General features: G+C 46.2%; 101 protein-coding genes and 1 pseudogene (2 of these 102 cut by a window edge). 51 read left to right on the top strand and 51 right to left on the bottom strand.

Annotation, left to right across the window (positions count from 1 at the left end; genetic code table 11):
* Positions 1-1497, top strand: partial view of a TonB-dependent receptor gene (locus Q1V85_RS20815; RefSeq protein ID WP_300602694.1) — the 3' portion only. 942 nt of this gene lie to the left of the window's left edge; 1497 of the gene's 2439 nt are visible here — the last part of the coding sequence; its start codon lies off the left edge, out of view; its stop codon occupies positions 1495-1497.
* A gap of 48 nt (positions 1498-1545) precedes the next feature.
* Here the strand turns inward: Q1V85_RS20815 and Q1V85_RS20810 are convergent, their stop codons facing one another.
* Positions 1546-1830, bottom strand: a complete 285-nt coding sequence (locus Q1V85_RS20810) for a hypothetical protein (RefSeq protein ID WP_300602692.1) — start codon at positions 1828-1830, stop codon at positions 1546-1548.
* A 59-nt stretch (positions 1831-1889) separates the two neighbouring features.
* Between Q1V85_RS20810 and Q1V85_RS20805 the strand changes: the two genes are divergently transcribed.
* The 4 genes from Q1V85_RS20805 to hflX all read left to right on the top strand — a co-directional run bounded on the left by Q1V85_RS20805 (position 1890) and on the right by hflX (position 7969).
* Positions 1890-4367, top strand: a complete 2478-nt coding sequence (locus tag Q1V85_RS20805) for an outer membrane beta-barrel protein (RefSeq protein WP_300602689.1) — start codon at positions 1890-1892, stop codon at positions 4365-4367.
* 506 nt (positions 4368-4873) lie between these two features.
* Entirely contained in the window at positions 4874-5302 is a 429-nt protein-coding gene (tsaE, locus tag Q1V85_RS20800; protein WP_300602686.1) for a tRNA (adenosine(37)-N6)-threonylcarbamoyltransferase complex ATPase subunit type 1 TsaE, read from the top strand.
* A gap of 71 nt (positions 5303-5373) precedes the next feature.
* Positions 5374-6588, top strand: a complete 1215-nt coding sequence (locus Q1V85_RS20795; protein WP_300602682.1) for an alanine dehydrogenase — start codon at positions 5374-5376, stop codon at positions 6586-6588.
* A 193-nt stretch (positions 6589-6781) separates the two neighbouring features.
* Positions 6782-7969: a GTPase HflX gene (gene hflX / locus Q1V85_RS20790; protein WP_300602679.1), complete on the top strand. Its 1188-nt coding sequence runs from the start codon at positions 6782-6784 to the stop codon at positions 7967-7969.
* Between the two features lie 157 nt (positions 7970-8126).
* On the opposite strand, the gene Q1V85_RS20785 is transcribed toward hflX, so the two are convergent.
* On the bottom strand, positions 8127-8576 hold the full coding sequence (locus tag Q1V85_RS20785) for a c-type cytochrome (protein ID WP_300602677.1): 450 nt from the start codon (positions 8574-8576) through the stop codon (positions 8127-8129).
* A 130-nt stretch (positions 8577-8706) separates the two neighbouring features.
* Here Q1V85_RS20785 and Q1V85_RS20780 point away from each other — a divergent pair, with 130 nt between their 5' ends.
* Positions 8707-9057, top strand: coding sequence for a Rieske 2Fe-2S domain-containing protein (locus Q1V85_RS20780; RefSeq protein ID WP_300602674.1), 351 nt, complete (start codon positions 8707-8709; stop codon positions 9055-9057).
* Positions 9058-9185: 128 nt separating this feature from the next.
* Here the strand turns inward: Q1V85_RS20780 and pgl are convergent, their stop codons facing one another.
* The 4 genes from pgl to gndA all read right to left on the bottom strand — a co-directional run bounded on the left by pgl (position 9186) and on the right by gndA (position 13693).
* Positions 9186-9911: a 6-phosphogluconolactonase gene (pgl, locus tag Q1V85_RS20775; RefSeq protein ID WP_300602672.1), complete on the bottom strand. Its 726-nt coding sequence runs from the start codon at positions 9909-9911 to the stop codon at positions 9186-9188.
* The gene (gene zwf, locus Q1V85_RS20770) at positions 9911-11446 is read right to left on the bottom strand and encodes a glucose-6-phosphate dehydrogenase (RefSeq protein ID WP_300602669.1); all 1536 of its coding nucleotides are present in this window, start codon (positions 11444-11446) and stop codon (positions 9911-9913) included. The genes pgl and zwf overlap by 1 nt, the downstream gene beginning before the upstream one ends.
* 176 nt (positions 11447-11622) lie before the next feature.
* Positions 11623-12012, bottom strand: a complete 390-nt coding sequence (locus Q1V85_RS20765) for a GxxExxY protein (protein ID WP_300602668.1) — start codon at positions 12010-12012, stop codon at positions 11623-11625.
* Between the two features lie 262 nt (positions 12013-12274).
* Complete coding sequence (gene gndA, locus Q1V85_RS20760) at positions 12275-13693, bottom strand: NADP-dependent phosphogluconate dehydrogenase (RefSeq protein WP_300602665.1); 1419 nt, start codon at positions 13691-13693, stop codon at positions 12275-12277.
* Between the two features lie 161 nt (positions 13694-13854).
* Here gndA and Q1V85_RS20755 point away from each other — a divergent pair, with 161 nt between their 5' ends.
* From Q1V85_RS20755 to Q1V85_RS20725, 7 genes are all read left to right on the top strand, one after another.
* Positions 13855-14925 (top strand): N-acetylmuramoyl-L-alanine amidase, encoded by a 1071-nt coding sequence (locus tag Q1V85_RS20755; RefSeq protein WP_300602662.1) that lies wholly within the window; start codon positions 13855-13857, stop codon positions 14923-14925.
* A gap of 90 nt (positions 14926-15015) precedes the next feature.
* Positions 15016-17634, top strand: a complete 2619-nt coding sequence (locus Q1V85_RS20750; protein WP_300602659.1) for a glucosidase — start codon at positions 15016-15018, stop codon at positions 17632-17634.
* Between the two features lie 483 nt (positions 17635-18117).
* Complete coding sequence (locus tag Q1V85_RS20745; protein WP_300602656.1) at positions 18118-18393, top strand: hypothetical protein; 276 nt, start codon at positions 18118-18120, stop codon at positions 18391-18393.
* Positions 18390-20429: a M13 family metallopeptidase gene (locus Q1V85_RS20740; RefSeq protein WP_300602653.1), complete on the top strand. Its 2040-nt coding sequence runs from the start codon at positions 18390-18392 to the stop codon at positions 20427-20429. The genes Q1V85_RS20745 and Q1V85_RS20740 overlap by 4 nt, the downstream gene beginning before the upstream one ends.
* Before the next feature lie 324 nt (positions 20430-20753).
* Positions 20754-21554 carry an HAD family hydrolase gene (locus Q1V85_RS20735; RefSeq protein ID WP_300602651.1) on the top strand — a complete coding sequence of 267 codons (801 nt, stop codon included), beginning with the start codon at positions 20754-20756 and terminating at the stop codon, positions 21552-21554.
* A 197-nt stretch (positions 21555-21751) separates the two neighbouring features.
* Positions 21752-22009, top strand: coding sequence for a hypothetical protein (locus tag Q1V85_RS20730; protein WP_300602649.1), 258 nt, complete (start codon positions 21752-21754; stop codon positions 22007-22009).
* Entirely contained in the window at positions 22009-23166 is a 1158-nt protein-coding gene (locus Q1V85_RS20725; protein WP_300602648.1) for a hypothetical protein, read from the top strand. The genes Q1V85_RS20730 and Q1V85_RS20725 overlap by 1 nt, the downstream gene beginning before the upstream one ends.
* 15 nt (positions 23167-23181) lie before the next feature.
* Here Q1V85_RS20725 and Q1V85_RS20720 read toward each other — a convergent pair whose 3' ends face one another.
* From Q1V85_RS20720 to Q1V85_RS20700, 5 genes are all read right to left on the bottom strand, one after another.
* Entirely contained in the window at positions 23182-23565 is a 384-nt protein-coding gene (locus tag Q1V85_RS20720; protein WP_300602646.1) for a hypothetical protein, read from the bottom strand.
* Positions 23566-23647: 82 nt separating this feature from the next.
* On the bottom strand, positions 23648-24136 hold the full coding sequence (locus Q1V85_RS20715; RefSeq protein WP_300602643.1) for a hypothetical protein: 489 nt from the start codon (positions 24134-24136) through the stop codon (positions 23648-23650).
* Between the two features lie 4 nt (positions 24137-24140).
* Positions 24141-24467: a hypothetical protein gene (locus Q1V85_RS20710; protein ID WP_300602640.1), complete on the bottom strand. Its 327-nt coding sequence runs from the start codon at positions 24465-24467 to the stop codon at positions 24141-24143.
* A gap of 89 nt (positions 24468-24556) precedes the next feature.
* Complete coding sequence (locus Q1V85_RS20705) at positions 24557-25132, bottom strand: RNA polymerase sigma factor (protein ID WP_300602637.1); 576 nt, start codon at positions 25130-25132, stop codon at positions 24557-24559.
* Between the two features lie 50 nt (positions 25133-25182).
* Positions 25183-28041, bottom strand: coding sequence for a TonB-dependent receptor (locus tag Q1V85_RS20700; protein ID WP_300602634.1), 2859 nt, complete (start codon positions 28039-28041; stop codon positions 25183-25185).
* Positions 28042-28240: 199 nt separating this feature from the next.
* On the opposite strand from Q1V85_RS20700, the gene Q1V85_RS20695 reads away from it, so the two are divergent.
* A complete protein-coding gene (locus tag Q1V85_RS20695; protein ID WP_300602631.1) occupies positions 28241-28807 on the top strand; it encodes a DUF5606 domain-containing protein in 567 nt (188 codons plus the stop codon).
* A gap of 154 nt (positions 28808-28961) precedes the next feature.
* Positions 28962-30680 carry a M3 family oligoendopeptidase gene (locus Q1V85_RS20690; RefSeq protein WP_300602627.1) on the top strand — a complete coding sequence of 573 codons (1719 nt, stop codon included), beginning with the start codon at positions 28962-28964 and terminating at the stop codon, positions 30678-30680.
* 57 nt (positions 30681-30737) lie between these two features.
* On the opposite strand, the gene Q1V85_RS20685 is transcribed toward Q1V85_RS20690, so the two are convergent.
* The 3 genes from Q1V85_RS20685 to Q1V85_RS20675 form a co-directional block, all read right to left on the bottom strand.
* Positions 30738-30920 (bottom strand): hypothetical protein, encoded by a 183-nt coding sequence (locus Q1V85_RS20685; RefSeq protein WP_300602624.1) that lies wholly within the window; start codon positions 30918-30920, stop codon positions 30738-30740.
* A 120-nt stretch (positions 30921-31040) separates the two neighbouring features.
* On the bottom strand, positions 31041-32003 hold the full coding sequence (locus Q1V85_RS20680; RefSeq protein ID WP_300602621.1) for an energy transducer TonB: 963 nt from the start codon (positions 32001-32003) through the stop codon (positions 31041-31043).
* A gap of 183 nt (positions 32004-32186) precedes the next feature.
* The gene (locus Q1V85_RS20675) at positions 32187-33551 is read right to left on the bottom strand and encodes a S8 family peptidase (protein ID WP_300602619.1); all 1365 of its coding nucleotides are present in this window, start codon (positions 33549-33551) and stop codon (positions 32187-32189) included.
* Positions 33552-34140: 589 nt separating this feature from the next.
* On the opposite strand from Q1V85_RS20675, the gene Q1V85_RS20670 reads away from it, so the two are divergent.
* The 15 genes from Q1V85_RS20670 to Q1V85_RS20605 all read left to right on the top strand — a co-directional run bounded on the left by Q1V85_RS20670 (position 34141) and on the right by Q1V85_RS20605 (position 45194).
* The gene (locus Q1V85_RS20670; protein ID WP_300602616.1) at positions 34141-34656 is read left to right on the top strand and encodes a DUF2911 domain-containing protein; all 516 of its coding nucleotides are present in this window, start codon (positions 34141-34143) and stop codon (positions 34654-34656) included.
* A 98-nt stretch (positions 34657-34754) separates the two neighbouring features.
* Entirely contained in the window at positions 34755-35972 is a 1218-nt protein-coding gene (locus Q1V85_RS20665; RefSeq protein ID WP_300602613.1) for a beta-ketoacyl-[acyl-carrier-protein] synthase family protein, read from the top strand.
* Between the two features lie 18 nt (positions 35973-35990).
* A complete protein-coding gene (locus Q1V85_RS20660; protein WP_300602611.1) occupies positions 35991-36242 on the top strand; it encodes a phosphopantetheine-binding protein in 252 nt (83 codons plus the stop codon).
* Between the two features lie 114 nt (positions 36243-36356).
* Positions 36357-36527, top strand: coding sequence for a hypothetical protein (locus Q1V85_RS20655; RefSeq protein ID WP_300602608.1), 171 nt, complete (start codon positions 36357-36359; stop codon positions 36525-36527).
* Positions 36509-36805 carry a type II toxin-antitoxin system RelE/ParE family toxin gene (locus tag Q1V85_RS25245; RefSeq protein WP_366914023.1) on the top strand — a complete coding sequence of 99 codons (297 nt, stop codon included), beginning with the start codon at positions 36509-36511 and terminating at the stop codon, positions 36803-36805. Before Q1V85_RS20655 ends, Q1V85_RS25245 begins: the two co-directional genes overlap by 19 nt.
* A 21-nt stretch (positions 36806-36826) precedes the next feature.
* On the top strand, positions 36827-37717 hold the full coding sequence (locus tag Q1V85_RS20650; protein ID WP_300602605.1) for a lipid A biosynthesis acyltransferase: 891 nt from the start codon (positions 36827-36829) through the stop codon (positions 37715-37717).
* A 166-nt stretch (positions 37718-37883) separates the two neighbouring features.
* On the top strand, positions 37884-38300 hold the full coding sequence (locus tag Q1V85_RS20645; protein ID WP_300602602.1) for a 3-hydroxyacyl-ACP dehydratase: 417 nt from the start codon (positions 37884-37886) through the stop codon (positions 38298-38300).
* A 33-nt stretch (positions 38301-38333) separates the two neighbouring features.
* Complete coding sequence (locus Q1V85_RS20640) at positions 38334-38978, top strand: hypothetical protein (RefSeq protein ID WP_300602599.1); 645 nt, start codon at positions 38334-38336, stop codon at positions 38976-38978.
* Complete coding sequence (locus Q1V85_RS20635; RefSeq protein WP_300602597.1) at positions 38978-39397, top strand: acyl-CoA thioesterase; 420 nt, start codon at positions 38978-38980, stop codon at positions 39395-39397. Before Q1V85_RS20640 ends, Q1V85_RS20635 begins: the two co-directional genes overlap by 1 nt.
* A 5-nt stretch (positions 39398-39402) precedes the next feature.
* Positions 39403-40536: a beta-ketoacyl synthase N-terminal-like domain-containing protein gene (locus tag Q1V85_RS20630; protein WP_300602594.1), complete on the top strand. Its 1134-nt coding sequence runs from the start codon at positions 39403-39405 to the stop codon at positions 40534-40536.
* A 65-nt stretch (positions 40537-40601) separates the two neighbouring features.
* Complete coding sequence (locus Q1V85_RS20625; protein WP_300602591.1) at positions 40602-41684, top strand: class I SAM-dependent methyltransferase; 1083 nt, start codon at positions 40602-40604, stop codon at positions 41682-41684.
* A 63-nt stretch (positions 41685-41747) separates the two neighbouring features.
* Positions 41748-43019, top strand: a complete 1272-nt coding sequence (locus tag Q1V85_RS20620; protein WP_300602587.1) for an NAD(P)/FAD-dependent oxidoreductase — start codon at positions 41748-41750, stop codon at positions 43017-43019.
* 4 nt (positions 43020-43023) lie between these two features.
* The gene (locus tag Q1V85_RS20615) at positions 43024-43653 is read left to right on the top strand and encodes a hypothetical protein (RefSeq protein WP_300602584.1); all 630 of its coding nucleotides are present in this window, start codon (positions 43024-43026) and stop codon (positions 43651-43653) included.
* Entirely contained in the window at positions 43643-43909 is a 267-nt protein-coding gene (locus Q1V85_RS20610) for a phosphopantetheine-binding protein (protein WP_300602581.1), read from the top strand. The genes Q1V85_RS20615 and Q1V85_RS20610 overlap by 11 nt, the downstream gene beginning before the upstream one ends.
* A gap of 82 nt (positions 43910-43991) precedes the next feature.
* The gene (locus Q1V85_RS20605) at positions 43992-45194 is read left to right on the top strand and encodes a beta-ketoacyl-[acyl-carrier-protein] synthase family protein (RefSeq protein ID WP_300602579.1); all 1203 of its coding nucleotides are present in this window, start codon (positions 43992-43994) and stop codon (positions 45192-45194) included.
* A gap of 23 nt (positions 45195-45217) precedes the next feature.
* Here the strand turns inward: Q1V85_RS20605 and Q1V85_RS20600 are convergent, their stop codons facing one another.
* Entirely contained in the window at positions 45218-46504 is a 1287-nt protein-coding gene (locus Q1V85_RS20600) for a hypothetical protein (protein ID WP_300602575.1), read from the bottom strand.
* Positions 46505-46728: 224 nt separating this feature from the next.
* Here Q1V85_RS20600 and Q1V85_RS20595 point away from each other — a divergent pair, with 224 nt between their 5' ends.
* Genes Q1V85_RS20595 through Q1V85_RS20575 form a run of 5 tightly spaced genes read left to right on the top strand, consistent with a single transcriptional unit; the run spans position 46729 to position 50165 of the window.
* Entirely contained in the window at positions 46729-47814 is a 1086-nt protein-coding gene (locus Q1V85_RS20595; RefSeq protein ID WP_300602572.1) for a beta-ketoacyl synthase N-terminal-like domain-containing protein, read from the top strand.
* Positions 47808-48581 (top strand): polysaccharide deacetylase family protein, encoded by a 774-nt coding sequence (locus Q1V85_RS20590; RefSeq protein ID WP_300602569.1) that lies wholly within the window; start codon positions 47808-47810, stop codon positions 48579-48581. Before Q1V85_RS20595 ends, Q1V85_RS20590 begins: the two co-directional genes overlap by 7 nt.
* Entirely contained in the window at positions 48574-49200 is a 627-nt protein-coding gene (locus Q1V85_RS20585) for an outer membrane lipoprotein carrier protein LolA (protein ID WP_300602566.1), read from the top strand. Before Q1V85_RS20590 ends, Q1V85_RS20585 begins: the two co-directional genes overlap by 8 nt.
* Positions 49178-49810: a hypothetical protein gene (locus Q1V85_RS20580; protein ID WP_300602563.1), complete on the top strand. Its 633-nt coding sequence runs from the start codon at positions 49178-49180 to the stop codon at positions 49808-49810. The genes Q1V85_RS20585 and Q1V85_RS20580 overlap by 23 nt, the downstream gene beginning before the upstream one ends.
* Positions 49797-50165 carry a 3-hydroxyacyl-ACP dehydratase gene (locus tag Q1V85_RS20575; protein ID WP_300602561.1) on the top strand — a complete coding sequence of 123 codons (369 nt, stop codon included), beginning with the start codon at positions 49797-49799 and terminating at the stop codon, positions 50163-50165. Before Q1V85_RS20580 ends, Q1V85_RS20575 begins: the two co-directional genes overlap by 14 nt.
* A 216-nt stretch (positions 50166-50381) precedes the next feature.
* Here Q1V85_RS20575 and Q1V85_RS20570 read toward each other — a convergent pair whose 3' ends face one another.
* A complete protein-coding gene (locus tag Q1V85_RS20570; protein ID WP_231007411.1) occupies positions 50382-50966 on the bottom strand; it encodes a TetR/AcrR family transcriptional regulator in 585 nt (194 codons plus the stop codon).
* Positions 50967-51121: 155 nt separating this feature from the next.
* Here Q1V85_RS20570 and Q1V85_RS20565 point away from each other — a divergent pair, with 155 nt between their 5' ends.
* From Q1V85_RS20565 to Q1V85_RS20535, 7 genes are all read left to right on the top strand, one after another.
* Entirely contained in the window at positions 51122-52054 is a 933-nt protein-coding gene (locus Q1V85_RS20565) for a PfkB family carbohydrate kinase (protein WP_300602557.1), read from the top strand.
* Between the two features lie 131 nt (positions 52055-52185).
* Positions 52186-52491, top strand: coding sequence for a hypothetical protein (locus tag Q1V85_RS20560; RefSeq protein ID WP_300602554.1), 306 nt, complete (start codon positions 52186-52188; stop codon positions 52489-52491).
* A gap of 210 nt (positions 52492-52701) precedes the next feature.
* A complete protein-coding gene (locus Q1V85_RS20555) occupies positions 52702-53709 on the top strand; it encodes an aspartate-semialdehyde dehydrogenase (RefSeq protein ID WP_300602551.1) in 1008 nt (335 codons plus the stop codon).
* A gap of 93 nt (positions 53710-53802) precedes the next feature.
* Positions 53803-54546 (top strand): isoprenyl transferase, encoded by a 744-nt coding sequence (locus Q1V85_RS20550; RefSeq protein WP_300602548.1) that lies wholly within the window; start codon positions 53803-53805, stop codon positions 54544-54546.
* Between the two features lie 241 nt (positions 54547-54787).
* Entirely contained in the window at positions 54788-57529 is a 2742-nt protein-coding gene (locus Q1V85_RS20545) for a POTRA domain-containing protein (protein WP_300602545.1), read from the top strand.
* Between the two features lie 52 nt (positions 57530-57581).
* Positions 57582-58094, top strand: coding sequence for an OmpH family outer membrane protein (locus Q1V85_RS20540; protein WP_300602542.1), 513 nt, complete (start codon positions 57582-57584; stop codon positions 58092-58094).
* Between the two features lie 104 nt (positions 58095-58198).
* A complete protein-coding gene (locus Q1V85_RS20535; RefSeq protein WP_300602539.1) occupies positions 58199-58771 on the top strand; it encodes an OmpH family outer membrane protein in 573 nt (190 codons plus the stop codon).
* Between the two features lie 485 nt (positions 58772-59256).
* On the opposite strand, the gene Q1V85_RS20530 is transcribed toward Q1V85_RS20535, so the two are convergent.
* Positions 59257-61629, bottom strand: coding sequence for an MMPL family transporter (locus Q1V85_RS20530; RefSeq protein WP_300602536.1), 2373 nt, complete (start codon positions 61627-61629; stop codon positions 59257-59259).
* A gap of 229 nt (positions 61630-61858) precedes the next feature.
* Between Q1V85_RS20530 and recO the strand changes: the two genes are divergently transcribed.
* A complete protein-coding gene (recO, locus tag Q1V85_RS20525; RefSeq protein ID WP_300602534.1) occupies positions 61859-62617 on the top strand; it encodes a DNA repair protein RecO in 759 nt (252 codons plus the stop codon).
* Positions 62618-62637: 20 nt separating this feature from the next.
* Here recO and Q1V85_RS20520 read toward each other — a convergent pair whose 3' ends face one another.
* Positions 62638-63780 (bottom strand): amidohydrolase family protein, encoded by a 1143-nt coding sequence (locus Q1V85_RS20520; protein WP_300602532.1) that lies wholly within the window; start codon positions 63778-63780, stop codon positions 62638-62640.
* Between the two features lie 249 nt (positions 63781-64029).
* On the opposite strand from Q1V85_RS20520, the gene prfA reads away from it, so the two are divergent.
* Positions 64030-65094 (top strand): peptide chain release factor 1, encoded by a 1065-nt coding sequence (gene prfA / locus Q1V85_RS20515; protein ID WP_300602529.1) that lies wholly within the window; start codon positions 64030-64032, stop codon positions 65092-65094.
* A 70-nt stretch (positions 65095-65164) separates the two neighbouring features.
* Here prfA and Q1V85_RS20510 read toward each other — a convergent pair whose 3' ends face one another.
* From Q1V85_RS20510 to Q1V85_RS20425, 18 genes and pseudogenes are all read right to left on the bottom strand, one after another.
* A complete protein-coding gene (locus Q1V85_RS20510; protein ID WP_300602526.1) occupies positions 65165-66091 on the bottom strand; it encodes a lipid A-modifier LpxR family protein in 927 nt (308 codons plus the stop codon).
* Positions 66092-66305: 214 nt separating this feature from the next.
* Positions 66306-69131 carry a TonB-dependent receptor gene (locus Q1V85_RS20505; RefSeq protein ID WP_300602523.1) on the bottom strand — a complete coding sequence of 942 codons (2826 nt, stop codon included), beginning with the start codon at positions 69129-69131 and terminating at the stop codon, positions 66306-66308.
* 3 nt (positions 69132-69134) lie between these two features.
* Positions 69135-70358: a hypothetical protein gene (locus Q1V85_RS20500; RefSeq protein WP_300602520.1), complete on the bottom strand. Its 1224-nt coding sequence runs from the start codon at positions 70356-70358 to the stop codon at positions 69135-69137.
* A gap of 313 nt (positions 70359-70671) precedes the next feature.
* Positions 70672-73635 carry an outer membrane beta-barrel protein gene (locus tag Q1V85_RS20495; protein WP_300602518.1) on the bottom strand — a complete coding sequence of 988 codons (2964 nt, stop codon included), beginning with the start codon at positions 73633-73635 and terminating at the stop codon, positions 70672-70674.
* Entirely contained in the window at positions 73632-74882 is a 1251-nt protein-coding gene (locus tag Q1V85_RS20490; RefSeq protein ID WP_300602516.1) for a 6-bladed beta-propeller, read from the bottom strand. The genes Q1V85_RS20495 and Q1V85_RS20490 overlap by 4 nt, the downstream gene beginning before the upstream one ends.
* A gap of 173 nt (positions 74883-75055) precedes the next feature.
* The gene (locus tag Q1V85_RS20485; protein ID WP_300602514.1) at positions 75056-78019 is read right to left on the bottom strand and encodes a TonB-dependent receptor; all 2964 of its coding nucleotides are present in this window, start codon (positions 78017-78019) and stop codon (positions 75056-75058) included.
* 429 nt (positions 78020-78448) lie between these two features.
* Positions 78449-80029: a TSUP family transporter gene (locus tag Q1V85_RS20480; RefSeq protein ID WP_300602511.1), complete on the bottom strand. Its 1581-nt coding sequence runs from the start codon at positions 80027-80029 to the stop codon at positions 78449-78451.
* 4 nt (positions 80030-80033) lie between these two features.
* Entirely contained in the window at positions 80034-80876 is an 843-nt protein-coding gene (gene epsC, locus Q1V85_RS20475) for a serine O-acetyltransferase EpsC (protein ID WP_300602508.1), read from the bottom strand.
* Positions 80877-81012: 136 nt separating this feature from the next.
* Positions 81013-82686, bottom strand: a pseudogene (locus tag Q1V85_RS20470) (NADPH-dependent assimilatory sulfite reductase hemoprotein subunit); the annotation flags it as partial.
* Between the two features lie 80 nt (positions 82687-82766).
* On the bottom strand, positions 82767-84461 hold the full coding sequence (locus tag Q1V85_RS20465) for a flavodoxin domain-containing protein (protein ID WP_300602505.1): 1695 nt from the start codon (positions 84459-84461) through the stop codon (positions 82767-82769).
* The gene (gene cobA, locus Q1V85_RS20460; protein WP_300602503.1) at positions 84451-85326 is read right to left on the bottom strand and encodes a uroporphyrinogen-III C-methyltransferase; all 876 of its coding nucleotides are present in this window, start codon (positions 85324-85326) and stop codon (positions 84451-84453) included. The genes Q1V85_RS20465 and cobA overlap by 11 nt, the downstream gene beginning before the upstream one ends.
* Before the next feature lie 79 nt (positions 85327-85405).
* Positions 85406-86647, bottom strand: a complete 1242-nt coding sequence (locus Q1V85_RS20455; protein ID WP_300602500.1) for a GTP-binding protein — start codon at positions 86645-86647, stop codon at positions 85406-85408.
* A 97-nt stretch (positions 86648-86744) separates the two neighbouring features.
* Positions 86745-86915 (bottom strand): four helix bundle protein, encoded by a 171-nt coding sequence (locus Q1V85_RS20450; RefSeq protein WP_300602498.1) that lies wholly within the window; start codon positions 86913-86915, stop codon positions 86745-86747.
* 7 nt (positions 86916-86922) lie between these two features.
* Positions 86923-87027 (bottom strand): four helix bundle protein, encoded by a 105-nt coding sequence (locus Q1V85_RS20445; RefSeq protein WP_300602495.1) that lies wholly within the window; start codon positions 87025-87027, stop codon positions 86923-86925.
* A gap of 85 nt (positions 87028-87112) precedes the next feature.
* On the bottom strand, positions 87113-88021 hold the full coding sequence (gene cysD, locus Q1V85_RS20440) for a sulfate adenylyltransferase subunit CysD (RefSeq protein WP_300602492.1): 909 nt from the start codon (positions 88019-88021) through the stop codon (positions 87113-87115).
* 83 nt (positions 88022-88104) lie between these two features.
* Positions 88105-88800: a phosphoadenylyl-sulfate reductase gene (locus tag Q1V85_RS20435; protein WP_300602489.1), complete on the bottom strand. Its 696-nt coding sequence runs from the start codon at positions 88798-88800 to the stop codon at positions 88105-88107.
* A 74-nt stretch (positions 88801-88874) separates the two neighbouring features.
* A complete protein-coding gene (locus Q1V85_RS20430) occupies positions 88875-89510 on the bottom strand; it encodes a peroxiredoxin (RefSeq protein WP_300602486.1) in 636 nt (211 codons plus the stop codon).
* A gap of 289 nt (positions 89511-89799) precedes the next feature.
* Positions 89800-90393 (bottom strand): class I SAM-dependent methyltransferase, encoded by a 594-nt coding sequence (locus Q1V85_RS20425; protein ID WP_300602484.1) that lies wholly within the window; start codon positions 90391-90393, stop codon positions 89800-89802.
* A gap of 254 nt (positions 90394-90647) precedes the next feature.
* Here Q1V85_RS20425 and Q1V85_RS20420 point away from each other — a divergent pair, with 254 nt between their 5' ends.
* Complete coding sequence (locus Q1V85_RS20420; RefSeq protein ID WP_300602481.1) at positions 90648-91724, top strand: hypothetical protein; 1077 nt, start codon at positions 90648-90650, stop codon at positions 91722-91724.
* A 170-nt stretch (positions 91725-91894) separates the two neighbouring features.
* Here Q1V85_RS20420 and Q1V85_RS20415 read toward each other — a convergent pair whose 3' ends face one another.
* The 3 genes from Q1V85_RS20415 to Q1V85_RS20405 form a co-directional block, all read right to left on the bottom strand.
* Entirely contained in the window at positions 91895-92302 is a 408-nt protein-coding gene (locus Q1V85_RS20415; protein WP_300602478.1) for an Rrf2 family transcriptional regulator, read from the bottom strand.
* 132 nt (positions 92303-92434) lie between these two features.
* Positions 92435-93436 (bottom strand): cation diffusion facilitator family transporter, encoded by a 1002-nt coding sequence (locus tag Q1V85_RS20410; protein WP_300602476.1) that lies wholly within the window; start codon positions 93434-93436, stop codon positions 92435-92437.
* A 10-nt stretch (positions 93437-93446) separates the two neighbouring features.
* The gene (locus tag Q1V85_RS20405; protein WP_300602473.1) at positions 93447-95225 is read right to left on the bottom strand and encodes an LptF/LptG family permease; all 1779 of its coding nucleotides are present in this window, start codon (positions 95223-95225) and stop codon (positions 93447-93449) included.
* A gap of 119 nt (positions 95226-95344) precedes the next feature.
* On the opposite strand from Q1V85_RS20405, the gene Q1V85_RS20400 reads away from it, so the two are divergent.
* Positions 95345-95953: a hypothetical protein gene (locus Q1V85_RS20400; RefSeq protein ID WP_300602470.1), complete on the top strand. Its 609-nt coding sequence runs from the start codon at positions 95345-95347 to the stop codon at positions 95951-95953.
* A gap of 44 nt (positions 95954-95997) precedes the next feature.
* Here Q1V85_RS20400 and Q1V85_RS20395 read toward each other — a convergent pair whose 3' ends face one another.
* Positions 95998-96375 (bottom strand): START-like domain-containing protein, encoded by a 378-nt coding sequence (locus tag Q1V85_RS20395; protein ID WP_300602469.1) that lies wholly within the window; start codon positions 96373-96375, stop codon positions 95998-96000.
* Between the two features lie 227 nt (positions 96376-96602).
* On the opposite strand from Q1V85_RS20395, the gene ffh reads away from it, so the two are divergent.
* Positions 96603-97943, top strand: coding sequence for a signal recognition particle protein (ffh, locus tag Q1V85_RS20390; RefSeq protein WP_300602467.1), 1341 nt, complete (start codon positions 96603-96605; stop codon positions 97941-97943).
* A gap of 46 nt (positions 97944-97989) precedes the next feature.
* Here ffh and Q1V85_RS20385 read toward each other — a convergent pair whose 3' ends face one another.
* Entirely contained in the window at positions 97990-98163 is a 174-nt protein-coding gene (locus Q1V85_RS20385) for a hypothetical protein (RefSeq protein ID WP_300602465.1), read from the bottom strand.
* Positions 98164-98182: 19 nt separating this feature from the next.
* Between Q1V85_RS20385 and Q1V85_RS20380 the strand changes: the two genes are divergently transcribed.
* Complete coding sequence (locus Q1V85_RS20380; protein ID WP_300602463.1) at positions 98183-99448, top strand: Fic family protein; 1266 nt, start codon at positions 98183-98185, stop codon at positions 99446-99448.
* A 75-nt stretch (positions 99449-99523) separates the two neighbouring features.
* Here Q1V85_RS20380 and Q1V85_RS20375 read toward each other — a convergent pair whose 3' ends face one another.
* From Q1V85_RS20375 to Q1V85_RS20355, 5 genes are all read right to left on the bottom strand, one after another.
* The gene (locus Q1V85_RS20375) at positions 99524-99838 is read right to left on the bottom strand and encodes a GNAT family N-acetyltransferase (RefSeq protein ID WP_300602462.1); all 315 of its coding nucleotides are present in this window, start codon (positions 99836-99838) and stop codon (positions 99524-99526) included.
* Between the two features lie 35 nt (positions 99839-99873).
* Complete coding sequence (locus Q1V85_RS20370; RefSeq protein ID WP_300602461.1) at positions 99874-100848, bottom strand: zinc-binding alcohol dehydrogenase family protein; 975 nt, start codon at positions 100846-100848, stop codon at positions 99874-99876.
* Positions 100849-100860: 12 nt separating this feature from the next.
* Positions 100861-101754: a pirin family protein gene (locus Q1V85_RS20365; protein WP_300602459.1), complete on the bottom strand. Its 894-nt coding sequence runs from the start codon at positions 101752-101754 to the stop codon at positions 100861-100863.
* Between the two features lie 77 nt (positions 101755-101831).
* A complete protein-coding gene (locus Q1V85_RS20360; protein ID WP_300602457.1) occupies positions 101832-102698 on the bottom strand; it encodes a pirin family protein in 867 nt (288 codons plus the stop codon).
* Positions 102699-102718: 20 nt separating this feature from the next.
* Complete coding sequence (locus Q1V85_RS20355; RefSeq protein ID WP_300602455.1) at positions 102719-103084, bottom strand: hypothetical protein; 366 nt, start codon at positions 103082-103084, stop codon at positions 102719-102721.
* Between the two features lie 178 nt (positions 103085-103262).
* Here Q1V85_RS20355 and Q1V85_RS20350 point away from each other — a divergent pair, with 178 nt between their 5' ends.
* Positions 103263-103880: a Yip1 family protein gene (locus tag Q1V85_RS20350; RefSeq protein ID WP_300602454.1), complete on the top strand. Its 618-nt coding sequence runs from the start codon at positions 103263-103265 to the stop codon at positions 103878-103880.
* A 229-nt stretch (positions 103881-104109) separates the two neighbouring features.
* Here Q1V85_RS20350 and Q1V85_RS20345 read toward each other — a convergent pair whose 3' ends face one another.
* Genes Q1V85_RS20345 through Q1V85_RS20325 form a run of 5 tightly spaced genes read right to left on the bottom strand, consistent with a single transcriptional unit; the run spans position 104110 to position 110497 of the window.
* Positions 104110-105696 carry a family 16 glycosylhydrolase gene (locus Q1V85_RS20345; protein WP_300602452.1) on the bottom strand — a complete coding sequence of 529 codons (1587 nt, stop codon included), beginning with the start codon at positions 105694-105696 and terminating at the stop codon, positions 104110-104112.
* A complete protein-coding gene (locus tag Q1V85_RS20340) occupies positions 105693-106853 on the bottom strand; it encodes an ABC transporter permease (RefSeq protein ID WP_300602450.1) in 1161 nt (386 codons plus the stop codon). Before Q1V85_RS20340 ends, Q1V85_RS20345 begins: the two co-directional genes overlap by 4 nt.
* On the bottom strand, positions 106850-108010 hold the full coding sequence (locus Q1V85_RS20335) for an ABC transporter permease (protein ID WP_300602448.1): 1161 nt from the start codon (positions 108008-108010) through the stop codon (positions 106850-106852). The genes Q1V85_RS20340 and Q1V85_RS20335 overlap by 4 nt, the downstream gene beginning before the upstream one ends.
* Entirely contained in the window at positions 108010-109029 is a 1020-nt protein-coding gene (locus tag Q1V85_RS20330) for an HlyD family secretion protein (protein ID WP_300602447.1), read from the bottom strand. The genes Q1V85_RS20335 and Q1V85_RS20330 overlap by 1 nt, the downstream gene beginning before the upstream one ends.
* A gap of 25 nt (positions 109030-109054) precedes the next feature.
* Entirely contained in the window at positions 109055-110497 is a 1443-nt protein-coding gene (locus Q1V85_RS20325) for a TolC family protein (RefSeq protein ID WP_300602445.1), read from the bottom strand.
* Positions 110498-111706: 1209 nt separating this feature from the next.
* Here Q1V85_RS20325 and Q1V85_RS20320 point away from each other — a divergent pair.
* Positions 111707-114856, top strand: a complete 3150-nt coding sequence (locus Q1V85_RS20320) for a TonB-dependent receptor (RefSeq protein WP_300602443.1) — start codon at positions 111707-111709, stop codon at positions 114854-114856.
* 54 nt (positions 114857-114910) lie between these two features.
* Positions 114911-115343, top strand: the beginning of a protein-coding gene (locus Q1V85_RS20315) for a RagB/SusD family nutrient uptake outer membrane protein (RefSeq protein WP_300602441.1). 1487 nt of this gene lie beyond the right edge of the window; the window shows 433 of its 1920 coding nt (coding positions 1-433); its start codon is at positions 114911-114913; its stop codon lies beyond the right edge, outside the window.

Genomic DNA, 115343 nt, shown 5'->3' with positions numbered 1-115343 from the left:
TTTACCCAGAAGGATGTAGCCGGTATAGTAGTTACAGGTAATATCAATCCCTGGAAAAACTGGCAGGAAAGTGCTTCCAATCTCCGGGATGCAGATGGTGCCGTCAATACCATATTTCTTTCGGATGTTTTAAATTCCAATAAATCGAAGAACATCAATACCAACCTGAATTATAAACACAGTTTTGATTCCGCCGGTCGCGAATTTTCGGTAGATTTTGATCAGGGTTACTATGAAAGCCGGGGCCGGAATTTTTTAACCACCAATGTGTACAACCCGGATAACAGCAAACGCGGCAATACGGTATTGCTCAATGGCGATTTTCCCTCCATTATTCATATCTACAGCGGTAAAATGGATTATGTACATCCGTTTACCAAAAACCTGAAGCTGGAAACGGGTATTAAAAGCAGTTTTGTAAACACGGATAATAATGTGCTTTACCAGCGGGATACCAGTACCGGCTGGTACCTGGATAAGCAACGTACCAATCACTTTATTTATAAAGAGAATATCAACGCCGCCTATGCGATTATGACGGCTACCATAAAAAAATGGGAATTCACCGGGGGATTGCGGGTAGAAAATACGAACGCAAAAGGCACACAGGTTACCATCGATAGCAGTTTTAAACGAAACTATACCAACCTGTTTCCCAATGTGGGTGCTGTATATAGCTTTAATGATAAAAACCAGTTAAGCGTGGCATATAGCCGCCGGATCCGGAGGCCCGATTATGACGATCTGAATCCTTTTGTTTTCTTCCTGGATTCGCTCACGTACGGACAGGGAAATCCTTACCTGCAGCCGGAGTTTTCTAACCGGGTGGAAGTGAGTCATACGCTGAACCGCTTTCTTACGTTTACGGTAAGTCATACCCAAACCAATAATATCATTACGCAGCTTATTAAACAAAACACCGAAAAGAAAACGGCTTTTCAAACCACGGAAAATTTTAGCAAAAGAAGACAATGGGGCTTTTCTGTTTCTGCTAACAAGCAGCTGCTAAAATGGTGGAACCTAAGCCTCTACAGCGGCGTATTTAATAACCAGTACAAGGGATTGTATACTGATGGTGCCCGGAATATACCGGTAGTACTGAACGTAAACAACCTGGATGCCAATATCACCAACAGTTTTTCTTTTGCCAAAACATGGACGGCTGAATTAAGCGGCTGGTACGCCTCCAGCCCGTCTGAAGGCTTATTAATTGCGCGCTCCATGGGGGCTATGAATATTGCCCTGGCAAAGCAGGTGTTTCATAAAAACGGATCGGTGAAAATTGGTGTAAGAGATCTGCTGCGCACCAGCAACTTCAGCGGCTATTCCCGTTATGCAGATGTGGATCTAAGTGTGGCCAACAACCGCCGGCAGGATAACCGCCAGTATAATATTTCGTTTACCTACAAGTTTGGAAAAAACAACATCAAACCGGCCCGTCGCCGTACCGGTGGTGCGGATGATGAACAAAACCGGGTAAAAAGCGGAGGTGGATAAGCCGGGTTGAAACCCATTTATATAGCCGGAGAACCTGGGACATGGATCCTACTCAGCAAACCGGCAATCATAAAAGCAGGGCCTTTCCGGGGCGCTGCTTTTTATTATAAGTTCTTTAGCTTCTTTGTTTTGACGGGCATTACCAGCATATGCAAAAAACAGTTGCTTGCCGCCGGGGGCAGCTTGTCCGGCAAAAAATACCGTTCGCAGGAGTTTTTTTGCCGTTAAGCGGCATCCTGTTTTCCCGTTGCAATTTTCAACATAAGTTTGCTGCTTCAAAAATAAACTACAAACTACTTTTTTAGAAAACAACGCATGATGATTTTTTCTCACACCAGGAAATAAATACATGCAGTTTCGAATGGACCACAAAAAATATAAAAAACAAACTGATGAAACTACTATTAGCACCGGCACTACTATTCTTATTTCAGGCAACGGTACAGGCACAGACGATTTCAGGGAGCATAAAAGATGATGCGGGAAAGCCGGCAGAAAAAGCAACGGTTTCTTTATTAAACGCAAAAGACTCATCCATCGTAAAATTAAATGCGGCAAAGGCCGACGGAGGATACCAGTTCGAGTCTATCAATAACGGGCGCTACCTGGTAATGGCCACCAGCGTGGGATATGCTGCAGCCTATTCTGCTGCATTTGACTACAAAAGCGCAAATCTGAAGCTGGAACCCATTATCCTTACAAAAAGCGGAACTCAGCTAACAGGAGTGGTGGTAACCGCCCGCCGTCCACTGGTAGAAGTAAAGGCCGATAAAATGATCGTGAATGTGGAGGGAACCGTAAATGCAACCGGTAACGATGGAATTGATCTGTTAAGAAGATCACCCGGCGTAATGGTGGATAAGGATGATAACATCAGCATGGCTGGTAAAAACGGGGTTGAGGTATATATCGATGGTAAGCCCAGCCCGTTAAAAGGCTCAGAACTGGGTAATTACCTGCGGTCATTGCAATCTACCAGTATCGAAAGCATTGAGCTGATCACCAACCCCTCAGCCAAATATGAGGCGGCCGGTAATGCCGGCATCATCAATATCCGGCTGAAAAAGGACAAATCACTGGGTACCAACGGAACCCTTACCGCAGGATACAATATTGGTATTTACAGCAAGTATAACGGCGGGTTATCCCTGAATCACCGGGGCAGGAAATTCAATGCCTTTGGCAATTATAATTACAGCCAGGGTTTGAACAACAACATTTTGACCCTGAACAGGGATGTGGCGGATACCTTATTTGATCAGCGCACCAATATGATCATGGACCGCAAAAGCCACAATATGAAGGCCGGGGTAGACTATTATATCAACAGCAAAAGTACCGTTGGTATTATGGGAAATGCTACGTTGAATGACGACGGGTTTAATAGTAACGGCCCTATGCCGATTACACCAAAGAATACCAACATCGTAGACCGGATCCTGCAGGCCAATACAGTTACCAAGGGCAACCGGGATAACTATAACCTGAACGCGAATTATAAGTACGCGGATACTTCGGGTCATGAATTGAACGTGGATCTGGATTATGCCCGTTTTAACAACAAGAACAACCAGCAGGTTTCCAATATTTACTATGCAGCGGACGGATCTACCATTTTAAACAAGAATCTGTACCGCATGTATACGCCCACCGGTATTGATATCTACTCCATTAAAACCGACTACCAGCAACGTTTTTTCAAAGGAACCCTGGGTTATGGTTTTAAACTGGGATGGGTAAATACGAATAACGATTTTCAGCGGTTCGACAATAACGGGCCAACGGAAAAGCCAGACTTGAACAACAGCAATAAGTTTGATTATAAGGAAAATATCAATGCCGGGTATGTAAATTATAACCGGCAATTCAAAGGATTTCTGATACAGGCAGGTCTGCGTGTTGAAAACACTAATTCGCAAGGGCAATCTACCGGCCTGGTGTGGAATGCAGGAGGCAACCGGTACGATAATTATGATTCAACCCTCAAAAGGAATTATACCGATCTGTTCCCCAGCGCTGCCATTACCATCAATAAGAATCCGATGCGTCAGTGGAACTTTACCTATAGCCGGAGGATCGATCGTCCCAACTACAGTCTGCTGAATCCTTTTGAATTTGCGTTGAATGATTATACGTTTATGAAAGGAAATACACAGTTGACGCCTCAGTACACTAACAGTTTCGGCGTTACCTATACGTATAAGTATAAGCTGAATACGACTTTGAATTACAGTCATATCAAAGATATGTTTGCACAGATCGTGGATGTAACGGACGGATCCAAATCTTTCCAGACCACCAAGAACCTGGCTTCTCAGGATGTGATCAGTTTAAATATCAGTTATCCGTTCAGCTATAAATCGTACAGCTTGTTTACCAATCTTAGCTCGAACTATTCCAAGTTCAAAGCTGATTTCGGCGGTGGAAGCCGGGTGATCAATACCGATGCATTCGCAGGCAACCTGTTTACCCAAAGTACACTGCGGTTTGCCAAAACCTGGACGGCGGAACTGAGCACCCTGTATATTTCTCCGTTTATCTGGCAGGGCGCATTTAAAGGAAAGGCAATGGGATTTGTGGATGCCGGTTTGCAAAAAACGATCATGAAGGGCAAGGGCACCCTTAAAGGTTCGGTAAGTGATATTTTCAAAACCATGCGGTTCCGCGGTACCAGTGACTATGCCGGACAGTATACCCGTGTAGGCGCCAACTGGGAAAGCCGCCAGTTTAAAATGAACTTTACTTACCGTTTTGGCAGTGCCCAGATCAAATCGGCGCGTCAGCGTAAAACCGGTCTGGATGATGAAAAGAACCGTGCCGGTGATAGCGGTGGTACCGGCGGCGCACCCGGACAGGGCAGCCCTAAATAAAACGCTTAGTTTTGTTGGTTTAATAGGTAAAAGTTGCCGGTGCATATCGGCAACTTTTTTTGTTTTTGGCCGCAGATGCGCAAGTGGGTTGGCATTGGTCTTGACTCATAATAAAATCGGTATAGGTTTATTGTGAACCGTAGGGTTTGGGCCGCAGATGCGCAGATGGATTTGTTCTTTAATCAGCGAATCTGTGGCTTACAACGCGTCATGTGCGGGCCATCTCATATCTGGCTTTAGAGAAGGGACGATCGCCAGGGCCGGGGTTTGATAAAACTGGTATGGCTTTATTGTGAAATGTAGGGTTTGGGCCGCAGATGCGCAGATGGGCTTTTCTTTAATCAGCGCATCTGTGGCCTGTAAAGCGTCATTTGTGGCACTGTCTCGCTTCATGCGGAATTGTGACCAAACGGATAAGGAAACGACTTTATCCCTGATCTTTACACATCCGCCTTATGTAACGCGGAGGTATCGCTCAAATCGAACCGCCGTCTTATCTTTGCAGCATGAAAAAAGTGTTTTCACTCAACGAGATTATACAGGTTGCCGAATGGTTGCTGCAAGAAGCCGGTGACAAAAAAAACATTGCATTTTACGGACAAATGGGCGCAGGGAAAACCACGCTGATCTATACAATCTGCCAGCTTTTACAGGTAGAGGACGTGGTGAGCAGTCCGACCTTTTCCATTATTAACGAATACCGTTATACGGAGGCTGGTAAACCCGCTTCTGTTTATCATATAGACCTTTACCGCTTACAAAATGAAGAAGAAGCCGTTCGGGCGGGTGTGGAAGACTGTTTATATAGCAATCATCATTGTTTTGTGGAATGGCCGGAAAAGGCCCCGGATCTTTTCCCGGAGGGAACCCTGTATGTATCTTTAAGGGTACTTGAAGGAGCGCAGCGTGAAATAGAAATACTAAAAAATAAGTAATTTTACAGCTAAAACGATATCACACAATTTAAACCTTTTGCTAAAAGTCATTTCGCCCGGCCCCTTGTTTTATGAGTAAGATAAAAACCATCGTGAGCACTTCCTTTAGTTATGAAACGCAGGAGGAAACATTGGATATTCGTGTAAAGGGTGGTGGTATGACCATTGGCATACCCAAGGAAATTGCGTTTCAGGAAAACCGGGTTTCGCTTACGCCCGATGCCGTAGCGGTTTTAATTGCCAACGGCCATTCGGTGATGGTAGAGCACAATGCCGGGGATGCCGCACATTTCCGGGATGCGGAATACAGTGAGGCCGGGGCCAAGATCGTTTATTCGAGGGAAGAGGTTTTTAAGGCGCCCATCCTGGTAAAAAGTGCGCCGGTAGTGGAGGAAGACCTCCCGCTGCTGCAACACAACCAGATCATTATTTCCCCGCTGCATTTATCTGTTTTAAGAAGAGAAGTGCTGCATGCTATGATGCAGAAAAAAGTAACGGCGCTTTCATTTGAAAACCTGAAGGACGATAGTGATTCCTATCCCATTGTGCGCAGCATGAGCGAGATCGCCGGCAGCGCCGTGATGCTGATTGCAGCGCAATACCTGGGCTCGGCCAATCATGGAAAGGGTGTGTTGCTGGGTGGTATTACCGGTATTGCGCCAACCAAGGTAGTGATCATCGGGGCCGGGATTGTAGGAGAGTATGCAGCCCGGGCGGCGCTGGCACTGGGGGCGTCCGTTAAATTATTTGATAGTAATATCTCCCGTTTAAAGCGACTGGAAAATGCCATCGGTCACCGGTTGTGGACCTCCGTACTGGAGCCCAAGCTGCTGGCCAAACAATTAAAAACCTGTGAGGTGGCTGTGGGGGCGCTGGCCAATGAATCGGGCCGCAGCCCGCTGGTGGTTACGGAGGAGATGGTGAGCGGCATGCGACAGGGTTCGGTGGTCATCGATGCTACCATCGACCGGGGCGGTTGTTTTGAAACCTCGGAGGTGACCTCCCATGAAAGTCCGATCTTTATTAAATACGGGGTCATACATTATTGTGTACCCAATATTCCCTCCGGTTTTGCCCGTACCGCTTCCCAGGCCATCAGCAATGTACTGGCCCCCCTCTTGGTGGAGGCCGGCGATGAGGGCGGCATTGAGCGGCTGGTATGGCACCAGCTACACCTGCGGAACGGCATCTACCTGTTTAAAGGATACCTTACCAATTTTTATTTAAGTCAGCGGTTTGATCTGCGGTATACCGATCTGAACCTGCTCATCGCCAGTCAGCGGTAGCGTTCATAGGGGGTAGGGAATAGCGAATAAGTAGGGAAGTGGAATGTTTTTTAGGATAGCTGCAAAATAAATATTATTTGTTTACTTTCTTAAAGACGCTCAAACGAATCGGAAAAAAATCCCCACTTGCTATTTACTACTTCCTGTTCCCTTTTTCAAACCTTAAAGGTCTTTGTACTAACTTTGCCCATTCATGCTTGATAAGAAGAATATAATACAAGGAACGGAAACGGCGGTAATCGTTGGAGTAGTAACGAAGGACCAGACGGAGCAACAGGTGGTGGAATACCTGGATGAGCTGGCATTTCTGGCCGAAACCGCCGGTGCGGAAACAAAGAAGCGGTTTATACAGAAATTGCAGCACCCGGATTCCCGCACCTTTGTAGGAAAGGGGAAGCTGGAAGAAATACGCCAGTATGCGTTGGCGCACCAGGTGAACCTGGTCATTTTTGATGACGAGCTTTCCGGTGCACAGATCAATAATATTACAACAGCCATAGGGGTAAAAACCATCGATCGGTCGGACCTGATCCTGGATATTTTTGCCCGCAGGGCTAAAACAGCCGAAGCCAAGGCCCAGGTAGAGCTGGCCCAATATCAATACATCCTGCCTCGCCTGCGCGGGATGTGGAAACACCTGGAACGCCTGGGGGGTGGTATCGGTACACGCGGACCGGGTGAAACGGAAATTGAAACCGACCGCCGGATCGTACGGGAGAAAATTTCACTACTACGGAACCGCCTGAAAGAAATAGACAAACAATCGGCAACCCAACGCAAAAACCGCGGGGAGTTTATCCGCGTGGCACTGGTAGGGTATACCAACGTAGGGAAGAGTACGATTATGAACCTGCTCAGTAAACGCGATGTGTTTGCTGAAAATAAATTATTTGCCACCCTGGATACAACAACCAGTAAAGTAGTTTTTGATAATACACCTTTCCTGCTCAGCGATACGGTTGGCTTCATCCGTAAACTGCCACACCACCTTATTGAAAGCTTTAAAAGCACGCTGGATGAGGTACGGGAGGCCGATATACTGATTCATGTAATAGATATATCGCACCCGCAGTATGAAGACCAGATGGCGGTGGTGAATAAAACCCTCCAGGAACTGAAAGCGTTTGACAAACCCATCATCACCGTGTTTAATAAAATGGATCTGTATGAACAGCAGACCTTTGATGAGTGGCTGGGTGAGGATACAAAAAAAGAGATCCTGCAGGACCTGTACGACCGCTGGAACCATGAAACCGGTGGCAATGCCGTATTTGTAGCCGCCACCGAAAGACGGAATGTAGAAGGATTGCGCTCCACGATCCTAAATAAAGTAAAAGAGCTTTACCAGGTGCGGTATCCGTATAAAACGATGTTTTTTTAAGGGAAGGGATTTAATGCATGAGCGCTTTATAGGGCAAGGTAAGTCACATTGTTTTGTTATTGAGGCAACAAATAAAACTTGGGAGACATGGCCTTTTAGCGATCCTTCGGGCGTAGGTTATTCCTCCATGTCGCCCCGGTCGCTCACGTTCCCCAAATTACTCCCGCAGCGACAAAATATAACTAACCATTGTTTTTGCATTTTCAGCGCTTAGCTGCGGATGAGGTGTCATTACTGCTGCTCCCCAGCTTCCACTACCACCGCTGATTATTTTTTTTGCGAGGTAATCAATATAGGCTTCATTTACAGGGTATCGTTTTGCTATATCTTTAAAGGCCGGTCCAACGGATCGCCTGTCTTCCTTATGACAACTGTAACAATCTGAATAACCAATTAAAACCTGGCCCTTGCTGGCTATTTCGGGCAGCACAGGGTCACTTGGGCCCGGTATTGCTTTTATATAATCGAAGGATTTTCTGGTGGCTTGTTTGGGCTCATCGTTACAGCCGGATATACACAACAAAATAACAAAGGATAAAACACCTGCTAGAATGGTCTGTATTTTCCGCCCACGGCTGTTAACAATGTCGCTGCTTTTTAATGCCACTTTTTTTATTTTAAAATTAGTGATAAAACGCTGATGCATCGGCATTGCTCCTGCTTCCCTTAAATGACAATACACCCTGGTTAAACTTTAAAATGCGCGCCCTTGCTGTTTAAAAGTTTAATTTAGTACCATGAGTAAAAAGCTGGAGTGGCACTTGCTTGCCCTGCACCCGAATGAGTTGAATTTTAATGAAGAAGGCCTTGCGGAAATAAAGGTCGGCGGCAAGCATTTATGCATTGCGCGGTTTCATGAAAGGCTTTTTGCCTGCGCGGCCAAATGCCCGCACGCAGCTGCTCCCCTGGCAGGGGGCTATGTAAACGTACAGGGCGATATCGTTTGCCCCGTACACCGGTACAAGTTCAATTTGGAAACGGGACGCAATACCACCGGTGAAGGATATTTTTTAAAAACCTACCCGGTAGAAGAGCGGGAAGATGGATGGTACGTAGCGATGGAAAAAGGAGGATGGTTCGGGTTTTAGCTCCCACAGGCCTTGATATAAAATGCCCGCGGATTTCACGGGTGTCCGTTGAGGCTTCTGCGCAGATTTGCGAAAAAGATCAGCGAAAATCTGCGGGAAAACCAGCCGGCCGTAAAAAATTATTCCTGCTATCCTTTCCCCGTAACCGCCGCCTCATCCAGCATCCAGATGGTTTGCCCTTTCTGCGGAGCTACGCCCTGCACGGGGTAAAGGTGTTTGGCGTTCTTTGCAAAGATCTTTTTCAGGATCGGATATTTATTCGCATCACCCACCAGCAGCATCACTTCCTTACTTTTATTAATAAGCGTATAAGTAAAGCTGATGCGCCAGGTTTGTTTGCTTTCCACCCATACTTCTTTTACCAGCCGTTTTGTTTCGGTTAAGATGGTGGTGCCGGGGAACAGGGAAGCGGTATGCCCGTCATCACCCATGCCCAGTAGCGTTAAATCGAACTGCGTACTTTTACCAAGCACTGCTTTTACATTGGCTTCATATGCTGCAGCGCAGGCAGCCGGTTCTCCCTTAGTGGGCGTGGCAAAAACATTTTTCCGGGGGATGCGGATATGGTCCAGCAAGGCTGTCCGGCTCATTTTATAATTGCTTTCATCGCTGGTATGCGGCACAAAGCGCTCATCACTCCAGAAAATGAATACTTTTTTCCAGTCGATATTATTGCTGAAGGCCGGTGTAGCCAGAATTTCAAACAATCTTTTGGGCGTACTGCCTCCGGAAAAAGCTACGGTAAAACGGTCGTTGGCTGCAATGCTTTTTGCGGCCGCACTTACAAAATGATAAGCAGCAGCAAGGCTCAATGCTTCTTTATCTTTCCAAATAAGTTGAATCGGGTTGCTCATTATTTAATTTCTTTTCTGCGTTCTTTGCAAATATAGCGGTCTCTGCCATTCGGCGGTGGCAGCAGCACCCATTGGAAGCCATCTTTTTTAATAAGCTGCTCCGCCTTCCTTGGGCCCCAGCTACCGGCAGGGTATTTTTCCAGCCCGGTTTTTCCATTCTTTTCCCATTCCTGCAAAATGGGCATCACAATACTCCATGCGGTTTCCACCTGGTCTGCCCGCATAAACTGTGTTGCATCCCCTTCCAATGCGTCCAGCAACAAGGTTTCATAAGCTTCCGGCGGTTGTTCGGCAAAGGATTCATAATAGGTAAAGTCCATTTCAACGGGCTTTAGTTTCATCACAGGCCCGGGTACTTTTCCTTCAAACAACAAGGTGATTTCCTGTTCCGGCTGTATGCTGATGATGAGCTGGTTGGGCGTTACATCATCCTTAAATATTTTAAACGGGGAATCTTTAAAGGTGATCACAATCAGAGAGGATTGTTTCTGCAGGCACTTGCCCGTACGCAGGTAAAAGGGCACACCCTTCCAGCGGTCGTTGTCAATATACATCTTTGCTGCTGCATAGGTTTCCGTAGTGGAACCTTTGGTGATGCTGGTTTCCTGTAGATAGCCCTGCTGGTGCTGCCCGTCAATTTCGCCGGCGGTATATTGCGCCCGTACCACATCTGAAGCTACCGTTGATGGCGTAAAGGGACGTACGCTTTTCAGTACTTTTACTTTTTCATTGCGGATGGCTTCTGCATCATTGCCCTTCGGACAATCCATACCTACCACGGAAAGCAACTGCATCAGGTGGTTCTGGATCATATCGCGCAGGGCGCCGCTCTTATCATAGTAACTGCCGCGCGTGCCTACACTTACTTCTTCGGTTACGCTGATCTGTACGTTTTCAATAAAATTCCGGTTCCAAAGCGGTTCAAAAATATAATTGGCAAAACGGAAGGCCAGCAGGTTCTGCACCACTTCCTTGCCCAGGTAATGATCGATGCGGTAGATCTGGTTCTCTTCAAAATTATCTTTGAGCAATTTGTTCAGTGCTTTAGCAGATGCCAGGTCGGTACCAAAGGGCTTTTCCACCACAATGCGGTCCTTGTTGGGCTGCGGCGCCAGTTTATATTTGGAGATGGATTTGGAGATGGGATCAATAAACGTAGGGGCTACCGAATAATAAAACAGCCGGGTAGCGCGTTTCTTCCAGTCCTTATCATTCTTATTCAAAATGGTCTTAAGCCGGGTATAGGTATCATCCAGTGTAAAATCGCCCTGGAAAAAATAGAGCTTCTTAATAAACTGATTCCATTGTTCGGGCTTGGCCTTTCCGCTCCGGGAAAAATTATTCACGCCTTCCAGCATATGCTTTTCAAAAGAATCTTCGGGCATGCCCTGGTAGTGAACGGCATAAATGGCAAACTCCTCCGGCATATAGCCATAAATAAACAGGTTATAAAATGCAGGGATCAGTTTTCTCCAGGAAAGGTCTCCAAAGCCGCCGAAAATCACAATATTGGCGGGTGTTTGTTTAAAGCTCATATAAACGGTTTAATTTTTTACGCTACAAAGCCACAGGGCACTAAGTTACGCAAAGGAATGTTTAAAAGAACGGATTTCGCCACAAAGACACGAAGTCACAAAGGTGCACAAAGTGATAGTATGGTTTCAGAAATCTTCGTGTTTCTTAGCGGCTTAGCGCCTTAGTGGCCCGGGTTTTACAGCACCATTCTTTTAATCCCGTTTTTGATCAGCGATACGGAGAAATTGATGATAAAGCCCAGATGTTTATCTGAAAGTTTAAGATAACTCAACAACTGCGCTTCCCAAACCGGATGATAATTTTCCTGTGCTTTTAGCTCTACAATGATCAGGTCGTCGACCAGGATATCCAATCTTAATCCTTCGGGGAATTCTATATCATCATATTTTATCGGAACTTTCCTTTGTTGGATGAATGGTATGTTTCTTTTGGAAAGTTCATAACAAAAACATGTTTGATAAACGGATTCCAATAAGCCAGGCCCCAGCTTATAATGAATGGTATAAGCGATGTCAACTACTTGCTTAGCCAACACTTCCCGGTAGGCATAAAAACTGCTGTTCATTTTGGTGTTTTTTAGGTTTGTGAATGAACATAAAGTTAGGAAAAGGGAACTAATGCCACAAAGAAGAATATCATTGCCACAAAGAAACACAAAGGGCGGTATGACTTTAGAAATCTTGGTGTTTCTTAGAGCCTTGGCGCCTTGGTGGCGAAATTGCCGTGGAACCACAAAGTCCCAAAGTCACAAAGAAACACAAAGCGGTTATGTGGCATTAAAAATCTTCGTGTTTCTTCGTGTCTTAGCGCCTTCGCGGCCCAAAAAACTATTGTGCTTCTGCCGGTGTATACGGCCAGTCTGTATGAAAACTTCCCGGCTTATCAATACGCTCATACGTATGTGCACCAAACAGATCCCGCTGAGCTTGTATCAGGTTGGCGGGTAAACGCTCTGTAGTATAGGCATCAAAATAATTCAGTATTGAAGATATCGATGATGCTGCTACACCTGCATCCATGGCGGTTTTGAGGAACTGTACGATCGCTTTACGCTTTTCTTTCAATACACCGGAAAACTGTGTGGACCCGATAATATTTGTTAACGCCGGTTCTTTTTCATACGCGTTGAACAGATCCTTCAGCAACACGGAGCGGATGATACAACCGCCACGCCATACTTTTACTACGGTCTTGATATCGATCTCGTAGTTGTAATTGGCCGATGCTACCTGCAAAAGCTCCAGTCCCTGGGCATAGGCCAGCATGAACGAAAAATGCAGGGCATCGCGGCAAATGTTTTTAAGGGCCTCCAGGTTGGTACCGGTTTTTTGGTTCTGGTGATCATAGAGCTTTGAAAAAGCCGTGCGTTCGTCTTTCAGTGCCGACAGGTACCGCATGGAAACGGCAATATCAATGGTAGGCAGGGGCACGTTGAGCTCCAGTGAGCTTTCGGAGGTCCATAAACCGGTACCTTTTTGTTTGGCTTTATCCAGGATCAGGTCGATAAGGTCTTTACCGGTTTCAGGATCTTTCTCCCGGAAAATTACAGCAGTGATCTCGATCAGGAAGGATTGCAGCTCACCCTGGTTCCATTCTTCAAACAGGTCGGCAAATTGCGCATTGGTCATGCCTTCATTCTTCAGCAATCCATATACCTCACTGATCATCTGCATAACAGCATATTCAATACCATTGTGCACCATCTTTACATAATGCCCCGCAGCGGTATGTCCCATATAGGCTACACAGGGCTCACCTTCCGCCCTGGCGGCAATGGCTTCCAGGATATCTTTTACCAGTTCATAGCTTTCTTTGTTGCCACCCGGCATCATGCTGGGACCAAAACGGGCGCCATCTTCACCGCCGGAAACACCCATCCCAATGAAATGGATCCCGGAGTTTTGCAGCTCCTGGTATCTTCGTTCGGTGTCGATAAAATGCGAGTTACCGCCGTCGATGAGAATATCGCCTTTCTGCAACTGCGGAACGAGTTCGCCGATCACGGCATCCACGATCTTTCCGGCAGGAACCAATAACATAATGATGCGGGGTGTTTCCAGTTTGGCAACCAGCGCTGCAGAAGAAGCAGCGGTTGAAACAGGTTTGCCCTTTCCGGCTTCTTCGGTGATTTTTCGCTGGTTTTCATCGCGGTCATAACCGCAAACTTCAAACCCATGATCCGCAATGTTTAATACCAGGTTCCGACCCATTGTTCCCAATCCGATCATACCAAATCTTGCAGCCATAAACTTTTTTTTCTAAAGGTAATACTGCATTAACAAAATCATAAAATAAATTGTTCGAATGCACAATTTTAGCCGGGATCGGCCATTTTACGAGGATTTTCGTTACTTTCACCTAAGGAAACGGCCTTATTTTATAGATTCATTGAACGAAACGATCAGAAATGTTGAGCAGCAAAGCATTATTTAGAATGGCATTGTTGATGGTGGTGCTGTACGCCTGTGGCACTTCGCAACCTGCCCGAAGGAATGTGTTGTCCCACACATCGCCGCCCGCTAATCAGAAACCTCCGGATAATAACCGTAACCCCAATCAGACCACTTTTACCAGACCCGAACAGATCACCACCAGGAAACCTCCGGAAGAACGGCCCGTGGTAAATACAAAAGTAGAACGGAGGGAAGAACCGGAAACCGACAATACCGCTGCTGCCAATACCTCGGCAGGCTACCGCTCCCCGGCTTTTTACAGGAACATTACAGACAGTATTCAGCGCGTTGCCGCAAAACCCAGTTATTATAAAATAACGGAGAACCTGTTTAAAGAAATGACGGTGGTGCCCAATCCAAAAAATCCGGCGGTAAATTCGCAATGGTATACCACCGTAAACTTTGATGTCCGGAAACCCAACTTTGTGATCCTGCATCATACGGCTCAAACCAGCGCCGAGCAAACCCTGTTTACCTTTTCCATTTCCCGTACCAGCGTAAGTGCGCATTTTGTAGTGGGACGCGATGGGGTTACTTACCAGATGCTAAACGAGTATATGCGTGCCTGGCATGCCGGCAAAAGCAAATGGGGCGCCATTACCGATATGAACTCCTGTAGTATCGGTATTGAAATAGACAACAACGGTACCGAACCGTTTTCTGACGCACAGATCAGTTCCCTCATCAAATTGCTGGGATACCTGAAAGATAAATTCGGTATACCCCAGGCCAATTTTATCGGGCATTCGGATATTGCCCCGGTACGTAAAAATGACCCCAGTAAATACTTCCCCTGGAAGCGGCTGGCCGAAGCGGGCTTTGGTTACTGGTACGATTCTGCCAACCTCGCAGAACCACCTGCAGATTTCAATGCCCTGCTGGCCCTGCGGGTGATCGGGTACGATATTACCACGCCGGCTTCCGCCATCCAGTCGTTCAAGCTGCATTTTATACAAAACGACAGTTCACCGATGTTAACAGATTACGATAAAAAAGTTTTGTACAACGTATACCGGAAGTATTGATTCACCGGAAATCCCCTTAATTTTAAAAAAGATATTTTTGTAGCCTCCATATCTAATCCATATGGAGGTTTTTAGTTAAAGTGAAAATTGATGACAGCAGAACATAAACGTCTTGCGGAAAATGCAAAAAAGCAAATCCCGTTGGAGCAGTGGGGGCCTTATGTAAGTGAGCGCCAGTGGGGCACCGTACGGGAAGACTACAGTCAGAACGGTGATACCTGGAACTATTTTCCATTCGATCATGCGCATAGCCGCGCTTATATCTGGGGCGAGGACGGCCTGGCCGGTATTTCTGATTATTTTCAAAACCTCTGTTTTGCAGTAGCACTTTGGAACGGACAGGATAAAATATTGAAAGAGCGACTCTTTGGTTTGGGAAATCATGAAGGTAATCATGGGGAAGATGTAAAGGAATTGTACTTCTACCTCGATAACCTGCCTACGCATTACTACATGGAATACCTGTATAAGTATCCACAGGAGGCCTTCCCCTATGAACAGCTCCGGGAGCAGAACCGGATACGGGATAAGAACCAAACGGAGTACGAGATCCTGGATACCGGTATCTTCAACAACCGAAAATATTTCAATGTACATGTTACCTACGCAAAGGAAACAAGTACGGATATTGCTATACGGATCAATATTACCAATCTTTACAGCGAAGCTGCCCCCATTACCGTATTGCCGTTGCTTTGGTTTTATAACCGCTGGTCCAACGGCTCTAATACAGCGGTACCGGATATTGCATGGGTAAACGATCATACGGTGCGGGCAACACATAACCGCATCGGCGATTACTATTTTTATTTCCAGGGGGCTGATGATGCACTGTTTACCGACAATGAAACCAATTTTGAAAAGTTGTTCGGTCGCCCCAATAACAGCATTTTTGTAAAAGATGCGTTTCACGATGCGATCATCGAAGGGAAAAATACCGATCAGTTGCGCAACCGGAAGCATGGTACCCGTTTTGCGCCGGTGTTTAAGCGTACGGTCAATGCCGGTGAAACGATCTCCATTTATTGCCGGCTTACCAATCAGCCGGCGAAGGATCCGTTCAATGCGCAGTTCCTGCAATTGTTCGACGACCGGAGAAAAGAAGCGGATGCCTTTTATGAAGCAATATTCCCCAAAGGTATTAACCCCAATATAGCACGGGTGCAGCGACAGGCGCTGGCAGGGCTGCTGTGGAGTAAGCAGTATTACCATTATGATGTGGAACGCTGGCTGAGTGTATCCGATGGCATTACACCCATCATACCTTCCCGTCTTACCGGACGGAACAGTGAGTGGACGCATTTAAAGAACCAGGATATTATTTCCATGCCGGATAAATGGGAATATCCCTGGTATGCGGCCTGGGATCAATCGTTTCAGTGTATTTCCATGGCCGTGGTAGACCCGGTATTTGCAAAGAACCAGCTGCTGTTGCTGATGCGGGAATGGTTTATGAAACCCGATGGACAGCTGCCTTCCTATGAATGGAATTTCAGCGATGTAAATCCGCCGGTGCAGGCCTGGGCGGCGATGGAGATCTATGAAATAGAGAAGAAGGCAAAAGGAAAAGGGGATATCGATTTCCTGAAAAAAGTATTCAACAAGCTTACGATCAATTTTACCTGGTGGATCAACCGCAAGGATCTGAAGGGCGATAATATCTTTGAAGGCGGCTTCCTGGGGCTGGATAATATCGGGGTATTTAACCGCAGTTATCACGATAAAGGCGAAATGCAGCTGGAGCAGGCCGATGGTACCAGCTGGATGGGGATTTATGCGCTGAATATGATGGATATTGCCCTGGAGATCGCGGTGGTAGATCCCTCCTTTGAAGACATGGTGACCAAGTTCTTTGAACACTTTGTATTGATCGCAGAGGCATTGAATGACCATGTGTTGTGGAACGAGGAAGACCAGTTCTTTTATGATGTACTGTGCATGCGGGATGCACCGCCCCAGCCGCTGAAGATCCGGTCAATTGTAGGATTGACCTCGCTGTACGCGGTGAACATCATGAACAAGGATATTTTTGATAAACTGCCCGATTTTAAGAAGCGGTTTAACTGGTATAAAAATTACCGGCTGAAGAACGATCTGTTCTGGCCCAATGAAGAAAAAGGAGATGGTGAAGAAATGCTGATGTCGCTGGTGCAGCGCGACCGGCTGAAGGCGCTGCTGACGCGCCTGCTGGATGAAACAGAGTTCTTATCTGATGGCGGCATCCGGGCTTTATCCAAATATCACGAAGCGAATCCGTATTCCGTTACCATCAACGGCGAAGTGCATTCCATCCGGTATGACCCCGGTGATTCCACCTCCGATATGTTTGGGGGCAATTCCAACTGGCGCGGACCGGTATGGATCCCGATCAATTTTATCATCATCCAGTCGATCAGGCGGCTGGGTAAGTTTTATCACGATTCCTTCCTGATGGAATATCCCACGGGATCGGGAAATATGATGAACCTGTTCAATATTTCAACGGAATTATGCAAACGGGTGATCAGCCTGTTTCAAAAAGATACCAATGGCAGCCGGCCGATTTACGGGGAATACAACTGGTTCTTTAACCTGCCGGAAAACCAGGATCTCATCCTGTTTTACGAGTATTTTAACGGGGATTCCGGTCGCGGGCTGGGCGCCAACCATCAAACCGGTTGGTCGGCATTGGTAGCGGAAATGATCAGTGAATTGGCGGATAGGGAATAAACAAACCAGTTAGGTCTTAGGGACCTAACTGGTTTAAATAAAAAAAGCATCGTGCTTCTGTTCAAAACCGGTTTCCCGGCTCATCACTTACTAACCCGATGCTTTTTTAATAGCTTCTGCATTGTTGCTGTCGGAGAAACCTGGTTACAGTTGTGCATTCCTTTTACAGACCACACAGCTAAAACGACTGATTCCCGGCAACCGGCAAGGCTTCCGCTGTTTTGCTTAAAATTCCGGGCGGGTGTTTGCGCTTCCCTCACGCCGAACGCTCCAATACCTTGCGGTATTTCGGCTGTTCTGCCTTTGAGCAAGTGCCCCCGTCCTTGCTTTATTAAGCGAAGACGTTCCTGTTTTTCTGGCTGCTTAACCCCGGTTCCATCCTTCATTGCTGTCAGACAAAAGCGGCATCAAACAAACCTGATTTCAAAGAAACTGTCAGTGCGCGTTTGACAAAATCGTCTAATAAATTAATCGTTTCGTCAATTGCAATTTGAAGATACGATCCGCAACTGCCCATTTCCAAATTTCGGGGTCGGTTGTTTTGCAGTGGTTGTGAACAATAAAATGCACAAAAAAAGCCGCTTATTCACCAAAAACCGGGGTTTTGAACCGGTTATGCCCAAAGAAATGCACATTTTGAATTTAGCTGACGCTTTATCCATTAAAACAGGACGAGCTTCTTTTGAAAATCTTAAATGCGTTATGCCATGTGAATTAAAATATATTTATTTTCATGCCCTAATTGATCATATAAAATGAAAATATTTTTAAAAGCGGGTATTTGGGGCGCCGGTACGGCCCTGTTGTTAAGTGCTTTTCCGGTGCAGGCTCAAAAGCAGAAAAAATTTATTGATCCGGCCAATATGGATCGCTCCGTAAAACCCGGCAATGATTTTTACGAATATGCCAGCGGTACCTGGATAAAAAACAACCCGGTTCCGGCAAAGGAAACCCGTTGGGGCAGCTTTAACGTACTGCGTGATTTTAATATCAACGCGGTAAAATCCATCCTGGAAAAAGCCGGGGCCGATAAAAATGCGCCGGCCGGCTCTGTAGAAAAGCGGGTGGGTGATTTTTATGCCGCTGGTATGGATAGTGCGGCCATCGAAAAACTGGGCTATAATCCCATAAAGGGAGACCTGGCTGCTGTGGATGCCATACAAACACAGCCGGAACTGCTTCAGAAGATCAACGGGCTCCGCGTAAGTGGTACGGCTTCCCCGGTATATGGGTTTTTTGTAGGGCAGGATCGTAAAAATGTAGAGGTGATGATCCCGCAGCTTAGCCAGGGGGGCACTTCACTGCCCGACAGGGACAATTACTTAAAAGATGACCAGCGGTCGGTGCAGATCCGCGACGCCTATGCCAAATACATAACCACGCTTTTTGAACTGGTGGGTACCCCTGCCGAAGCAGCCCGGGCAAATGCCGCCACTATTTTTAAAATTGAAAAACAACTGGCCGCGGCGCAATTGAGCCGGGTTGAAATGCGGGATGCATACAAGACCTATAACAAATTTTCCCTCGATGAGCTGTCTAAGATCACCCCGGGACTTAACTGGAAAGAAATCCTGTCTGAACTGGAAGTGAAAGGCCAGGACAGCATCCTGGTAAATAACCCGGCATTTTTTACAACAGCAGCAGCACTGCTGAAGACAATCCCCTTGAATGACTGGAAAGTATACCTGAAATGGTACCTGCTTAAAGGATCCGCGCCTTATTTAAGCACCCCGTTCGTAAACGCCAATTTTGCATTTACACAGGCATTAACCGGACAAAAAATTCAAACGCCCCGCTGGCAGCGGATGTCGTCTTTAACCGATGGAAACATTGGTGAGTTGCTGGGACAGTTGTATGTAAAAGAGTATTTTAAACCCGCAGCAAAAGCCAGGATGGAGGAGTTGGTAGCCAATCTCCGGAAGGCATTTGAGATCCGGATCAAAGGGCTCGACTGGATGGGGGCGGCTACCAAGGAAAAGGCGCTGGCAAAGCTGGCGGCCTTCCGGCCGAAGATCGGATACCCCGATAAATGGGAAAATTACAACGGCCTGGTCATCGATCGCAATAACTTTTTCCAGAACATCAGGAATGTAAATAACTGGAGCTATCATTTTATGATCAGTCGCCTGGGTAAACCGGTAGACCGTGAGCGTTGGGGAATGACGCCGCCCACCGTAAACGCTTATTACAGCGCCACGCTGAACGAGATCGTTTTCCCCGCTGGTATTTTACAGTTCCCATTCTTTGATCCCAATGCAGATGACGCCGTGAATTATGGCGGTATCGGGGCGGTGATCGGTCATGAAATGTCGCATGGTTTTGATGATAACGGAAGCAAATATGATGCAGACGGTACCCTCCGCAACTGGTGGACAGACGAAGACCGGAAGAAATTTGATGCCAAAGCGGATGCGCTTGCCCGGCAATTTGACGGTTATACCATATTGGATACCATTCATGTAAATGGAAAATTGACGCTGGGTGAAAATATTGGCGACCTGGGCGGGTTAAATGTGGCGTACGAAGCGTTTAAGATGACAAAGCAAGGTCAGTCTAACAAAAAGATAGATGGCTTTACGCCCGATCAGCGTTTTTTCCTTGCCTGGGCACAGGTATGGAGGGGAAATATTCTTCCGGAAACAGCAGCTCAATTCATTTTAACCGATCCGCATTCCCCGGGTGAGTACCGGACCATTGGCGCGCCGGTAAATATGGATGCCTGGTATAAAGCCTTTAATGTAAAAGAAGGCGATAAACTGTACAAAAAGCCCGAAGACCGGATCCGGATGTGGTAGCCACCTCCCTTTGGGAGGGATGTAAAATATTGAATATTAAATGAGAAAGGCAGAAGTGGTATTTGTTTCCAGGACAGCAGTTCGCTGAGCAAAGCAGATGATTCTCTTTTACTTTTTCATTTAATATTTTCACCATGTTCCCATTGTCTCACAGGTTTTCTGCAACGGAATCTGCATTTGTATTTGGAATTTGTAATTTCCACATTTCCACATTTTCACATTTTCAAATTCTCACATTCCCTGCAGGGGCATTACCTTTGCAGCGCTTTCTGAAAACGGAATAAGCCGTTTGATCATTCAAAGTCAGGGGGCCGTATCGGATAAATGGTAAAATTGATTGTTACAGACCTGGATGGGTCCTTATTAAATGATAAAAAAGAACTCCCCGCGGGATTTTGGGAATTTGAAAAACAGCTGGTGCAGCAACATATAGTGCTGGGCATTGCGAGCGGCCGGCCGCACCACAACCTGCTGACGCTTTTTGAGCCCATAAAGGATCATACCTACTTTTTATCGGATAACGGGAGCTATGTAACCTACCAGGGTAAGGAATTGCTGGTAGAAATGCTGGACCGGGAAGCCGTTAACACATTTGTTCAAAAAGCCCGGACCTTGAACCAGGTATACCCTGTGCTTTGTGGCAAGGATAAGGCCTATATGGAAAATAAAGAAGAGTCCCTGCTGAAACAGGCACTGCAATATTACCAGCACTATGAGCTGGTGGATGATCTGACAAAAGTTACGGAACCGATCCTGAAAGTATCTCTATGTGACCTGATCGATGCTGAAACCAATAGCTACCCGCATTTTAAACAATATGAAACCACCTATAAAGTAGCGGTAGCCGGTGAACGATGGCTCGATTTTACGGCTTTTAATGCCAATAAAGGAGTAGGGGTGAAGCTGGTGCAGCAGGCGCTGGGCGTGGGTTATGATGAAACCATGGTTTTTGGTGATTACCTGAACGACCTGGAAATGATGCAGGTGGCCAAATACAGTTATGCGATGAAAAATGCGCATCCCGGTATTATTGCCGCGGCTAATTTTGTTACTAATTTTGATAATAATGAGGAAGGCGTGGTACGCGCTGTATGCGATAACCTCATATTGGAACCGCAGCCGTAAAGGCATTTAAGGGGAAATGATGGTTATCACCTCGGTGGTCTTACCAACATAAAGTTGCGAGTGACAGCCGGCTTATGTATTGAACGTTAATTACAGATTTATCCTATTGTCCACCACGGCAAATCAGGATAACTAAACGTACATTCGCCATCGTCCATTCATAGCAGAGACTCGGGTTTTTTTGTGACAAAAAATCTGTGACACTCTTTTCTTGTCACAAAAAAATTGTCACAACAATGACGGTCTCATTGATGTTGCTGCTTGAGTACCGGCCTGAAAAACAGCTAAAAAGAGGCGTTCTGCTTCAAAAAATGACGATTTTCCGCCTGCGTCCGGGCAGCTTATTTGCTAATAAAACATTAAAAACGTTTCCACATGGCAACAAATACGCCGGCCTTGCGTCTTATAATGGATATATTTATAATGCGATTGCAATTAAACGGATTCAGTATTGATGAAAGGAATTACAACGTTTTTCTTGGTTTTTTTTGTTACAGGTATTATTGCGCAAACGCCAAAAGCGCAGCTTCAGCTGGAATGGTTCCAGGAGGGCCATATCCTCCAGGGTGTTTCTATAAATAAACAGGATGATCAGCTGGTATTTGTAAAGCGGCTCCGGAACAAAGAGGCCGGGGCTGTAATAACTGTACCTCCTGGCACAGAAAACCGGATCGGTTACGGAAAAGATACCAGCCGTTTGCTGGACCCGGTTATTGTGCATTATGATCTGAAAAGTCGGCGCCTCATGTTGCTGGATTACGGCTGGGCACCCCGGTTTTCGCCCAATAGCCAGCGGGTGGTTTATGCATACCAGGAAAAGCCGCTTAACGGAGCCCGGATCGTGGCCGCATCCTTAAAAGGAAACGGGATCCGGGTTTTTGAATTACAGTCAAAAAAGGCAGCCGACGCTGTTACAACAGCGCGTGGATTTTTAATGGATCCGGTATTTACTGATTCTGCAAGGATCATCTATAAAACAGGAGATGCGGTAAATGGCCCGTATGCGGCCGGTATTTCGTTGCACCGGTACAACCTCTTTACAAAGAAAACAGAACTGCTGTATGGCGCCCGGATCCGGCACCGGTTATATGACCTGCTGGGGGATGTATACGGTTCCGGCAATAACTATGCATTTACCGTATACAGTCCGCAGGACTCTGCACCCGGGCTGGCTAATGAATATTCCCACCTGTTAATGCGGGGGCAGGATACATTACACAATTTTGGTATCCGGCATTACAGTAACCTGGATGCAAAATTTGCTATGCTGCCAGGCGATCAGCTGGTTTACCTGGATGATAATCACCTGATGGCAGAGGATACCAGTTTTATTGTTACCTATCGGTCGGGGAAGGTTATTTCGAAGAAACCGCTGAATGTTGAGTTCAGCAAGGCCTGGCTGAGTCCGGACGGCCGTTTTATGTTTTATATAAACAGTGAGCAGGAGGCATTTATATTGAGGATTTCCGATTTCTCAAAGTTGCAGCTGCCACTGGTAAAAAAAGAGATCCACTCAGTGGTATGGTCCGATGATGGGCGCCAGGTAGCTGTGGTTCAGGATCATGAAACGCTTTCGCATACCGATAAACTGTACCTTTTTTCTGTAATCTAGCGCTTGAAACGAGGTTTATTTTTTCCCCGTTTTGCGTAAAGCAGGTTCAATTTCTTCTTTCCACTTTTTATATTCGTCGGCTGTCAGGGCTTTTTTTAGCTGGTTATCCCGTTCTGTAAAAAGACCTTCGTTCTGTTTACGTACACTCTGATAATCCTGTTGCAATCCCTGTGCAAGTGTGGAAGAGCCCTGGATATTGTCGCGCAATTTTTCCTGCGCGGTATAAAAGTCGGTAAAGATGGTTTCTATACTGCTTCTTTTTGCCTTGTCTGGTTTTATGGCTGCATCAAATTTTGTTAAAACAGCGCCCACCTTATCTCCAACACTTTCCTTTTGGGCATAAAGGGAACTATTCAGCGTCAAAAACAGCCCTAAAACCAGGATAAATCTGCTTCTCATGTTACAAAATTATGTGATTTGATGCTATTATATAGTAGAAGAGGCTTCTTGCCCTTAAGAAAGTTGCAAGCCTGTATAATTTTTATTTATTGGGAACACCGGGAGGAACAGGACGGCCATTTCTTCCCTGCCGGATAATCTTGGTCATGAGGGAATCATATTTTGGCTGCTGCTCGGGCGTGCAAATAGACCGGGTGGCTTTAAAGTGATGAAAGGCCTTTATTTCTGCGCCTTTTTGCAGGATTGCAATTGAGTCGGCCAGCAAAGCAATCGTACTGTCGGCAACAGTGGGCTGCCGGGTAAGGTCAAATAATTGCTGTTTGATCTTACGGATCTGCTCCATATCTGTTTTGGCGCTGGTCCAGTGTTTTTGTTTTAATGCCTTGAATTGCTCCAGCTGGCTATCGGTAAAGCCTACTTCGTTTTTGAGGGCAGCGGTAAAGCCTTCCCGCTCTTTATCGAAATGGTGTTTTTTTGAAAAAATAAAGGTATATGCCAGCAATGCCAGGTTGGTGATCAGCAGCAATGCGATGATAAAAATAAGGGTTCTGTTTCGTTCCGTATTGTTCATTCCTCTATTTGTTAAAATCATAACTGGTGTTGGACGCCAGGATAAAGTTTTCGTTTTGCAGGATATCCGATTCCGTTCCGGCAGCACTTACCGTTTCTGTCCGTTGCTTACTATTGCCATCAACAATCAGGTAAACGTTTACGGTCATGATTGTTACCAGGCAGCAAACGGCTACAGCCGGTTTTGCGATCATGCTGCTGGCTCTTGTCCAGAAATTGGATTCCTCCCTCAAACGGGCCATCACCCTGGTATGCATAAAAGGCCGGGCTTCAGCCCGCCGGATATCATCCAGGCTGTTGAGGATGGTTTCAATATGATCTTGCTCTTTCATTACAAAACGGGTTTAAAGTGTTTCAGGATCGCTCTAATATTTAAATATATCTTATTAATGGTATTTGACGTCATTTTTCAGCTTTTCTTTTACGCCCGGGGTTTATAGTCTTTTTCCAGGATTTTTTTAAGATTGTTTTTTGCCCGGTGTAACAGGGATTCAATAGAGGACACGGAAGTTTCCAGTACTTCGCTTACTTCCTGGTAACTCAATCCCTCCACTTTATTTAGAATAAATGCAATACGCTGATTTTCAGGTAGCTGATCGATCGCTTTAAATAAAATGGACGCATTTTCTTTTTTATCCAGTACCACACCGGGATGTTGAAAATCCGGGGGATTTACTACTACCTGGCTATCATCTCCAAAAATGCTGCGTACAAAACCAAACCGTTTTTTTCGCTTTTTTTTGCGTTCAAAATCCAGCGATTTGGTGGTGGCGATCCGGTAAATCCAGGTAGATAGTTTAGATTCTCCTTTGAATGAATGGATCGATTGAAAAACCTGCACAAATACATCCTGTGCAATATCCTCCGCATCCTCTTCACTTTTTACAATGGCCAGGCAGGTATTGTAGACCATATTCTGGTAACTGTCAACTACCTGTTTAAACGCGGCTTCATTGCCCTGCTTTAATTCCTGTACTAATATTTCTTCGTTCAGCAATGTAATACCGGTTAATTTGGCGATATTACAAAAAAAACAGATAGTACCCGCTAAAACATTGGACCACCCTGACGTCCGCCACCGCGCATCATACCCGGAGGGCCTCCCTGCCATTCCCTTCTCCGTTCTTCGCCATCTTCACGGGCTGGCGCTTTCCCCTTGCCAAAATTGCGCAGGCTGTAGGTGAAGGTGAGCATGAAGTACTGGCGCAATACTTTTGTGGTAGTGGTCTGTATGAGGTTATAATCGTTGAGTGACTGGCTGAAACTATTGTTCTGTTTTAAAATATCAAATACTGATAATTTTAATTCTGCTTGTTTTTTTGCGAGGAATTTTTTTCCTGCGGCAGCATTCCATAATGTGTAATAAGTTCCTTTTGCACTGTTATTGGTGAAATTGAAGCCCTCATAGGAGAGGTTGGTATTGATGAACCATCCGTTTTCTGACAACAGGTTAAGTGCCAGGCTGGGACTTTGCTGTATATAATTTTGCCCGCTTGCGGCATTTTCAAGCGTACTTGCTGTTTGCGTATAGTTTAAATCGTAGCGAAGCGTAAAATCTACATACTGGCTGATGTTACTGCTCAATGATATGCCGCTTCCCAATGTATTCCTAGCAACTTTACCCACTACGTTGTTGTATTTGCTGGGTGTGTTGCTATAATTATAGCTCCCGGTGATGCTGAAGTTTGATTTGATGTATTTGATCGGAAATGCATAAACCAAAAAGCTATTGAAGTTCTGATAGCCATTCAGGTTAATGTAAGTAGTGTTCGTAATTCCCTTATTGTTAACCACATCGCTGGTAATATAATTTTGCGCCGCAGAGTAAGAAAAGTTAGCGGCAAAACTATTGCCCTTGCGGGTATTGGCATAAATGTAACGAAACGATCCCCAATGGCTGTACGATTGTTTAAGGTTGGGGTTCCCTTTAATAATATTCGTTTGACTGGAACTATCCGCTACATCCTGCAACTGGTCAACACTGGGGAAATCGGTGTTGGCCCGGTAATACGCCCGGAAACTGCTATAATTGCTGATCTTTTTCGACCACCGGAGATTGGGCAAAAAAGCTACAAAATCCTGGCTGGTTTTAACCGGGGAAGGATAGATCCGGTCGCTTTTCAGGTCAGAATACTGAACATCAAACCCCGCAGAAAACTGGTTATCCCGCCCTTTTCCTAACCGGTAATTAGCACTTCCGGTATGGGTGGTAATGGTGCTTTTAAAATTGTTGGATTGACCGGGATTAAAAAGTGTATAATCGATGCCATCATAATCGAACGTTTTCTGATCTCTTTTGTTGATGCGTAATCCCGGAGAATAGCTCAACTCCATTATTCCCTGCTGACCAATGGGCTCTGTATAGTTAATCCGGGCAGAGTAATTAGCTCCGTTTGTAGGATTTTTCCTGTATTGATTCCGGACATCCGGCAAATTAATGTTCTCAAATTTCTGGAGATTAGTCAGGTTATAACTATCTCCATCATTTTTTGAAAAGTTAGCCTGCAGGAATGTAGAAAACGTACGCCCCGGCTTTCTAAAACTGTGACGATACATTAAATTATTTCCCAGGGAATATCCGCTCCTGTTAGACCGGCTGTTTCCGTCAGAGATGTAGGAACTGTCTCCACTCTCGTAGATAGCAGTTTTGTAGGTGCTCGACGTGCTGCTGTTATTCTGAAACGTCCAACTGGGAATATACATGATCGTATTATTGGAGTCGATCTTATACTCCAGCCGCATATTGATCCGGTGCATATTGTTGTTGGAGGTAGACCGGTTGTTTGTAGAAAGGTTAAGCGTGCGCTTGTCTTCGGTAACGGTGGGCGAAAATGTAAACGATTCATTATTGTTGGTGCTGTTCCTAAAATCGTAAGACGCCGTAATGGATACTTTTTTACCCAGCTGATCAGAAAAATTGATTCCAAACGCATTGGTTTGGCTGATGCCCGGGGACTGACCCACATTCAGCGGCCCGCTACCAAATCCACCACCACCACGACCACCGCCGCCGCGGTTACCACCGCCACGGCCGCCGCTGCTCATAACTCCCAACACATCCTGTTGGGCAAAATTTTGCTGATTGATGTTGTTGAAATTGCCCAGGAGCGTTATACGTCTGCTGCCATTAAAAAAGCTGGCATTTCCTCCGCCATAGTAGCGGTTATCAGTTCCATAACCGGCAAATATGCGCCCGAACTGACCGTTTCTCAGGCCTGATTTTGTTACAATATTGATAGCTTTTGCCGTATTTCCATCATCGAACCCGGTTAACTGAGCCTGGTCGCTCATCCGGTCATATAACTGTATTTTGTCTACAACTTCGGCGGGCAGATTTTTTAATGCCATAGAAGCGTCATCCCCAAAAAAGTCCTTTCCGTCAACCGTTACCTTCTTTACCTGCTCGCCATGGCCGGTTACCGTACCATCCTTGTCAACCGTAATGCCCGGCATTTTCTTTATCAGATCTTCAACCGTGGCATCAGGGTTGGTTTTATACTGGTTGGCGCTAAACTGGGTGGTATCTCCCTTTTGGGTTACGGCTGGGGCCGTGGCTACAATTACCACGCCTTCCAGGGTAGTGGTTTTTTTGGGGATATATACATCCTCGAGGTCGGCATCCCGTAGGGTATCTGAAAGCGTTATGGCTTGTTCAAAGGTTTCAAAACCGATGGAGGTCGCTTTTAAAATATAGGCGCCCAGGCTGAGGTTACCAAAACTGAACTTTCCTTCTTTATCCGAAAGGGCGGAAGCTTTTATAGAAGAATCCGCAGCATTTTGCAGCTGAACGGTGGCCCCGGCTACGGTAGACCCCTCAACAGGATCCATCAAGGTGCCTTTTATCGATTGTCCGTTCATAGCCATTCCAGTCATCACAAGTACAAATAATAGCGCAATATGCTTCATAAATAAGGGTATAAAGTCCATTGGACGATGAAAAAGGTTCAAACTTTCGGTCAATCGTTTTGTTATGCCTTAAAAATATTGATAAATAATGACTTGCATCTTCGATTTTGCTTAAAACCGGAAAAGAATCGCATAAATAACCGCGTTTAGGCATATTCTTAAAAAAAGTCATTTATCTTGCGGCTCTTAAAAAATGACCATGGAGTATAATAAGTTAGTTGCAGTAAGTGGATTATCGGGCTTATTTGAGCTGATCAGCAGTAAAAATGACGGAGCCATTGTTCGCTCCCTGAACGACAAAACAACCAAATTCGCGTCTTCCCGCATTCACCAGTTTTCACACCTGGAAAGCATTGAGATTTATACCATCCGGGATAATGTAAACCTGGTAGACGTGTTCAATGCCATGAAGGCCGACGGCACTCCTTTGCCAGACGCGAAAGATGATAAAGCCACAAAAGCGTATTTTCAGAAAGTATATGCAGATATGGATTTTGACCGGGTATATACCTCTGATATGAAGAAGATCGTAAAGTGGTTTGATCTTCTGCAAAAGAATAACATCGAAATTAAGTTAACTGAAGCCGCTGAGGAAGCAGAACCCGCTGAAGAAGCACCGGTAGCTGAAGCAGCAGAAAAAGCAACCCCTGCCAAGAAAGCCGCTGCAAAGGCCCCGGAAGCAGCTTCCGAAGCAGCGGAACCCGTAAAAAAAGCACCGGCTAAGAAAGCCGCTGCAAAAAAAGCCGCAAAAAAGAAGGAAGATTAATCAGCACATCATTTTATAATTCGTGAACGCCCCGGTTTTGCCGGGGCGTATTGTTTTAAGGATGGTTTGCATTTTTAAAGTATATTGCTGCTCCTGCTCCGGATAACCGGATACACCCGGCTGTCCTGCATAAAGCAGCAGAAAAATGATCAACATGAAATTAGACGCAAATATTCAACCCTTACAAAGACAGTTTTTACCGGCCGGTTTTAAGATAGCAGACTGGCAAACCCTGGAGCCTTATTTTAAAGACCTGGCAGGCAGGGTGCTGCCGGATGCAGAAGCGCTGGACCGGTGGTTGCAGGACATCAGTGAGCTGGAAGCCGTAGTGAGCGAGGAGGCCTGCTGGCGCCAGATCAATATGACCCGTGATACTACGGATACGGCACTGGCCGAATCCTTTACGTTTTTTATGACGGAAATTCAGCCCAAAATTCAGCCCTATGCCGACCAGCTGAACCGGAAGCTGATCGAAAACCCGCTTTCACAGGAGCTTACGGCCCCGGAATACTTTACCTATCTGCGTAACGTGAAAAAAAATATTGAATTGTTCCGGGAAGAAAATATTCCCCTGCAATCGGAACTGGCGGTAGAAGCACAACAGTTTGGTGCCATCGCAGGAAAAATGACCGTTACCGTAAACGATCAGGAATATACCTTGCAACAGGCGGCCAAATTTCTGGAAAACCCGGACCGTACATTGCGGGAGAGCGTATACCGTAAAATAGGCGACCGGCGCCTGCAGGATAAGGATGCCCTGGATGATCTTTTTGATGCACTGCTGAAAAAGCGGCACCAGGTGGCGCTGAACGCCGGCTTTGAAAACTACCGGGATTACCGTTTTGCCGAACTGGGGCGTTTTGATTACAGCAAGGAAAATTGCTTCCAGTTTCATGAAGCCGTAAAGCAGCATGTATTACCCCTGGTGGATAAGATCTATCAACAGAAAAAGGAAAAGCTGGGGCTGGATACATTACGCCCCTGGGATATTGATGCGGAGCCCGCCGGCACCGAACCGTTACATCCCTTTAATACCGGCAGCGAGCTGGTGGAAAAGGCCATTCATTGCTTCAATGAACTGAAACCTTTTTTTGGTGACTGTTTGCATAAGATGAACGAAATGGGCCGGCTCGACCTGGAAAGCCGGAAGGGAAAAGCGCCGGGCGGGTATAACTGTCCGCTGGCTGAAACAGGAGCGCCCTTTATCTTTATGAATGCGGCCGGTACCATGGATGATGTAACCACCATGGTGCACGAAGGCGGCCATGCCATCCATTCTTTTTTAACACATCCCTTAAAATTATCGGCTTTTAAAGAATATCCGACGGAGATTGCGGAAGTGGCCAGCATGAGCATGGAATTATTCAGCATGGAACACTGGACAGAATTTTTTAAAACCCCGGAAGAACTCAAAAGAGCGCACGGGCAGCAACTGGAGCGGGTGCTGACCATCTTCCCCTGGATTGCCACCATCGATCAGTTCCAGCACTGGATCTATGAGCATCCCACGCATACCCGGGAGGAGCGACGCTCCGCATGGCAAACCATACTGGCTTCCTTTACACCGCAAACACTGGTCACGAGCGGATTGGAAGATTACCGGAACTTCAGCTGGCAGCGCCAGTTGCATTTATATGAGGTACCGTTTTACTATATTGAATATGGCATTGCCCAATTGGGGGCCATCGGCCTTTGGCAACAATACAAACAGGATAAAACACAGGCCCTGGAGCACTATATACAGGCCCTGAGCCTGGGCGGAACCCGCCCGCTGCCACAACTCTTTGAAGCGGCGGGGTTAAGATTTGATCTTTCACCGGATCATATCAAAGGTTTGATGGAATTTGTAAAGGGCGAGTTGGACCGGCTTTAATAGCAATGATATTGAACATAAAAAAGCTCCGGTAAAAGGAGCTTTTTTATGCCGTATTTAGCGGTATTCATAATGACCGTGCACCCGGTGGTGATGGCCGTAGTAACCGGGCGACCAGTAGCCGGGTACCCATACGCGATGCCGGTATCCATGCGGATAGGCACTTACCATACAGGAGCCCAAACCGGAGAGGAACAGCATAAACAGCATTCCCCAAATAACTGTTTTTAACGTTTTCATAGAACATTGTTTTAATCAATAAAACGGATACGATTATTGGAATAAGAACAGGGGAAAAAGTTTAACGCGCACAATTGCCTGAGCCGTTAAAAGCAACTTAAAGTAAGGGCTAACGCGCACTCACCATCCTGAAGGTTCCTGGTTGGGATACCGCCGGGGGGTATTTTTACCCGGGGTGGATGGCATTTGTTGAGTGATGGTAAATATGATCGGTTGTTTCCGGTATGCTTTAATAGCGCGGCCATATTGTTGGGCGGGGATCCACTTTCCCGAATTCCGGATCACCCGGATGGCTTCATCTTCCATCCCATATCCGTTGTTGGTAAGGGCTTTGATATCCGAAATATTGCCTTCTTTATCAATGACGAACTGGATGATCACCCGGTATTGGCCCGGAAATGCCCCCTTCCGGATCGGCACAGCGGCATCCAGGGTTCGGGTAAGATAGGAGGCCCAGGCGTTTAACCCGCCGGGAAAGCTGGCGTCTTTGTCTTCCCGGCTATAGAGGCTGTCGCCATTGGTTACCGTGCCGTCGGCATGGAAAATCTTCTCAATACCCTTGTTCCCCCAAAAAGCAAATTCCCGGGTCTTCCGGCCCGTTGTGTCGTAGTTGATATACTGCAGGGTATTATGAATGCTGTCGGTAATGGTTTCATTAAGAATGGTATTTTCTCTAAAATACCGGAATTGCTTTTTAAAGACAACCACTCCCCCGGCATACAGCATGGAGTCGGTTTGCCGGCCTTTTTCATCCCATTTTTGGGTAACCCCTTCCTGTACATTATATACGTAGCGTTTTACCTGCTGCACACGGCCGTTCTTGTAGTAATCGATACTGATCCCGTGCAATATGCTCAACGAAGAGTCGGTGTAGGCCGCCGAAAATATTTTTTGATTATTGGCTGTCAAAAGAAAATCCACCCAAACAACAGAATCCTGTTTTACACCCTTACCATATACAAGGGCATGCTCTTTGTCAGTGGGGGACAGGTTGGCATCAAAATAATAGGAATACCATTTTTGCTGGGCGTTTACAGGAAGCGACAATAGCAGTATCAAAAAAGCAGTAAGGATGGTTTTCATAATTGAATGTGTTGGGAACGCATTAATGTATCCCAAATATACAGTATTCTAAATACTGTTCAATGGCTATGCGGGGTTTTAAATTATACGGGATGTTTCAATAGGGAGGCTGTTGAAAGCTATTAAAAAAAGGCTGTTTTCCCGGTAAGAAAACAGCCCCGTGCACAAATGCAAAGGTCCCGGTTAAAACCTGCTGATATCCAGCCGGCCGCCGGTAACGCACTTGCCGGAAAGCGAAGGTGTGGGAATAGCAGCATTCATAATTGCGGTTCTTATTTCTTTCATGCTGGCACCGGGATGCGTTGAGGCATACAGTGCTGCAGCACCCGCTACGTGTGGTGCAGCCATAGAAGTTCCGCTCATAGCCGCATAGCCATTGTTCAGGTAGGTAGAAATGATCACTTCTCCCGGGGCGGCAATATCGACCGTATTGGCACCGTAGTTTGAGAAGCTGGAAAGATTGCCTGCGCGGTTGATAGACGCAACAGAAATGATATTGTCTCCTTTATAACTTGCCGGGTACACGGCTGTTTTGTCATTATTGCTGGCACTATTACCGGCTGCCGCAATAATAAGGATGCCTGCTTTATTGGCTCTTTTAATGGCTGCTTCAAGGTTTTTGGAGCTGGCACTACCCTCCCAGGAGCAACAGAGCGCAACAATATTGAGTTTTTGTTTTGTTTTTAAAGCAATAAAATAATCAATGGCCAGTGCTGCCGCAAATGCATTACCTGTGGTACCTTCAATAAATTTTGCACCAAGCAGTTTTACATTCCAAACCACGCCGGCTACGCCGATGCCATTGCCTCCTTCAGCGCCGATGATTCCGGCCACATGTGTGCCATGAAAATCGCTGCCATTGTAAATAGTGGGGGCGTTGTCGTAAAAGCTCCAGCCATAAACGTCGTCAATATAACCGTTCTTATCGTCATCAATTCCATTGCCGGGAATTTCACCGGGGTTCACTCCGGCATTATTCCTCAGATCCTCATGCTCATACATATACCCCTGGTCAACTACACCCACATATACGTTTGCGGAACCTGTTTTATGATTGCCCCAGGCGGTGCTGGCCTGGCATCCGTATCCGCCGGCCTGCATATTCCACTGGGCGCTGGTAAAATAAGGGTCGTTGGAAACATCGGCCGTACGGTAAATGTAGTTCGGCTCAATAAATTCGATCTCAGATGCACCCTTTACATTATCAATAGCGGCCATCACATCCGAAGATGTTTCGATCAGGTCAATGTCGCCTTCATCTTCAAAGCCAGGAATGGCTTTTGAATTGAGTTTGCCCTTTTGTTTGCCTTTTAGTTTTGTAAAAATGGCCGTTTTATTTTTAGCCGGGGTTCCGTCTTTGAATTTTACCAGCAGCTGGCCGGGAACATAGTCTTCGTTTGAGCCGGCCTCAGCCAGTCGTTGCGCTTTACTTGCTGCGGTTAATGATTGGGATAAGGTATCGGAATCTGTTCCGCTTTTTTGACAACTATACAAACACAGGCCGAGACATAAACCCGCAGCGAGTTTGAATGATTCTTTGATCATCATGGTTTAGAGTTTAAAAATGTTTATTAAAGGGCCGGAACAAGGGTTCAAGGTTCCCGGAGTGATGCGAAAGTATTAACAAAATCGGACATTTGAATAATTGATTCGGAATAGAGTCGCTAAATGTTGAAATTCCTGAATGGCACTTTGTTAAACGGATGATTTACAGACCGTTTTTACAGCGCTAACGATTCGGTTTGCCGGAATATTTCGGCATTTATTAACTACAAACGGCCTTCTGGTCAGCCCGGATCTTTGTAGAAGGAACCGGCTGGCGTCAGGGTTCAAAAACCACAGATGTAGCGGGGCGGATCGATTATAAAATCGATAACTGTTATTCCTTTTATCTGCTTAAACCTTCGGTACGTTCAGGCTAAAGAATAAGTGGTAACGAAGAAAAATGAAGTGCTTGCTTTTTTTTAACAATGGTCCTGATTTTTGTTATCTTTATCAGACGGCCTGGGTGGGTTGAAGTGTTGATGAAATGCAGTACCGGGTAGCCGCCCTTAAATCCAGGTTCCGGATCAGGCGTGCGGTTTCGAAAAAGAATCGAAGAGAAGGCTTGTTTATGCAAATTTTTAAAAAAGGTTATATGAAAAAACTATTATTTTTTTTAGCAGGGATCTGCCTGGTGATCGGTGTATCGGCCCAGAACGGTGAAAAGAAAAAGCCGGCCAGCCCTCCGGCATCGGTTTCAAAAACGACCAAATCGGGGGTAACCGTTTCCATAAATTACAGTCAGCCATCTGTAAAAGGACGTACCATCGGCAAGGATGTAGAACCGATGGATGGAAAAGTATGGCGCGCAGGAGCCAACAAAACCACGCTTTTTGAACTGAGCAAGGATGCCACCATTAATGGGAAACCCTTGCCAGCAGGAAAGTACGGATTGCATGTATTAACCGGAAACGGTGACTGGACCTTTATCTTCAGTAAAAAATGGGATCAGTGGGGTACGGAATACAGCGAAGGGGATGATGCCCTCCGGGTAACCGTAAAAAGTAAAAAACCGGCAAAATTTGCGGAAGTATTAACCTATACCATTGGCGACAATGGCCTGGTTTCGCTTTCCTGGGGCGATCATGAAGCGGGGTTTACCGTAAAATAGCCTACCGTTCATAAGAGATGATACTAAGGGTTCTCCCGTTTGGGTGTAACCCTTTTTAGTGACCGGCATGAATGTGTTTTCCTGTTAAATTTGCACGAATGAACAGAGTGGTGATAACAGGCCGTGGAATTTATTCCTGCATCGGCAAGAACCTTGCAGAAGTAAAAGACTCTTTGTACCAGGGAAAGTCGGGAATCATATTTGATCCCGTTCGTAAAGCATTTGGATACCGGTCTGCCCTTACCGGGTTTGTAGAGCGTCCTTCGCTCAAAGGACTGCTGGACCGGCGCTCCCGCATCATGCTTCCGGAAGAAGGAGAATATGCCTATATGGCAACAATTGAAGCACTCCGCGAAGCCGGTCTTTCCGAAGAAGACCTGGCGCGTTTGGAACCGGGCATTCTTTATGGAAACGACAGTTCAGCCAAGGCGGTGATCGAATCCACCGACCTGATCCGCGAAAAAAAAGATACCATGCTGGTAGGATCGGCTGCCGTATTTCAGACACTGAATTCTACGGTAACCATGAACCTGGCAACCATCTTTAAGTTAAAAGGCATTAATTTAACGGTAAGTGCTGCCTGCGCCAGCGGTTCGCATGCCATCGGGCTGGCCTATATCCTTATCAAAATGGGTTTGCAGGATTGTGTTGTGGCCGGAGGAGCGCAGGAGATCAATCATTTGTCGATGGGTACATTTGATGCCCTGGGCGCTTTTTCGGTAAGAGAAGACGCTCCGGAAAAAGCATCCCGTCCGTTTGATAAAGACCGCGACGGCCTTATTCCCAGCGGTGGTGCGGCTACGGTAATCCTCGAAAGCCTGGAATCTGCTGAAAAAAGAGGTGCAAAGATCCTGGCAGAAGTGATCGGGTATGGATTTTCCTCTAACGGAGAGCATATCTCCAATCCAACCGTGGCAGGGCCTGCAAAATCGCTGCGGATGGCGCTGAATGATGCAGGGGTGGAGCCCGGTGTGATCGACTACATCAATGCCCATGCTACCAGCACACCCGCAGGTGATACCAGCGAGGCCAAGGCCATTGCGGAAGTGTTCCAGGGATGCAATACACCTGTAAGTTCCACAAAATCAATGACCGGCCATGAGTGCTGGATGGCAGGAGCCAGCGAAATTGTGTATTCCAGTATCATGATGGAGCACGGATTTATAGCCCCCAATATCAATTTTGAAAACCCGGATACAGATACTGCAGCCCTAAATATTGTAAAAAATACAACGAATAAAAATATAGATGTATTTTTGTCCAATTCATTTGGGTTTGGGGGAACCAACTCTACCCTCATTGTAAAAAAGTGGTAATTTGAGCTAATGCTAAGCATGGAGAAAATAATAGATACAACCAATGCATTTTTGGTAGATGAATTTGAGGCCGATGCGGACCTGATAAAGCCGGAGGCAAGTCTCAAAGAAGTATTGGACCTGGATAGCCTGGATTATATCGATCTGGTGGTAGCCCTGGAAAGCAACTTTCATTTTAAGGTACAGCCCGGCGATTTTCTGCCGCTGGTAACCTTCAATGATTTCTATAATTATATACACGCGCAGATCCGGAAAAAAGAGGCGGCCTAACTCCTGATTTTTATTAATTATTGAATGAACAGCAATCTGTTAACAGGGAAATAAAACTTTTCTGAGTGCTATAAGTGTGCACAAAAAAAGGTATTTTTACTAAAAGTACGTGTTATGGGCACCCTGGTCATCGATAAGAAAAAGTTCGTTGTTATTGAGGAAAAAAAATTTGAGAAGCTGGAGCTTTTGGCTGCTCAAAAAACGGCTTCTGCAAAAAAACTTTCACTGGCGGAAGGGAAAAAACTGGCATATAAACTGATTGATAAATGGTCACAAGGGAAGTAAGGATTTTAGAGACCGCAGCTTCTACTATAGCAGAAATAGCCTATTTTATTGAATCAAAAGGACTGCCACAAACCGCCAAAAAATTTGTTAACGATATTTTCTCCTTTATTGAAAAACTTGCTGATAAAAGGATAGTTCATAAGCCCTGTAAGTATGAACGGTGGACCGATCTGAATTATCGATGTGTTTCTTATAAAAAGAAATACGTAATTGCATACTTAAATCATACAAGCGAAATTGTTATCTGCGATATTGTTTCGTTTAAAATGCTTTTTTAGCAGCAAAATTCAATCCGATTAATGGCAAACTGGGATGGAAGCTCCAGGGGAACAAAACTGGGCTACAGCATTTTTATCGGCCTTTTAAAAGCAGGAGGCACAGCGCCGGCCTATTTCCTGCTGCGGTTTGTAGCATTTTATTATTTTTTATGCAGTGCCCGGGCCAACCAGGCCATAAAATACTACCTGCACAAACGGTTAGGGTATTCCGGTTTAAAAGCCCTCCGGCTCCGCTACCGGAATTATTACTGGTTTGGGCAGGCACTCATCGACCGGATCGTAATGATGAGCGGCATCCGGAACCGTTTTTCTTTTGATTTTGATGGCGAAGCACACCTCCGTGAAATGGTGGCTGCCGGAAAGGGGGGGCTCTTGCTGAGCGCCCATATCGGTAACTGGGAAATTGCCGGCCACCTGCTTAAAAGACTCAATGCCAGGATCAACATCGTGATGTATGACGGGGAACACCGGCAAATAAAGGAATACCTGGATGGGGTTACCGGCGGGCGCAATGCCCGCATCATCGTCATCCGGGATAATATATCCCATATTTACGAGATCATGGAGGCGCTGAATAATAACGAACTGGTCTGTATGCATGCGGACCGGTTTTTGGAAGGGAACAAAACGCTCACCATTCCTTTTCTTGGTGCCCCTGCCCGGTTTCCTGCAGGGCCCTTTACCATTGCGGCAAAACTGCCGGTGCCGGTTTCTTTTGTATTTGCATTAAAGGAATCATCCCGGCACTATCATTTTTTTGCTACTCCGGGAATGGTATACCGCAATCACCCTGAAAAAGCCGGTCCCGAAGCGATCCTGGCCGATTTTGCGCAGCAGATGGCCGAAAAAGTACAGCGTTATCCCGATCAATGGTACAATTATTACCCGTTTTGGAATGAAACCAGGTCATAAACAGGCGGGATTTCCGATCCCGGCGGCAGTAGTTTCCCTTTCCATGAACCCCGAATGACGATTGATCCGGTACAAATAACAACCGGGATAAAAACTCCTGCTGCAAACCAAAGTTTCTGTAATTTTAGCGCGTTGGCCTTGGAAAACGCCAACTGTTTATTAGAGTATGAGTATAGCCAAGGACATTTTGCCTTATATTCCGCAACGCCCCCCTTTTGTGATGGTGCAAACGCTGGAGCGTTCGGATGATAGTGGCGCTACAACACAGTTTACAGTAACAGAAGACAATATCCTGGTAGCAGACGGGTTTTTAAAAGAACCCGGACTGGTAGAAAATATTGCTCAAACGGCAGCAGCGCGTATCGGATACAGCTGTAAACAGGAAAACAAACCGGTTCCGGTGGGCTTTATCGGGGCTGTACAACAGTTAAAAATAAACCGGTTGCCGGCCATCGGCGAGGTACTGGAAACGTCTGTTCTTATTAAAAATCAGGTATTCAATGCCACCATTGTGGATGGCAGCATCGCTATAAATGGCGATGTGATCGCTTCCTGTGAAATGCGCATATTTGTTGCCGGATAAAATTTTTTCAACAACTAAAAACAAACATAAATCATGAAAAAGATCTCCACCAAAATATTGTTGCTGCTTTTTGCATTTACCGCAGTAACCGGATTGCGCAGCCAGGCCCAAACCCTCAGTGAGGTATTGACCAACAAAGAAACGCCGATCTATTATTTCGGCATTGACTTTACAAAAGCAAAACTGATCGGTGACGCTGCTGCAAAGGCCGATGATATTGTGGCCCGCCAGTTTGATGGTATTAACGATCTGATGGTAAATGAGTCTAAAAAGTACGACATTGCCGGTGCGTTCCGGAAAGATGAACTCAACAGCGACCTCAGTTTTGTATCTAAGAGAAACCAGAAGCGGGACCCCGAAACACTGCTTTCTTCCAGTTCAGAAGATTACAACCACCTAAAGGAAAGTGATATCACTACCCTGGTAAAGGGATTTAATACCGGCGATAAAAAAGGTACAGGGCTCTTGTTTGTAGTAGATGGAATGAGTAAGCCCAAAAAGGAATTATCGGTTTGGGTAACTTTATTCGATATCCGTTCAAAAAAGATATTGATAACGGAGCGCGTAGAGGGTTCTGTAGGTATGGGTTTTAGCTTCCGGAACTACTGGGCCACCGGGTTCAAAAAAGTGATCGACAATATTAAAAGCAGTAAATACGCTGCGTGGAAATCGAAATAATGAAGGAACTTAAAGATACAACCGAGGTGCTCATCCGTTTTAACGAAGCCGATCCGCTGGGCATTGTCTGGCATGGTCATTACATCCGCTATTTTGAAGATGGCCGGGAAGCTTTCGGAAAAAAATATGGTATCGGTTATCTTGATTTTTTTAAGGAAAATGTGGTGGTGCCGATCGTTCACGCAGAATGCAATTACAAGAAGTCGCTGAAATTCGGCGACAGTGTAGTGGTAGAAACCATTTACGAGCCTTGTGAAGCGGCCAAGATCAATTTCCGGTTTAATTTATACAAAGCTTCAGACCGGTCCCTCGTGGCAACCGGCAGAACCACACAGGTTTTCCTGGATAAGGATACACAAACCCTTTTATTGAACAATCCTCCGTTCTTTCAGGAGTGGAAGCAAAAATTTGTGAAATAAAGGGCATGAAGAAGGTGTTCGTTTTAGCGCAGAATATTGTTTCCCCCCTGGGAAACACGGCAAAAGAGAACTTCGAAGCGCTGTCTGCCGGGCGAACAGCGGTTTCCGTACACAATGACGCCTCCAAAAGCCCCGTGCCGTTTTGTGCCGCGTTGATGGATCCGGCATTTTACGAAAACAACGCCTCCTTCACTCCTTTTGAAGCGCTCACGGCAGCTTCCATGGCGGATGTGATCCGGCAGGCGGATATAGATCCCGCAGCGCCGGATACGGCATGGATCCTTTCCACTACCAAGGGCAATATCGGTTTGCTGGAAACACAACCGGTAACCGGCGAGCTAAAAAAAGAGGTAGGACTAACGGTATCTGCCCGGAAAATTTCGGACTATTTTGGTTTTAAGCATCCTCCGCTGATCGTTTCTCATGCCTGTATTTCCGGAACCCTGGCCATTATTACCGCCAAACGAATGCTGGAAGCCGGTAAATATAAAACGGTTGTAGTAGCCGGTGCAGATCTGATCACCCGTTTTATCCTGTCGGGGTTTCAATCGTTTCATGCAGTAAGCGATGTGCTTTGCAAACCGTTTGATGCCAACCGCAATGGGATCAACCTGGGAGAGGCCGCCGCTTCAATGGTGCTTTCCACTACGCGCCCGGCAGGAACAGACACCGTCATCATAAGCGGAGGCGGCGTAAGCAATGATGCCAATCATATCTCCGGACCTTCCAGAACGGGTGCAGAATTGTTTATGGCCATTGATCATGCCATGAAGGAAGCGGAAGTTGCTGCTGCAGCCATCGACTTTATCTCCGCACATGGAACAGCTACCATCTATAATGATGATATGGAGAGCAGGGCCATCAACCTTGCCGGATTACAAACGGTTCCCGTAAATAGTCTGAAAGGATACTACGGGCACACCCTGGGTGCTGCCGGTTTGCTGGAAACGGTTATGGGTATTGAATCATTGCACCATCAAACCATCATTCCAACCCTGGGATTTGAAACGCCCGGAACGGCAGAACCCATTCATGTTTGCAGCACACTTACCAAAAAACCGGTATATGCGTTCTTAAAAACAGCCTCCGGTTTTGGAGGTTGTAATGCGGCAATTGTGGTTCAGAAGGAAAAGCGTTGAGGAGCATCGGCTTCCAGATTGAAATAAGATGGCACAACGTCAATAATTTTTTTTAAACTTAAATAATGATAGATTTCTACAAAGGAGAACATTATACAGCGATGGAAGGGAAGCACATGGCGCAGATCATTGCCCATGGACCGATCGTATTTCAGGTAGCACGTGTGTTAAGAGATAAGCAGATACTGACGGTAATCGAAGAAGCCCGGAGCGCAGGGATCGCATTAAACGATATTTGTGAAAAAGTAGGCCTTTCTGAATATGCCGTGCGGGTGTTGCTGGAAGCCGGCCTGGGGATGCACCTGGTAAAGTATACCTCCGATGAGAAATTTGCATTAACAAAGACAGGCTATTTTATCCTGCACGATCCGCTTACCAATGTAAATATGAATTTTGTACAGGATATCTGTTATAAAGGAATGTATCATCTTGAGGAAGCCATCGAAACCGGCAAACCCGCCGGATTGCCGGAGCTGGGCAACTGGTCCACCGTTTATGAGGGGCTTTCACAATTGACTCCCCGGCAACAAAAAAGCTGGTTTGAATATGATCATTTCTTTTCCGATATCGCGTTCCCGGCGGTTTTAAAACATATTTATAAGCCGGAGAACCATATAAAAAAACTGCTGGAGATCGGCGGCAATACCGGTAAATGGGCATTGGCATCTACCAAATTCGATAAGGAAGTGGCTATCACCATTGTGGATCTGCCGGGGCAGGCGGCCATGGCAAAAAAGAATATCGAGGAGTTGGGCCTGGGCAACCGGGTTGATTTTTATCCGGCCAATGTACTGGATGAATCGGTTGTTTTCCCTGTGGGCTATGATGCCGTATGGATGAGCCAGTTCCTGGATTGTTTTTCAGAAGATGAGATCGTTTCCATTATGAAACGGTGCGGCGCAGCACTGAACGATGATGGAAGTATCTATATCCTGGAAGCGTTCTGGGACAATCAGCGGTTTGAAACCTCCGCGTTCTGCATTCAGCAATTGTCCATTTATTTTACGGCCATTGCCAATGGCAACAGCCAGATGTATGACTCCAGGGTGTTTAAGAAATGCGTGGAAAAGGCAGGCTTTGAGATCGTGGAGCAGGTACAGGGTATCGGGCTCAGCCACACCTTGCTGAAATGTAAAAAGAAGGGCTAACTTTGATTTATAAAGGAGCAGCCATCAGCACAAAACAGAAACTTTAAATCAGAATTGAAAAATATGCAAAGGGAACAAACAGATGTACTGGTAATTGGTGCCGGACCCGCGGGAACCGTGGCCGGAGCCATTGTTAATAAAGCAGGATACAAAGTAAAGGTGATAGAGAAAATGAAATTTCCACGCTTTGTTATCGGAGAAAGCCTGCTGCCGCGTTGTATGGAAGCACTGGAAGAAGCAGGATTGCTGGATAGCGTGTTAAAGGTGGGCTTTCAGCGGAAGACGGGTGCCAAATTCGTACGCAATGGCGTGGTTTGCGACTATTCTTTCGCTGATCAGTTTACGGATGGCTGGGATCATGCATACCAGGTAACCCGTGCGGACTTTGACCAGGCACTGGCGGATGGTCTGGAAGCACAGGGGGTATCTATTGAATATGAAACAACGGTTACGGCCATCCAGTTCAATGAAGATGGTTCTTCTGTTACAACAGTAACGGATAACGATGGAAAGGAAAAACAGATCGAGGCAAAATTCATCATCGACGGAAGCGGTTACGGGCGTGTGATTCCCCGCCTGTTCGGGTTGGATAAACCGTCTAACCTGGCCCCGCGCAAAGCGTTGTTTGTACACATCAAAGATGTAAACCGCCAGATGGATGATGAACCGGATCGCATTACGGTAATTGTACACAAACCCGATGTATGGGTATGGGTGATTCCGTTTGCCACCGGCGTTACTTCTGTAGGCTTTGTAGGAGACCCGGCGTTTTTTGAAAAATATACCGGCACCCCTGAAGAACAACTGCGGGCGGTGATTGCAGACGAACCTTATATCGCAGAGCGGATGAAAGGAGTGGAGTTTTTGTGGGAGCCAAAGATCCTGCAATCCTGGTCCAGCACTACAGAAAAGTTCTATGGAAACGGTTTTGTGTTAACCGGTAATGTAACAGAATTTCTGGATCCGGTATTTTCCTCCGGGGTAACCCTGGCTACGGTTTCGAGCCAGATTGCCGGAAAGCTGGTGGTACGTCATCTGAAGGGAGAAGCGGTTGACTGGGATAAAGAATATACTGAGGTAATGATGCAGGGGGTAAATACCTTCAGAAGTTATGTGATGGGCTGGTACGACACCACCCTTCATACTATTTTCTTTGCCAAAGATCAGAATCCTGATATTAAGAAAATGATCTGTTCCGTACTGGCGGGATATGTTTGGGATACCGACAATCCTTATGTAAAAGAGCATGATACGGCATTGCACAAACTGGCCAAGACGATCCGGCTCCGGGACAGTATTGAGTATATTAACAACGGATTTAAAGATAAAGCGTAGCGGGTTGAGCGAAGCCAGTATGCAGATCACATCGGCAGTAATCGTACGGGAAGGGGCCGTTATAAAAGATGCGTCCGTTATTTTCAGAAGCACTGAAACAGGAAGCGCTTTTTTAAACGCCGCCTATGAAGAGCTTGACGTGGCATATCCCCGCTTTTATAAAATGGATCTGCTCAGTAAAACGGGAACCATTGCTGTGGATGCCTTGTTAAAAGAGCGCATTGATCTTGAGCAGTTCCGGTCGGAAGATACAGGGATGGTGCTGAGTAACCGGAATGCCAGCATTGAAGCAGACGTTCAGTACCTGGAAGCGTCGAAAGCGTATCCCAGCCCGGCGCTGTTTGTATATACACTGCCCAATATCGTGATCGGGGAGATCAGTATCCGGTATAAATTCAAGGGGGAGAATGCTTTTTTTATTTCGGACACCTTTGATGCCGGCTGGATGCATTGGTATGTTACCGACCTCATGCAACGGAACCTTTTAAAGGTATGCATTTGCGGATGGATCGATGTAGTGGATGAACAGACCGATGCCTGTATCTTCCTGGTGGAGCAAATGCCTTCCGCAACCGGACAACCTTTTACCACAGAAAACCTGTGGGATATTTATAATAAAGATTATGGAAAATAAGCAAGAACTGATACATCGCTTAAAAGAGCAAATCATTAAGCAGTTGAAATTAGAAGACAAAAAACCTGAAGATATCGGCGATCATGATCCGCTGTTTGTAGAAGGATTGGGGCTGGATTCGATCGATGCACTGGAGCTGATCGTATTGCTGCAGCAGGAATACAATATCAAATTAAAGAATGCAGAAGAAGGCCAGGACGTATTTCGCTCTATAGATACGATGGCGGATTATATACTGGAACACGAACGGAAGTGAGAAGTTATTAGTGAGAAGTGAATGACGAAGAGATAAATAACATTTCACTAATAACTTTTTACTATCTAATATCCAACAACTGATGTCAAAAGAACAAACCGTTTATATAGGAGGGCTGGGTGTTATTTCGGCGATCGGGAACAATGTGACTGAAAACCTGGATGCGCTGGTTTCCGGAAGAGCCGGCATGCAGGCTATGCAGCGGCTGCAATCGGTGCATAAGGATACGCTGCCGGTGGCTGAGGTTTCGTTGTCCAACGAAGCGCTGGCCGCAAGGGCCGGGTTGCCGGAAACGATCAGCCGTACGGCACTGCTGAGTGCTATTGCTGCCAGGGAGGCCATTGCAGATGCGGGTGTTGAATGCTCCAAATGGCGCAGCGGTTTTATTTCCGCCAATTCCGTAGGTGGTATGGATAAAACCGAAGACTTCTTTCCCGGCTTCCTGGAAGATGCCTGTAGCGGCGATTTGAAAATGGTGGTGAACCACGAGTGTGGAGCGGTAACAGAAATAGTGGCAGATGCACTGGGAATAAAGGATTTTGTAACAACCATCAGCACGGCCTGTTCTTCTTCCGCCAACAGTATTTTCCTGGGAGCACGGATGATCCGGCAGGGATTGCTGGATGTAGTGGTGGCCGGAGGTACAGATGCCTTGACGCGGTTTACCTTAAACGGGTTTAATACCTTAATGATACTGGATCAGCAATACTGCCAGCCCTTTGACGAAAATCGCCGGGGGCTGAACCTGGGCGAAGGCGCGGGTTATGTGGTATTGGTATCTGGGGCGGTTGCCGCTACATTAAGTAAAAAGCCGTTTTGTACGCTCAGCGGATGGTGCAATGCCAATGATGCCTATCATCAAACGGCTTCTTCTCCTACAGGTACTGGTTCATTGCTGGCGATGAAAGGCGCACTTAAAAAAAGCGGTCTGTCTCCGGCAGACATCAGTTATATCAACCTCCATGGAACCGGAACCCAGAATAATGATATTGCAGAAGGTACGGCTATTGCCACCTTGTTCGAGGGACATTATCCGCCCATGAGCTCTACCAAATCCTTTACCGGTCATACCCTGGGGGCAAGCGGTGCCATTGAAGCGGTATACGCGGTATTGTCCATTAAGGAAGGCCTGGTATTTCCCAGCCTGCGGTTGCAAACACCCATGAAGGACCTGCCTTTTTCGGTAACCACCGTACTGGAGAAAAAACAAATTGATCATGTTTTGTCCAATTCCTTTGGGTTTGGGGGAAATTGCAGTTCACTGGTGTTTAGTAAACTTCAGTAAGAATGGCCCCGTTATCGGGTACATTAAGGTTTGCTGTTTCCCTTCAAATGCATATTGGAAAACCGGATGAACGCAGTCCAGTCGAAATCGGTAACATCATGCACTCCTGTGCGAATATGGTAGCCCACATCATACATGGCCGGCTGGTTCACCAGTGGCGGTTCTTTTGAAGGCAGCCCTCTTAATCCATACAGGGTATAGACAGGGCCGGCGAAATAAGCCGCCAGGTATTCGCCTTTCGGGTCTGCCCAAAGATCTTCCTTTGCGCTTGCAATATATACAGGTCTTGGGGCCATAAGAGCGATCAATTCATGTTGGTCAACGGGCAGCTCCTGCTCGTTGTTCTTAAACTGGTCAAATGCAGGGCAAAACCAGGCGGGTTTAATATTCGTTACAATATCAATTGTTTCTCCAAATGTTCTTTTTGACAAAGCTGCACCTCCTGCTCCCGAATCGTTTGATATAACAATGCTGAATCTTTTATCTTGAGCACCCGCCCATAATGCTGCTTTTCCCTGCCGGGAGTGACCCATGATGATCATATTCCGCGAATCGATTTCTGTTACCGTTTCCAGGTAGTCGGCAATACGGCTCGATCCCCAGGCCCAGGCACCAATAGCCTGCCATTCATCCGGTTGCTGCGGTCCTTTATTATAATCGGCAAACAGGGATACAATGCTGTGGTCTTTTAGTCCTGGGGCATCGGGGAAAATATCGTGGTAACACATGGTTGCCAGTGCGTATCCGTTGCTGATGATTTTTTCAACCGGCCAGCGGCCTGATTGGCTGCCTCGCTGCCAGTCGGGATGGTCCGGCTTACGCACCAGCGGAAAATTGTAGGAATAACGGATAGAAGTATCGGTTGTAAGACTGTGATTGCCTTTGAAATTATAACTAACAAACACCGGAACCTTTCCCTTAACACCATTGGGCAGGTACAAAAGAAGCAGGGCTTCAAGTTGTTTCTGGCCGTTAGAAAAAGTCAGCCGTACCTGCCTGCTGGTTGCTTTGCCGTGCAGTGCATGTTTGTCTTCCTGGAGCAGCGCATAGTTTACATGAATCTTTTCTGAAGGCGTACGCCCGTACACTTTTGCAGCAAAGAGCGCTAACAGTTCCGGTCTGCGCAGCTTTTCCCATTGCGCTGCACTGGTAACAGGGATGCCGGTGGTGGTTTGCATCAGTTCCGGCAATGTATATGGCGGAACCTTTGTTTCATCGTAGTTGACCCCTTTTTGTGCAATGGAAGCACTCAGGCCGGTGATGATGGCCAGTAATAAGGTGGTAATGCTTTTTATGTTGCAGTGTTGCATAAGAATAACGGATAATGGGTTCCTGATCTGAGCTGGTATATACAGCAAGCGTTCATTTATGGCCGGACGAAGCATACCATTTTCTTATACCGGCAGAAGCGAAGGTAAAAAAACAAAGGGAAACGGTAACACTCCTGCAGTACGGCAGCATCAATACCTGCCAATTCTTCACGAAATGCATTAGTTTTGACCTTTAGAGCGCAGCTCACTTTTAAAGGAATTGAATGTCGGAAAATAAAAATACAAATGAAGCTGCAACGATGCAGCAATACAGGATGGAACCGGTATATATCCGGGCCGCCCAGGCCGTTTCACCGCAGGGGTCATTTAATGAGCTGCTGGAAAACGCCGCTCAATACCTGGGCAGCAGGCTGGTTTGTAAAGAGCCGGACTATTCAACGTATATCGACCCGAAGCTCATCCGCCGGATGAGCCGCATCATTAAAATGGGTGCCGCTGCAGCCATGGAATGCCTGCAGCAGGCAGGTGTAACCATGCCGGATGCCATTACCACGGGTACGGCTTACGGATGCCTGGCAGATACCGACCAGTTCCTGACCCGTATGGTGGAGTTTAAGGAGGAGCTGTTATCACCTACGGCCTTTATCCAGTCTACACACAATACCGTAGGCGCCCAGATCGCCCTGATGCTGAAATGCCATCATTACAATAATACCTATGTGCATCGCGGATCCTCCTTTGAAGCCGCCCTGGCAGATGCCATTAGCCTGATCGGTGAAGGGGAGGCTAAAACGGCGCTGGTGGGCGGCGTGGACGAGATTATTGAAAAAAGTCATGCCATTTTAAGCCGGTTTGATCTGTATAAAGAAGAAGGCGATACGGCAACGTTGATCGGTGACTCTGAAAAGGGCACCATGGCAGGTGAAGGCGCTGCTTTCTTCCTGTTAAGCAATAGCCGGGAAACCGGGAGCCTCGCAAAACTCGAAGCCTGGCAAAACTGGTATAAACCCGCGTCTCCGGTATCGGCCCTGGTAGAAGACTTTTTAAAAAAGCACCAGATTCAGCCCGGTTCTATTGACCTGGTGATTATGGGAAATAATGGTGATGCCCGTTATGATGCCCATTATGAAGCCCTGCAGCAATCGGTGTTTAACGGTATTCCGGCAATAACCTATAAGCAATTTTGCGGAGAATATCCTACTTCTTCTGCGTTTGCCCTTTGGATGGCGGCCCATATCCTGGGTACCGGAAAGGTACCGGGAATAAACGGGCCGGCTCCTAAAAGAGTATTACTCTACAATAACTATAAGCAGTTATATCCGTCGCTTTATTTATTGTCTGCATGTTAAATTTCAGAAATACCACCATCGGGTTCCTGCTCCTGCTTGCCATCCTTATCTATCTTCATTTCCAACATGGATGGCACTGGTATGGATTTTTTATATTGGTAATGGTATATAAGCTCCTGCTTTTTTATGGTAGCTTTTATATCGGGTCTAACTTTTATATGCCGGTGATCTGCAAGGGAGTAACGGATAAAAAACAGGTGGCGATCAGTTTTGACGATGGCCCCCTTGAAAAATACACACCAGAAGTATTGGCCATTTTAAAAGAACGGCAGGTGCCGGCTACTTTTTTTTGCATTGGCTACCGCGCTGCGGAACACGAGGTATTATTGAAGCAGATCCTTGCGGAAGGGCATATTGTGGGAAACCACTCTTATTACCATGATTTTTGGTTCGATATGCATGGTGCTAAAAGAATGACGGCCGAATTGCAACAGATGCAGACCCTGGTGCATCATATAACCGGAAGAGAAATGAAATGGTTCCGGCCGCCTTATGGGGTTACCAATCCCGGCGTGCGGAAAGCGGTGAAGGCCATGGGATATACCGCCATTGGCTGGAATGTTCGCTCACTGGATACCATGATAAAGGATGAGGACAAACTGTTGCAAAAAGTAGAAAAAGAACTGAAGCCGGGTGCCGTGTTTTTGTTTCACGATACCAGCCATGCAACGGCGCATATACTTCCAAAGTTTTTAACATTTGTTAAAGAAGCAGGATATGAGATCGTGTCCCTTGATAAATTGATAAATTTGCAGCCCTATGCGTAAACTTTTTTTTATCCTGTTACTGTTAGCTACAACGGCTTCCGGTTTTGCTCAATATAAACCGGTAAGCAATGAGGCTGCCGTTAAAGCGCAGTTTGCGGCGGCAGCGCAGAAAATAAACAGTATCGCCAGCGATTTTACCCAGGTAAAAACACTGAGTATGCTTTCAGAGAAAGTAACCTCAAAAGGTAAATTCTATTTTAAAAAGAACAGCCAGGTGCGGATGGAGTATACCACGCCGTATCAATACCTGATGATCATTAATGGCAGTAAGGTAAGTATTAAAGACGGACAGAAGACCAGTAAGATGTCTGCCGGTTCCAGCAAAATGTTTCAGCAGGCCAACCAGCTGATGATGGATTGTGCCAGGGGAACCGTTTTTGATAATCCCAATTTTTCGGTGAAGTTGCTGGAAAACGGGAATAGTTACCTGGCCGATATGACACCGGTGACTAAAGAAATGAAGACCCTTTTTAAATCGGTAAAAGTGCTGCTGCAAAAATCGAATTTTCTCGTAAGCCAGGTCCAAATGGTAGATAACCGGGGCGATAATACTACCATCAATTATTCCGGCCAACAATTAAATACCAATCTTCCGGATGCGCTTTTTACTATTCGTTAATCTACTGTTATTCGGTAGCTGCGCACCCGCGGTCTATAAAAAATTACAGCCTGCAGCGGGCGATACCGGCTGTATTGCTGCGTTCAAACCCCATATCCGGCGGGCGTTATACCAGGCATCGGTGGATGTGGCCGGCAATCACCTGAGCGGGCTTTTGCTTATCAAACAGATGCCGGACAGCTCCACCCGTATTGTATTTACAAACGAGGCTGGGTTTAGCTTTTTTGATTTTGAATTTTCCCATACAAATGGGTTTTTTGTACACAGCATCATTTCCAAAATGGATAAAGAAGCGGTCCGGAAAACCCTTCGCAAGGATTTTGAGCTGCTGTTAATGGATGTGGTCGATACCGCCACTGTTTCATCGGTTTTTCTAAAAGGAGCCGAACGCTATAATGCGTTTTACGCAGGGGAGGATGTGTATTATTATATTACAGATACCCAGTGTGCACAACTGATCCGGATGGAGCGGGGGAGCCGGAAGCGAAAGGTACTGGAGGCTACCCGGGGGGCGCTGAAAGAGGGGATCCCGGAAAGCATGCACATCCGGCATACAAACTTTAATTTTACCATTGACTTAAAAAGAATCTACGACCATGCTGAAGAATGAGCTGTATACGATCACTGCTTTTGAAAATAATTCCGGTTCTGTGGCTGCGGACATCCGTCTGAATACGGCGCATCCGATCTTTGACGGGCATTTTCCGGGACAACCGGTATTGCCGGGCGTTTGCATGATGCAGATCGTAAAGGAGCTTGCCGAAGATGCAACGGGCAAAAAGCTGTTCCTGGGTGAAGCGGCCCAATGCAAATTTTTATCGATGGTAGACCCGGAAAAGACGCCTGAACTAACGGTGGTGATCGATTATAAACAACCCGATGATCTTACAATAGCGATCAACGCTGTTTTAAAAAGTACTGAAGCTACTTTCTTTAAGATGAGCGCCAGCCTGGCAATTATTTAAGAGGCGGGCCTAAGATTTTTTAGATCGGATTGCCGCAGATGCGTAGATTAAATTGTATGAATACAATCAGCTAAATAGATATAGCCGCAGATGCGCAGATTAAATTGTACGAATACAATCAGCTAAATAATATTGCCGCAGATGCGCAGATTAAAATACGCGAACACAATCAGCGAATTTGCGGCATTGTTATAGTTGATTAAAAGATAAAAAAGCTCAGAGCTTCAGTCCCCCGATCAGGTGCTGTACCATATTTTCTTCCATGATTTCTGCGCTATGGGTTTTGGCGCTTTTTTGCCAGAACTCCAGTCCGCGAACAGATGACAGGATGTTCAGTACCACTACGTAAGGCAGTACGGGCTTGAACTCCTTATTGTCGATGCCCTGCTGTACAATGGATTCGATCTTTTTTACATAACGCCGGCGCTCACTTACAAATTCTCCCAGTTTTTCCTCATCGAGGTGCATCCACTCGCTCACCATTACAGAATACGATTCAAAATGATCGATCATCATTTTGGTATGAAAACGGATCAGGGATTCGATTTTTTGCAGTGAGGTACCCGCCGGATCCATATTGTCGAGCTGTTCCCGGCAGTCGCGCGCAATGGAAAAGATGATCTCTTCCAGGATCTCACTTTTGGAATGGATATGATTGTAAAGACTGGCAGCTTCGATACCTATTTTTTCGGCAAGGTCACGCATGGAAGTACCGGCATATCCTTTTTCCCGGAACATCCGCGCAGCTGTTTTAAGAATTTCTTCTTTTTTGGATGATCGTTTACGTGTTGTGGTGGCCATGTTTCAAAACTATGCTTTTTATCCAAAATAAAGACAAGTTATTTTATAAATGCCACCCCGGTAGCAAAACCTGCAAAACCCTGTGTCTGAAACGTTAAACTTCAGGTGAATAAGTAGTAACTTCGCCGCCGTATTTTAAAACAAAAACAACATTCATGTCTGTGATTACAGTGGGCACCATGGCCTTTGATGCTATTGAAACCCCTTTTGGAAAAGCAAATAAAATTGTGGGCGGTTCGGCCACTTATGCGGCCTATGCCGCCAGTTACTTTGTAAAACCCGTTCAGCAGATCTCCATTATCGGGTACGATTTCCCGGAGGAGGAGCTGGAATCGCTCACCGCCAGAGGGGTGCAGCTGGAAGGAGTGGAGAAAGTAGCCAATAAGAAATCGTTCTTCTGGAAAGGACTGTATCATGAAGACATGAATACCCGCGATACACTGGTAACGGATCTGAACGTGCTGGAAGATTTTGACCCCAAAGTTCCGGACAGCTACCAGGGAGCAGAATTCTTAATGCTGGGCAACCTGATGCCAAAACTGCAGATCAGCGTAATTGACCAGCTCAAACAAAAGCCCAAACTGATTGTACTGGATACCATGAACTTCTGGATGGAAACCGCCATGCCGGATCTTGAGGAGGCGCTGAAACGCGTGGATCTGCTAATGGTAAACGATTCGGAGGCCCGCGAGCTTACACACCAGTATTCCCTGGTAAAGGCGGCGAAAAAGATCCGGGAAATGGGTCCGAAATACCTGATTATCAAAAAAGGAGAGAACGGCGCCTTGCTGTTCTATGAAGATAAAGTATTTTTTGCCCCGGCTTTTCCGCTGGAAGATGTGTTTGACCCCACCGGAGCAGGCGACACCTTTGCCGGCGGATTTATTGGCTACCTGGCAAAAACCGGCGATATCAGCTTCGATAACATGAAAAAAGCCATTATCGCAGGTTCTGCAATGGCCAGCTTCTGTGTAGAGAAGTTCGGCAATACCCGTCTGAAGGAATTAACCACCGGGGAACTGAATAGCCGGATCCGGTTATTCCGGGAGCTTACCAGCTTTGAAACAGAATTAGGGTTAGACCTATAAAGTTTTTGAAACCTTACAGGTCTGGCTTTGCCTGGTGCTTGGCACCAGGCAAAGCCCCGCAAAAAATCGGTGAATGACGGAGCCGGATACAACGTTTGGCGGGTTGTTTGTAATCTTATAAATAAAAAAAGATGACCACAACAAAAAAATCCCCATCCCTGCTCTTTTGTATCATTATGGATATCATCGGGTGTCTTTCCTTTACCGTACCGGGTGTAGGTGAATTTGCTGATGTGATCTGGGCACCGGTTTCCGCCATCATACTGGCCAAAACCTTCGGAGGCACCCGGGGAGTGTTTGGCGGGGTCTTTAACTTTATAGAAGAAATACTGCCGGGCACGGATATTATCCCCACCTTTACCATTATGTGGCTGCTGACCAATAAAATGCCGTTTTTCAACAAAAAGACCGGGGTGATACCCGTAAAAGCCCGGTAATACCCGGGGGCGGACCCGAAAGAAATTATTTTTGCCAATTATATATTTCCCATATACCTTTGCGGTCCGATGATGATAAAGAAACATACAAAGTTTACCAAAAAGTGTCCTTAAGGAAGGTCAGTGGTTTTTGTGTGTCAGCATAAATTTTTAACAGGCCTTCCGCAAAAGCGGAAGGTTTTTTTTTAACGATAAACAGTAAAAACAACAATGAGAGTAGCCGTAGTTGGCGCCACCGGCCTGGTGGGCACCAAAATGTTACAGGTCCTGGTCGAAAGAAATTTTCCCGTATCGGAACTGATCCCCGTTGCTTCTGCAAAAAGCGTGGGAAAAGAAGTAGAATTTAAGGGTATCAAATATAAAGTGGTGGGCATGGAAGAAGCAATTGCTGCAAAACCCAATGTAGCCCTGTTTTCGGCAGGTGGCAGTACTTCTACGGAATGGGCACCAAAATTTGCAGCTGCCGGCATTACGGTGGTCGATAACTCTTCTGCATGGCGCATGGATCCGAAAGTGCCGCTGGTGGTACCGGAGATCAATGCCGATGTGCTGACCAGCAATGACAAAATCATCGCCAATCCCAATTGCTCTACCATACAGATGGTGGTAGCGCTGGCGCCCCTGCATAAAGCATACAATGCAAAACGCATCGTGGTATCTACCTACCAAAGTGTTACCGGAACCGGTGTTAAGGCCGTAGGCCAGCTTAAAGGAGAGCGGCTGAAAGATGTGGCGGGTACCGAAGAAGCCTATGAAATGGCCTATAAATATCCCATCGATCTGAATGTGATTCCGCAAATTGATGTGTTCCTCGATAATGGATATACCAAAGAGGAAATGAAGATGGTAAATGAAACCAAAAAGATCATGCGTGATGACGCCATCCGGGTAACGGCCACTACGGTACGTATTCCGGTAATGGGCGGACATAGTGAAGCGGTGAACATTGAGTTTGAAAATGATTTTGAACTGGCGGAAGTGCGGCATTTGCTGGAAACAGCCCCCGGCGTTATCGTAACCGATGACCTGGCGAACCAGCATTACCCGATGCCGATGGACGCGCATGAGAAAGACGAGGTTTTTGTTGGACGGATCCGCAGGGACGAATCCCAGCCCAATACCCTCAATCTTTGGGTGGTAAGCGACAATTTGCGGAAAGGGGCTGCTACCAACGCGGTTCAGATCGCGGAATACCTGGCAGCGAATAATCTTATATAACCTGATTGATAACGGATGGGTCATAGCTCATGGAAACCGCCATGAACTATGACCCATCTACTATGAAGGAATCTTCGTTACTTTGCAGCTTCTATGTCAGATTTAGCACAGCAAATAGATAAAAACCGGTTACCGCGTCATATTGCCATTATTATGGATGGCAACGGGCGCTGGGCACAGGAACAGGGACAGGACCGGCTTTATGGTCATTATCATGGAGTAGAAAGCGTTCGGGATATTGTTGAGGGTGCCGCAGAACTGGGCATCGGGTACCTAACCCTGTACGCGTTCAGCACAGAGAACTGGGACCGGCCGGAATATGAGGTTGAGGGATTGATGGAGTTGCTGGTGTCTACCATCCGCAAAGAGGCAGAAGTGCTGCACCGGAATAATATACGCTTGCATGTGATCGGCGATATGAGCATGATGCCGGATCATGCGCGGAAAGAGCTGAACGAGGCCCTGGAAATGACGGCTCAGAACACCGGCCTGAACCTGGTTATGGCACTTAGTTACAGCGGACGATGGGAGTTGCTGAACGCAGTAAAGCAGATTGCCGGGGAAGTAAAGGAAGGGCAGTTAACGGTGGATGCAATTGACCAGGAAGTATTGCAGCAACACCTGTGTACCCACAATTTTCCGGATCCGGAACTCATGATCCGCACCAGCGGGGAATACCGGATCAGTAATTTTTTGTTGTACCAACTGGCCTATGCCGAGCTCTATTTTACCGATGTACGCTGGCCCGACTTTCGGAAAGAGAACCTTTATGCGGCCATAGTGGATTACCAGAGCCGGGAAAGAAGATTCGGGAAAACATCGGCCCAATTAACATAAATGCTTCCCATTTGTTTGTGAAAACCGCCGCATATGGCAAATACAGGCTCTTTTTAACATACAGTTTCCAAATTTTACCGTTAATTTGCCGCCGCAATGGGAATGAAGTGTGTTGGATACCGGGGCCGTCATTAGCCTGCTTTTTGCCGGGAAAAAGCTGCAGACGGTAACTGGTTAAGGAATTTTAAGGGCTTCCTGCTTTGCGAAAAAAAATTGATTACCGTAATACATTAACCCTTATATGCGTTTTTTTATATACAAAGTTTGTATTTTATCCATATTTTCTTTTGCGGTAAATCATGCCTCTGCCCAGGTTGACACTACCCCCGTTACGTCGGTTGACCCGCGATTGCAGGAATTTTTGCATGCCACCACGCCCCGGGAATATGTCATTGCCGATATAAAGGTGAAAGGCGCTGCCAACCTCGACTCATCCATCGTATTATCAGTGTCCGGTATCCAGAAAGGACAGCAGTTTATGTACCCGGGATCGGATATCTTTTCCCGCGCCATTCATAACCTCTGGAAACAGCAGCTTTTTGCAGATGTAAAAGTGTATGTAACCCATGTGGATAATGAAAAAGTAAGTGTAGAAATACAGGTTACGGAGCGGCCCCGTTTGGGCAACTTTAAATTTGAAGGGGTTAAGAAAACAGAGATCGAGGAACTGACCAAGAAAATCGGACTCGTAAAGCAACGCATCCTTTCGGAAAGTGTTCGCCAGAATATTTACCAGGTGGTAAAAACGTATTTTGAAGATAAAGGGTACTATGATATCACCACCAACCTGGATGAATCAAAGGATCCCGTTTACCCCAACTCTACCTTCCTTACGATCAAGATCAATAAAGGCAAAAAAGTGAAGATCGATGAGGTGAACTTTTTTGGGAATGAGAATGTGGACGCCCTTAGGTTAAAAAAACAGATGAAGGGTACCAAGGAACGGACCCGGATGTCGTTGTATTCTTCTAAATATGTAAGCCCGTATGGGGCACGGCAGGTATATAGTTTTAATGAATATATGGACGAATGGGGCTTTCTTACAGGAACCAAAACCCTGAAAGTGCTGGACCCGTATTTCCGGTTCAAATTCTTCAGCTCCTCAAAGTTCAACAACAAGAAATATGCGGAGGATAAGGAAAAAGTAATCAAATATTTTAACTCGAAAGGATACCGCGATGCCCAGATCATAGCAGATACACAGGTGATCCAGAACAACCAGATGTATGTAGACCTGAAGGTAAACGAGGGCCATAAATATTATTTTGGAGATGTTACCTGGAAGGGGAATTCGAAATTCTCCGACACCGTGTTGAATAGCATCCTGGGTATTAACAAGGGCGATATCTATGATGCAACCGTGTTAAATAAGAAGCTGGGCCTGGAACCCAGCCAGGATGTATACGATGTTACCACCCTTTACAATGATGAAGGATACCTGTTCTTTAACGTAACACCGGTAGAAACCAGGATCTATAATGATACCATCGATCACGAGATCCGGATCCAGGAAGGACCTATTGCACGGATCAAAAATGTAGTGATCATGGGAAATGAGCGTACAAAAGATCACGTAATACGCCGGGAACTTAGAACCATTCCCGGGGAGCTGTTCAGCCGTACAGACCTGATGCGTTCCGTTCGGGAGCTGAATACACTGAATTACTTTGAACAGGAATCCATCAACCCGCAGCCGGTACCCAACCAGGCAGACGGAACGGTAGATATTAACTGGAAGCTGAAGGAAAAATCTTCGGATCAGCTGGAGCTTTCTGCCGGATGGGGCGGCGGTATAGGTCTTACCGGAACCCTGGGGGTAACCTTTAATAATTTCTCCATCAGGAATATCTGGAAAAAAGAAGCCTGGGATCCATTGCCCGTGGGAGATGGACAAAAGCTGAGTTTGAGGGTACAATCGAACGGACGGGTTTACCGGTCCTACAACTTCTCCTTTACCGAACCCTGGCTGGGTGGAAAGAAACGGACTTCCCTGACCCTGGGCTATAACAATACAAAGTATAACGCATCTTTTTATGACCCTTACCGCAGCGGCGGATATCGCTTCTCAAAAGATACGTCTCTTACAGTGAACGGGATCAGCGTGGGCCTGGGTAAGGTGTTGAAATGGCCGGATGACTATTTTACCATCGGCTATACCGTTGCGTATACCCGGTATAAGGTAAAGAAGATGGGGTATCAGTATGGACTTCCCTTTAATGACGGTGTGTCCAATAACCTCAGCTTTAAATTAAGCCTTAGCCGTTCTTCGGTGTCGGATCCGATATTTCCCAGAAGCGGTAGCGAAATTACAGCAAGCGTTCAGGCCACTCCGCCCTATTCTGCTTTCAAATCCTCTGTTGCGATGGCGGATTCGGCCCAGTATAAAAACGTAGAATATCATAAATGGCGCTTTGGGGCACAATGGTATGTACCGCTGGGTCGTCCTAAGGGAGAAGATAAAAACCGTCAGTTTGTACTGAAGCTGGCCGCCAAATATGGTTTTATGGGCCGGTATAATAAAAACCTGAACTATTCTCCTTTTGAACGCTTTCAGCTGGGTGATGCCGGTATGAGTAATACCTATTCCTTAACCGGTTTCGACATTATTGCACAGCGCGGTTATCCCGTTTACAACAGTTCGGATCCAACCGTAAACCCGGATAACGGCAGCGGTGGCGATACCCGCAATATGTTCATCATTTTTAACAAATACCAGGCAGAACTGCGTTACCCGCTGGTAACCAACCCGGGAAGTACGATTTATGGTCTTGCATTTTTTGAGGCTGCTAATGGATGGCACGATTATAAAGAGTATAATCCATTCAAACTGCGCCGCAGTGTGGGTCTGGGTATGCGTTTTTACCTGCCAATGTTCGGTCTGCTTGGGTTTGACTATGGTATCGGGCTCGACCGTTTGGTGCCGGGACAGGGTCTGAAGAATGCAGGTAAGTTTACCTTTATGCTTGGATTTGAGCCTGAGTAAACCTTTTCGCTTCTTTTTGCATCTAATAAGTATAGAAAAAACCAATTTGTATATGAAACAAATCATTGCGCTGGCCCTGGGCCTCTTCTTTACAGCTTCTGCTGCAATGGCTCAGAAATATGCGATCATTGACACCCGGTATATATTTGACAAAATGCCCGACTATAAGCAGGTGCAAACTGCAGTAAGCAGTACGGCTGCTACCTGGCAAAAGGAAATAGACCTGAAACAGGAGGTCCTGGATAAGGCATACGACGAATATGATTCCCAGCAGAGCATGTTGAGTGCTGATGCCAAGCGGAAAAAAGAAGATGCGCTTTTCAAACAGGAGCGGGATTTGCGCGATTTGCAAAAGAAACGCTTTGGTTTTGAAGGAGATCTGTTCAAAAAAAGACAGGAGCTGATGGCCCCCCTTCAGGAGAAGGTAAACCGGGCGGTTCAGAAGCTGGTAATCGAAAAGGGATATGACCTGGTTTTGGATAAAAGTGAGGGGAAATCCATTATATTTGCCGACCCGAAATTGGACAAAAGTGATGAGGTATTGAAATTACTTTCGGTAAAATAATCAATCCGTCGGCACTTCTGAAACAATTCAGACATTAAAAAAACAATAAACTTAAAAACCGTCCGGCCCTGCTTCAGCGGGAGCGGACAAACAAAAAAAATTAAATGAAACGAATAAAATTTCTTGCCCTGGCATTGGGAATGGTTGTGATGGGTGCAACTACGGCTTCCGCTCAGAAAATCGGTTATGTAGATATACAAGGGCTGGTAGGCGCATTGCCGGAAGCACAGGCAACGCAGCAGAAACTGGAAAAATGGGCTCAGGATTCAGTTGGTGGAGAATATACAAGACTCAGCGAGGAAATTAAAGAGAAAGATTCCCTGGTAAAAGATCCTAAAACTTCGGCCTCTGTTAAGAAAATGGCAGAAGAGAAACTGGGTCAGTTACAAATGCAGGCAGCCAACTGGCAACAATATGCACAGCAGATGATCCAGGGAAAACAAGCAGAACTTTTTCAGCCTTTGTTTAAGAAAGTAACCGATGCGGTACGTGCTTATGCCAAGGAAAAAGGATATACGTATGTATTGCATGATGAAGTGATCTTTGACGCACCTCAGTCAGACAACCTGTCTTTACCGGTTGCACAAAAACTGGGAATCAACGTAAATCAGCAGGCTCCCGCAGCTGGTGGCGCAGCTCCGGCTGGAGGTACGAAAGCTCCGGCTCCCAAGAAGTAAATACAGATTGTATAAAATATAGAAAGCGGCACTGGCGAACCAGGCCGCTTTTTTCATTCGAAAGATTGCTGGTCTATTATAATTCCCTACGCGGGGTTAGGTAAATCCTGCATATTACCGGTGCGCTGCACCTTCACATCTGTCACGGTTGGGTACTAATTGGGTCGACGCTGCGCTGCAGCTTTCTCAACCGGCAGCGATCAGGTTGTTGCAGCTATTGGCAGACCATCCTTTTCAGATGCTGTGGCCTGTCTGTTGCAGGTTAACTGGTCTCGTAATAAAAGAAAAATATAGAGGCTGTTCCTTTTGCTGTGTTGTGATCAAAAAATCTGTAATAATAATTTTTATTACAGAAATTGTGATTACAGAAATTGTAATCAATGATTTTGTAATTATAAAAAATATTACAACTTTTTTGATCACAGAAGGTCCTTCAGGTACGCCACCTGCCCGGTTTCATGCCCCTGCAGGCAGGAAGCTTCTGTTTACGGATTCCTTTTTTTCTTTGAAAAACTGATCAGCAATGCTGGTAATAAAATCAAATTAGTGAAGGTGGCTGTGACCAGTGTAAGAGAGGTAAGCCACCCCAGGGCCTGGGTGCCGCCAAAATTGCTGAAGCAGAAAATGATAAAACCTGCAATCAGCACCATCGACGTATACAGGATACTGATACCGGTACTGTGAATGGTTTGTACCACTGTTGCCGCCACATCCTGGTGGTAACGGGGAAGTTCCTGTTTATAATTCACCAGAAAACGGATGGTGATATCAATGGCGATGCCGAGGGCCACACTAAAGATCAGCACGGTGCTTGGTTTTAACGGAACTCCGGCCCATCCCATAATACCAGCGGTAATGACCAGCGGAATTACATTGGGAATAAGCGAGCAAACGAGGATGCGTAACGATTTAAACAGGTAGAGCATACACAGTGCGATGAGCAGAAAAGCCCATAAGATGCTTTCCTTTAGTCCATCGATAATAAACTGTCCGCCTGCAAGAAACGTAATGGATGTGCCCGTTAGCTTTACATCGTAATTTTCTTTTGGAAATAACTGGTCAATACGCTGCCGGATATCGTTCATTAATACGGGCAAACGATGCGACCCGACATCGGCCATATTCACGCTGATGCGGGCTTCCTGCCGGGCACTGTCCATAAAGCTGGAAAGCAGTTTTGTAAAAGATGAGGCAGACGTAGTACCAGGATCACGGCCTAAATTCAGGTACTGTGCAAGACCGGGCAGGTCCAGTTCCGAAGGCATGGAATAGTTGGCGGGGTCTCCTTCATAGAAGGCCTGTTTGGCAAATTTCAGCCCTTCTGTAATGCTGAGGGGGCGGGCAATTTCGGGTTTGGATGCCAGGTACTGCGCCAGGGAGTCGATCCGTACCAGGTTGTTAAAGTTGCGGGTAACGCCAAACTTCTTCTTTGTGTCTACCAGGATCTCCAGGGGCATTACGCCTTTAAAGTTGGATTCAAAAAACTTAAGATCGGTGTATATTTTATCATTGTGCGGCACATCATCTACCATATGGGCATTGCTTTTCAGCTTGAAAATACCGATGGCCGTAAAACCGATTATTACAACCGTTACCAGGTATACCAGTTTGCGGTGGTTGATGGACCAGCGCTCCAGGCGATGCAGCCAGCGGTTAAGCCGGGGATTGAACAGGTAACGGGTATGTTTTGATTTTGGTACCGGAAGAAAGCTTAACACCGCCGGAATGAGTATAAGCGAAATAAAAAAGAGCAGCATGATGTTGATGCCGGCCACCACACCAAACTCCTGCAGTATCTCGCTTTTGGTAAGCGCAAATACCGCAAAGCCTACGGCTGCAGCCAGGTTGCAGAACAGGGTAACAATGCCCATTTTTGCCACCATATTTTCTATGGCTTTCTTTTTCAGTTCCATTTTGCGGGCCTGGATCTCCGCATCGTCAAGCCCTTCGGTAAGTTCGTTCCAGCTGGTGTGGAACTTATTGAGGAAATAAATGCAATTCGGGATGCCGATCACCACGATCAACGGCGGTATCAGGGCTGTTAAAAGGGTAATGCTGTAGCCCAGCAGGTGCATGGTGCCAAGGCTGAACAATACACCAATGATCACCACAGAAAGCGAAAGCAGCATGGAGCTGAACGACCGGAAAAAGAGCAGCAGTATCACAGCCGACAACAGGAGGGAGGCTACCAGGAAGTACCGCATCTCGTGTGCAATACGTGCCGCCAGCACCGTACGGATATAAGGCAGTCCGCTCAGCTTTATATCGATGCCTGTGGTTTGTGTAAACCGGGCGGTTTGGGCCTTTACAGCCGCAATCGCCGCATCCCGTTTTGCCGAATTGATCACCTGTTTATTCATACGCAGTCCCATCAGGTAGGCATGGGTAGCCGGGTTGTATAACAGGCCCTGGTAAAAAGGCAGGCGTTTAAAAACAGCGGCACCGGTATCGATCCGGGCCTGGTTCAGCGGTCCATCCGGAAATATTCTTTTTACCGTTAGTTTTTCACTGGCAGAATCTTTTACCAGGTTGATGGCCGTGGGTACGCTGATGACATCCTCCACACCCGGAATTTTTTTTAAATCGGTTTGAAGTTGCAGGTACGCATTAAATGTTTTTTCGGAAAATAACTGCTCTGTTTGAATGCCTGCCACCAGCAGGTTGCCATCTTCTCCATATTTTTTCTTAAAATCCTGGTAGGCGATATTTACAGGGTGGTTGGTAGGTATGGCCTTTGAAAACTCGTAACTCAATCCTACTTTGCTGGCCCAAAAGCCGGAAATGGCCGTAATGGCGGCCAGCAAGAACAATGAGAGATACCTGTATTTAAGAATAAACCGGCCAGACTGTTTCCACATAAATGTTGATATACTTTAAAAATGAGTTGCAAAGAAACAAAAAACAAGGCGTTCACGGGGTGCCGTTTATCAATCAAAAAAAACGGGCAGGTGTACGGCGGTTCCAGCCTTTGAAAAAGATAATACGCTGTTGATCTGTTCTCATGTACTGCAAAACTAACTATTGGCCGGTAAATGGCCATTATTTCCAAAAAACCTACCTTGCAGATCGCAGGAATGCGCACAAATTTTGGGAGATATTCTACATAAAACGAAGGGCATTGTTCTTAAAACGGCGAAATACGGCGAAACAAGCGTTATTGCAACCCTTTATACCGATAAATTAGGACTTCAATCCTATCTTATAAATGGTGTTCGGTCCGGTGGAAAAAGGAGCGGCAATAAGGCCGTTTTCTTTCAGCCGGCAGCCCTTTTAGATATGGTGGTGTATCATAATGAATTAAAAACGCTGAACCGCGTGCGGGAGTTTAAATTTTCACGCATTTATCAGCAATTGTTCAGCGACGTGATAAAAAACGGGGTAGCGCTGTTTATGATTGAGTTGCTGCACAAAACGCTCCGGCAGCCGGAAGCGAATGAAGACCTGTTTGGTTTCCTGGAAGACAGCCTGCTGGCGCTGGATGAGGCGGATGCAACGGTTACAGCTAATTTTCCTGTTTTTTTTGCCGTGCATTTATGCAGTATCCTGGGCTTTTCACCGGGAATACCTTCGGCAAAACTGATGGAATCCCCGCATCTTTTGCTGGATCTGCAAAGCGGGGAATTCCGGGAAACACCCCCCGAACATCATTATTACGCGGATACGGAAGCTACCTTACTGATTACGGAGCTGCAGCAGGCACGCCTTCCCGTTGAATTAAAAAGCATCCGGATCTCCTCCCAGAAACGGAACCGGGTGCTGGACCTGATGGAGATCTATTATTCCCTGCACCTGCCGGAATTTGGCCGTATGCGCACGCTGCCGGTGCTGCGGGCCATTTTAAGTTGACACAGCGTATTTCCTTCCGCTTAAAAAAGCCGGCTGATGCGATTGTTGAGGATCTGGAGCACACCGGGTTCTTTCCCTTTTTCAAAACTTCCATACCGGTGATCGATCTGCAGGGCCTTTGCTCCGTTGATCGTAGCCCAGGGAAGCATTTGCTCCAGCGAAACCTGGGGATAATGTTTTTGGATCCGCAGCATTTCATCCCAGATGCTCAAACTATAATTAGACGCAAGGCTGTCTGTACCTAATACCAGCCGTATGTCCATTTTCTGTAACATAGGAATATCCGGCAGCCGGTTGGTGATATAATAATTGGCGTTGGGACAAAGACACCAGGCGGCATCCGGAAAACGGTGCTGTGCAAAAAGGATATCATCTGCTGTGGTAAACACATTGTGAATAAACAACAGCCGCTGATCCTGCGGCAAATAATTGCCATAGGTTTGAATACTGGTCTTGCCTTCGGGAGCAATGGGCACTTCTTTTAATTGCAGCCGTTCATATAAGGCCTTAAAGCCACCCGTGCCGTTCAGGAACCATTGGTCTTCATCTTCAGTTTCCTGGTTATGAATGCTTAATAAGCGATTGCCCGGAAACGTGGCCAGCAATTTCCACAGGGGAGTGGCAACCGAATAGGGCGCATGGGGGGTTAACGATACCTGCTGTGGATGAAACCGTTGGCAATAGGCGTCATAAACGGTTTTATAGGTATCAAAATGTTGCTGTGCCTGTGCCGGTTCAAAGCCGATCACCTCTACAAAATTATGATAATACAGGTGTCCTTTTTCCTTTTGGAACAGCGTGTCTGTTGTATTGCAGATATCACCCACGGCTACAATGCCATTGCGTACCATTTCCGCTTCGGCGTTCTCAATAGCAGCAGGGATGGTTTCAGGATGGGCGTATCTTTTACTAACAATCTGGTTTACAAATTTTAATAAACCCGTATGTTCGTCAATGATGCCCTTCATATGACTGAGTTCGAGGTGACAATGCCCGTTGATGAAACCCGGGCTCAACAGGCCTTCGATTTGCTGTACTTCCTCACCGGCATCTGCCGGATCTACGATGTCTACAACGGTTCCGGTGTGGGTTAAAATGAGTACTTTTTCCTTAAGCAGCCGGTATCCATCAAATAATTGCGCCGGCTTTATCTTTTTATACATGATTCAAAGATAATATCACAACGGCATTTTATACAGGTAACCGGAAACAGACTGCCGCGAAGGGTTTAACGTTTCATGCTCAACGTTTGAGGCTGAAAGACGCCGGTGACTATTTTCGGGGGAAGCTTCCAGGCGCGCTTTCGTTTTAATACCTGATGTGCGCCCCTCCATCTCATTCCCACATTTCCACATTTCCACATTTTCAAATTGTTTACCTTTGCGCCCTGTTGATCCAAAATAAAATTTTTGATGTTAGATAAACTGGAAGCCATAAAGGCAAAGTACGACCAGCTGGGTATTGCCTTGACCAACCCTGAGATTGTAGGGAACAATAAAAAATTTGCTGCAACCAGTAAGGAATACCGGAGCCTGGAAAAGATCGTTATTGCCTATAATGATTATAAAAAACTGTTGGATGACCTGGAGTTTAATAAAGAGGCACTGAATGGTGAAGATGAGGAACTACGCGAACTGGCTAAGGAAGAAGTAACCGGCCTGGAAGACCGGAAAGAGCAGATGGAAGCACATATCCGCCAGTTGCTGATTCCAAAAGATCCGCAGGATGAAAAAGACGTGATCATGGAAATACGTGCCGGCACGGGAGGGGATGAAGCCAGCCTTTTTGCAGGCGACCTGTTGCGGATGTATATAAAATATTGCGAACGGCATGGATTTAAAACGATGGTACTGAGCGAAAGCGAGGGAACTGTGGGTGGATATAAGGAGGTGCAGCTGGAGGTAACCGGTGATGATGTATATGGTACCCTGAAATTTGAAAGCGGCGTACATCGCGTACAACGGGTACCCAATACCGAAACACAGGGACGGGTGCATACCTCTGCAGCCACCGTGGCCGTGATGCCGGAAGCGGAAGAAATTGATTTTGAGCTAAGGGAAAGTGATGTGAAGATGGAAACTTCCCGGAGCGGCGGAGCCGGCGGACAAAATGTAAACAAGGTTGAAACAAAGGTAATGTTAACGCACCTTCCTTCAGGAACGGTTGTCATTTGTCAGACGGAGCGTACCCAGTTGGGCAACCGGGAAAAAGCCATGCAAATGCTGCGGACTAAATTATATGAAGAGCAGGTGCGCAAGCAGGAGGAAGAAATTTCCCGGCACCGGAAAAGCCTGGTGAGTTCCGGAGACCGGAGTGCCAAGATCCGGACGTATAACTATCCGCAGGGGCGGGTTACGGATCACCGGATCAACCTTACTTCTTATAACCTGGACGCTTTTATGAACGGAGAGATCCAGGAATTTATTGACCAGCTGCAGTTTGCCGAAAATTCAGAAAAACTGACAAAACAAGAATAAACCCGATCCGGTTTTGATATTTGATATTTGGGATTTGAAATTTAAGATTTGGTCTTTAGAATTTTAACAGTTACCACATAAATCCTACCTGTAAACTGCCATACCATTGAGAGGAGGTCTGCGTAAGGGACTGTTTGCTTTCATAAATGGCGGCTGCTCCAAGGGAAAGTTTATTACCGGAGTACATAACCCCCATCCGGCTTTGGAAAAAAACGGGATTCAGGCGGCCTTCAACGGGCTCCGGGCCTTTTTTAAACATGCCTCCCTGTACGGTGGCATCATAGGCTTTGAACGATACGGCAGGAAACACATACACAAAATACTCCCGGTCGGCCTTAGTGCTTCCTTTATGATTATCCCAAAATGCCGTAGCATTGTTAAGATTCGATTTGCCCAGTAAAAAGGCAGAACCCAGGGTGGCATGTGTAAAGAAATTCCCGGCTGTTACGGAAAGCAGGGGTTTTACATCCAGCAGGGAAGCGTTCCGGTCCTTTTTTAGCTGGGGCGACCAGGAAGCGTCTGCAATAAGCCCCCAATCGGCGCGCAGTTGTTTATCCCAGTTTTTGGGTTTATAGATCTGCATCACCTGGTGTACCCGTTCCTGCATTTCCTTTCCAAAGGCTGGCGGGCCAATCAACCCAAAGCCGATGCCCCATTTCAGCAGGTCCTGCTTCTTATTGAACAGCGATTGATGAAAATCGCCATAAAGATAGCCGGTAATCGGCCGGTCGAGCCTGGCTTCGCCGGCAAACTGTGAGGTATAGATCAGCTGGCCCAGCTGGAAGGTGTTTACTTTTTCACGACGCGTTTCAGCGGTGGGCGTGTGTCTCCATTGATAAGCGAATTTTAGTCCGTTTGTATAATACCCGTCATTATTCACCGAAATATACCCGTCATTTTCGGATATAATGATCACCTGTCGCTGGGTTTGCGCAGTTGCGGATACGGAGATAAGAATAATAAAAATAAGAAACGCCGTTCTGAATAAGCAGGCCATTATCGGATTAAATAAACAAATCAAATATATACACTGTTTTTCATTTAATAGAAGGCGGTGATAATATTTTTATAGACGGTGGGTCTGCCCGTTTGGCAAGGCCGGCAACAGCTATGAAAATAGATTCCTGTGTCTGTTTCAGATACCGCTAAGCGCGAACAAAAAATGGTTGTGCCGGTCTTGAATTGGTCCTTTTTTCTAACGCATGCAGGGGTTACCAGACCTGTTGGGTTGCCTTTTGTTTTAATTCCTTTTTGCCAAATTTGCGGGGATAATAGGAGAACGTAAGCAGGAAGTATTGCTGTAAACCGTTGGTGATGCGGGTAGAGGTGCCATAATTATCAGCGCTGCTGAAAATATTCTGATATTCTTTCAGCATATCCATCGCCGAAAATTTTAGTTCGGCCTGCTGTTTCATAAACCGGTAGCTGGCAAAGGCATTCCACAAATGCATCGTCTTATTTAGCCCGGTGTTATTGGTAACGTTAAGCGTGCTGCTAAGGGTGATGCTCTTGGGCAGGTTGAGTGTGGCTCCAAATTTAGTAGTGTTACCGGTGTTTTTAAAGGAAGAAAGTCCGTTGGCGGTTTGCGTTGACCGGTTGGTTTGAAACGATTCGCCAATATTGAGCACCAGCAAGGAGCGTAGCGAAAATTGCAGGTTAAAATTATTGCTGATGGAATTGTTGTGGCTATTGGTATACAATCCATCGATGTAGTTGGGCGAAACGGAATAGTTCTGGTAACCATTATACCGCAGCTGCAGCGTGCTTTTCCCCAGCTTACGGGCGATATTGAAATTATAATTCAGGTTTGCATTGGAACTGTTGTCCACGTTTATAAAATAATAAAACCGCTTTCCGGATCCTTTGTCGTTAATGACGCTATCTGCTACGGGATCCAGTGTTTTCCGGTAGTTGCCATAGAGCCCGCCATTGATTGAATAAGGCGACTTTTGGTTTTCCGTATTGAAATTGGCATTGAGGTTCAGCGCATGGCTGGTGCTGTTTTTGAGACCAGGGTTTCCATACCGTATTGAATAAACGTTAATGTCATCTGTAATGGCATACAGCTGATCTACAGAGGGATAATCAAAATTTCTGTTATACGACAGGGTTGAATAGGTCCGGAATTTATTGTTTTTGGTGTAGCTGTACCTGATGGATCCTTCGTATTTGAAAAACTGGAAGGACCGGTTGAGGTTGCGCTCGGCGAAGGAGGATTGGTTGCGTTCTGATTTCAGCTCGTCACTAAACCGGGTGCTAAAACTTATGGAACGGTTCATCTGCTCACTCCATTTAAAAAAGTCTTTGTTGATATAAAGCTGCGGCGTGTATTCCACCAACTCTTTGGTATTGGAATTGGTAAGCCGGGGGTTGATAACAAGCTGCCCTGTTGTACTGTCAAAGTCCGAAACATAAGCCTGGTTTGTTTGCTTATTGTAGTTGAACCGTTGGGAAAGATTGAGGTCGATGCCAAAAAAATTATAGCGCCCCAGCAACAACCGTTTAAATCCGTTATAATTAATATCGCCCGATAGGTTGATGCCATTATTATCGTTTTTATAATGACGATTGTAGGTAGTGTCTTTCCCGGTATCGGTAAAGGAATTGAAACGGCTGGTTACATCTCTTTCGGATGTCGAATTATTATTACCACCATTCAATGAAATAGTGAAGTTTTTCAGCGGCTCCTGCCAGTCGGATTTACTATAGCTGAAGCTCAGCCGCTCCCCATCCGACCGGCCCCAGGAAACGGTATTTACCTCGTTGGTACTCAGTACCCGGCCGGAGGTATCGTTCACTTCCATAAAACGTTTGCTATTACCCCGGTTCTGGTTCAGCTCTACATTTCCATTCAAGTGAAGATTGTCATTGTAGCTGCTTGTTTTGGAATAATCTGCTCCAAATACATGTTTGCTTCCCCAGTTGTTTTGTACCCCTTCATTTCTGACAAACTGGGGGTCATCTGCAGTGGTGCGGTTTTGCAAAATCAGCTCCTTAATATAAGCGTCTGTTCCTGACTTGTTATAGTTGAGGGTTATGCGGTTGTTTTGTCTTGAATTAAAAACTTTATTGAAGTCCTGGGTATACACGGCACCAATGGAATGGTTACGGTTCAACCCGTTGGCGCCAAATTGCCCCACGTAATCCAGGTTGGGGTTATAGGTCCGATAGGTATTATTTTGGAACAGCTCCTGCAGGTTCTCGATATTTTTATTAATATTATTAATGCCTCCTCCAATACCCAGGCTCCTTTTCTTATCATATATCTGGTAGGAAATATTTGCCTCATAGCGGTTATCTGTTCCATACCCTCCCGTTATCTTACCAAAATAGCCTTTTTTGCTTTCCTCTTTTAGTTTAATATTCATCGTAAGCACAGAATCCTGTGCTGTTTTCTGCTGCCCGATCTTGGACCGGTCATACTCCTGGTATAATTGAATTTTATCGATGGCGGTCTTGGGCAGGTTTTGGGTGGCTATTTTGGGATCAGAGGAGCCCATAAACTCTTTACCGTCTACTAACAGATTTTTTACGAGGCGTCCGTTCACGGTAATAGAGCCATCGGACCAAACCACCACGCCGGGCACCTGGGTCAATAATTCTTCTGCAACTGCGTCTGGTTTCATTTTGAATGCTGCTGGATTAATAACCAGCGTATCTCCTTCCATCTTTACCGGGATGGCGGCTGTTACCGTAACATTGTCTTTTTCATCAAAGCCGATGGGCAAGGCCGCGTTTATTGTATCCGTTTTTGAAGGCGTTAGGTGCAACGGTTGGTGATGACTACGGTATCCGACGTAACTGATATGCAGGGTCAGTGCTTCTTTGGTGGGCAGGTTTTCCAGTAGATAATTTCCGTTTTTATCGGTAAGTTTATAAGACACCATACTGGAGTCTCCCCTGAAAATGGTTACTGTGGCGGATTCCAGGGGCGTATTGCTGGCAGAATCTGTTACCAGCCCGGTGAGCTTGCCTGTCTGGCTATAGGAGACGATACTGGTAAGCAGCAGAAAAATAGCGAAAATGAAGAATCTCATGCGTTAGTTTTTCAAGGTAAGAACAGCGAGTATAGCTGCGTTTGATTTCTTGTTAACAATGGCTTCAATAGCGGCTGGCGCCTGTTTGCCGGCCACCGGTTTATAGGATTCGCGGATGCTCTCCGGTGTCAGAACCTTGTAAAAGTATCCATCCTTATAATCAATATTGCTGCCGGGTATAACGTCTACATGAAAGGTGCTGCTATCGGCCTTAATTTTTGAAGTCTGGTAGGCTATCTGTTTTTTTTTGTCGTAAATGTACGCCCCCCAATTATAAAGAAATGCTGCGGAAAAGATAAAATAAGCGGGTGTTTCCCGGAATTGATACATCTGACTGAACATCCAGTTATTGTTTTGACGAAAATTATCCCACTCGGCCTTGTTTTTAAACGGGTTGGTAAAAAAACTGGCAGGCAAGGCATTTTCCAGGGGCATTACTACCTGATAGGCAGGGTACAGGCTATCACCGGTTATTTTATAAATGGTATCGCAAAAGGGCCTTGTGATAAACATCGTTTTGGGGTCGGGCGATTCAGATGTTGCACTATACCCAACACTATACAGAAACCGGGGATCTTTTACCTGGTTGTAGGGAAAATACTGTTTTACCAGCTTATGATCTTTATATAATTTTATCTCATAACCCACACTGTCTTTATACAATTTGCTGGCAGTAGCTTTTGAGCGCAGGTAGTAGTCGCCATTCAGGTGATAGATATTATTGACCTCGTACTCTGTAGGGCTGCCTTTTTTTATTTCAAAGTTCGGGTCCTTCAGGTCGATGGTATATTTTTTATAGTATTTCTGGTTGCGGTGGTCGTTATAGTTGAGCTCAATTTTGATTTCGTCTTTGGGTGTCAGCGAATAATTTCTGTTAGACCCATAAAAACGAAAAGTTTCGTTTTGTTTATCGTACGCGGGGTAAAAGCCCTCACCCAGTTTTTTATAGCTGATCTTTTTTATAAACCGGCCCTCGTAGGTATATAAAAGCAGTTGTCTGGCGGAGTACTGGATGATAGCTACGTAGTTTTTGGTAAGGGCTATATTATCCCAACTGCTGATGGTGACGCCCGCCTGCGGCTCTAATGTAATGAACCGCACGCTGTCTACAAAATGCGATTGGTTTTCCGTGGCCGGCGATTTTGGATTTAAATATATTTTTTGGGGTTGTGCGTTGGTAAAAAGGCATAAGCAAATCAGTGTTAATGGCAATAAACAGTGTCTCAAGCGTTTTAATTTAGTTTTCCAAATTTAATATGTTAACTGTTAATATTTTGAAAAGTTTGTTGATAATCGCAGACATATAAAAGTGGGCTGTGATCCGGTGCAGCGGCAGGCCATTTTGTAATAACAAACTCAAGTGTTCCTCTTGTTTCCCACTATTGAAAGAGCAATAGCTGTAACCTCATTTTAAATAATGATATCCGCAGGCGATTATTCATGTGCCAACACAAAAGTGTAGTAGCACGATGTTTTACCCGCATACTTTGTGCCCGTTTGCATATGGTGCTTTATGCCTTTGACCTTTGTGGTATTGAACTTAATTCCTTCCCCCTCTCCGTTGCATATTGCCTTGCTGGCGCGGTTGCTGTTGCGGGCGCTGCCGCTGCTCACCGGCTTCGCTGCGGCGTCCTCCGGAGCGTCCGGATTTTTTGGTTCTTCCTCCAAATTGCCGCGGAAAGTAAGAAAGGGTCACCATGTAAAATTGCTGAATGCCATTGGTAATGGTGGTTCCGGTAGTATTGTTATCATTGGCAAAGTTGGAAATATTCCGGTTTTGCCGCAAAATATCGAATACAGATAGCTTCACCTCGGCCTGTTTCATTTTCATAAAACGTAAGGTAGCATAGGCGTTCCATATGGTAGCTTCATTGGCCTGATTTTGTGCGGAAATATTATTAAGATAGTTTACATTGGAGCTTAGTGTAAAATTTTTAGGTACGAGTATGGTGAAGCGGGCATTGGTACCAAAGGTCTTTGCTTTAAGCGCCGCTTTGTTAAGGCCAATCTGCTGGCTGTTATTTGTGTTGATGCTTTGACCAAGAGACAGGTTAAATATATCTGTAAGACTATAGAATACATGAATCGAATGATTCTGGTTCCGGGTTTGATTGTAAATGAATTGGGTTTGGAGTGAGCCATCCTTTAGTTCGGTAGTTATATATTGGGGCGCACGCGATCCTCCGGCGCCTCCATTGTAACGCAGCTGCAGCATGCTTTTATTGTTGATGCGGAAGGAAGCGCTGGCATTAAAGTCGCCGTTAAAAGAACGCCGGCCGTCAAGATTCAGCAAATAGGAAGTACGTTCTCCGTTTCCCTTAATATAGCTGCTATCTGTAATGCCGTTTTGGAAGGTATTGTATCCCAGGTTCAGGCCAACGGTATAGGTGGTTTTTTCGTTAAACCGCTGGGTATTGTAGTTGGCATTAAAATTAAAATTGTTGCCCAGGGGGGATTTCAGATCCGGATTCCCCACTACAACATTATATTTTTTGGTGCTGTCTATGATCGGATATAGCTGGTCGATAGTAGGTGCAGAAGCAGAACTGCTTTGCGAGAGGCCTACGGTCAGGTTGTATTTATTGAACCGGTTATAATTATAATAGACCGATGATGCGGGCGTGAAGAAATGGAAGGTACGCTCCAGGTTCCGGTAGCTGAGTGAAGAGGTATTGCGCTGGTAAAGAAACTGGTTTTGAAGATCGGTACGGAAAGAAATGCTTTTATAATACCGGTCTGAAAGCGTTTTGCTAACGGTTTTGAAAAAGCTGATGCCGGACCGGTCATCGATGTTAACTACAGAATTGATATTAGTAAGGGCTTGGTTGACCCGGTAGGTATCCGTAAGCGAATCCAGATCCAGCACGTTGGCGTTGAGGTCCGATTTATTATACCGGATATTATTGCGCAGGCCAATATTGATGTTCCAGAAATTATAGGAGCCAAACAGGAGCGATCGCAGGCCGTTATAATTCAGGCCGAGATTGGCGCTAAAGTTGGAGTTTTCCCTATGGGATTTCCGGTCGGTATTTTGGGTAGAAAGATCGCCAACGAAAGATTGATACCTGCTGACTTCGTGGCTATTGCTTTCGTTGTTGTTGGAGTTTATCGAAAAATTGGTAGAAAAACTTTTTTTGTTAATGCCCTCATCGTAGTCGTTGTTGTTGAAATAGCCGTTAAAGTTAAAGCTGTTGGAGGTTGAGGACGAAATATTCCTGTTTTGGCGGTTACTGGCCAGTAACGTATCGTTCTGGTAGGCAGTGGTATTGCCTTCAGATGCAGATTGGGCATTGTTCCAGGTGTAATTGGCTTTGGTAGAAAAAGAAGTAGCCCGTTTCCGGTTTTCATAACCCGCATCTATTGATTGATTGAGCGAGCTTCCGGTATTGCGGCGCTCGCTGATATTTGTAAGCTGATAAGACGATGTGTTTTGAATGCTTGTGGTGTTGCTGAGCTGATCGTTTTTGGAGTCTCTTAAATTATATTCTCCGTCAATCGAATTATTAAAACGGGAATTGGTGCTTTCGTCAAAATTATGTTGCAGGTAGGCCCCGAAGTAATGTACGGTATTCAGCCCGGCCGCATTGGCATTCGGAGCTCCGAAATTTCTGCGGTTATAGGAGCGGAAGGTATTGTTTTCGATGGCCTCCCGTACATTCTGAATGGTTTTGTTGGTATTATTAAGATTTCCGGCAATGGCCAGTTTTGTTTTTTTGTTATAGGCCTGCATCGTCAGGTCGCCTTCATAATGATGATCGGTTCCCAGCCCGGCACCTATTTTTCCAAAGAAGCCTTTTCTTTTTTCCGGCTTCATCTTAATGTTCATGGTAAAAGTGGAGTCCATTTCGGTATTGGTGATATCCTGTTTGCTGTAGTCTTTTTCCTGGTATACCTGTATTTTTTCAATGGCGGTTTTAGGAAGGTTCTGGGTGGCAATTTCGGCACCGCCGCCAAAGAACGGTTTGCCATCTACAAATACATTGGTGATCTTTTTGCCATTAACGGTAATGGACCCATCGCTCCACATGGTTACACCCGGCACCCGCAGGAGCATGTCTTCCACCACCGCTGAGGAATCCAGTTTAAAAGCGTCAGGGTTGATCTCCAGGGTATCGCCGTTCATACGTACCGGAACCACCGATTTTACCACTACTTCTTCCATCTGCCGGGAGGTGTCCCGAGAAAGCCCGATCTTTTTAAAATCGAAGTCTTTTTTTAAAGAGTCGAGATATACCTCTTTACTAAAGTCATTATAACCCGAATAGGTAATCGAAACCAGTAAAGGTGTGCGAAACGGCAGTTCGCCAATATTAAACTCGCCCTGGTTATTGGTAACCTGGTAGTTGACCAGGGTGGAATCCGTTTTTTTGTATATGGTAACCGTTGCGGATTGCAGGCCGTAATCGTGTATAGAGTCTGAAACAAGCCCTTTCACGCTGCCACTGGTTTGGGCAAATGACAAAATGGGCAGGAGCAGCAAGATAATCAGAATGTGTCGCTTCATTTTGTCGCTAAGTCTTCTTTGGGTTTTAACTGGATCAATACGGGGTTGTCTGTTTCTTTTCTTGTGGCAAAAAAGCGGGTCAATACATCGTCATATTGAGGATTCCTGTATTCTGACGATTTTTTTGCATTAAACATGCTTTTAGCGGAAAGAGAAAGATAAATATGTTGTTCATCAAAGCTTTTTATAACCCCCGAAACCGGTAAGAAATAGCTGCTGCTGTCGGATGAAATTTTGTTATAATCGTAGATCAGGTTGGTCTTGTTATCGAAGAGGTACCGGTTGTAGCCTTTGAACAGGTTCAGGTCAAAGAACATCAGGTTTTTAAAACGGATTACGTTCTCGATCTTATGGGCAAAGGAAGGATGTTCCATCTTATAAGTATCCATTTCTCCGCGACTGGAAAAGCCGGTATTGAAAAAGGATGCAGGAACCGCATTGTCCATGGGCAGCATCAGCTTATAGCTTTCTGTGATGGAGGATGGGGTAAGGGTATAAATTTCGTATTGAAAAGGGCGGGTTACAAATAATACAGAGTCATTTTGCGTAGGGATAATGCTGCACTGGGAAGCGCCTGCATAGTAATAAACAGATTCGGTTTTCTTATTATAGGGAAAATAGGTTTGCAATACGGCAGACTGGTCAATGATCTTTAATTGATAGTCGAGTGTATCCCTGGCGGTTCTTTTAGCTTTGATAAAGCTGGCGGCGAACTTGTTTTTATCAAAACGTACCGGGTTGGTAAAGGCATACCGGAAGTTTTTGAGGTCTTCGGTTTTGGCGGCGGTTACATCGTCGAGGTAGAACCAGGTGGCTTTTGCAAATTTTGAAATATCTTTTTTCGAATCCTGCTCGAGGTATTCCTGTACCTGTACAGAAGGGATGTTATAGTTTTTGTTAACACTGAAGATCAGCAATGCATTCTTTGTGCGGTCCAGTTGAATATCACGGATCTTATAGCGTTTGATGCGGTACTTCTGCAAAAACTTTCCCCGCCGGTTAAAGAAGTACAGTGCATCGGTATCACTATCCAACACAATAAAAAGTGAGTCGGTAACCACCAGTTGCCGGATGGCGCCAAAAACGCTTTTCCGGGTTGTTTCGAGCGGAATAAATTTCACTTCTTCAAATACACGGGAAGCCGGAGCTCCAATCGTTTTACTGGGATCGATATACAATGTTTTTGCCTGGGCGCAAGCAGCAGTACAAAGCCAAACGGCCCAGCAAACAAACATTAGTTTTTTCATTGTCAATTGTGTCAAAGCGATAATTGTCAAAAATACATCTCTTAGACTAATGAAACACCGCCAGGTTTAACCTGTCCCGGATTATTTTAAAAAAGAAACCCCGCTGTAAAAACAGCAGGGCATTTTTTGATTGCTCTGTATACCCGGATGTTACACCGGGATGGATGAGTCTGTTAAAGAAGATTGTCGAGTGTAAACGAGAGATAATATAGTCCGCCAATGGTAGGCCCTCCTGCATATTGCAGGTAGCGGTGATTCAAAAGATCGCTTGCCCCGGCTTTGATGGTTGTTTTGAATGCTGGTATGCGCAGGTTCACCTGAGCGTCTACCGTATGGTAGGCATTGATGGATCCTGTTACCAGCGGACTTTCCCATAAAAAAGCATTTTGCCAGCGCCAGGTAACATTAAATCCGAAGTTTTTCAGGATTTCCCGGTTTCCAAAAGTGATATTGGCCGTCCAGTCAGGGGTATTAAATCCGGTTACAAAAATATCATCTGTTTTATTGGCCTTCATTTTATTGTAGGCAGCATTGGCCTTTACCAGGAATTTCCGATAAAAATTGTACGTTATGCCCAGTGAAGATCCATAATTGGTATAGGTGTTTTTGGCGTTGGTATAAACCCGGTACCGGTCCTGTCCTTTACTGGCGGCGGTGGTTGCCGTTGCTGCGGTTGCATCCCGGTTACGATCCAGCATGGCCAATACGCCTGCATCAGAACCAATTGTTTCTCCTTTTGGCACATATACCTGCACCTGGCCCAGGAAGCCGTCATATACATTGCTATAGGCATCTACATCAATTACTACTTTATTATCGAACAGGATGCTTTTGTAGCCTATTTCCAGTGAATTGATTTTTTCCGGACGGGCTTTGGGAAGATTTGCAGGAACCAGGAGGCTGCGGTTTGCGAGTGCCGCTTCATCGGTATTTCCCTGTGCACTTACGGCTGCGTTAAAGTTGATAACGGACTGTTGTGTGTAACTGTTGTCAAGATATCCCAGTCCTTCGTTAATGTAGGAAAGGCTTCCCACACGTTTTACACGGCCGTTGTTTACAAAAGACAGCGCTTCAAATAAGGCAGGAAAGCGGTATCCCTGCTGGTAGGTAACCCGGAAATTATGCCGCTCGTTTGCGGTGTAAACGGCCGCGATTCTTGGTGTAACCCTTGGAGTAAACTCGGGGTTATAGTCATACCGCAGTGAACCAAATAATTTCAGATGCTCATCAAACAATGTTTTGGTCACCTGTGCAAAGCCGCCGAATTTTTTGTATAAAACATTTTTTCCAAAACTGCCATCGGGCAGTGGGGTATTGCGCTCATTAATGGGCCGGCGAAAATCGACAAAATTATTTCCATCCGGCACCACGGCATAAATACGGGCATCTGCACCAATCAGCAGGTTTACTACTTTTACTTTTGAGGAAAGATCCCATTGCGCTTCGGTATGATACAATTTGCTTTTTTGTATCAGCGCCGCACCTCCGGTTACAGGAGCATCCGGAATACTTCCGGATTTAATGTCCCAGTTGTTGATACGGGTGATGACATTTTTAATAGAATCGAACCGTGGGGTGCCGGGTTCTGCACGGCCGGCATCGGCCTGCTGGCGGGCGTAAGCGGTTGCTTCTGCCAGGTTCGCGCTGTTTAATCCTCCGTGTGCTGTTCCAAAACTGTTCAGCGCATTTTTATACTTGGTACCCCAACTGGTTGCAGATTTTGTATCTGTAGCGCCTCCGCTGTAAAGATCCATATTATCGGCCAGCGGTTTTACATTATAGGAGTTCCCGGTATTTTCGACTGACAGGTAAGATAACCAGGAGAAATTTTTGTTTTTAAACTGTAACGCATGATTTTGAACAATAACATCCTGCAGCCGGATCTTGTTGCCACGTTGAAAAACGCCATCCATAGAGCCTACCCGGTAGGTGTAAGCAATTTCTGATTGCGTGGTCGGTTTAAAATGCAGCGAGCCATCAAACTTGATGTTTTTTACGCTTGGGCTCACCAGGTCGGTTTCCCAGTATCCCGTTCTGGCAACGCGCAATGTCTGGTTGGCTTTGCCGTCAATGGTTAAGCCTCCGACGGATACCACATTACTGCCCGCCAGCGCGTCATCTCCGTATTTGTTCCATCCATCAAAGGCAGCGTTGGCTGCGCCATTCAATGCCGGAAAGCCTGGGTTGGCACTCTTTAAATTATTGGGGTTCTGATCAAGCCGCGTATTGGAGCGCCAGTCTGTGCCCTGCATATAATCTGCATTCAGCTTAAATGCAAAACGGTCATTAAATGCTTTTGCATACCGGATGGCTGTTTCTGTTAGCAACGCTGGTGCGTGATCTGTTCCGTCTACATGATTCACCCCCAGCTTCTGATAAACACTCAGCCCCTGGTTGGTGAAAGGATTTTTAGTAATGAGATTGGCCATCCCGTTGATGGCATTCATGCCATAAAGGGCAGAAGCCGCGCCCGGCGTGATTTCCACGCTTTGAATATCCAGTTCCGTAGGGCCAATGGCATTTCCCAGCGGTACACCAAGGGTGGCTGCCTGCATATCTACGCCGTCTACCAGCTGCATAAACCGGAAATTATTGGGAATATTAAATCCTCGTGTATTGGGCACTTTGAATGTGAGACTTGAAGTAGTCATTTGCACCCCCTTTACATTTTCCAGTGCGTCGTAAAAACCCGGTGCCGCCGATTCTTTTATGGCGCGAATGTCCAGCTTTTCAATGGCAACCGGCGATTTTAAAATACTTTCTGAAACCCGGGAGGCGGTTACCACCACCTCATTTCCCAATACAGTACGGGTTGCCAATGCAATATTGAAGTCGGAACCGGTACTTTTTACCACTACTTCCCGGACGTCATATCCTATGGAAGTGATCGTTAGAGTGAACGGGATCCTGGCCCGGGTACGCAGGCTAAAGCGCCCCTGCTGGTCGGCCGTGGTTCCTTCACCGGTATTTTTTATCTGGATGCTGGCGCCAGACAGGGGCTCTCCTTTTTGGTCATCAGTGATTTTTCCGGTTATCTGTAACATATTTGTTTCCTGGCCCTTTACAAGAAAAGGAACATGTATACTGGTAAACAGCAGGGCACCAATTAGAAATACGTTTATTTTAAGATGCGTCATGGATGGTATAAGTTTGGAATTGTGTATTGTCTACTTAAATTGTAGAGTAAATAGATAAAAAAAGGAACGATCTGTTTTAACATCGCAGGGACATCTGTTGCGTTGGGGAGTAAAGCCCCAACATGCAGTGCCTGTTGTGTTTTGCGGATATCATATAGAAATTTAAGGATGCAAAAATAGCGGAATTTATTAGTCTACCAAAAAAGTAGGATAATATTTTTAAATAAGATTCATTTGCTGGTCCGGACTAATGACACAGGAAGCACCATACATTAGGATTTTACCCTGGTTTTTTTATTGTGCTATTGAATATTAACCTGCATATACCGGCACTCTGAAATGCTTTGGAGCAGGATCCACAGGTTATCGAGATCATACCACAAAGCCCGGCATGACCGGGCTTTGTTTATATTTTTCCAATTGAATGCGCTACAAAAATATGGCTCTATAGATGGTAATGCAACTCATGATAATGACCAGCACGCCCACAATGGCAAACATCTTTTTGGCAGGAAGCTTCGCGGTAAGCATGGCAGAGAACGGAGCGGTGATGATGCCTCCGATAAGCAGGCCGGCTACAATGTTCCAATGCTGGATGCCCAGCGTAAATACAAAAGTGATGGCGCTGGTAATGGTAAGAATGCATTTGGCCACAGTTGAACTGCCGACTACATAGCGCGGCGTCCGGCCGTTTTTGATAAAGGTGCCGGTTACCAGGGGGCCCCAGCCACCACCGCCAAAGGAGTCGATAAAGCCTCCGGCTAATCCCAGTGCAGTAATATTGGTTTTTTTCTGTGTTGCTTTTTTAACGGCCGGTTTTCTTTTGAAGGTATTCATCAGGATCCGGATACCCAGGTACATGGTGTAGGCCGCAATAAAGGGCTTCATGAGTTTGGCATCTTTTTCCCCCAGGTAGGATAGGGCCAGTGCCCCCACGATGGCGCCGATAACGGCTGGTATGGCCAGAGCCTTGGTGAGTTTTTTATTTACATTGCCCAGCTTGTAGTGACTGATACTGCCGGCTGCAGTAGTAAAAGATTCTGCAGAGTGAATACTGGCGCTTACAATAGGAGGGGCTACATTGAGCATCAGCAGGATGGTGGTGCAAATCACCCCATAGCCCATACCCATGGACCCGGCTACGATCTCTGCCAGGAAACCTACCAGCAGCATCCAGTAGAACATATGGTTGTCCTTGTTTAAGAAATGCAGGATGGAATCGCTTACCCCAAAAATATAAATGGTATAAATCGCCAGTGCCAGTACCAGGAACAAACCGATACCGATCAGGTAGGGCGTACTGCGCCGGGTGGCATTGGCAACCAGTGCAGAGCTGTCTACCACTTCACTTTCGGGTGGATTGTCGATATTAAAAGTGGCATCGTTGCTAATGCCGTTTACAGCCAGATCCTTTGTAATGTTGTTGAGCACTTTCACTTTATGATCGAGGTTGCCGGAAAGCTGGTCGCGTATCTGTTGCATATTGTCGAGCAGGTCATTCATTTCATCGGGTATGGCCGCGGTAAAGGTTTCCCGCAGCCGTTTGGCGATGGTGGGTGATTTTCCGTTAGTAGAGATGGCAATTTTCAGATGCCCTTTTTTTACCACGGAACCTAAATAAAAATCGCAAAGGGCCGGCTTGTCTGCAATGTTTACCAGCTTTTCTTCTTTTTCGGCATCGGCTTTTATCTGGATGGCTGTATCCAGGTCATTTACTGCGGCAATGATCAGGCTGGATTCCCGTATATCCTCAATAGTATAAGGCCGTTCACTAAAACGTAAACCGGCATGTAAAGTAGTCAACGCTCTTACCTCCGGTGCAATCACGGTTGCTACCAGGTGTATGTTGGTAGCCGGGGAGTTGGCCAGTACGGCACCCAGCTTTTCGAGCGCTACTTTGCCGCCGCCAATGATCAGCAATTGCAATGCCTCCAGTTTTAAGAAAACCGGGAAAAGGGTATTGGACGTTTCCTGTATTGCGTTTGGATGAGCCTGTTGCTGTTCCTTCATGCAGTTACTTTTTTTTCAGGATGGCGTTCACTGAGTTTTGATGCGAAAAATGTTCTTTTTCTACCACTTCACTTTTATGATATACCAATGAAGCGGGCGGTACGCTAAAGGTGATCCAGGCATTGCCACCAATGACGCTGTCTTTGCCGATCACTGTATCACCGCCAAGAATAGTGGCTCCCGAATAAAGGATCACATTGTCTTCCACCGTGGGATGTCTTTTTTGATCTTTTTTTACCTTGGCAGAATTCAGGGCCCCGATGGTAACGCCCTGGTAGATCTTTACCTGCTCCCCAATAACGGCGGTTTCTCCAATTACAACACCGGTTCCGTGATCAATAAAGAAGGAAGCACCGATGGTGGCGCCTGGGTGAATGTCGATGCCGGTTTTGCTATGGGCATATTCGGTAAAAATGCGTGGCAATGCCCGGATGCCCAGTTTCCACAAAGCATTTGAAATACGGTATACAGCAATTGCATAAAATCCGGGATAGGCATGCAGCACTTCTTCCTTGTTTAATGCAGCCGGGTCATTGGCTACGAAAAAGGAAGCGTCTTTTTGCAGGGTTTCATAAAGACCGGGCAGGCCGGCGAAGAACGTATCAGAAAGGGCCTGCGCTTTTGCACCATCGCTTACCACATCGTAGATCAGCGTGGTAAGATGGCTTTTTAACGAATACCAGCCTTTTTCCAGATCCGTTTCTTTTTGGTTCACGCCGGTTTGGGGCACGAACAGGAAACCAAAGATATCGTCCACAAACTGGTTACTTAACGCTTTATCCGGGAGATTACCGGCGCGCTTTTTATTATGCTTTTGCAGCAGGCTTAAAAAATCTTTTTCGTTCATTGTGTTTGTTTAAATTGACCACAGAGGCACTGGATTTCAGCTCGTATAATAAATAAAAAAACATCCGCCACTCAGTTCTATTCACCGTGATTTTTAATGAATCTAAAGCCGGTTACGATCTAAATTCTTCTATGACTCAATGATTGTTACTGATCCATTTGCGCTGTGAAAAATCACCGAAGGTTTCACCGGTATTGCGTTCTTTCACATAAACGTCAAACAGACCATCCAGGGTTTCTAAAATGCCGGCTTCGTCCAGGCTGTCTTTATATTTCGTATTCAGGCGTTCACCCAGCCGGTCTCCTCCGATATGAAGGTTGTATTTTCCCAAAGAGGTTCCTACAAAACCGATCTCTGCATTGGGTGAGCGTCCGCAACCATTCGGACAGCCGGTCATGCGCACAATAATGTCTTCATCCGCTAACTGATGTTTCTGTAGCAGCGGTTCTATTTTGCTGATAAGCGTGGGCAGGTAGCGCTGTGCTTCTGCCATTGCCAGCGCGCAGGTATTCAATGCTACACAGGCCATGGAGTTTCTCCGCATCGGACTGGAGCTATCGGTGCTCCGGATGATCAGGTGTTCTTCGAGAAGCTGTTGAATGGCCGCTTTATCTGCATCTGCAATATCGCTCAGAATAAGGTTCTGATTGCAGGTGAACCGGAAATTGGCTTTTCCTGTTTCTGCTATTTTTAATAAACCGGTTTTTAGGGGATAATTATTTTCATCTACCACCCGGCCATTTTCGATAAACAGGGTGTAATACCAGTTCCCTTCGTGGTTTTGGGACCAGCCATAAGCGTCCTTGCGACTGGTAAATGCGTAAGGCCGCGCCGGTTCAAAAGAAAACCCGCAACGCTTTTCTACTTCTGCACGATAGGCGTCTACCCCTAGTTTATCGATGGTATATTTAAGACGGGCCTGTTTCCGGTCACTGCGGTTACCAAAATCGCGTTGTACGGTAATCACTTCATAGATGGCTTTTAATGCCTGTTCTTTGGGCAGGTACCCCAGCATGCTGCCCAGGCGGGCATAGGTGCTGGCATTACCATGTGTGGAACCTAAACCACCTCCGGCCGCAAAATTGTATCCTTTTAAAATTCCATCTTCAATAATGGCGATCAAACCCAGGTCATTGATAAATACATCCACATCATTATTGGGTGGAATGGCGATCCCGATCTTAAATTTCCGGGGCAGGTAACGATCCTGGTACAGGGGATCTTCTTCCGTGGTTTCTACTAATTTTTCAGCATCCATCCATACCTCGTAATACCCCCTTGTTTTGGGTAGATGATGAGCGCTGATTTCACGGGCAAACTGATAAATTTCTTCGTGCAGGGGAGATTCTTTCGGGTGCGAGGCACAGGTTACGTTCCGGTTTACATCGCCGCAGGCCGCAATCGAATCTAGCTGCATGGTGTTAAATGCACTGATGGTGGGTTTGGTATGCGATTTTAAAATGCCATGCAATTGAATGGTTTGCCTTGTGGTGATTTTGATGGTACCGGTGGAATATTTTCCTGCCACATGATGCAGCCCGATCCATTGCTCCGGGGTCATAAAGCCTCCGGGTAACCGCAGGCGGATCATAAAGGAAAAAAGCGGTTCCAGCTTTTTGCGGCTCCGTTCTTCGCGGCGGTCGCGATCGTCCTGCATATACATGCCATGGAATTTTACCAATGCCTGGTCGTCTTCACGTATGGCACCGGTATGGGCATCTGTAAGACTTTCTTTCAACGTTCCCCGCAGGCCCTGGCTTGCTACTTTGATTTTTTCAGTTCCTGATAAATTATTTTTCTCGCTCATTGTTTTTGTTTCTGGTTTCTGGTTTTTCGTTTATAGTTGTTGCCAACCATAAATCATAAACCACAAACGATAAATTTTATTAACTAATATACATCCTTTGAATATCGTCCTTCCTCCTCGAGCTGAACGAGGTAGTTGCGGGCTTCTTCTTCTGATTTTCCTTTTGCTTTAAACAGTTCTACAAAAGTATTCTCCACATCTTTACACATAGGGTCTTTTGCTCCGCATATATACAGGTGTGCGCCGTTGTTCAGCCATTCCAGCAGTTCTGCGCCTTTTTCTTTCACCCGGTGCTGTACATAGATCTTTTGATCGGTATCTCTGGAAAACGCCAGGTCCAGGTTGTTCAATACACCCGTTTCCAGGTAGCTTTGAATTTCGGTCTGGTATAAAAAGTCGGTTACAAAATGCTGTTCACCGAAGAACAACCAGTTGCGGCCGCTGGCACCTGTGGCATCCCGCTCTGCAAGAAAAGAACGGAAGGGGGCCACGCCGGTACCGGGGCCAATCATGATAACATCGCTGGCCTCTTCCGGAAGTTTAAAGTGTTTTGCCTTTTGTATATAAAATTCAATTTCATGGCCTTCATCCAGGTCCGAAAGAAACTCACTGCAAACGCCATAACGTTCTTCATCTTCTACCGTAAACTGGTTCTTGGAAACGGTAATGTGAATTTCGTTTTCTCCATGTGCATTGGGTGAGGAAGAAATGGAATAGAGCCGGGGCGACTGTGCGGTTAATATCTTGATCACGTCTTCAAACTGCGCGGCATCCTTTACCGGGTAAATGCGCAGCAGATCGTACAGGCTCATGCGTGTATCGGGGATCTGCTGGTTGGTAAGCTCCGCAAACTTCTTAACCGTTGATTTTAGGAGGTAGCAAATATTCAGATGCTGGCTCAGCAGGTCGCGCACGGGTGCGGTTACTTTCTCTGTCTGGATCTCCTTATCCGGATCGATCCCGGTAATGCCCAGGATCTTATTGATCATGCTTTGTTTGTTAGACGGCACGATGCCCAGGGCATCTCCCGGCTGATAATCGATGGGCTCATCGGTGGTGATCTCAATATGAAAGGTTTGCTTGTTTGAACCCCTGTCATTGAGATTGATATTGGTGATCACCTGGCCCATGTAATATTTTTTGCCCGTAGCTTTGGGCGCTGCGGGAAGGGCCGCAGCCGGCGCACTTGCAGTTGACTGCAGGGCTGCCGCCACATTATCCAGCCAGTGCAGGGCGTCTTCCTCATACTCCACATCACATTTCTTTAAGGGCAGTACACGATGGGCTCCCAGGGCCTCCAGGCGGGCATCCACGTCTTCCCCGGTTTTACAAAATTCCGGATAGGAGCTATCGCCTAATGCCAGTACGCCAAATTTGAGTTTGCCCAGGTTGAGCTGGTTTTCATGAATGTGATCATAGAATTTTTTGGCCAGCAGGGGTGGTTCGCCTTCACCCTGTGTGCTGATCACTACAAAGAAGTATTCTTCCTTGGAAAGATCAGCAAAGCGGTATTGATCCAGCCCGGTCAGTTTCACCGTGATACCTTTCTTTTTGGCGATGGCCGCCAGCTGTGTGGCCAGTTTTTTGGCATTCCCGGTTTCTGTTCCGTATACCAGTGATATTTTTTTAACTGCGGCCGGTGCAGCTACAGCAGTCTCCTGCCCGCCGGCAATGCCCTGTGCAAGCCCGGCAAAGTAGCCGCTTGCCCAAAGCAATTCGTCCCGCGAAAGTGTGGGGGTGAGACTTTTGATGGCTCCCAATTTTGCGTCAGATAGCATGTTTTAAATTATTTTGTTGATGAACATTGATCATTTCTTCAGTAACCGGGCTAAAGTATAACTGCCGGCTGTTGCTGTTTTCCAGCCACCGGAACTGTTGGTGCAGCGCTACTACCTTGCCTACTACTACCAGGCTGGGAGAGGCCAGTACCGCGCCTTTCAGGGTGTTGGTATAATCGTAAAGGCTGCAGGTATGTACCTGTTGAAAACAGGTGGTGGCCTGTTCAATAACGGCCAGTTGCTTTTCCTTTGCGATGCCAAACTGTGTTAGTTTCTGTACCACCTGGTCCAGCGTGCCGGACGACATATAAAATACCAGGGTATCTTCGGTAGTGGCCAGCTCTTTCCAATACGCATCGGTAACCACGTCCGATTTATAATAGGTAAGAAACCGCACGGCAGTGGCATAACCCCGGGCCGTTAGCGGCATCCCCGAATAGGCGGCTGCGCCGAGCGCCGCGGTTACACCGGGAATGATTTCGTAGGAAATGGAATGTTGCGTAAGGGTTTGCAGCTCATCCAGGATATTGGAAAAGATGGAAGCGTCGCCGCCCTTAAGCCGTACCACCAGTTTTCCCTGTGTGGCATAATGTACCAGCAGTTCATTAATGGTTTGTTGCGGCACAGAGCGTTTTTTGCTGCATTCTTTTCCTACATATACGATCTCAGCCGTGGACGTTACATAGCGGTGCAGGATCACATCGCTGACCAGCCGGTCGGCCAACACTACGTCTGCTTTCCGTAAGGCATCGGCGGCTTTTACTGTAATCAGATCCGGATCACCTGGCCCGGCGCCGGCAAGGATCACTTTGCCGGTACACTTCAAGGGCTGTTTTTTTACGGATGATGTATGTTGAAGAAGCATCTGTTGTTTTTTATAATCTACTTAAAAAGTAGACTTAATAAGAACGACGATGCGCCGGTATACCCGGGCACCGTTTGAATTAATTGAGTAAAACTGCTGCTACCGTGCTGTTGCTGGTTTCATCTACCAGGATGGCGTTGCCGTAGTCGCTTAACGTAGCAAAATCATCGTATACCAACGGTGCCGCGGTTTTGATGGTTGCATGTACCACTTCATTGAGCTTTACACCGTCTTCGGCGGGTATACGTTCCAGGGTATTTACGTCAAGTTTATAAGCCACTTCCCGTACAACGGTTTTGAGCAAACGCCCTTTGTGCTGAAGAAAATATTTGTTGCCCTGTATCAGGGGTTTATTGTCGAGCCAGCAGAGCACCACTTCAATTTCGTTCGCTACTTTGGGCAGGTTGTCGATATGAGCGAAGGTATCACCACGGCTGATATCAATGTCGTCTGCAATATGCAATACGGCTGCCTGGGGGGCAAATGCCTCGTTCACTTCTTTACCACCCACTTCGATTTTGCTAATGGTAGAGTCGATGCCCGCAGGCAGGATCTTTATTTTATCACCAACCTTATAGACTCCACTGATGATCTGTCCGGCATAACCCCGGTAATCATGTAATTCGGCCGTTTGCGGGCGGATCACATATTGCACCTGGAAACGGGGATCTGTGTGGTTAATATCGGAAGCTACTTCAACGGCTTCCAGGAACTCCAGCAATGAAGGGCCGGTGTACCAGGACATGGTTTCGGAATGGTCTACAATGTTATCGCCGAGGAGCGCTGAAATCGGAACGTAGGTAACGTTTTCGAGATTCAATTGTGCCGCTACTTTTTCATAATCGGCTTTGATTTCGTTGAACCGCTCTTCAGAAAAACCGACCAGGTCCATTTTGTTGATGGCTACCACCACATGGGGCATTTTCAACAGAGATGCGATAATCGAGTGGCGACGGGTTTGTTCAATAACACCGGCACGAGCATCAATGAGGATGATGATCAGGCTGGAGTTGGAAGCTCCTGTGATCATGTTACGGGTATACTGTACGTGGCCCGGAGCATCGGCAATGATGAATTTCCGTTTTGGGGTAGAGAAATAGCGATAGGCTACGTCAATGGTGATCCCCTGCTCCCTTTCGGCTCTTAAACCGTCGGTGAGTAATGCCAGGTCGATACCGTCGGCATTTTTATTCTTTGATTGTTTTTCCAGCGCTTCCAGCTGATCTACCAGAATGCTTTTGCTATCATACAACAGCCGGCCGATCAATGTGCTTTTGCCGTCGTCTACACTACCGGCAGTTATGAATCTTAGTATATCCATGTTTCGTTGATATGTTTCTTGTGTTTAAAAGTTGATAAGTTGAAAGGTTGAAAAGGGGTGGTCTGCCTTGTGAACTTGTTAACCAGTCTGTCACCCTTCACTTCTCTTTGGCCTTCCGTTCCAGGTAAGCGATATACCCATTTAGTAACTTTTCAACGTCTGTGATTTTGTTTCTATATTTTTCTAATTCATTTGCTGTAATAAATTCCTCATCTAAAGCATCAATCAGATGATTTAATGTTTCACTTAATGATCCCCTGGCTACCACGCAAAATCTATTTTTCTTCTTCAGGAAAATTTTTAACAAGAACTAAAATTTCTTTCTTTAATGCCCTGGCTTGTTTCCAGACTTCCAAATCTTCAAAACTTTGATAAGCCATGGTTGTTTTTTTTAAGTTAACATGTTGATAAGTTTAAAAGCTGATAAGGAGGCCTTGTAAACCTTTTAACCTGTAAACTTTTCAACTAAAAATACCCGCCTTTCTTGCGGTCTTCCATCGCGGCTTCCGTTACCTTATCATCAATCCGGGTTTCTCCTCTTTCGGAGATACGGGTAGCCATGATCTCGTTTACTACTTCGTCCAGTGTAGTGGCACTGGATTCTACAGCCGCGGTACAGGTCATATCTCCTACGGTGCGATAGCGTACTTTTTTTGTGGAAATAATATCGGTTTCATCGATGGTGATGTAGTCTGAAACGGCGATCAGCTGTCCTTCGTGCTCCAGTACTTCGCGTTCATGCGCAAAGTAGATAGAGGGAAGAGGAATCTCCTCTTTTTTGATATAGTTCCACACATCCAGCTCCGTCCAGTTGCTGATGGGGAATACCCGTACATTTTCGCCTTTATGGATCCGGCCGTTATAGATGTTCCAAAGTTCGGGGCGCTGCAGTTTGGGTTCCCACTGTCCAAATTCATCTCTTACAGAAAAGATACGCTCTTTTGCGCGGGCCTTTTCCTCATCACGGCGGGCACCTCCGATGCAGGCATCGAATTTAAATTCTTCAATCGTATCCAGCAGGGTATGGATCTGCAGCCAGTTGCGGCTGGCAAATTTGCCCTTAGGTTCCGTAAGGTGTTTTTGCTTAATGGTGTCTTCTACTTTGCGTACGATCAGTTCGGCGCCTACTTCTTTAGCGAGGGCATCGCGATAGGCGAGTGCTTCCGGAAAGTTATGACCGGTATCGATGTGCACGAGCGGAAAGGGGATCTTTCCGGGCGCAAATGCTTTTTTTGCCAGTTGTACCAGCGTTATGGAATCTTTACCGCCGCTGAAAAGCAGGGCCGGTTTTTCAAATTGTGCGGCTACTTCCCTGAAAATGTAAATACTTTCAGCCTCAAGCTGCTCAAGGTAATCTAATGTGTACTCACCCATACGTTCTTTTTATACAGACCCGCCTGCGCGGATTTTTTTAACAATCAAAATGGTTTTTTAAAGGTTGGCGCTTTGGATCCCGTTTATTGGTGTACGTGCAGTCCGCACTCTTTGTGCGAAACCTCCCACCACCATCTGCCGGCCCTGGGATCCTCACCCGGCTCAATTGCCCGGGTACAGGGAGCACAGCCGATGCTGACAAATCCTTTGTCGTGCAGCGGATTGTACGGTATGTTTTTTTGGCGGATGTATTCGATCATTTCATCATAACTCCAGCGGATCAGCGGGTTAAATTTATAAAGACCGCGGTCCGCATCCCATTCGATCATTTTCATGTCTTTCCGGTTATCCGATTGCTCGCTTCTGAGCCCGGTGATCCAAACCTTTGCTCCCTCAAGTGCGCGATTGAGCGGCTTTACTTTCCGGATGAAACAGCAGGCTTTCCGGTTTTCAACCGATTCATAGAACCCATTAACCCCGTTTGTTTTTACATAGGATTCCACATCCGAAGCCTCGGGGAAGCGAACATCTATATTTATTTTATAGCGGGCATTGGTTTTTTCTAACAAATCGTAATGCTCATAAAACAGGCGCCCGGTATCCAGTGTAAAGATCCGCACCGGAAGTTTTTCGGTTGCGATCATTTCGGTTATTACCTGGTCTTCCTGGCCCAGCGAGGTGGAAAAAACGGTTTCTACCGGAAACTGTGCAGTTACCAGTTTTAATGCCTCCGCTGTTGAAGCGTTCTCTATTTCCTGTATTTGTTCTTCTGTAAACACGTTTATTGTTTATCGTCTATCGTTTATGGTTTATAGTTGATTCCGGCTATAAACCATAAACGATAAACTAAAAATTAAATATTCGGTTGTGGTGTATAACGCAGGTAAGGTTTTACCTCAGTTACACCTTTAGGAAATTTCTGAATGGCATCTGCTGTGCTGATGGATGGAACCACAATCACATCTTCACCATGCTTCCAGTCTGCGGGAGTAGCCACACTGTGGTTGGCTGTCAGCTGCAGGGAGTCGATCACACGCAGTACTTCCTGGAAGTTACGGCCGGTTGAAGCAGGGTACGTAATGATCAGTTTTACTTTTTTATCGGGTCCGATGATGAACAGGGAACGCACTGTTGCCTTTTCAGAAGCATTCGGATGGATCATATCATAAAGGGTGGCGATATTTTTTTCAGGGTCTGCCAGGATGGGGAAATCAACCGATACATTTTGTGTTTCATTGATGTCATTTTTCCAGCCCAGGTGCGAATCCAGCGGGTCAACGCTTACTGCCAGCGCTTTTACACCACGTTTTTCGAATTCTCCTTTCAGCAATGCTGTTTTTCCCAGTTCTGTGGTGCAAACAGGTGTATAGTCTGCAGGATGCGAAAATAAAACACCCCAGGAATCACCCAGGTATTCATGAAACTTGATTTCTCCTTCAGTAGACTGCGCGGTAAAATCCGGGGCAGTATCTCCTAATCTTAATGACATAATTTTAAACAGTTTTTATGTGATAAAATAGCTCTTTTATAAACCTACTAATCAAGTAGACTAATAGGGTGGTTTGCAAGGTACGATAAAATATTGGAATGAAAGTGTAAAAAATAGTGAAAACGGGAAAAATAGTCGAAATCCGGGGACAACAAACGTGCAGTATCGTCTGAAGACTGAGACTCAAAAGCACCAAATATCAAAAAACAAGTTCCCAAGAACCAATTCCAGGATGCGACGGCAGCATCTGATAACTGAAAACTGACCACTGACCACAGACCACTGTTGATCAAACTCTTTCGCCAATACTGATGAATTCATTGTATTTAAACATATTGCCGATGGCCCTGGGAAAGGGAAAGGAATATTGCTTCACCGGCCGGTACCCCAGCTGTTTAAAAATTTCCTGTACCTTATAAAAGTTAATGAATTCTACATGCGTATCGTCTGACCGGTAACCGGCTTCCTGTGGTGTAATTACGATGATTTTTCCATTTTCTTTGAGCAGGGGAAGGTATTGCCTTAACAACGCAGCCGCCGGCGCTACGCCCATATGCTCTGCTACATGCGCTAATAAAATAGAATCAAAGGTGCCGGGCTTATAATAAGCTGTTTTTTCAAATTCAGTGTTCGTAAACGCGTTCAGTCCACGAGCGCGGCATTCCTTAACGGATGTTTCATTATGGTCGATCCCGATCCCATTGCCGTTTAAATGCAGCAGGTTCCGGCCCAGTCCGCAACCAATATCCAACACAAACCCCGGGTGCAGACCAATAATATTTCTTTTGTAGGGATATTGCACATTCAGCATTTTTTTCCACCATTTTGATTCCCGCGTCAGCAGCGAGTGGGTGTAATCTTCTTTCTCGGTTGTTTTTCTCATATTTAAGTCTTCGTTCATTGGTTGTTATATTTAGATAAGTACAATGGGCCTAAAGTTACAGAATAAAAAATGCTGAACAACCGGCATTGGTTTTAGAGTGTTTAAAATCGTAATCGTCCTTGCTTCTTCTTTCTGCAGTATATATATACCGTATTTATACGATAAAAAAGGAGGGGAATTCCTGAAAGGAACGGTAGCCCGCCGTAATATTTTTGAAGCATCCATTTTTATTTATAAACGTAAAAATTTAAACGATGCGTACAAATTTATTATTACTTGGGTTGATCATCTTAATGGCTGTGGCCTGTAAAAAGGGTGATACCGGACCGGCCGGGCCCTCCGGTGCTCAAGGTCCTGCCGGGGCCACCGGAACACAGGGCATGACGGGCCCCAATGGAAGTCAGATTCTTAGCGGAAGCGGAGTGCCTGCAACGACTGTTGGGCAAACAGGTGATTTTTACCTGGATATTGCTACCTCAAATCTTTATGGCCCCAAGGCAGCCGCGGGTTGGGGAAGCCCGCTTAACTTAAGAGGGCCTGCCGGCCTCACAGGTGCTGCAGGAGTTATTGGCGCAACCGGAGCCACAGGAGCAACCGGTGCAACCGGAGCTACAGGAGCTACAGGAGCTACAGGAGCAACGGGGGCCACAGGTGCAACCGGGGCCGCAGGAACCAATGGAACCAATGGAACAAACGGAACCAATGGTATAAATGGTACGAATGGAACAAACGGCGTAAACGGAATAAACGGCACCAATGGTACAAACGGCAATACTATTTTGTCCGGTACAGGAATTCCTGCCCCTGGTATCGGAGTGGTTGGCGATTATTACCTTGATAAAGCTACCTATAACCTGTTTGGCCCTAAAACAGTGGCCGGCTGGGGCGTACCCGTTACATTGGTAGGACCGAAAGGAGATCCCGGTACGGCTAACGTTATTTACTCCGGCTGGAAATATGCGACGAGTTTTAATGACAGTGTAATTGACAACACCAATGTTAAAGCAGGATACATTGCGGCCGCGGATATCACATCGGCTGTTCTAGGCAATGCTTCCATACAGGTATATTTTACCTTTGGAGGTGGAACTTTTGTGCTACCCTATACATCGAATGCAGGCGGCAAACCCAATACGATCAACTATATACCCATGAACGGAAAGATATGCGTTACGCGCTTTACGCATGACAATAGCAACAGTGTTAATCTTTCCACCCTGTTACAATACCGGTATGTGATCATACCCGGCAGCATCAATGCGGTGGCTGTAAAGAATGTGGACTATAAAAATTACGATGCAGTAATGCAATATTTTAAAATGTCCAAATAACAATCGTACAAAAATCATTTACAGAAAGGCTGGTCCATGCAGGGCCAGCCTTTCTGAGTTATAAGGATGATGGATCTTTTATTTCTATGCATTAATAAATGCCAAATGAAGACGCTTGCAAGCAAAATGATTTCTGCATACCTGTTAAAAGAAATCGAATCGAACCGGCTCTAATCCTTCAGGTCGGCGAGGGTACGGCTCTCTAATACTTCAAGGGTTACATCCCGTACCTGCCGCATTACATCATGCAGTCCGCAATGTTTTTCGTCGCAGTTTTTACAGCGCTCGTAAAAGTACAGGCTTACGCAGGGTAACATGGAAATGGGGCCATCGATCAGCCGGATGATCGTTGCCATTTTTACATCAGCCGGATTTTTTTTAAAGAAGTAACCACCGCCCTTTCCCTTTTTGCTTTCCAGGATGCCGGCTTTGCGAAGTTCCAGCAGGATATTTTCCAGGAATTTTAAAGGGATCCGTTTCTTTTTTGAGATCTCGGAAATGAGCACGGGGCCGTCCTGCTGTTTATCAGCCAGGTAGCTCAGTGCCTTAAAGGCATATTGTGATTTTTTTGTGAGCATATATGAATAACAAATGTTCGGTTATAAAGTTAAGGAACTATTGGTTGAAAAGCTAACAGGTTCAACCGTTGCCACCGTATTTATTTTCAGCGTTTTTGAATATTTAGAATGCCTTGCTCATGCCCGCTGATACTAATTCCGGGCTTTTAACCGGTGACGCTGATTTTGAAGTACATTCTCCAGGTTCCATGGGATGGTTTTTTCAAAGGGAGCCTGTCGCACCGGGCAGTCTTGTTTAGCGCATAGGGTACATTGAAAGTATTTACATCCATCGGAGTGTACGAAGAATTCTACCGCTTCGCCATATTCGTTCCGGATCAGTGCGGCCAGCTGGTCAATTTCAAGATGCGCTTCCGCCACATTCAGGTACCAGGGTACCGTTAAATGACAATCGATATGCAATACACTTCCGTATTTGATCACTCTGAAATTATGCAGATCTACCCAGTTCTGGGCCCTGTTTTTATTCAGGTACGCAATCATTTCCTGTAATAGTTGCTGATCAGCTTCATCCATAATACCGGCAATGGAGCGCCGCAGGATGGTGTAGGAGGTGCGCAGGAGCAATATGGTGAGCAGGAGGGCCACAACGGAATCCAGCCAAAAGATCTTTGTAAAAAATACAAGGACCAACCCAATAATCACGGCTATGGTAGAATAGGTATCGGTATGAAGATGCCTGCCGCTGACTTCCAGCGCAATGGAATGATTTTTTTTGCCGGTGGCGATGCAGATGCTGCCCAGCGCATAATTGACAATAGCTGTAGCTGCCACCAGTATAATGCCCAGGTCCAGTTTGTCCAGAGGCTGCGGATGTATCAGCTGGTCAATGGCTTTATAAAGCACCACGAGGCCGGCAATGCCAATAAGCGTGCCCTCTACCGCAGCAGATAAGAACTCTGCTTTTCCATGGCCATAAGGATGGTTTTCATCCCGCGGTTGTGCGGCCAGGTAAAGGCTGTAAAGCCCGATAAATCCTGCCGCCACATTGGCAATACTTTCCAATGCATCGGTAAGGATCGCCACCGAATGCGTAGAGAAATAGGCAATCGATTTTACGATGAGCAAGAGTAAAGATACTGCGGCCACCCATTTCTGGATTTTCAGGTTTTGCCGGGAGCTTTGCGTTGTCATTGTGATCCGATTATGCGGTTTTCCGGTTCGCGTTGCCACGGTTTTTCCTGGAACGGATATAGCCCTGTATTTTACGTTTCAGGCGGTGATAAAATTCTTTATTGAAGAGGTTTGAATCGTGCATGGCCTTATAGGTAAGGAATGCACCGATGGGAGCTAAGATGAAAGTAGACAGCCACATTCCTGAAAAAGGTGTAAGGCTTCCTTCCTTGGCCATCTTTTCCCCGGTATTGGATGAAAAATAAAAAATCAGGAAGAAGATAATGGCAAAGATCATGGGAGTACCCAGTCCACCTTTACGGATAATGGACCCTAATGGCGCCCCGATCATGAACATCAGGAAGCAGGCCAGGGCCAGCACAATTTTTTTATGCCATTCGATCTTATAACGGCGAATGTTCTTTTCCTGTTCCTGGATACTGGTCAGGTTCATGTTGGCATTGTCTTTTACCACGGTGATGGTACCATTGGCACGTTCTTTTACATTAGACAAAGCACTATCCGGTAAAAAGGCCATAAAGACATTGGCGTTCTTTTTTTGGGGTTTGATGCTCTTTTTGGCTGTGTCTTTTTTTGCGGTTCCGCTGTCGCCGGCTGCTTTTTTTGATGAGTCTGCTTTTACAATGGCCGTCTTTTGCGACGTATCGGCTATTTTAAGGGTGTCGATGGCAAAATGCAGTCGCTTGTATTTCGGAGCTTTCGTTTTCCGTCGCTTCCTGGCCACAGGAGTTTTTACAGTTTCCTTTTTCTTTGATGCGGTATCGGCCTTTGCCGGCGGCGGCAGGAGGCTGGCTTTTGCTTTTCCTGTAACGGACAGTCCTAAAAATGCGTCTTTATTTTTCTTAAAATTCAGGATCGAGTCGGGAATCGTAATGCCCTTGGTTACGCTGTCGCGATACTGCAGCAGGCTGAATGTATTTACCAGGCTGTTTTGATAGCGTTCTACTTCCATACTGGTATACTTGGTCATGGAATCCAGCGCCTTATCCAGCTGCCGCATACTCAATACCCGCTCGTTGTTCCGGTTATTGCTGTCGCTGGAAGATTTAAAGTTAAATGCACTGATGTCCAACTGCATTTTATATTCTTTAAAACCCAGGCGGATGTATTCTGTAGCCGAATCTGTCCGGCTGCCCCGTTCCTGGTAGCGCCATCCATCCCTGAAAACGATATCCAGGAAGCGCTTGTCGGGCGAAGGCTTCATGGTGCCGTTTTTTGCAATGATAAAGTTGTCCTGCAGGGATCCGTAGTTATTTTCAAAAACGATCAGGTCGCGGATCGTACTGTCGTCCTTTTCCTTTTTCCCGATCTTAATGGCAAAACGATCCAGTTTGTCATAGAATACGCCTTCCTTAATATCAAATGCCGGTTTAGCCAGTACAATATCTGCCAGCAGGGTACGCGATTTCAGCTGTGCCACGGGAATTACATAGTTGGCAAAGAGAAAAGCGCAGAAACTGATCAGGAGGGTTACCCCTACCAGTGGCCGCATAAACCGTAGAAGCGAAATACCGGAGGATTTTATGGCTACCAGCTCAAAGCTTTCGCCCAGGTTTCCAAAGGTCATCAGCGAAGAAAGCAACACCGCCAGGGGAAGGGCCAGGGGAATCAGTACGGCACTTTGGTACCAGATGAATTTTAAAATGGTAAAGGCATCCAGTCCCTTGCCTACAAAGTCATCGATCCAAAGCCAGAAAAACTGCATTACCAGTACAAAAAGGGTAATGAAAAAAGTGGCCACAAACGGGCCAATAAATGCTTTAATAATCAGTTTATCTAACTTTTTCAACTATTTCCGGTTTCTGTTGATGGTTTATAGTTCCCCCGTCAATAGCGCTCCGGTTACAGGTAGCAGGTCTATTGTCGTTTCAACCACAATTCATTTAATTTGCAAATAACGTATACATAATGGAAGAAACAAAATTAAGCCTTTCTCCAGAGGAGTGGGGCATTGTTGCTGATCCTGAAATCATTTTAACAAAGAATGCGGTTTTGCATAAAGTAAAACGATCGCTGGAGGTATTGCACCAATGGCAGCAGGGACATGTTAATGAAAATATGAGCCGTTTGCCGGCCGAACTTTTTACGAACTCGGGGAAAATTTCAAAGGGGGAAAACTATAACGGTCTGCCTTACCTGATCCTGGATTATCCGCGCAACTTTGGCCAGGAACATATTTTTGCCATCCGGAGCCTGTTCTGGTGGGGAAAGCAGGTGAGCACCACCTTGCATTTGTCTGGCAAATGGAAGGAACAGTTTGCGCCCCGGTTAGCCGAACAACACAAACTATTGGGGGATGAAGCGTTTTATGTAAGCTACAATGGTGATGAATGGGAGCACGATGTACAGGGGAGTAGTTACCAGCCTTTCCATGAAGTGGACCTGCAGCAATGGCCGGACCTGCTAAAAAAAGCGACCTTTATCAAGATGGCTTCATTTGCCCCGATTGCACAATTAGAGCAGGCTCCGGAGATCTGGCAAAAAGCCTTCCGGAAATTTTTAGCGTTATTGTTCTAAAGGAATTGGTGTTTTCTGCCCAATGTTGAATGATCGTTCAGCGCTTAATTTCCCAGGCGATGGAACAATTCCTTAACCTGGTAATCCCAAAGCTGGCTTTGATCCTTGATATCTCTTTTTTCAGCAAAATCCGTGATCACTAAAATGGTCTGGTTAGTGATTTCTGATTTATCGATACGAAATTCGAAATATTCATTTTTGGGAGCGCCGGCCCAATGAAAACGGATCAGCCGTTCCTCTTCCTGTTCCAACACCTCCGCTTCTTCATAAGTGCCATTCCAGCCAAAATAAAAACGCCCGTTACGCTCATCCACATTTTCTGCAAACCACTCACCCAACCCATTGGAAGTGGCCAAAAATTCAAACAAAATTGTTGGAGAACACCGTACAGGGTACTCCAGTGTGTATAGCTGTTTACTCATCGCTCGGGGTGTGTTTATTAACTCAATTAGCTACAATAATATAAAAATTATCATACTTTCAAAATTTTTTTTGAGTTTATGCCGCCAGATGCGTTTTTTTCCCTAATAAACCCGGCTTCTGGGGCATAAAATGCATGGGAAGAGGCTTTCTGACGGTTTTTGGTGGTTGCTGCTTTTTAAAATAGTATATTTGCGGGCATTTTTCAGCGAATAATCTTTGGTAAAATATGTTTAATAGTCTACAGGATAAATTAGAATCGGCTTTTAAAAATCTTAAGGGCCAGGCACGTATTACGGAATTGAACGTTGCCGCTACGGTAAAAGAAATCCGTCGCGCATTGGTAGATGCGGATGTAAACTATAAAATTGCCAAGGAGTTTACGGATAAGATCAAGGATAAGGCAATGGGAGAGAAGGTGTTGAATGCCATCAGTCCCGGCCAGTTAATGGTGAAGATCGTAAAGGATGAGCTTACGGAGCTGATGGGCGGTGAAGAGGCTGTTTTTAATGCAAAGGGTAACCCGGCGGTTATTTTAATTGCAGGGCTGCAGGGTAGCGGTAAAACCACCTTTAGTGGTAAACTGGCTAATTTTTTAAAAGGAAAGAAAGGTTTATCCCCCCTGCTGGTAGCAGCGGATATTTACCGCCCGGCGGCGATGGAACAGCTGCGGGTGCTGGGAGAACAGATCGGAGTAGAGGTACATATTGAACCGGAAAATAAAGACGCTGTATCGATTGCCCAGAATGCGATCGCAACGGCCCGATCGAAGAATAAGAATGTGGTAATCATCGATACAGCCGGTCGCCTGGCAATTGATGAAGCCATGATGACGGAGGTTTCCAATATCAAAAATGCAGTTAATCCGCAGGAGATCCTGTTTGTGGTGGATAGTATGACCGGGCAGGATGCGGTAAACACGGCCAAAGCCTTTAACGAGCGCCTCGATTTCAGTGGCGTGGTGCTTACCAAACTGGATGGTGATACCCGGGGTGGTGCGGCCCTTTCTATTAAATATACCGTAAACAAGCCGATCAAGTTTGTAAGTAACGGTGAAAAAATGGATGCGCTGGATGTATTTTACCCGGAGCGGATGGCCCAGCGGATCCTGGGTATGGGAGATATTACCACGCTGGTGGAACGTGCCCAGCAGCAATTTGATGAGGAGCAGGCCAAGAAACTGGAAAGCAAGATCCGGAAAAATAAGTTTGACTTTGCCGACTTTAAGATGCAGCTGGATCAGATCAAAAAAATGGGGAACATGAAGGACCTGCTGGGGATGATCCCGGGTGTGGGTGCAAAGATCAAGGACCTGGACATCAGTGATGAAAGCTTTAAAGGCATCGAGGCTATGATTGATTCCATGACGCCTGATGAACGCAGCAACCCCGACCTGATCAATGGCAGCCGCCGTAAGCGGATTGCCCTGGGCAGTGGTAAAGATATTTCGGAAGTGAACGCATTTATGAAGCAGTTTGAGCAAATGCGCGATATGATGAAGAATATGAACAAGATGGGTGCCTTTGGCCGCATGATGCCGGGCATGGGTAAGTTTAAGATGCCGGGTTAGGAAGCAGAGCCCGCTGAATGCTAAGCGCTACCAGTTGATTATTCCCTTATTGCTTTACTCTAAAACGAAACCCGTTTGGAAGGCTGATTTCTTTCTTGTCCGCCGCTTTTTCTGTTTTTTGACGGACAACTTCGTTTGTTTGTCCGCTAAAATGACCCTCTATCTCTAATTGTCCGCCGGTTTTATTGTTTTTTAATGAACAATCATTGTTGTCCGCCAAAATGATCCTCTAAAATCGTTTGTCCGCCATTTTTTGCACTTTTTGGCGGACAAAATCAGTTGTCCGCCAAAATAAACCCCTAAAATCGTTTGTCCGCCGTTTTTTGTATTTTTGGACGGACAAATATCCTGCTATAATTCTGACTTTAAATTTAGCGTTTCTCATGAATTTACAAAATGCAGTCGGATACCATGACGGATTGTTCCCCCCGGAGCATATTCGTTACGAGGTTATTATAAATGAATTGTTAGCTGCGGAACAATCGCTTGCCCGCTTTGACCAGATGTTGAAAAATCTTCACAACAGTGAAATATTGCTGACACCACTTCGGAATCAGGAAGCTGTGCTTTCTTCACGTATGGAAGGAACCATTAGCACCATTGATGAAATTATGGAATTGGAAGCTACTGTAAAAGAGGATCATGAAACAGCTTATCAAACAGATGTACGTTCGGATGTAATAGAAACTTTTCTATACCAGCGTTCTTTGCGCAATGCACAAAAAGGCATGGAAGCAGGATATGAAATATCCGATAGTTTGATCAAGCAAATCCATCAACAATTGTTAAGTTTTGGCCGGGGTGCTTCAAAATCGCCTGGCGCTTATAAAACGGAGCAAAATTTTATTGGCGACAAGGCAGGAGGACAGATCTCCTATATTCCCATTGCTCCCGAAAAGCTGCAAGATGGTATGGAACGGTTATTTGCATATCTAAAAAGTGATCATCATCCTGTTTTAATAAAGACCGCGTTGATGCATCTTGAGTTTGAAGCGCTGCACCCTTTTAAAGATGGAAATGGCAGGATCGGACGCATGCTGATAACACTATTCCTGTGGCAGCAACAATTAATCAGCGCTCCTCATTTTTATATCAGTGGTTATTTAGAAGAACATAAAGAGGCATACATCAGTTGCATGCGGGAAGTGTCTGAAACAGGAAACTGGGAGCAATGGTGCGCCTTTTTCTTAACGGCCGTAAAGGAACAAGCCCGGCAGAACCTGGAAATCGCAGAACAAATAAGCGGATTATATGAAGATATGAAACTGCGTGTTTCTGAAACACTGGCTTCTAAATGGAGTATGCAGGTATTGGATTATATTTTTACTTATCCCAAATTCAGACTACCCAGTTTGTATCGCAGTGCAGGAATACCGGAAAAGTCTGCCTCAAAGTTTATTAAAAAACTACTTGATGAAGGGTTACTTTATTTGCAACAGGAAGCAGCAGGCCGTAAACCTGCCCTGTATTCCTTTGAGCCATTAATGCGGTTGGTAAGAGTATAAACAGCATGGGGTGTAGCAGCGCCGGGATTGCTAAACGCTGAAGGCTTAATGCTGAACGCTAAGAGCTCTGATAGCTTACTCCCCAAATCCCTTAAATCCGGGATCCACAATGCGCTTCCAATCCGGATGGCGTTTAATATACGCAAATACAAATGGACAAAGCGGTACCAGGGTTTTGCCACTTTGCTCAATGGCTTCCAGGGTTTTTTCTACAATCGCCGTTCCGGCTCCCTTTCCTTCTAATTCCAGCGGTACTTCCGTATGTACCAGGGTAATATGGTGTGGCGTTTCATTAAATTGAATGAAGGCCGTATGCCCCTCAATGGTGAGCTGGTATTGTTTTTCTGCGTCATTTTTTACAAGCGGGATGGCTGTATATTCAGGTTTCATAACTCAATTGTTTTTGTTCGTTTTTTAAAGTTGAATCAACTGATTTCAATCACCAGCCGTTTGCCCGCATCCAGGGGCTTATTCCAGGCCGCTTCTATATTGATCAGCGGCTCTATATCCAAATCAATTTTTAGTTGTTTCGCCGCTGCCCGTTCAAACATTTCGGGCAACATGGTTTTGTTAAAGGCATCAAAGTCTTTAGGCGTTAAACTGCCAAAGCCGGAGCCCATCAATTCAATATCCGCACTACGCAAAGCGGCAGAACTTACGGGAAGCGCATCACCGGCCATTGCGCCTACGGTTACCACTTTTATTTTGCCGGCTGTATGATGTACCGATCCTCCACGGAAGGCATCCAGGATCAGTGCCGTGGGCTTGCCCCATAAATAATCCAGCACAATGTCAACGGGTGTTTGAGCCTGTAACTGTTTCACCTGCTCTGTAATGGCCGCATCCGTTTGCAGCAGGGAAATGGTATCATCTGCACCCAGGGCTATTGCTTTTTCCAGCTGGCGTGCATTTCTTCCGGTGGCAATTACTTTTCTGGCACCCATCAATTTGGCCAGCTGCACGGCCATCATTCCGGTTACACCGGTAGCCCCATTAATGAGCACCGTTTGACCAGCCTGCAATTGAGCCCGGTATCTTAACGCCATGGCAGAGCCTAATATGGCGTTGGGTAAGGCTGCTGCCACATCGGGGTTGATGCCTGGTGGCAACACAATGTATTGTCCTTTATGAATGATCGCTTTTTCGGCAATGGTTCCGGAGATACCCTGTGCATATACAAGCGTACCATCTTCCAGGGTTCCCACGCCGTCAATACCTACCACCACCGGCAATTGTGTATAGTTGGCATAATGGGTTCCCGCTGCACGGGCTTTATCCAGGTTTTTGACGGAGGCGGTCTTTATATGGATCAGTAACTGCTGATCGCCGGCAGGTACGGGATCGGGAAAATCTTCATAAACCGGGGCGGTTCCGGTCTGTTTTAAAACGGCTGCTTTCATGAATTGGTTTTGTTATTTTAATTTTACATTACCCGATTGTTCCGGTAGCGGCACAAATTCGGTTTCCCCGGGTACGGGCGGAAACCGCTGCTTCAGCCAGTCCTGCTTTGCCTTTTCAATGACGGCCCTGTCGGAGCTGACAAAGTTCCAGTAAATAAAACGTTCTTCCGGGAAGGGTTCGCCTCCAAAGATAAAAACCGTGGTATTGTCTGTGGTTTCAAAGGAACACAGCGTGCTGTCTTTGGCAATCAGGATCTGTTTGGGACCATAGGTATTGCCCTCGCTGATCACACTGCCTTCCAGGATGTAGAGCCCGCTTTCTCCATAAAGATCTTTACCGATATTGAGCACCTGGCCTTTGGGCGTTTGGATCTTTATAAAATATTGCGGACTGTGTACCGGCACCGGGGAAGTTTTACCGAATGCGGTTCCGGAAATCAGTTTAATAGTTGCACCTTCCTGCTCCCATACAGGAATTGCATTGGCTTCTACATGTGTGAAAGAAGGTTCGCTTTGTTCCAGTGCTTTGGGCAACGCAACCCATATCTGTAATCCATGCAGTTGTTTATCGGTGGTGCGCAGATGGGCCGGTGTTCGTTCAGAATGCACGACGCCTTTTCCGGCCGTCATCCAGTTTACGGCGCCGGGTGTAATTTCTACCTCCGATCCAAGGCTGTCGCGGTGCATAATGGCGCCTTCAAAAAGATAGGTAAGTGTAGAAAGCCCGATATGCGGATGCGGCGGTACATCCAGGTTCTGGTAGTCCTTCAGGTTGGCCGGGCCCATATGGTCGATAAAGATAAAAGGCCCCACCATGCGTTTCTGCCGGAAGGGCAACAGGCGGCCCACCAGGAAATTACCGATATCGGCAGCCCGCTCTTCGATGATCATTCCAATATTTGACATCTTGAATGTTTTTATAAAAGTAAATGAAAACCGGTGCAGTTCACGATCCCTGTTTGCGAAACAGCACCGGTTTAAAATTAATCCAAGGTTCCAAACCCGCCAGCCTGAAAAGCTTCCATCGCCTCATAAATTTCTGCCTGGGTATTCATTACAAACGGGCCATAAGCGGCAATGGGTTCAGGGATCGGTTCCCCGCTCAACAACAGTACCACGGCATCTTCCATAGCCGAAACCGTAATGGCCTCGCCTTCATTTTTAAAATAAACAAAGCTGTGCTCCGGGGCCTGCTTCCCATTTACAGTTACGGCACCTTTGATAATCAACAGGGCGGTATTAAAGTTTTCCGGGAACTGTGTGGTCACCACTCCGCCCGCTTTTAGTTTGATGTCCGAAAGATGAACAGGGGTATAGGTACTGGCTGGTCCCTGTATACCATTAAAGCTACCGGCAATCACATTTACGATACCGCCGTTCCCGGGAATCGTATATTTCCCCATCTGGTCTTTTCCGATTGCCTGGTAATGGGGCGATACATTTTTGTCTTTTGCGGGAAGGTTTACCCAAAGCTGTACCATTTCAAAAGGACCGCCGGTTTTTGAAAACTGCTCCTCATGAAATTCTTTGTGCAGGATACCGGAGCCTGCGGTCATCCATTGAACATCTCCTTCACCAATCACGCCGCCGCCGCCACTGCTGTCGGCATGTTGTACGCTCCCCTTATAGGCAATGGTTACTGTTTCAAAACCCTTGTGTGGGTGTGCACCTACGCCACGGGGAATTTCAGACGGACCAAAATTGTATTCGGGATTAAAGTCCAGTACCAGGAAGGGACTCATGCTTCTGCGGTCTACAGCAGCGGGGATAAAGCCATATACCCGGAACCCGTCGCCCACCATATGCGGCTGAGCCGGCCGGGGTATTATTTTTTCAATTGTTTTTTCCATTGTATGTTACTCCTTGTTATTTAGAGAATCTTCATATTTATTGGGGGGGTGAGCCCGTGATCGGTTACGGAAAACGAATGCCGCGGAGCGGTTTCCAGTTCTTTCAGGAACCCGTTGATTGCGGTTGCAAGTTCCGCTTCCTGTTCCTGCGCATAAGTAATCCACATGCTGTCGTGGTTTTTCAGCGAAAGCAATTTTTTCAGCATTGCTTCCTCATGAGTGCTCAGGTATGCTTCGGGTGCTACGACTACGTCAAAATCAACCAGCTGAAATTTCTCCACCGCTTCTTCGGCCGTAAGTACCTGAACCAGGTTGCTGTTTTCCTGCGCTTTCAGTAACTGCATTGCACGTTCACCAATGTTGATGCCTAAAATTTCTGTTTTCATATTCTTTACTCCTTGTACTATAAAGTTACAACCGTATAAAAGATTTATACTTAAACTAGGTTAAGTGATCCGGATCATGCCAGGAGCGTATGCTTATCGCCAGATTTAGCGATGAAGCCGTTGCTGATGGAGGACTACCTTTAGCCCTCCATTTCAAAAACTATAAAAACGTCTGATTATGAATGTCATCAACCGCGCAAAAAGCATGATCCTTTCTCCCAAAACAGAATGGGATATTATTGACGGGGAACAGCCCGATAATGCAAAAGTGATTACCGGGTATGTACTGCCGCTGGCAGGACTTGCCGCTGTAGCTGCATTTATCGGTTATGCATTTATTGGCGTGGATGCTGGTTTTTTTAGAATAAAAGGCATTAACTGGGGAATCTACCAGGCAGCAAATGCATTGATTATGGGCATATTGGGCGTATTTATCAGTGCCTTTGTAATTGATGCGCTGGCACCCAGTTTTGCTTCCGAAAAAAATATGGGCCGGTCGGTGCAGTTGGTCGCCTATGCTTATACGCCAGCATGGATCGGCGGTTTGCTCAATGTATTGCCTCCTCTTGCCTTTGTTGGTGCTATTTTCAGCCTGTATGGCCTGTACCTCCTGTATTTGGGTTTACCAAAAATGAAAAAGACACCGGAAGATAAACATCTTTCTTATTTTATAGTATCCCTATTGGTTATGATTGCGGTTTATGTAGTTATTGGTATGATCATGAGCGCACTGGTAATGCCTTCAATGGGGCTTTCGATGTCGACAGATATCCTTAAATCGATTCAGGGAAAATAAGCGGTGAACCTAAACCCTGAGTGAGGCGCCTTATTCTTTTGTAATAAAGCAAGAAATAAGGACATTGATCGTAAGAGACAGGAAGATAAAAAACGTCATAAGTAGCCCTTTAGTTATTCTACTTTATGAGTTGAAGAACCATATATGCACCTACGCATTGATCCCGATTTTGTGGAGCCGTTGGGTATCCTGTTTTGAAGCGGCCGGCGGATTGCCGATGTCGGGCCCTTTATTTTTTTATAGTAATATCGTCCAGGACAACGGTTGTGTTCCCGGTGTTTTCAATGACCAGGCGGATGGTTTTTTTATGATGATCCAGTTCTGCCCCGGTTTTAAAAATTAACCTGTTTGAAGCAAAGGCCTGTTTACTTTCTACTGTTTGGCTTGCAGCGGCAGAAAGTGCTCCGGTAACCATGGTTACATTTTCAACCGTGGCTTTCAGCGTGCCCTTGCCTGCTGACCAGTATTCCAGCGTGTAGGCCTGACTATGATCCAGGTAAATATATTGCTCCGCTTTTTGTTCGGGCATGAGGCGCAATCCGTTGCTGCCTTTCCGGCCGGCGCCGGCTGCAAGCGAAGCATTGCTTTCCCAGGGTGCCAGGGTTACGTTGTCTTCAAAGCCGGGGTTGGGAAGCTCATTGCCGCCAGACAAGGGCCATTGATAATAACGGATATAATCTACTTCCATATTTACATGGCCGCCGGAACCATAGGTGCCCAGGAACACATTCATAAAATGATTGGGTGCATAGATCTTGTGCTTATCTGTGTATTCCCCGATGAGATCGCCGTTGATATAGTGTTTAATGCTGGTGGGGGTCCACAACACGCCATGTGTAATCCAGTTGTTTTCGTGCTGGTAGCCCTTTGCAATATGGGTTGCCAGGTTATGTACAAACTTCCCGTTTTTATCTACCTGTCCATGTAATACAAACTGTGCATTCAGCAGCTCAAAAACATCGATTTCAAAAACCTGTCCGGGCGGACGGATGCCCGCTGTGCCGTTCAATACGGTTCCCTGCTCCAGGTAATAACGCAGGTCGGGGCCCGGTGAGTCGAACCAGAATGCGGTATTCACGCCTTTGGGATTCCCCGATTTGCTTCGCCGCACTTTTACCTCAAAATAACCGCCCCGGCTATTATCCAGCAGGTTTTCGTTGGTTTGCCAGTCGTAGGTTTGTATGGAAGATATTTTTTGATTTCCTTTTGGAGTATACAATCTTGCGGGCAGGGAGTCGTTTACAAACAGATCAATGGTTTTCCCATTCAGCCGGTAAGCTGGTTGAGGCAGCTGACCGGCAAGCATTTCTTTTTTTGATGTTTCATTCAGATAATTGAGCGAAGAAAAATAGTTAGTGCTCCATTTGCTCCGGTTCAGCAGTGCATCATTAAACTCATCCTGCCAGTATAACTGCATGCCCTCGGGCACCGCCGTTGAACTGGGATTGATTGTTAACTCCTTCAGCGCTTCCGGATCCTGTTCCCATTTTTTGCTGGCGGTAACCGTCCCTTCACTGAAGCTGCTGCCCGCGCTGTTGATTCGTTCCAGCCACACATGATAAGTGGCTCCGGCCACAATGTTCTGTATATAGTAATGACGGGTATCCTGTACCGGAAGGGCATTGGCCCGGGCCGGCCGCTTATGGCCCGGCGACCAGTACAGGCGGTATTGGGTTGCCGTTGCGTCTGCATCCCAGCTTACGCGGATCCAGCTGCGAGTACCCAGGAGCCGGAGCGATGAGGTAGCAACACGGGGCGTTTGTGCATGACTGCTCATTGCGATAAATAGTATCAATAAAAATAAAATTCTTTTCATTGTTTAAGATCGCCGGTTATCCGGAGTTTTTTTTGCAGCCGGTTCATCCTCCATAAAAACAGCAGGCTGTATACAAACCATAGTACCAGCAAGTGCAGCAGCGCGTCTTTATTATCCAACAAGTTACCACCGGTTTGTACCATAGATTGATAACTTTTTAAAAACGGTGTGGTGGGCAGCAGATCGGAGATGCATTGCACCAAAACGGGCAGCGAATGATAGGGCATGGAATAGCCGGTGATGAGGAAAATGGGGTAGGAGGAAAAGGCCATCACCTGCATACCCATCAGCGGAGATCTGAAGAACGAGCCAATAAAAAGCCCCATGGAGATCAATGCTAACAGGAAAATGGTGGTTAACACCAGCAGGTTTATACCACTGCCCCTCATGGGAATACGGAGCACCATAAAGTTGATGGTTACAAAAAACAGCCCGATGATCAGGAAGATGAGCAGGTAAAACAATCCCTTGCCTGTAAGGATTGCAGAGCTGCCGGCTCCATAAAGACCGGGGAACCGTTGCTCGCGTTCGATGCCCATGGCGGCTACAAGGCCTATTAATAAGGTTTGCTGCAGGATGATGGCCAGCAGGCCTGGCAACAGGAATGCCCCATAGCTGGAGTTTTCGTTATACAAAGGCCGGTAATCGAGGCTTAAAGGGTTGGCCTGCTGCAACGCGGCTTCATTTCCTGCCCCCTGCTTACTGATATACTTCATACGGATACCGGCTCCCAATGTAAGACAGATCTTTGAGAGCGTGGCGGTAAGATCACTGGAGGGCAGGAACCGGGACGCATTTACGGCAAGCGTTACAGTAGTGTTTTGCAGCGAAAGCACTTTTGCCTGCATGCCTTTTTCCATGAACAGGTAGCCCTGTACGTTGCCGTTATATAACTGTTGCTGGGCGTCGTGCAGATCACGGGCCGGAACAACCGTTGCCATGGGTGTGGCATCCAGTTGCAGGGTAACCATACGCGAAAGCTCGCTGCCATCCATATCCACTACGGCGATCTTTACTTCTTCCTCCAGTTTGTTGGTATAAATACTGCCATACATGAAGGCGTAGGCGATCGGCGCAATTAGAAAAATAAGCACCAGTGCCTTTTGAGAAGAAACCAGCCGGATCTCGCGTTTAAATATGGTGATCACAGACTTCACGGGGATACGGTTTTATTTATTTTTCGCTGCAGCATCAGGATGGCCACCAGCAGGCTTACCGCGATAAAGATGAGCAGCAGCCCGCATTCGCGCTGTGCATAGCCTAGCGGCAGCTGCATATAATATACTTTTATAAAGCCGTCCAGGAAGGGCGTATAAGGCATAAGCCCGGCATAGAACTGGTCGTACCAGGGCATAGCCCACCGGGGAAATGTAAACCCGCTGAACACAAAGGCCGGCGATGTATAGAACAGTGCCACATCCGTAGCCGTGATCACATCGGCTACAATGGCGGATACCATCAGCCCGATGCCGATACATGCCAGGGACAACAATGAAAACAATATAAAGAACGACCAGAAGGTGCCGGGCTTCGATAGACCGTAAACCGGGAATACGATGCCTGCAATCAGGATAAAATTCAGCCAGGCAATGGTAAGATGTGCAATGGTCTTTCCGATCACAATTTGTGAGGCCGAGCCTTTTGCGGTTTGCACCAGCTCATTAAAAGTGCCGGTTTTTGCTTCATAGTTAAGAAGCAGCACGCCTACGAGGATCAGTGCCATCTGGAGGCCCACTGTAATAAGGCCGGGCGTAAGGTATTGCTGGTAGTTGTAATCGGGGTTATAAAGGGTGACCGTGTTTAGTTGTATGGGCTGTAATAAAGCCATGGCGCGCCTTTCGGGCATGCCCTGTTTGGTAAACTTTTGCAGCACCACTGCCAGGCCGCCCTTGATGATAACGCCCGCAGCATCCTTGTAAATGAGTTTGGCCGGCACAATGGCGGCGGCATTGGTATAAACGGTTACGGCTGTTGGGTGATTGCTTTTGAGGTCGGCCTCCATATTCCGGGGAAAATGAACCGCACCGAATATGTTGCCGCTCCTGATAGCGGTTTGCACCTGTTGCTCGCTGGCCGCGATACCGGTGATGCGGATGCTGGCCGTTGCATTCAGCATGTCGGTAAGCTTTGTGCTCAACGCCGACTGATCCTCATCCCATACCATTACCGGCATGTCCTCGGCAAACTTTTTATTATAGATAAAGCCAAAGAACAGGAACACCACGGGGGGGATCACCAGCAGCACTACGTAATGTGCCGGCAGCGTGAAGATCCGCTTCCACTCTCTTTTTATGATGGTAGCAAGGGTGCTCATTACGGAAGCAGGAGTTGTGCAGTCATGCCGGATCGCAGGCCCTGTATGGATTCCATGTGCTGCGGCACTACCTTGATGCTGAATGTGCGCAGCTCCATCTGGCCCGACTGATCGGCCGGGACCCAATTGGCATAGCCCAGCGCCGGGGCCAGTTCCGTAACGGTTCCTTTTATATTTTCAGGAACACAACCGGGAATCTTCAGGTCTGCAACAGCGCCCTTTGGGAGGCGGGTCATCAGATCCTGCCGTACATTAAAGGTGATAAAAAAAGAGGCCTCCTTTTGGATGGTCATGATCGGGTACCCGGCGTTTACCATTTCTCCCTGTTTGGAAACCAGGGTGGTAATAATGCCTGCCGCAGGAGCGTGGATGCTGGCTTTTTCCTTTACGTTTGCCGCCAGCTCCTCTGCGCCTTTGGCCTGGCTTAACAAAGACTGGGCGCTTCCGAGCATTTGGGGGTTGCTTCCCTTGCGCAGCAGTTCCACATTGAGTTTGGCTGTTTCCAGTTCTTTTTTTGCTGCTTCATATTTAAAGCTGATCAGGTCTTTCTCCTGCCCGGAGATCACCCCCTGATCATAAAGCCGGATCATACGGTCATAGGTCTTGGTTACGAGCTGGAGTTGCTGCTCGGCGATGTCCTGGATATTAACGGCTGATTTTAAAACCTCAGGGGCCACGCCGCGCTTTAAAAGATCAAGATTTTGCTGGGCAATATTTACGGCATCGCCGGCCTGTGATTTTACGATATCGAGGCTTTCGCTTTTTAGTGTGGCCAGCAATTGCCCTTCGGTGACGGTATCGCCTGTTTTTACATTCAGCGCTTCCAGCCGTCCCGGCATGCCGGCACTTACATCAACGGTAGCGGCGTCTACCATGCCGGTAATGGTTTCCCTGCCGGGCTTTTTATCTTTACGCAGCAGGAACAGCAATGCAATAAGCAGGATCAGCAGGGGGATCAATAGTGCCCAGTAATTTTTAAATCCTGTTTTCTTTTGTTTGGAACTTGTTTGATTTTCCATTTTATAAACTCATTTTCACCGGTAGTTAATGAATGAAGGATGCAGCCGCATCGGGTTTTCCCAGTATATAGAAGTAAGTGGCTACCGCAATTTTATAAGCCAGAACGGAGGTATAATAAGCCTTTTCGGCTTCATACTGTAATTGCTGGGCGTCGTTTACATCTTTTACGGAAGACAGGCTGTTATCCAGCCGGGTTTGTACAATGCCCGCGGTATTTATGGCTTCGTCCCTTGCCAGTTTTAAAGCCTGCATCTGGTTGCGGAGTGCCAGGATCTTATTCTGGGCAATGCGCGTGCCCAGGTTCAGGGTCTCCTTTTTCTGCCGGATAAGCAGGTTGCTTTCATTGGCCAGTGATTGCGCCGCTTTTACCTTTTTTGAGTTTTCGATCCAGCCCAAAATACTCCACTGCAACTCAACGCCTACCAGCCAGGGTGGTACAATTGCGGGCAGATTCTTTTGTAGGAACTGGTAGTTGGCAATTCCAAAAATATTCGGAAGGTTAGCGGTCTTGGTAGTCTTTACCAGGATATTGGCTTCTTCCTGTTTGCTGTTCAGCAGCCGCAGATCGGGGTTTAACCCGAGGTCCGGGTCCAGGAAGGCCGCCGGTAGTTGTGTATTGTCGGAAAGCGTATCATCGATCGCTACCGGATCTTCCAGGTTTAACCCCATCAGTTGTTTCATCTGCAGCAAGGCGTTTTCTTTTTCCAGTTTCAGGTTGTCGAGGTTGGTTTGCCCCTGGGTTTGCAGCACATCTGCCCATTTTTTTTGATAGGGCGGGATGATCTCTGCTTTCAGCAGGTCTTCAGCAGATTTTTTAGTTTTATTCAATGCGGCTACCAGCTGCTCCTGTTTATGCAACATTGAGTTTAAATACAGGAGTTGAATATATTGTGAAGTGACGCTGAATTTTACATTGTCATTTACAGCATCCAGGTTTACCTGTCCGGATACGACCTGCTGTTTTGCCAGATTCTGTACGGCCTTTAATTTGCCGCCCAGGTAAATGGGTTGGCGGAACAGGATGCCCGCGGTAACAAAATCCTGTTTACTGATCTCGGGATTGCGGTTGGGATAAAATGCATCAACAATGCTTTGCGTGGAAGTATAGATCTTATCCTTAACACCCTGGGGCAGGTCGTTACCGGTAATCTGGTTGTAAACGTTATTGGCGGTGTTCACGCTTTGGTTGGCGGCACCCTCTACAATCCCGCTCTTTAATCCCGACAGATCCAGCGTAAGCGGTTCACTTAAATGATTGTACCCGGCAATCAGGTCGGCTTTGGGCAGCAGGTTGAGTTTGGAGGCGTCGTATTGCTGCCGGCGGGTTTCGATCGATTGCCGGGCCAGCTGTACGGTGGTATTGTTTTGCAGTGCCTTGCCGATGCAGTCCTGCAGGGTTAGCTGCTGTGTGTTGCCCCGGAAAGTCAGCAAGGTAAGCAGTATTAAAAAAGGCAGCCTACTTCTCATTGTATGAAAAAATATTTTATACTAAATAATTGCTACATTAAATATAATATTAAATCCTTGTTTTACCCCATCTGGTAATGAAAAATGATGCCGGCTAACTTTAAATCCGGTCTTTATTGTAGTCATACGTATTCCAGCCGTGTAAACTTTTTAATCGGTGCACTGCACCTTTGCTATCTGTTTGATCGTTTACTTATATGATCGGCGCTGCGCTGGAGCTTTGAAAGACGAGGTTTAACCTGACGGTGTTCTTTTTTAATTTTAAATGTGGCGGATCGGTATCCATTTGCTTAGGCCGGAGCCTTCAATCAGACTATATCCATTCAATCAATTGCATAAAGATCCAGCGTGCGAATACGCATGATGCAACAAGCGGTTGTCTCAGCCGCTGTATGATGGTCATCCAGTGTGCCGTGCGATGTAAACCTCTTATTACCGGTGCGCTGCACTTTTACTATCTGTTTGGTCGTTTACTTATAAGATCGGCGCTGCGGCTTTGAAAAGACGAGGTTTAACCTGACGGTGTTCTTTTTTAATTTTAAATGTGGCGGATCGGTATCCATTTGCCTAGGCCGGGGCCTTCTATCAGATTATATCCATTCCATCAATTGCATAAAGGCGCAGCGCGCCGTTACCATTATAGCATAAAGCAACGAACGTGGTCTCAGCCGCAGCGCGGCGGTAATCTTATACGCAGCGTCATGTAAGCCTCCGGCTATTACGTTACCTTTTAGATTGGCATATATACGATGACTTCTGTCAGCGTCTGCGTAACCTGAAGACAAAAAAAGTGGTACATATAAAAGTCCCTTTTTTAAAACGGCTTTAATAATTTTTGAATTTTTAAGTGCGGTTGATGCCTAACAGGAGAGTGCAGGACGGTTGTTTCATAAAGTTTCCTGATTTTCGTTAACGTAAACGATTGCATTGCAAACGAAATGTATTTCAGCAAAATGAAACGTCATTTTTAACCCATTAAAACCAATCAGATGAAACTGTTTGCGGTTAAGGCCTTTTTCACTTTTATGTGACTTGTATGCTGCTGTTGATTTAGCAGCTGTAATAACACCAGCCTGTCCGATGTGAGCGAATCTCTCGAAATCAATCGTTGATTACCGGGGTAGGCCTCTTTTTTTATGTCTCCCAGAAAACCCCTTTTTTAAGGGGACAGGGATCTTTTATTCAAATTTAAACAAGGATAACTTAATTATGAGATTTAGAAGTTATTTGGTGATCGTGTTTTCGTTTTGCCTGAACCTGGCATGGGCGCAGAACGAACAGATCTTAAAGGGCGTCGTTCTGGATTCAGAAACATCGCTTCCTGTTAGCGGTGCATCCGTAAGTGTAGCCGGAAGTTCCCTGGGAACTATTACCAGTGAAAATGGTGAGTTTTCAATCAAGGCGAAAGAAACCGCGCGCCTTGTGTTTTCCCATGTAGGGTACCAGGATCAAACGATTGCTGTATCCGCATTGGGTAATGGGGTGGTGCAGCTGGTTTCCAATGTAACAGGGATGGATGATGTGGTTGTTATTGCATACGGTGCTCAAAAAAAGATGACCGTAACGGGCGCCGTATCTACGGTAACAACCGAACAATTGAAACAAAATTCATCGGCCAGCCTGGCAAATGCGCTGGCGGGCCGTCTTGCCGGTTTGTCGGTGGTACAGCAGGATGGAGGTCAGCCCGGGCGCGATGATGCGACCATGTATCTGCGTGGTATGGCAACAACCAATTCCAATGCCCCGTTGATATTAATCGATGGAGTGCCACGCGACAATATACGCACATTGGATCCGAATGAAGTGGCGTCTGTTTCTGTGCTGAAAGATGCCTCCTCTACTGCGGTATTTGGTGTGCGTGGTGCAAATGGAGTTATCCTGATTACCACCCGCAGGGGGGTGGAGGGCAAAACCCAGTATAATGCGAGCATTGACCAAAGCTATACTTCATTTACGCGGGAGCCGGAGCGGCTGCATTCTGTAGAATACCTGAAGTTAAGAAATGAGGCTTCGGCCAACGATGGTATCGCATTGCCATACACCCAAAAAGATATTGATAAATATACGAACCCGCTTGCCGGCCTTGACCCTTCAGATCCCGACTACGAACGAAAGGCAACTGCGCTAAAATATATGTACCCCGATAATGATTATTACCGGATGATGATCTCCCGTTATACACCGCAGTCGAGGGTAAATCTTAGTGCCAGTGGCGGAACAAATAAGATCAACTACTTTGTGAATGGTACATTTTTACACCAGGGCGGTAATTTGAAAACAGAGCCGAAATCACAGCTGGGCTATGATCCCTCTTCATTTATGGACCGGTACAGCTTCCGGGCGAACCTGGATTATAAGATTACGAAGTCCTTGAAAGCATTTCTGAATATTGGCAGCTATATCGAAAAAGTAAACATGCCTGCTGCCTGGATCTACCCTGGTAATGATACCCGCTGGATGATGCGGGATATCATGTACCAGGCGCAGACCATTCTACCCATTACACCAGGGCCTACTACCATAGAAGGATTTGGTGTGGCCCCCGGCCAGTTGGTTGACCCCGTATACCTGGACCGGTCTGCATACGAAGTGATCAACCGTGCGGGCTTTAGAAAGGAGGTGCGGTCTAATTTAAATTCCTCCCTGGGAGTGGATTGGGATCTGAGCCGGATCGTAACAAAAGGGTTGAGCATAAAGGGAATGATCTCCTATGACTCAAAGGCAACCACCGCTATGCAGGGAAAACAGTCGCAACGGCTATACCTGGCAAATGTGAATACCGATAACGACCAACTCTCTTACGGTCTGAAGCGTCCGGATGAAGAATTAATGAGCATTACAAGGGGCGCCGATTCGCGTTATAATATCAACCTTCAGGGCTCCATCAACTACAACCGTTCCTTTGACAAACATGCGGTAACCGTTATGGCATTGGCTCAACGTGATAACTGGGAATCGACGGGTGGTGATATTCCTTTTAACGTAGTTGGGTTTTCCGGTCGCTTTACCTACGCCTATGATAACCGGTACCTGGCGGAATTTAATATGGGTTATAACGGTTCGGAACAGTTTTCACCGGCCAAGCGGTTTGGCTTTTTCCCCGCTGTATCTGCCGGCTGGGTAGTCAGCAATGAAAAGTTCTTTCAACCGCTGGTTCCTGTTATAAGCAATCTGAAATTCAGGGCATCCTACGGTAAAGTGGGTAATGATGGCATTTCTTCAAAGCGGTTTCTTTACCTGGATGATATTACCCTGGGCGGCGGTGTGCTCGGAAGCCTGGGCCGTGGCCAGCGGGTGAATATCGGGCTGCTGGGAAACCCGGATATTACCTGGGAAACGGCTGCAAAACAAAACTATGGTATCGAGCTGGGATTGTTCAAGAACTTATCTGTTACGTTTGATTACTTTACCGATCACCGGACCGATATCCTGATCACCCGGGCATCGGTGCCGGTGCTGCAGGGAATGCCGATCGGCAACCTGCCCAAAGTAAATATGGGTGTGGTGGATAACCGGGGCTACGAACTGGAAATAACCTATAACAAAAGCTATACTAAAGACCTTTCTTTAATGATAAAAGGAAACTATGGGTTCAATCATAATGAAGTAAAGTTTATGGATGAACCCATTCGTGATGATTCTTATCCGTTTCCGTACCGGACCACGGGGTATTCGCTGGGGCAGCAATGGGGGTACCGGGTTGATTACAGCAATGGCAATGGTTATTTCAACTCCAAGGAAGAGCTGGATGAATACCTGTCAAGAATTAAATATGGCTTCGGCACGCCAAAGGTGGGGTATCTTAAATACATCGATCTGAATAACGACGGCGTAATCGACGCCAAGGATCAGGCGCCTATCGGATATTCAAGCAGTGCTCCGCGGGTGACCTATGGACTTATGTTCGCGCTCCGGTATAAAGGCATCGAATTTACGCCCTTCTTTCAGGGAGTAGGCAAGTTTTCGGCGTTTTATAGCGAGCAGGGTGTATACGAGAATATTAAGCTGGGCACGTATTTCGGATATCAGAGAACGGCGTGGACTGCAGACCGCTACAACAATGGCGAAAAGATTACGTACCCGGCGCTCAGTACGCAGAGCACGACCAACCATGTGGCCAACGACTTTTTTATTATGGACCGCTCCTTTATCCGGTTAAAGAATATAGAGCTTGCTTATACATTGCCGCCAGACCTGCTGAAAAGACTAACGGTAAAAAGCATGAGGGTTTATGTAAGTGCGTATAACTATTTTACCTGGGATAAATTACGGATGTATCACCAGGATCCTGAAGTGCCGGATGCATTATTGTACCCGGTGACGCGGACGTTGAATTTTGGCGCAAGCATTACATTCTGATCTCCATAAATGGTTTTAAAGAGCTTGTTGTTTAATAAAACAAATGATCAAAAAATGAAACAGAGCAATATATTTTTTAACAGGAAACAATGGTTGCTTTTCCTGTCGGTGGCCGCAGGTTTATTTTTTTCCTGTACCAAAACCCTGAACAAAGCCCCGGATGGGCGCATTACATTGAACGAAGTTTTTGCTGACAGTGCAAAAGCTTCGGCTTACCTGAATACCTGCTACAATAATATGCCGGCAAAAGGTACCCGTTATTATTTCTGGTGCAGGGGCCCGGTGGTTTGGAGCGACGAGGCCTGGGATACGGATGCTGAAGCAGAACCTACGTTATCGTCCGGACGCATGTACAGTGGAAATGCTTCGGCTGCCAATCACCCCGCTACGAATATCAGCTCCGATGCCGGTAACGGCGATTATTATGCCCGTTACTGGAATATGATTTATAACTGCAGCTATTTCCTGAGCCGTATACAGTCAGTAG

This window comes from Niabella sp. (assembly GCF_030150205.1).
Taxonomy (GTDB): Bacteria; Bacteroidota; Bacteroidia; order Chitinophagales; family Chitinophagaceae; genus Niabella.
Note: the sequence above shows the minus strand (reverse complement) of the source record. Positions and strands in the feature narration are given on the sequence as shown.

Bases quoted from the DNA above. Each gene is read 5' to 3' on its own strand.
- Q1V85_RS20805 (WP_300602689.1), top strand. From the start codon at position 1,890: ATGAAACTACTATTAGCACCGGCACTACTATTCTTATTTCAGGCAACG.
- tsaE (WP_300602686.1), top strand. From the start codon at position 4,874: ATGAAAAAAGTGTTTTCACTCAACGAGATTATACAGGTTGCCGAATGG.
- Q1V85_RS20795 (WP_300602682.1), top strand. From the start codon at position 5,374: ATGAGTAAGATAAAAACCATCGTGAGCACTTCCTTTAGTTATGAAACG.
- hflX (WP_300602679.1), top strand. From the start codon at position 6,782: ATGCTTGATAAGAAGAATATAATACAAGGAACGGAAACGGCGGTAATC.
- Q1V85_RS20780 (WP_300602674.1), top strand. From the start codon at position 8,707: ATGAGTAAAAAGCTGGAGTGGCACTTGCTTGCCCTGCACCCGAATGAG.
- pgl (WP_300602672.1), bottom strand. From the start codon at position 9,911: ATGAGCAACCCGATTCAACTTATTTGGAAAGATAAAGAAGCATTGAGC.
- zwf (WP_300602669.1), bottom strand. From the start codon at position 11,446: ATGAGCTTTAAACAAACACCCGCCAATATTGTGATTTTCGGCGGCTTT.
- Q1V85_RS20765 (WP_300602668.1), bottom strand. From the start codon at position 12,012: ATGAACAGCAGTTTTTATGCCTACCGGGAAGTGTTGGCTAAGCAAGTA.
- gndA (WP_300602665.1), bottom strand. From the start codon at position 13,693: ATGGCTGCAAGATTTGGTATGATCGGATTGGGAACAATGGGTCGGAAC.
- Q1V85_RS20755 (WP_300602662.1), top strand. From the start codon at position 13,855: ATGTTGAGCAGCAAAGCATTATTTAGAATGGCATTGTTGATGGTGGTG.
- Q1V85_RS20750 (WP_300602659.1), top strand. From the start codon at position 15,016: ATGACAGCAGAACATAAACGTCTTGCGGAAAATGCAAAAAAGCAAATC.
- Q1V85_RS20740 (WP_300602653.1), top strand. From the start codon at position 18,390: ATGAAAATATTTTTAAAAGCGGGTATTTGGGGCGCCGGTACGGCCCTG.
- Q1V85_RS20735 (WP_300602651.1), top strand. From the start codon at position 20,754: ATGGTAAAATTGATTGTTACAGACCTGGATGGGTCCTTATTAAATGAT.
- Q1V85_RS20725 (WP_300602648.1), top strand. From the start codon at position 22,009: ATGAAAGGAATTACAACGTTTTTCTTGGTTTTTTTTGTTACAGGTATT.
- Q1V85_RS20720 (WP_300602646.1), bottom strand. From the start codon at position 23,565: ATGAGAAGCAGATTTATCCTGGTTTTAGGGCTGTTTTTGACGCTGAAT.
- Q1V85_RS20715 (WP_300602643.1), bottom strand. From the start codon at position 24,136: ATGAACAATACGGAACGAAACAGAACCCTTATTTTTATCATCGCATTG.
- Q1V85_RS20710 (WP_300602640.1), bottom strand. From the start codon at position 24,467: ATGAAAGAGCAAGATCATATTGAAACCATCCTCAACAGCCTGGATGAT.
- Q1V85_RS20700 (WP_300602634.1), bottom strand. From the start codon at position 28,041: ATGAAGCATATTGCGCTATTATTTGTACTTGTGATGACTGGAATGGCT.
- Q1V85_RS20695 (WP_300602631.1), top strand. From the start codon at position 28,241: ATGGAGTATAATAAGTTAGTTGCAGTAAGTGGATTATCGGGCTTATTT.
- Q1V85_RS20690 (WP_300602627.1), top strand. From the start codon at position 28,962: ATGAAATTAGACGCAAATATTCAACCCTTACAAAGACAGTTTTTACCG.
- Q1V85_RS20685 (WP_300602624.1), bottom strand. From the start codon at position 30,920: ATGAAAACGTTAAAAACAGTTATTTGGGGAATGCTGTTTATGCTGTTC.
- Q1V85_RS20680 (WP_300602621.1), bottom strand. From the start codon at position 32,003: ATGAAAACCATCCTTACTGCTTTTTTGATACTGCTATTGTCGCTTCCT.
- Q1V85_RS20675 (WP_300602619.1), bottom strand. From the start codon at position 33,551: ATGATGATCAAAGAATCATTCAAACTCGCTGCGGGTTTATGTCTCGGC.
- Q1V85_RS20670 (WP_300602616.1), top strand. From the start codon at position 34,141: ATGAAAAAACTATTATTTTTTTTAGCAGGGATCTGCCTGGTGATCGGT.
- Q1V85_RS20665 (WP_300602613.1), top strand. From the start codon at position 34,755: ATGAACAGAGTGGTGATAACAGGCCGTGGAATTTATTCCTGCATCGGC.
- Q1V85_RS20660 (WP_300602611.1), top strand. From the start codon at position 35,991: ATGGAGAAAATAATAGATACAACCAATGCATTTTTGGTAGATGAATTT.
- Q1V85_RS20655 (WP_300602608.1), top strand. From the start codon at position 36,357: ATGGGCACCCTGGTCATCGATAAGAAAAAGTTCGTTGTTATTGAGGAA.
- Q1V85_RS25245 (WP_366914023.1), top strand. From the start codon at position 36,509: ATGGTCACAAGGGAAGTAAGGATTTTAGAGACCGCAGCTTCTACTATA.
- Q1V85_RS20650 (WP_300602605.1), top strand. From the start codon at position 36,827: ATGGCAAACTGGGATGGAAGCTCCAGGGGAACAAAACTGGGCTACAGC.
- Q1V85_RS20645 (WP_300602602.1), top strand. From the start codon at position 37,884: ATGAGTATAGCCAAGGACATTTTGCCTTATATTCCGCAACGCCCCCCT.
- Q1V85_RS20640 (WP_300602599.1), top strand. From the start codon at position 38,334: ATGAAAAAGATCTCCACCAAAATATTGTTGCTGCTTTTTGCATTTACC.
- Q1V85_RS20635 (WP_300602597.1), top strand. From the start codon at position 38,978: ATGAAGGAACTTAAAGATACAACCGAGGTGCTCATCCGTTTTAACGAA.
- Q1V85_RS20630 (WP_300602594.1), top strand. From the start codon at position 39,403: ATGAAGAAGGTGTTCGTTTTAGCGCAGAATATTGTTTCCCCCCTGGGA.
- Q1V85_RS20625 (WP_300602591.1), top strand. From the start codon at position 40,602: ATGATAGATTTCTACAAAGGAGAACATTATACAGCGATGGAAGGGAAG.
- Q1V85_RS20620 (WP_300602587.1), top strand. From the start codon at position 41,748: ATGCAAAGGGAACAAACAGATGTACTGGTAATTGGTGCCGGACCCGCG.
- Q1V85_RS20610 (WP_300602581.1), top strand. From the start codon at position 43,643: ATGGAAAATAAGCAAGAACTGATACATCGCTTAAAAGAGCAAATCATT.
- Q1V85_RS20605 (WP_300602579.1), top strand. From the start codon at position 43,992: ATGTCAAAAGAACAAACCGTTTATATAGGAGGGCTGGGTGTTATTTCG.
- Q1V85_RS20600 (WP_300602575.1), bottom strand. From the start codon at position 46,504: ATGCAACACTGCAACATAAAAAGCATTACCACCTTATTACTGGCCATC.
- Q1V85_RS20595 (WP_300602572.1), top strand. From the start codon at position 46,729: ATGTCGGAAAATAAAAATACAAATGAAGCTGCAACGATGCAGCAATAC.
- Q1V85_RS20590 (WP_300602569.1), top strand. From the start codon at position 47,808: ATGTTAAATTTCAGAAATACCACCATCGGGTTCCTGCTCCTGCTTGCC.
- Q1V85_RS20585 (WP_300602566.1), top strand. From the start codon at position 48,574: ATGCGTAAACTTTTTTTTATCCTGTTACTGTTAGCTACAACGGCTTCC.
- Q1V85_RS20580 (WP_300602563.1), top strand. From the start codon at position 49,178: ATGCGCTTTTTACTATTCGTTAATCTACTGTTATTCGGTAGCTGCGCA.
- Q1V85_RS20575 (WP_300602561.1), top strand. From the start codon at position 49,797: ATGCTGAAGAATGAGCTGTATACGATCACTGCTTTTGAAAATAATTCC.
- Q1V85_RS20570 (WP_231007411.1), bottom strand. From the start codon at position 50,966: ATGGCCACCACAACACGTAAACGATCATCCAAAAAAGAAGAAATTCTT.
- Q1V85_RS20565 (WP_300602557.1), top strand. From the start codon at position 51,122: ATGTCTGTGATTACAGTGGGCACCATGGCCTTTGATGCTATTGAAACC.
- Q1V85_RS20560 (WP_300602554.1), top strand. From the start codon at position 52,186: ATGACCACAACAAAAAAATCCCCATCCCTGCTCTTTTGTATCATTATG.
- Q1V85_RS20555 (WP_300602551.1), top strand. From the start codon at position 52,702: ATGAGAGTAGCCGTAGTTGGCGCCACCGGCCTGGTGGGCACCAAAATG.
- Q1V85_RS20550 (WP_300602548.1), top strand. From the start codon at position 53,803: ATGTCAGATTTAGCACAGCAAATAGATAAAAACCGGTTACCGCGTCAT.
- Q1V85_RS20545 (WP_300602545.1), top strand. From the start codon at position 54,788: ATGCGTTTTTTTATATACAAAGTTTGTATTTTATCCATATTTTCTTTT.
- Q1V85_RS20540 (WP_300602542.1), top strand. From the start codon at position 57,582: ATGAAACAAATCATTGCGCTGGCCCTGGGCCTCTTCTTTACAGCTTCT.
- Q1V85_RS20535 (WP_300602539.1), top strand. From the start codon at position 58,199: ATGAAACGAATAAAATTTCTTGCCCTGGCATTGGGAATGGTTGTGATG.
- Q1V85_RS20530 (WP_300602536.1), bottom strand. From the start codon at position 61,629: ATGTGGAAACAGTCTGGCCGGTTTATTCTTAAATACAGGTATCTCTCA.
- Q1V85_RS20520 (WP_300602532.1), bottom strand. From the start codon at position 63,780: ATGTATAAAAAGATAAAGCCGGCGCAATTATTTGATGGATACCGGCTG.
- prfA (WP_300602529.1), top strand. From the start codon at position 64,030: ATGTTAGATAAACTGGAAGCCATAAAGGCAAAGTACGACCAGCTGGGT.
- Q1V85_RS20510 (WP_300602526.1), bottom strand. From the start codon at position 66,091: ATGGCCTGCTTATTCAGAACGGCGTTTCTTATTTTTATTATTCTTATC.
- Q1V85_RS20505 (WP_300602523.1), bottom strand. From the start codon at position 69,131: ATGAGATTCTTCATTTTCGCTATTTTTCTGCTGCTTACCAGTATCGTC.
- Q1V85_RS20495 (WP_300602518.1), bottom strand. From the start codon at position 73,635: ATGAAGCGACACATTCTGATTATCTTGCTGCTCCTGCCCATTTTGTCA.
- Q1V85_RS20490 (WP_300602516.1), bottom strand. From the start codon at position 74,882: ATGAAAAAACTAATGTTTGTTTGCTGGGCCGTTTGGCTTTGTACTGCT.
- Q1V85_RS20485 (WP_300602514.1), bottom strand. From the start codon at position 78,019: ATGACGCATCTTAAAATAAACGTATTTCTAATTGGTGCCCTGCTGTTT.
- Q1V85_RS20480 (WP_300602511.1), bottom strand. From the start codon at position 80,029: ATGAAGGAACAGCAACAGGCTCATCCAAACGCAATACAGGAAACGTCC.
- epsC (WP_300602508.1), bottom strand. From the start codon at position 80,876: ATGAACGAAAAAGATTTTTTAAGCCTGCTGCAAAAGCATAATAAAAAG.
- Q1V85_RS20465 (WP_300602505.1), bottom strand. From the start codon at position 84,461: ATGCTATCTGACGCAAAATTGGGAGCCATCAAAAGTCTCACCCCCACA.
- cobA (WP_300602503.1), bottom strand. From the start codon at position 85,326: ATGCTTCTTCAACATACATCATCCGTAAAAAAACAGCCCTTGAAGTGT.
- Q1V85_RS20455 (WP_300602500.1), bottom strand. From the start codon at position 86,647: ATGGATATACTAAGATTCATAACTGCCGGTAGTGTAGACGACGGCAAA.
- Q1V85_RS20445 (WP_300602495.1), bottom strand. From the start codon at position 87,027: ATGGCTTATCAAAGTTTTGAAGATTTGGAAGTCTGGAAACAAGCCAGG.
- cysD (WP_300602492.1), bottom strand. From the start codon at position 88,021: ATGGGTGAGTACACATTAGATTACCTTGAGCAGCTTGAGGCTGAAAGT.
- Q1V85_RS20430 (WP_300602486.1), bottom strand. From the start codon at position 89,510: ATGTCATTAAGATTAGGAGATACTGCCCCGGATTTTACCGCGCAGTCT.
- Q1V85_RS20425 (WP_300602484.1), bottom strand. From the start codon at position 90,393: ATGAGAAAAACAACCGAGAAAGAAGATTACACCCACTCGCTGCTGACG.
- Q1V85_RS20420 (WP_300602481.1), top strand. From the start codon at position 90,648: ATGCGTACAAATTTATTATTACTTGGGTTGATCATCTTAATGGCTGTG.
- Q1V85_RS20415 (WP_300602478.1), bottom strand. From the start codon at position 92,302: ATGCTCACAAAAAAATCACAATATGCCTTTAAGGCACTGAGCTACCTG.
- Q1V85_RS20410 (WP_300602476.1), bottom strand. From the start codon at position 93,436: ATGACAACGCAAAGCTCCCGGCAAAACCTGAAAATCCAGAAATGGGTG.
- Q1V85_RS20400 (WP_300602470.1), top strand. From the start codon at position 95,345: ATGGAAGAAACAAAATTAAGCCTTTCTCCAGAGGAGTGGGGCATTGTT.
- Q1V85_RS20395 (WP_300602469.1), bottom strand. From the start codon at position 96,375: ATGAGTAAACAGCTATACACACTGGAGTACCCTGTACGGTGTTCTCCA.
- ffh (WP_300602467.1), top strand. From the start codon at position 96,603: ATGTTTAATAGTCTACAGGATAAATTAGAATCGGCTTTTAAAAATCTT.
- Q1V85_RS20375 (WP_300602462.1), bottom strand. From the start codon at position 99,838: ATGAAACCTGAATATACAGCCATCCCGCTTGTAAAAAATGACGCAGAA.
- Q1V85_RS20370 (WP_300602461.1), bottom strand. From the start codon at position 100,848: ATGAAAGCAGCCGTTTTAAAACAGACCGGAACCGCCCCGGTTTATGAA.
- Q1V85_RS20365 (WP_300602459.1), bottom strand. From the start codon at position 101,754: ATGTCAAATATTGGAATGATCATCGAAGAGCGGGCTGCCGATATCGGT.
- Q1V85_RS20360 (WP_300602457.1), bottom strand. From the start codon at position 102,698: ATGGAAAAAACAATTGAAAAAATAATACCCCGGCCGGCTCAGCCGCAT.
- Q1V85_RS20355 (WP_300602455.1), bottom strand. From the start codon at position 103,084: ATGAAAACAGAAATTTTAGGCATCAACATTGGTGAACGTGCAATGCAG.
- Q1V85_RS20350 (WP_300602454.1), top strand. From the start codon at position 103,263: ATGAATGTCATCAACCGCGCAAAAAGCATGATCCTTTCTCCCAAAACA.
- Q1V85_RS20345 (WP_300602452.1), bottom strand. From the start codon at position 105,696: ATGAAAAGAATTTTATTTTTATTGATACTATTTATCGCAATGAGCAGT.
- Q1V85_RS20335 (WP_300602448.1), bottom strand. From the start codon at position 108,010: ATGAGCACCCTTGCTACCATCATAAAAAGAGAGTGGAAGCGGATCTTC.
- Q1V85_RS20330 (WP_300602447.1), bottom strand. From the start codon at position 109,029: ATGGAAAATCAAACAAGTTCCAAACAAAAGAAAACAGGATTTAAAAAT.
- Q1V85_RS20325 (WP_300602445.1), bottom strand. From the start codon at position 110,497: ATGAGAAGTAGGCTGCCTTTTTTAATACTGCTTACCTTGCTGACTTTC.
- Q1V85_RS20320 (WP_300602443.1), top strand. From the start codon at position 111,707: ATGAGATTTAGAAGTTATTTGGTGATCGTGTTTTCGTTTTGCCTGAAC.